This is a genomic window from Edaphobacter bradus (assembly GCF_025685645.1).
Lineage (GTDB): Bacteria > Acidobacteriota > Terriglobia > Terriglobales > Acidobacteriaceae > Edaphobacter > Edaphobacter bradus.
This window is the reverse complement of sequence record NZ_JAGSYF010000001.1, coordinates 115,344-228,152: the sequence shown is the minus strand read 5'-3', so window position 1 is coordinate 228,152 and position 112,809 is coordinate 115,344. Positions and strand designations below refer to the sequence as shown.

Below are 112,809 nucleotides of genomic sequence, written 5' to 3'. Positions count from 1 at the left end.
AGCTCGTGCATGAGACCTGCCGCAAGCGTGCCGAGAGAGGCCATCTTCTCCTTCTGCACCGTGAAGCTCTGCAGCTTCTGAATACGGCTGGCCATGTTGCTCAGAATTGCCGTGCGTGCCCCCGGACAGGTGGTCATGAGATTCCAGAAGGAATCTTCATCCAATTGCGCGAGACAGCAATGGCCTGCTGCACGCAGGCTGGCAGCGTTCGGAATGTTGGCGAGCAAAGGGACCTCCCCAAAGGAATGGCCAGCGCTGACGGAGGTAAGCGCTATCTCCTCGCCCTCCGGAGTTGTCTGATAAAACGTAATGTCGCCTTCAAGAAGTATCCAGAAGTAGTGAGCGGCCTCACCCTGACGGGCGAGGAAATCGCCCGCCTCAAGGCAAACCTCTTCGACACCCTTAAGACAGCGAATGTCATCGTCTTTGACCGAAGACAGAATGGGAGCTTTACGCAGCTTCGCAAAGAGCGCTTCGTTGATCTGCTGGCTGGGGACGATCTGGGTTTGCTCGCTCATTGTTGTCTCGCAGGAATGCCTTTCAAAGTGTCGCTAAATACTGATGCACAAACTGAATGGCGATGGAGCCTTCGCCAACGGCTGAGGCACATCGCTTGACGGAGTTGTAGCGAACGTCTCCGGCGACAAAGACACCGGGGACGCTCGTCTCAAGAAGGTATGGATCGCGGTCGAGCTTCCATGCCGCGGGAGCCTTGGTTTTGAGGTCGGGTCCCGCAAGGATGAATCCCCTACCATCAACGGCGATCTCCTTCGGGAGCCAGTCTGTCTTGGGAGCAGCTCCGATGAAGATAAACACGGAAGAGGCAGGTCGCGTCTCCTCGCCCTTTGGAGTCTTGAGGGTCAGGCTCTCGAGATGGCTGTTTCCACACATCGAGGTAATCTCCGAGCAGGTCTCGACGATGATATTGGGCGTGGCTGCAATCTGGTCGATGAGGTACTTTGACATGCTCTTCGTCAGCGAATCGCCGCGAACCAGCATGTGGACCTTGTTGGCGTAGCGGGCGAAGTGCATCGCAGCCTGCCCTGCGGAGTTGGCGCCTCCGACGATGTAGACGATCTCATCGGCACAGGAGATCGCCTCGGCTAGCGCCGCGCCGTAGTAGACGCCGGCTCCCGCCAGCTGATCTGCACCGGGGACGTCGAGCTTGCAGTAAGCGACCCCAGTCGCAATGAGGCAGACGTGGCAGGTAATCTCCTGGTCATCCGCCATACGAACGATCTGGTACTGGTTGTCGCGGCGGATAAAGGTGACGTGTTGTGCCAGAAACTCCGCCCCGAGCCGCTGCGCCTGAATATAAGCGCGATCGGCAAGCTGAGCGCCGCTAAGCCCCTGAGGAAAGCCGAGGTAGTTCTCAATCCGCGAAGAGGAACCAGCCTGGCCGCCGACAGCCTCGCCTTCGACGATCAGAGTGCTCAGGCCTTCGGAGGCCGCATAGACGCCTGCTGCCAGACCTGCCGGGCCAGCGCCCACAATCACGACGTCGTAGAACTTCTGCTGGGCCTGTCTGGGCATGCCGAGCTTGGTCGCAAGATCGTTCGATGAGGGCTGAACGAGCGCGGTGCCGTCGCCGAAGATCACAACGGGAAGCCGCGTATCATCGAGACCTTTTCCCTTCAGGAGGTCAACGGCCTCAGGATGCTGTTCAGGGTTCAGCCACAGGTAGGGAATGCGATTGCGGGACAGGAACTCGCGGACAGCATGGTCGGTAGAGGACCAGCGTGTGCCAACCACCCGAATGCCTTCAAAGGGAGGTTTATAGCCCCGCTTCCACGCCTCAAGAAGGTCGTCGAGGACTGGATACAGCTTTTCCTCCGGCGGATCCCATGGTTTGTTGAGGTAGTAGTGGATCTTGGCTGCGTTGATCGCCCGGATGGCGGCCTCTGTGTCTGCATAGGCCGTCAGCAGGACGCGTTTGGCCTCGGGATAGATCTTGATCGCCTGCTCAAGAAAGTCGACGCCGGTCATGCCTGGCATGCGCTGGTCTGAGAGGAAGAGAGCGACGATGTCGTTACGCTCTTTGAGTTGGCGGCAGATGTCCAGAGCAGCCCCGCCCGAGGCGGCACGCAGGATGCGGTAGTCCTGTCCGTAGTGTCGGCGGAGATCCTGGACCACGGCTTCAAGGACGCTGGTGTCGTCGTCAACAGCAAGTAAGATGGGCTTCGGCATACCCTTGTTATACTTCGCGAACGTGTAAAAGACACATCCGCGTAAGATTGGATTATTCCCGAAACCCCAAGGGTTCAAAAAAGCAAAGCTGCGTAAGCTATTGATGTTCTTGGCTCTGGGCAGCAGGTATCATGGCGTTACTTTGTCCGAATTTGAGACAGGCCACATCGTCCGCCACTCTCTGCCGATGAGAAGAGTGCGGGCAACAGAATCCCGCCGCAGGAGATACGTACGAGGGATATGAACCGACTCATTCTGGCGGACAATCAGACGATCTTCCGGGCCGGCGCGGCGCGCGTGCTGGCACTGGAGGACGACATGCGCATCGTTGCGCAATGCGAGGACCTGGCAAAGCTCTGGACTGCAGTTGAAGGGCTGCGAGGCTCAATAGTGATCGTCGGCTCAAGCCTGAAACCCGATGTCCCTGCGCTGGCCTCGAAGGCAGAGAGCCTCGGCAGCCATGTCGTACTCGTCACGGAGAACTCCGAGCCGCTCCCAGACGGGACGGCGCAACAGTTGGCCGGCGTTATGCAGCGGAACGCGAGCGGGGCCGATCTGCTGGAGTGCGTGCGGCTGGTGGCTCGCGGAGAGCGGTATGTGCAGCGCTCCAATGTAACGACGATCCGTGCCTCGGACAACGTCGGCGCTCGTGTGCGCGCCAGGCTGACTCCGAAGGAGATGCAGATCGTCGCCCTGATCGTGCAGGGCTGCAAGAACAAGGAGATCGCGCTGCAACTCTGCACCAAGGAGCAGGTCATCAAGAACTATCTTCGCGGCATCTACGATAAGACCGGCGTCTCAGACCGGCTGGAGCTTGCGCTGTTTACCATCCATCACCGAGTTCTGGCTGAGGCGGCTGCAAAGGCCGGCGACCTGATCGAGATGAGGTCTGCCTGATCTCCCTTGAAGCGGCTAAGACGACACGGGGGCTGCCAAATCGGCAGCCCCCGTGTCGTTTCGTTCCCTTGCGACTACATGCCCATATGGTCGGCCTGTGGGTCAGGCGCCGGCGCGCCGCCGAGCCGTTCGCCGACGCTCTTGGCCTGCGTGAAGAGCAGGAGATAATCGGGGCCACCGGCCTTGGAGTCGGTCCCGCTCATGTTGAAGCCTCCGAAAGGATGAGCGCCGACCATCGCTCCGGTGGACTTACGGTTGAGGTAGAGGTTGCCGACGTGGAACTCCTCCGAGGCGCGGTCGAGTCTCTCGCGTGAGTTGGAGTAGATGGAGCCGGTGAGACCGTATTCCGTGTTGTTTGCGATCGAGAGCGCCTGGTCGAAGCCCTGCGACTTGATGACCGCCAGCACCGGGCCGAAGATCTCTTCGAGCGCGATGCGGGCCGTCGGTGCGACGTCGGCGATGACCGTGGGAGCGATGTAATAGCCTCCTTCGGACGTCTCGACGGCGTGGCCTCCGTTGAGGACACGGCCTTCGGTCTTGCCGATCTCGATGTAGTTGAGGACCTTCTTGTAGGCCTTCTCGCTGATGACAGGACCGGTGTAGACGTTCTTCACAGGGTCGCCGGTCTGGATGGCCTTGACGCGCGCCTGCAGGCGGTCGCAGAAGACGTCGTAGATGCTGGCGTCGACAATGGCGCGGGAGCAGGCGGAGCACTTCTGGCCGTTGAAGCCGAAGGCGCTGGCGACGACGCCTTCAACGGCAGCGTCGAGGTCGCAATCGGCATCGACGATGATCGAATCCTTGCCGCCCATCTCGAGGATGGTGCGCTTGATGAAGATCTGGCCGGGCTGCGTACGCGCGGCACGCTCGTGGATCTCGAGACCAACTGCTTTGGAGCCGGTGAAGGCGATGAAGCGTGTCTGCGGGTGCTCGACGATGGCGGAGCCGAAGTCGGGTCCTTCGCCAGGGCAGAGATTGACGACGCCGCTGGGCAGGCCGGCCTCTTCGAGCACTCCCATGTAGAGCGCGGCCACTGTGGGCGCGTCCACCGAGGGCTTGAGAACGACAGTGTTGCCACAGACGATGGAGGCTGCTGTCATTCCCGCCATGATGGCGAAAGGAAAGTTCCACGGTGGAATGACGGCTCCGACGCCGAGCGGAATGTAGCGGAGCTGGTTGCGCTCGCCGGGAAACTGGATTGGCGTCTTCGCCTGATCGAGACGAAGAGCCTCGCGACCGTAGAACTCGAGGAAGTCGATGGTCTCGCCGACGTCGGCGTCAGCCTCGCCCCAGTTCTTGCCTACCTCGAAGGTGAGCCAGGCGCAGAACTCGAACTTGCGCTCACGGATGAGGTCAGCGGCGCGGAAGAGCAGTGCGGCGCGCTGGGCGACGGGCGTGCGGCTCCACGCAGGGAACGCGGCAAGCGCGGCCTGCATAGCGCCTTCAGCGTGCTCGGCTTCGGCGCGCTGGTGGATTCCGACGACCTGCGTGGGCCGAGCCGGATTGACGGAGCGAATCTTGCCCGCGGTCTTCAGGCGGCGGCCGCCAACGATCATGTCGTACTCGCGACCGAGTTCGCTCTCAACTTTGGCGAGGGCGGCCTCGATGGCGCGATTGTTTTCAGCTAGAGAGAAGTCGACGAAAGGCTCGTTGGCGAAGGGTGTCTGCGCGGTGCGCGCAGTCGAGGGAGGGGCGATATCTGCGGTTGCCATAACACCTAATTTTAGCGCGGCAGCGAGAGGCTCGTTCGGGCACCCCCCGTTAGACCCCCTCCCCCCGGTCGAAGCGGCTAAACCTTTTCCCACCATGGAGTTACCGAGATTTTTCGGTGCAAAAATATTCAATCTAAATGGGTTATGGGTAAAATATTAAAAACAAAAGGCTTATATATACAAAGGTAAAGCCCCGGAGTTGCTCCGGGGCTTCAAGTCTGTCTCTGTTTCCATTTTAGCAATCCGGCAGAAACTACTCTGTCACGGAGATCATGCTTGTTTTGTTTGTGTTAGGCGGATTAGGGGCTTGACAGGATTTCTGTGGAGAACTTGTCGGCGGGTCCGCAGGTCAGCGGAAAGCGGATGTGGTGAGAAGCGGGTTTCTCCACTCACAGTAGAAAGAGCGCTCGCGGGACCCATTCGACTTCGCTCAGGGCAGACTGCTGCCGCGTAGACCGCAGCGGTGAGAGCACCTGCAACCTCGATGGCGGGGAACTGCCGCGACTCAAGGAAAACTGGCGTGAGGTGCGCTGCTATCATCGTTAGGTATGACACAGCTTGATGTTCTGTATCGCTACGGAGTGCCTCCTACCGAGGCTTCTGCGCTTGCCGTTGCGCGGGTGCGCGAGGTGTATGGAGTGCGACGGATCGAGTTCGATGAGGCAGCAAAGACGATTCGTGTGGAGTATGACGCGACGCGGCTGAATGAGCCGATGATCCATGAGCTTCTGCGGCGTGCGGGATTGGATCTGATCGAGCGCGTGGTGCTGGCCGCTCCTCCGGCGCCTGTGCCCACTCCCGCTCCGGCTGCGTCGTAACCCGTATCTCAAAAATTGAGAATGTGAAATACCCGCTGTTGCGGGTAAGATGTGTGGGGCTTCCCTGCCCATGCCGCGCCCGTAGCTCAGTTGGATAGAGCATCTGGCTTCGAACCAGAGGGTCGGGAGTTCGAATCTCTCCGGGCGCACCATTTCTTCGTACTCTGCAAGGGATGCGACAGAGTACAGAGCATCACTTATCGGCTTCAGAGCAGGGATTCACAGGGTGAAGGGTTGCCCTGAAACGCTAAATCCGGTATGTTTAGAAGGTTGCATCTAATGCAATGTGCGCCCGTAGCTCAGCTGGATAGAGCAACTGGCTACGAACCAGTAGGTCGGGTGTTCGAATCACTCCGGGCGCACCATAATTCCCTCCTCCCCCACAGTCAAACGACAAAAGACGACCGCGGATTGTCGCGGAACAGCGCGGATTTGACTGCCTCGACTTAGTGTTCATGCCATCGCCTGATCTAGAAATACGCCATACATACAAAGGGCCCGAATCGTGTGAGATCCGGGCCCTTTCTTCATGATCTGGACGAGGTGTTACGGTGCCAAGGTGTAGATCAATCCGCTCCCGTTCGGGCTTCCCCAACCGGTCACCAGGTCATAGCCCTTCTGGCTGGAGTAGCTGCCGTTCGAGCCGCTGGTGATGTCGTGGAAGTTGGTGCCGTAGCTCGATCCCAGCCCTATCTGGTAGAGCGTTGGATTGATGAAGCCGAGCGTGCCCAGGCCGTGCGCCACAGACTGTTGATTCGCGAGCGCGAGATAGCCGGCCCATCGCGGCGCAGCGAAGCTCGTTCCTCCCCATCCTCCGGCACAGGTGCCGTTGTAGCAGATGAAGTTGTCTGTATTCCCTTCAGCAGCGACGTCCGGACTGTTGCGATAGATCGTCGATCCTCTGTTGGCCGTGGTGATGACCCCGGAGGTCTTCTGGTAGCTGGGGATCGCAATCTTATTGGGAGAGACTCCACCGCCGCTAGAGCTCCACGCTGTCTCCGACTTCCACGGGCCGCCGCCCCCTGAGGTGGTGAGGTCCGTGCCGCCCACGGACGTGACATAGGGGTCGTCAGCCGGATAGACGAATCGAGACCTCTTGCTGTATGCACCGCTGTCGCCTGAGGCGACAAACAGATTTTGTCCTTGTGCTGCAAACTCCTTGAAGATCGGATCGTCACTGGTGGGATCGGCGGGGCTCCATCCCCAAGAGCAGCTAAGGGACTTGGAGATGTTGTCCGTCGCCATCCTATTGAACATACTTACGTCGCTTGTGTCCGACACGTAGACTCGAACGGAACTCAACGCCGGTGCCATGGAGATTGCCACTTCGATGTCGAGCACTTGCTCGGTGTCATCACAGCTTCCCGTGCAGCTCAGACTGGAGCCGTCGGTGGATACACCTACGACGGGAACCGTGAGCGGCTGCCCCACCCTGCTGAAGTAGTTGTTGACGTCGTTTATGTTGTAGCCCGCGAATTCGAGCAGACCAACGGACTGGCCGCTACCCGTAAGCGCCGAACCACCATAGTAGGCCACACGCATGTCGCTGCCGAGAAAATAGCCATTAGGTCCTGAGCCCGTTGCCGCCGGACCGCTCTTCACCTCGGGCTCATGCCTGAGGCTTGCTGGATGGGGAATGGAGAAGTTGTCGAGTCCGCTGACGTGCCACAACGGAGTCGATAGATCCGCCGTCGGTTCGCGGTCCGGAGCGTAGAACGTGCGGGCCTCTGTTGGGTGCTGATAGACGTTCAATGCGACGTGGAATGCTCGCTCAATATTCGCTACCGGTCCGACGACATTGACGAGCATCCGGTTTGGAGTGGTACCGGTCACCGTCAGGCCGTTCGCTTGCGCAAAATGAATCACCGCGTCGTAGTCTTGCTTCGACGGTGCGAACCGCTCGGTGAATTGCTCCACGCTGAGGAACTGGTGGTAAGAGGAGCTGTTCCGATCGTAGAGCTGTTGCAATTCCTCATCCAGCTGAGCCTCGTTGCGCAGAGGCAGAGCAATGTCCAGCCGCAAAATCTGCGTAGCGGAAAGCCTGCCCACGTGGGCCGCCTGCCCGCTGGAGACGGCGTCTCGTGTATGGTGCGTCAGCATTGCCTTTGGTTGGGCGTGGGCAGGGGCCATCGCCAACAGGAAGAAGAACATGCTTGAAAACAGCATCGAAGATTCTGCACGTGCTCCAGTGACCACACTGCTCGTATTGGATCGCTTCATCCTTGCGCTCCTTTTGACTGAACTAAGAATCTCGCTGACCTTCGGCAGCGACGATACCCATTCAAAACGAGCCCGTCAATGTGAATTTTTCACGCTTGCCAGTTAGTTGGAGTCGCCGGCGTAGTCGATGCGCCGCAATGTGCGCCCGTAGCTCAGTTGGATAGAGCAACTGGCTACGAACCGGTAGGTCGGGAGTTCGAATCTCTCCGGGCGCACCATCTCCTCACTTCTAGTTCAGACAAGTCATCGTATCGTCGAGATTGTCTTCGTGTATCTTGCAAGTAGAGCGGTGTCACGCGGAGGAATGCCTTGCGAAGAGCATGGGAACGAGGACGAATCGCGGTCCTGTGCGTAGGAATTATGGCGTTGTTGCCCCGGTCTCTGCATGCCGCTCTCTTTCAGACGACTCAGGCGAGTGCAGAAAAATCACCGAAAGCTTCATCTGTGGTGTACGTCAACAGGCGGTATGGCTTTCGCTTCAGCCTTCCGGCGAGTTGGAAAGGTTACTCCATCCTCGGAGGAGAATGGCGCGGTGGCATTCCTGCAACAAATGAAACGACTGAACGAGGTCCCGAGATTACAATCAGGCACCCGCTGTGGACCGAGGATCATCCTCGCCAAGACATTCCGATTATGGTGTTTACGCTTCGCCAGTGGGCGCTGATTCGTCAGGATAAGCTGATTATGAGCGCAGCCCCGTTCGGACCTGGCGAGATCGGGAGAAATTCCAAGTATGTCTTCGCTTTACCCCCTCGGTTCGACTATGCCTTTCCGACCGGATATGAAGAGGTAGAAAAGATCGTCCAAAGTAAGCCTCTCCATCCATTCTGAGCGAGTGTTGGGTCAGTTAGTCGCCGGGCACGTGACAAGCATCGCCGAGGTAATTTCCGCGGCTGATTCCGGATAGCGGAATCCAACCTAACTGCGGAACTTGCCGATTATCGTCGGTTTAATTCACGACTAAATTAGTCCGAGTGATTGACGACTAAATTGGTCCTCTTTAGACTGATAGGTGGAAGCCAGACGGATAGGACGCCCCGCAAGTTGGCGTTGCAGGCCGTTTCCGGGCGGTCTCCGTCAAGCTTCGAGAGGAAGAGAAGCACCTTATGCTGCAGGCATTTATCATCACGCTCCGCGAGGGTGTGGAGGCGTCGCTGATCGTCGGAATTGTCTTCGCCTACCTGACGAAGATTGGCAGAAACGAGCTGAAGAAGACGGTCTTCTGGGCGATGGGGGCGGCGATAGCGGCGAGCGTGGCGGGCGCGGTGGTGATGTCCCGGATGCAGCTCAATACCGACATCTTCGAGGGCTGGGTGATGCTGGCCGCCGCGTTCTTTGTCGTCAGCATGATCTGGTTCATGCATAGGGCGGCGCGGACGATGCGCGGGAACATCGAGCAGAAGGTCGCGAAGTATACGGGGGCGGATGGCGTCTCAAAGCTGGGGTTGTTCTTCTTCGTGTTTCTGCTGGTGCTGCGCGAAGGCGCGGAGACGGTGCTGATTCTGTCGGCAGTGACGCTGAACTCCACCGAGTTGCTTAGCTTTACTGGGACGCTGCTGGGGATTGCGGTGGCGGTCGTGTTCGGCGTGCTGTTTGTGCGTGGGAGCGTGAAGATCAACCTGCAGCGGTTCTTCCGGGTGACGACGGTGATTCTGTACTTCGTCGCGTTCCAGCTCGTCGTGAGCGGGCTGCATGAGTTGAGCGAGAACGGCGTGCTGCCTTCGAGCACGACGGAGATGCGGCTGATTGGGCCGATCGTGAGGAACGACTTCTTCTTCTTCGTGACGATGCTGGCGCTGGCGGGACTGATGGTGCTGCTGGAGTACAGGCGGCGGGCTCCGGTGACTTTGGCTGCCGATGCGACTGCTGCGGACAAGCGCAGGGCGCAGTGGAGCCAGCGGCGCGAGAAGATGTGGATGAATGCGGTCGTGGTGACTAGCTTCGTGTTCATCTTCCTGTCGACGGCGGAGTTCATCTATGCAAAGAGCACGACGGCGCTTAGCCCGACGACCGCTGTGACGCTGGTGGGGAGCCAGGTGACGGTGCAGACCTCGGAGGTCACCGACGACAAGCTGCACCGCTATGGCGTGCATGTGGACGACGGCAAGGGCGGGAGCGTTGAGGTGCGGTTCCTGCTGTTCAAGAAGCCGGATGGCAATATCGTGGCGGTGGGCGATGCGTGCAGGATCTGCGGGCCGGTTGGGTTCTACATCGGCAGCCAGGGGATTACCTGCAAGATGTGCGCGTCGCCTCTGAATGCGTCGTCGATGGGGCAGGAGGGCGGGTGCAATCCGATTCCGCTGAAGAGCTCGATCGCAAGTGGGATTGTGACGATTCAGGCAGCGGATTTGAAGGCTCTGGCTCCGGTGTTTGAGCGCTAGGTGGGGCAATGTTCTTTCGTCTTTTGATGGAGAGCTTCAGACGGCAGCGGCGGCGGAAGACGCTGGCGGGGCTGGCGATTCTGCTGGGAACGACGGCCGTGACGGCGATGCTCGCACTGGCGACCTCGATTGGGGACCGGATTCACCAGGAACTGGCCGTCTATGGTGCGAACATCGTGGTTTACCCGAAGGCTGATCTGCTGGATGTGAAGGTGGGTGGGGTGGATGTAAAGCCCGCTTCGGGTGGGGCTTATCTTCACGAGAGTGATTTGAAGAAGCTGCGGGGGATCTTCTGGGCGAACAATATTACGGGGGTTTCGCCGGAGCTGCCGCTGCGGGTGCTGGGGGCGACGCCTGCGGGTGAGATAGTCGACGCTCCAGGTGTGGGGCTGTGGTTTGATCATGCGCTGAGCAATGGCGGCGCCGCACTGACGACCGGCGCTGTGGCGCTTCATCCGCTGTGGAAGCTGAGTGGAGCATGGCCGAAGGAAGAGGTGTCAACCGCGACCTCGACTGACGTTGTGATTGGAAGCGCGCTGGCTTCGCGGCTCGGGCTGAAGATTGGGGACGTGATCGAGACGGCGAAGGAGGCCACTTCGCCAACGGCGCCGAAGGGATTTTCGCTGCGGATCGTAGGGGTTGTTTCGACGGGCGATGCGATGGATGGCGCTGTGCTGATGCCGTTGAGTGCGGCACAGAGAATCCTGGGGGCTCCGGATGCGGTGCGGCGCGTTGAGGTGAGCGCGCGGACAAAACCGGAGGATACGTTCGCGCGGAAGAATCCCGATGCGATGTCGCCGCAGATGAAGGAGATCTGGTACTGCAGGCCTTATGCGAACTCGATTGCTTATCAGATTCGTGAGACGATTCCGGGGGCAGAGGCGGAGCAGGTGCGGCGGGTGGAGCAGAGCGAGGGCACGGTGCTGGCGCGCATCAGCGGGCTGATGTGGCTGGTAAGTGTGGCGGCACTGCTCGCGGCTGGGTTTGCGGTGAGTGCGGCGATGGCTACTGCGATTCTGGAGCGGCAGGGAGAGATTGGGCTGATGCGGTCGCTGGGTGCGAGCAAGGGCGCGATTGCGATGTTGTTCTATGCCGAGACGGGGATTCTGGCGTTGCTTGCAGGTGGGATGGGGTATCTGCTGGGCTCAGGGCTGGCGGCGTGGCTGGGGGCGAGGATCTTTGCGGGGGACGGGGCGGCGAATGTCGCGGCGCTGAATCCTGTGCTGCTGCCGGTGGTGGTGGCGCTGGCGCTGGTGGTAGCGGCGGCGGGAAGCACGCCTTCGATTCGGTCGGCGCTGAGGATGGACCCGGCGGCGATTCTGCGGGCGGACGTATGAGCACGCGGCTGGGGTTTGCGGCGATTCTGCGGCGGTCGCTGGTGCATCGGCGAGCGAGGAGCCTGTCTGCGCTGGTGGCGATGACGGTTTCGGCTGCGGTGGCGACGGCATTGCTGACGCTGTATGCCGATCTCGATGCGAAGCTGCACAAAGAGTTCCGGAGCTTTGGGGCAAACGTGGTGGTGACGGCTCCGAGCGACGGCAAGGGATTGCCGGCGGATGCGCTGGCCCGTGTGAAGAGCGCTGCGGGAAGCGATGCCCTGGCGGCGGAGTTTGGCTATGCGGTGGCGACGACGGACCGCGGGACTTCTGTTGTTGTCGCGGGGACGGACTTCGACGCAGTGAAGAAGCTCGACGCGTGGTGGCAGGTGGATGCGTGGCCTTCAGCCAGCGATGCGGACGCGGCGCTGCTGGGACAGCGGGCAGCGGAGTTTGTCGCGGATGAGAAGGCCGTGACGCTCACCTATGCGGACAAGCCGCTCACGTTGCATGGCAGGGGGCGTCTGCGGACGGGAAGCGACGAGGACAGCCGGATTTATATGCCGATGGCAGCGTTCACGGCGTGGACCGGTGCGGGGCCGAGCGTGATTGAGGTGCAGGTTCCGGGTGGAGCGGCGCAGGTTGAAGCCACGATGGCGCGGCTGCATGCGGCGCTGCCGGAGATGAAGGTGGATGCGGTTCGGCAGCTTGTCGAGGGCGAGTCGCGGATCGTCGATAAGACGCATGCGCTGATGTACGGAGCGGTGTTGCTGATTGCGCTGACGGTCGCGGTGAGCGTGCTGGCGACTTTGTCGGCAAGCGTGCTTGAGAGGCGACGGGACTTTGCGTTGATGAAGGCGCTGGGTGGGTCGCAGATGCAGTTGATGGCGATGTTTCTGCTGGAGGCGCTGGTGCTGGCGCTGGCGGGAGTGGCGGCGGGTTTTGCAGTTGGCTCCGCGGCGGCGTGGGGGATCAGCCAGTTGAACTTCCATACCTCTTCCCTGCCCACGCTGCGGGTTTTGCCGCTGGTGCTGCTGCTGAATGTGCTGATTGCGGTGATGGCGTCGCTGTTTCCGCTGCGGGTACTGCGCGGATTGCAGCCGGCGGCGCTGCTGAAGGGCGAGTGAGAGAATGGATGCGGTGAGGGAAAATCCGATCGATCTGGAGACGCGGCCCGGCTGCGCGGTGATTGCGCTGCATGGTGTGACCCGGGAGTATACGGGCCACGCGGGCGTCGTGCGAGCGCTCGACCATGCCTCGTTTTCGATTGTGGCGGGCGAGTGGGTCGCGATTACGGGGCCTTCGGGCTCGGGCAAGAGCACGCTCGTCAATCTGATCGGCTGCCTCGACCGGCCGACTGAAGGACAGTTGTACATTGACGGCGCGGATGTGGCAGCGATGTCGGCGACGGAGTTGGACCGGTTTCGCGCGGACAAGATCGGATTTATCTTCCAGCAGTTTCATCTGATTCCCTATTTGTCTGCTCTTGAGAATGTGATGCTGGCGCAGTACTTCCACTCGATGACGGACGAGGCAGAGGCAAGGGCGGCGCTGGAGCGCGTGGGGCTGGCCGAGCGGGCAGAGCATCTGCCAAGCGAGCTTTCCGGAGGCGAGCAGCAGCGGGTGTGCATCGCGCGGGCGCTCATCAACAATCCGCCGATTCTGCTGGCCGATGAGCCTACAGGGAATCTGGACGCGGCCAACCAGACGATCGTCGCGGACCTGCTGAAGAACCTTCACGCGCAGGGCCATACAATTGTGATTGTGACGCATGATCCGGAGATGGCGGCGCTGGCGCAGCGGAAGATTGCACTAAGCCATGGCAAGGTCTTCTGCCACCCAGTGGGCGGGCCAGTTGTTACACTGCGTCGGTAGATTGATTCGTCCATGACCGCCATCGGGAACGCTACCAGCCCCTTTCGATACTTCAGCCGGGAAGAGTGGACAGCGCTGCGGGCCAACACTCCGATGTCTCTCTCGGACCAGGACGTTGCCGCGCTGCGTGGGCTGCACGACGGGCTCTCGCTGACGGAAGTTGCCGAGATGTATCTTCCGCTGTCGCGGTATCTCTCGCTTCATGTAAAGGCCGCGCATGGGCTTGTTGAAGCCCAGAACGAGTTTCTGGGATGGCAGGCGATCCATTCTCCTTTTGTGATTGCAATTGGGGGCAGCGTGGCGGTGGGCAAGAGCACCTTCGCCCGCGTACTGCAGGCGCTTCTGTCACGGTGGCCCGAGCGGCCCAAGGTTGCGCTGGTGACGACTGACGGCTTTCTCTTCCCCAATGCAGTTCTTGAAGAGAAGAGCCTGATGAAGCGCAAGGGGTTTCCGGAGAGCTATGACATTCGCAACCTGCTGAATTTTCTGCATGCGGTGAAGGCGGGCGACGAGGTGGTCGAGGCGCCGGTCTATTCGCACCTGACATACGATATCGTCTCCGGCGAGCGGCAGATCGTGAGGCGGCCGGACATTCTGATCTTCGAGGGGCTCAATGTGCTTCAGGCTCCGCATGGAGCTTCCGTGATTGCGTCGGACTTCTTCGATTTTTCGGTGTATCTCGACGCGGAGGAGACGGACATCGAGCGGTGGTACGTCGAGCGGTTCCTGCTTCTTCAGCACACGGCCTTCCAGAATCCTCACTCGTACTTCTACCGCTATCGCGAGCTACCGAGGGAAGAGGCCGTACAGACTGCCCTGAGGATATGGCGGGAGATCAATCTGCCTAACCTGAGAGAGAACATTCAGCCGACACGCCAACGCGCCGATCTGATTCTGCATAAACACTCGGACCACTTGATTCGGGGTGTGTGGCTGCGGCAGTAGTGCTGGAACTCGCTAGCGCTCGCCCCAGCTTAGTTTGCTGCGTAGGACGTTGAAGAGACCATTGCGGCTCGGGCGGAGGAGGCGGACTTTACGGTCTGAGCGGCGGCAGATGACCTCGTCGCCCAACTGGAGCTCGACGGCCTGCTGCCCGTCTACGGTGAGATAGTTGAGCTGGGGGACGCCCTCGATGTGGATGGTGACGGTGGAGTCGCCGGGGACTACAAAGGGGCGTACGGTGAGCAGATGGGGACAGATGAGCGTGACGACGAGCGCGTTCACGGTGGGCATCACAATAGGCCCGCCGGCGGAGAGGTTGTAAGCAGTAGAGCCAGTGGGCGAGGAGACGATGATGCCGTCGGCGCGGAGGGAGGCGACGAACTGCTGGTCGATCTCAACCGAGAAGTCGGTCATGCGGGCAATGGCTCCCTTAGAGACGACAATGTCGTTGAGGGCGTCCCAGCGCTCGACGAGCTTGCCGCCGCGCCGGAGCTCGGCGTGCATCATGTCGCGCTGCTCGATGCTGGCGCAGTTGTCGCACCATGCTTCGAGTGCGGTGTAGAGGTCGGAGAGGGGAATTTCGGTAAGGAAGCCGAGCGAGCCCAGGTTGACGCCGAGGATTGGCGTGGGGGCCTGGCCGAAGGCCCGCGCGGCGGCCAGCAGCGTGCCATCGCCGCCGAGGACGATGACGACATGCGGATTATGGCTGGCAAGGTCGGGTCGACTGATAGGGTTGGGCGCGCCGACGTAGGCAGCGCTCTGCGGGTCGAGGAGAGCCTCGTAGTCATGTGCTTTGAGCCAGTCGAGCAGATCGTGCAGGATTTGGGCGAGTTCGGGCTTCTGAGGCTTCGAGATGATGGCTGCCTTGAACATTGATGTCTAGTTTACGGCACGGCCGCGGATCTTCACGGATGAGCGTTGATGGAAGGCATCGCACCAATCTTCGTGGCGATCCGGTTGCGGCTCGGGGATTACTCCCATCGCGCTTTCAGGAGGTACTCGTGGTTGCCCTCCATGCCCTGGATGGGGGAATCGATAACTTCGAGATCGGTTGCGCCTAGTTCGGCAGCACAGGCGGTTACTTTTTCGATTGCCTGCTTGCGGGCCTCGGGGTCGCGCACGATGCCGCCCTTGCCGATGTTGTGGCGGCCGACCTCGAACTGCGGTTTGATGAGGATGACGGCAGTTCCCTGCCAGCGCTGGCTGGATGTGCTGAGGGCCGCGATGACGGCGGGGAGGACAAGGGTTGCGGAGATGAAGGAGACGTCCATGGAGAGGAACGCCGGCGTGGGTGTGTTGGGCGAGAGGAGTTCGCCGGAGGTGAGCAGGCGGGCGTTGGTGCGCTCGCGGAGGGTGACGCGCGGGTCGTCACGGAGCTTGTGGGCGATCTGGCCGTAGCCGGTATCGACGGCGAGAACGGAGGCGGCTCCGGACTGGAGCATGCAGTCGGTGAAGCCGCCGGTGGAGGCTCCGATGTCGACGCAGGCGAGGCCGGTAAGGTCGATGCGCCAGTGGGCGAGGGCGTGCTCGAGCTTGAGGCCGCCGCGGCTGACGTATTTGAGATCGGAGCCGAGGAGGCGAATGGCCGCGTCGGCTGGGACGGGGGCTCCGGGCTTGTCGACGCGCTGCTCGTTGACGAGGACGCGGCCAGCGAGGATGAGGGCCTGGGCGCGCTCGCGGGAGGCGGCGTGGCCCTGGTCAACGAGGAGTTTGTCGAGACGGGTCTTCATGAATCCATTCCGATTGCTGTGCCGAAGGTGGACTTCGCGAACAGGTGCATCTTATTCATTCGTTATTCACTACTAAGGGTACATGCGGCGGAAGGCGTTGTTTGTGTGTGGGATAGGCGGACAAATTCAGTTAGAGTGACTAGGTAACGGAGTTGATGATAGCGGAATGGGATGTGTCCGAAAGAACGCGGGAACCGTAAAGACATTGGGCCGGAGCAATCCGGTGCAATGCGCGGGTGCGTTGTATGTATAGAGAGACGGGACTCGCGGGGACCTCGCCGGCTTCGCAGCAGGATGATGTCATCCTGCTGGCTCAGGTGCAGCGTGGCGATGAGCAGGCGATGGCAACGCTGTATGACCGGTACGCGAAGCTGGTGTACTCGGTGGCGCTGCGGGTTCTGCGCGACCCCGCCTCGGCTGAGGACATTCTTCAGGACGTGTTCATGCAGATCTGGAGGAATCCGGCGACGTTCACGGCGACTCGCGGCAGCCTGGGGGGCTGGCTGGTTGTCGTGTCGCGGAACCGGTCGATCGATGCGCTTCGGCGGAAGAGACCGGCAGAATCCGTCGATGAGGTTGCTCTGGCAGGTCCGTACGACCTGGCCAATGAGGCGGAACGCAATACCCTGATGGAGAAGGCGCGGGGCGTGATCTACAGGCTTCCGGTCGATCAGCGCAAGACGCTGGAGATGGCGTTCTTCGACGGCCTGACCCATTCGGAGATCGCAGAGATGACGGGCGATCCGCTGGGAACCGTGAAGACGAGAATACGCAGCGCGCTGACAACGTTGAGAAGGGCATTCCTGGCATGAACGCGACCAGACATTACGATTCGGACGATCTGGCACTGTACGCCATGCAGCTTTTCTCCAAAGAAGAGGCAGCGGAGATTGCGGCCCACCTTGCAGCTTGCGCCACATGCCGCCACCAGGTGGCAGAGCATCAGGGCGACCTGGCGATCTATGCGATGACGGCCGAGATGCACTCGCAGCCGGCACAGGCACGCGAGCGGCTGATGAAACAGGTCGCCCGCGAGAAGAAGGCTGTTCCGGTGGAGCGGCCGCCAGTTCCGGTGCCGTTTGAGAACACGCTACGCGGGCAGAATAGCTTCAGCAGGGGGTTGGGAAGCGGCAGATATCTTGACGAAGAAGAGGTCACTCCGCGACGGAATATCGCCGCGAAGGTGTTTCCGTGGGTGGGGTGGGCTGTGGCGGCGGGACTCGCAGTGACAGCAGGAAGCCTCTACCACGAGCGCCAGGCGCTGCGTGCCTCAGCGACGTTGCAGGCGGCGCAGATCGACCGGCTGAGCAGTGATGCGGCCGCGGCCAAACAGCTGGTCGATACGATGACCGATCCTACGGCCAGGCAGGTGACTCTGACAAAGGCTCCGGCGACGCAGACGCCTCCGCAGCCACAGGGGAGAGTGACCTATGTGCCGCGGAACGGCACGCTGATCTTTCTCGCCAGCAATATGGAGCCGCTGCAGACGTATAAGACTTACGAGCTGTGGCTCATTCCAGCCGACGGCCGCGATCCTATCCCGGCGGGGACGTTTCATCCGGATGATCGGGGGAACGCCAGCGTGATTCTACCTCCGCTGCCCAAGGGGATCGAGGCGAGGGCCTTTGGCATCACCGTTGAGGACGACGGCGGCTCACAGACCCCGACTATGCCGATTGTGATGGCGGGGAACTAGGGTTCTCACAGAGCTTTACTGCGATCGGGCTAGGGCTGCGTAACGCGAACCATCACTCCCTTACCCTGGAGGTCAACGGTGGTCTCGACCGCGTCGGTGTCAGTGCGTATGACGGTCATGGTGTTGGAGGTCGGCGACGTGACGTACACCTTTCCTGTGGGGGTTCCGGTGGTCGCGGCGATGAAGGTGGGGTTGGGTGTCCGGGGAACCGGGATCGTTGCAGTGACAGTGTTATAGGTGAGGTTGATCACCGAGACCGTGCTGTCATGCTGATTGATTACGTAGGCCTTGCTGCCGTCCTGCAGAACCGCGACCATGAGCGGATTCACTCCAACCTTGACGTTGGCGAGAACCTGGCCGAATCCATTGGCGTCGACCGGATTATTCGCATCGCAGTTCGGGTTGTTGGATAGCGCGGAGGCCGAGCAGAGCGGGATGTTGATGATACTGACTGAGCCGGGGTTGGTTCCATCGCCGGCATTGGCTACGACGAGTTCGTTGAGCGTTGGGGCAAGGTCAGCCCAAAGAGGCGCGGTGCCGACGACGATGGGGTTGGTGCTGCCGGCGGGTGCCGTGTCGAGCGCGTTGGTCTGCGCGTTGATGACCGAGACGGTTCCGTCGGTCTTGTTCATGATGAAGGCGCGCTTGCCGTCGGCGGTCATAACGCCGTAGACAGGTCCGTGGCCGACAGGAAGCGTGTTGGAGAGGCTTGAGCTCGACGATTCGATGGCGACGACCTGGCCATTGCCGCCCGAGGTGCTCTGATTGATGATGTACGCCCTGGCAGAGCCGGGAAAGCCGGCGATGTAAACCGGAGAGTAGCCCGTGGCGATGGGAAACTCCTGCTTGAGAGCTGACGGCGATCCCTGAAGCTGAGCCACGGCGTTTCGTCCGGGCTCCGTGATGTAGGTCGATCTGGAGTCGACGAAGATGTTTCCGGGATTCGCACCCGAGAGCAGCGTCGTCTGCAGGACATCCCTGGTCTGAAGCTGGGTGGAGATGTCGAAGCTGGTGAGGGTGCCGTCCTGGTTGAGCGTGTAGCCGGTGGTGCCGCCGCCGTTGAGCGAGAGCCAGTACGGGACGAGCCCGAGATTTGCCGTGATGAGGACGGAATCACCCGAAAAGTCGACGAATGTAACGATGCCTGGTGTCGTCGAGCTGGGACTGGAGACGGCGACCGCGAACTTCTGGGGCTGACCCGCCGGGCCGACCGGGTTGATAGAGGACACCACGGGACGGTACGTGTTCCCACATCCGGCGAGAGAGCCGAGGGCGACGACTGCCAGAGCGAATGTGGATGCGGTCCGGGCCCGAGACAGAATGGAGCGTCGGTTAGACCGTGGCTGGTTGGTTCCCTTTGCTGCGATACGGACTAGATACAAAACTGCTCCCGCTATGTTGCTGTGTTGGCTATGCTCAGAGTGATTGTAAATCACTGTGAGGCTTGGACGCTGCTAATGGAAGTCTGGAATAAGGCGATCCCAAGAGCGCGGGACGGCAGACAATCTGCTGCGTTGACCTGGGTAGTCGGACTACTGCTGGCCTTGGCTGCAGCGGCGCCGCCTATCGCCGCGCTGAAGCTGGGCCTGCCGCTGTGGTCGCTGTCGGGGCCGCTACTCCTCAGCAGCCTGTTTGCGGCGCTGGTGTGGGGGCTGCGAGCGGCTACTCCAGGCGGGACAGCGATGGGCTGGGCGGTCTGCTTTCTGCTGGCCCAGTCGTCCGAGGTCTGGACGCGGTTCTCTTCGCTTCCGGTGCTGCGGCCCGCCTTTCCTGCCCTGATCGTGCTGTTTGTGCTGACATCTGCGGCGACAAGGTTTGGACGCGCCAGGAAGGAGGCCCGCGGGGTTGCAGAGGCGCGGAGCGGGCGGAAGGCGTCGCAGATTGCGGCGAACCTCGGAGTCGCGGCTCTGTTTGCCGCTGCGGGGCGATATGAGGGATGCATCGCGGCGCTGGCCGAGGCGACGGCAGATACGGTCTCTTCGGAGATCGGGCAGGCTGTGGGAGGCAGGGCGCTCCTGATCACGACGCTGAAGCCGGTGCCAGCCGGCACCGATGGAGGTGTGAGCATGTGGGGAACAGTGGCCGGAGTCGTCGCCGCAGGAGCGATCGTGGCGATCGGCGCTATGCACCATGCACTGTGGCCGAATAAGGCTGCCGTGATGGGGGCGGCCTGTGCAGGGTTGCTCTTCGACAGCCTGCTGGGAGCTACGGTCGAGCGGCGAGGATGGATGGGAAATGACCTGGTGAACTTCGCTTCGACTCTGTTTGCTGCACTGCTGGCACAGGCGCTGACGCGTTAGAAGTCCTCTTTACCCTCGACCCAGTGAAGCCAGCTTTCATCGAGGTGGAGCCGCACCATGGTGTAGCTGATGATCTCGTGGAAGTAGCGCATGGCGAGGTCGTAGCTGCTGATGTGGCCGAGCGCGGGGCGCGGCGAGGTGTAGACGTCGAGGCCAGCGTCGCTGCAGAGCTCGCGGATACGGAAGAGATGAGTGCCGTCAGAGACGACGACGACGTGATGGAGGTTGTTGTCGCGCGCAATGGCCGCGAGGCGGCGGACCTGCTGCTCAGTATCGGTGGAGCGGGTCTCGGCGATGATGTTGCCGAAGGGGACTCCGTTGGCGAGGAGATAGTCACGGCCGACGGCACCTTCGGTGTTGCCGGAGTCGCGGTCGCTACCGCCGCCAAGGGTGATGATGAGCGGGGCAATCTGCTTGCGATAGAGATCGACGGCGTGGTCGAGGCGCGCATGAAGAACCGGCGAGGGGCGGCCCAGATACTCCGCTGCGCCGAAGACGGCGATGGCATCGGCGGGCTGGGCGTCATCGTGGTGTGCGACTTGGGCGATCTGGTGGTAGACGTAGACGCTCCAGGCGAGCGCGACGACCAGGACGATGCCGGCGAGACGGCGCAACGCAGTCCAGCCGCTGGAAGAACGCCTACGCCGCAGGTTGGAGGCCGGGACGATCATTGTGGGGCGATTTGAGTGTACGGCATCGGCGCGGGAGTGTGGAGAGCCTTCGAAAAGGGCTCAACGATGCAGTGTAAGGGCGATCTCATGTGTGGGGATAGCGCCTTCGCGGAGGATCATCCATGAGTTGCCGCCGCCGGAGAGATCGACGATGGTGGTCGGGATCGCGCGTGCCGTGGGGCCGCCATCGACGATGAGGGGAATCTTGTCGCCAAGCTGCTCGCGGACGCCGTTGGCATAGGTGCACTCGGGGAGACCGAAGAGGTTGGCGGAGGTCGCAGTGATGGGCAGGCCGAGCTGCTTGACAACGGCTCGTGGAATCGCTGCCTCCGGAACGCGAAGAGCGACGTTGCCTGTGTTGGCGGTGACTCGCAAGGGCAGCTTCGAGCCGGCCTTGACGACGATAGTAAGCGGGCCGGGCCAGAAGCGCTCGGCGAGACGGTCGAAGGCAGTATCGACCGTACGGACAAGTTCGTAGGCCTGCGCGACGTCGGAGATGAGCAGCGAGAGGGGCTTGTGGCGGGCGCGGGACTTGATCTCGTAGATGCGATCGACGGCCATGAGATTTACCGGGTCGACGGCGAGTCCGTAGAAGGTATCGGTGGGGAGCGCGACGACGTCGCCGCAGTGAAGACGAGCAACAACTTTGTTGACGAGTTCAGGCTCGGGCTCGTCGGGATGGATGCGAAGTGTCTCGGCCGTCAAGATTTCAGGGCTCCTGTGCCGGGGGATGCGGCCATCTTGCATAGTATACCGGTGGCATTGGTTCAAGGACGCTGACCGCGGATGGGCGCGGACCAGCACGGATCAAAGGCCAGAACAGAAAGCTGGTTTTCGAAGACCACTGCTGTTCTGTTTTATCTATGACCATCTGCAGTAATCCGTGGTCGCGCTTGAAGCGGCGGAGAGCAGGCTGGAAGGCGACAGCGTAAGATTTTGGAATGACAGTGGCGGAGACGCTGATCTCAAGCAGAGCGAATGCGCGGGTGAAGCAGTTGCGAGCGGCGTTTGCAGGTAATGCGCGGCTGAGCGATGGACTGAGCGCCATTGAAGGAGAGCATCTGCTGGAAGAGGCTGTGCGCAGCGCCATCGCTTTGAAGATGGTGTTTGTGAGCGAGCGGAGGCCGATACCTCGCGGCCTGCCTCACGGCGTCGAGGTGCTGCGGGTGACCGACGACGTCTTTGCGAGCGCGGTAGAGACGCAGTCACCGCAGGGTATCGCAGCGTTACTGGCGCCGCCTGTGCATCATCTCGATGATGTGCTCGAGGGGCCGAAGCCGCTGCTCGTCATTGCTTGCGGATTGCAAGACCCCGGCAACCTGGGGACGCTGGTGCGGTCGGCGGAGGCGTTTGAGGCTGCGGGTGTTTTGACCACCCCGGGAACGGTGAGCGCGTGGAACCAGAAGGCGCTGCGCGCTAGCGTGGGGAGCGTCTTTCGCGTGCCGGTAGTGCCTGCCACTGCTGAAGAGATTGCGGGGTTGAAGCGGCGCGGCGTGCGGCTGCTGGCTGCTGTCGGAGCACAGGACGCTGGTGTTGAGGCTGCGCAGGATGCGAACCTTCGCGGCGCATGTGCGGTGATGATCGGCAACGAGGGCGCGGGGTTGAGTGCGGAGTGGATGGCTATAGCCGATGCGCGGGTGACGATTCCCTGCCCCGGGCCGGTAGAGAGTTTGAATGCGGCGGTAGCGGGGTCGCTGCTTCTGTATGAGGCTTCGCGCCAGAGAGCTGCTGCAGGAGCGCAGCGATGAGTCTATTCGATACGAGTCCGATTGTGGCGGCCGGCAGACAGGGGCGGCAGGCTCCGCTGGCCGACAGGATGCGGCCACACACGCTCAATGAGTATGAGGGACAAGAGCATCTGCTGGCGCCCGGCAAGCCGCTCCGGCTGGCGATTGAGAGCGATGATCCGACGTCGATGATCTTCTGGGGGCCTCCGGGTACTGGAAAGACGACGCTGGCCAAGATGATCGCGCATCGCACGCAGGCGAGCTTCATTGAGTTCTCCGCCGTGCTGAGCGGGATCAAGGAGATCAAGCAGGTGATGGCGGACGCGGAAAAGGCAGCGCACCTCGGCTCGCGCACGATCCTGTTTGTCGATGAGATTCACCGCTTCAACAAGGCCCAGCAGGATGCGTTTCTGCCCTATGTGGAGCGGGGGACGATACGGCTGATCGGCGCGACAACGGAGAATCCTTCATTTGAGATCAACGCCGCTCTGCTGTCGCGGTGCAGGGTCTATACGCTGGTCGCGCTGACTGAGGAGCAGATTCTGATTCTGCTACGGCGCGCGCTGAGTGACGCTGAACGCGGACTGGGTGCAATGGGGATCGAGGCCGACGAGGATGCGCTGACGACGATTGCTTCGTACTCGAGCGGCGATGCGCGCAATGCGCTGAATGCTCTGGAGGTGGCGGCTAGACTCGCGGACGGGCGTGGCGACCACAGAATTACGAAGGCTCTGGCGAGCGAGGCGCTGCAGCGAAGAGTGCTGCTGTACGACAAGAAGGGCGAGCAGCACTACGACATCATCTCGGCATTGCACAAGAGCGTGAGGAACAGCGATCCTGATGCGGCGCTGTACTGGCTGGGAAGGATGCTCGAGGCGGGCGAAGACCCGATGTACTGTGCTCGACGGATTGTGCGGATGGCGGTAGAAGACATTGGGCTGGCAGCCCCGGAGGCGCTGAATCTTTGCCTGTCTGCGAAGGAGGCACTGCACTTCCTTGGGCAGCCGGAAGGCGATCTCGCGTTGGCGCAGGCGGTGGTTTATCTTGCGCTGGCGCCGAAGTCGAATGCGGTTTACACGGCGTATGGCGCGGTGCTTGGAGATATTCAGGCTACGGCGGCTGAGCCGGTTCCGCTGCACCTAAGAAATGCACCGACCAAGCTGATGAAGGAACTCGACTACGGTAAGGGCTATCAGTACGCGCACGATGTTGAGGGGCGCGTGGCGGATATGGAGTGTCTGCCGCCTTCGTTGGCCGGGCGGCGTTACTATCATCCGACGAGCGAAGGGCGCGAGAAGCTTCTGGCTCAGCGGATGGAAGAGATTGCGCGGATCCGGCAAGAGAAGCGGCGAGACTGAGCGTAGAGCCATTGGCTCCGTTCAGTTCTTGTATTTGACTGAGCAACCGTAGGGTCGTGTAACGGCGGTTGGCACAGGTTTGCCTGACATGGCTGCGTTGAGGGCTTCGTTGAGATAGTTGTGCGCGGTCTTGATGTCGGCCTGGTTGGTCGTGGGCTTGTCGTCGATGGCTCCCTGATAGATGAGCTTGCCGGTGGGATCGATGACGAACATGTGCGGCGTGGTCCTGGCCTGGTAGAGATGGCCGATGGTGCCGCTGGGATCGAGGATCGCTGCGGTGGGAGCGGCCTTCATGGACTTGAGGTACTGGTTCTCTTCGGCGGGGCTGACGCTGCCCTGCTCACCAGGAGCCGATGAGATGACGGAGAGCCAGACGACGCCCTTGCCGGTCCACTCACGCTGCAGCGCTTCCATGTTACCGCTGAGGTAGTGCTTTCCATCATAGGGACAGCCGCGGTTGGCCCACTCGAGCACGACGTACTTGCCGCGATACTGCGAGAGCGTCTGGGTGTTGCCGTTGGAGTCGGTGCCTCTGAAGTCGGGAGCCGGGGAGCCTGGAGTAAGCGCGAAGATAGGCAGGGTGGCGAGAGCGATGACGAAGGGGAAAAGACGGCGGTGGGACATCGGCGGGTCACCTCCACATCTGCTTTGACGCTATTTTCGGCTTGCGGGACTACCGCGCAACGGCGCTACTCTCAAGCCGGAGCCAACATATTGGCATCACGCCAAATGCGCCACTGGCCGTCGATGCCCCTGCGGAAGACAGTGAGAGTATTGCCTGCTCGCTTCATGGTTTCTCCGCCAGCCAGCGGTGTAATGCTGACCTCGAGGAGGTTCCAGCAGACAGCGACGTCGCCGCGGATCGTGACCTCCTGAATGTCGGAGCGGACGTCGAGATGGACCTTCTCGCTCATGGCGCGGAAGCCGTTGGCGAATTCGTCGCGACGCATCGGCATGTTGCCGGCGGTGAGGAAGACGACGTCTTCGGTCATGAGGTTCATCTGCGCGAAGAGATCGCCAGCGCAGGAGGCCTCGCCCCAGGTTTCAACGAGGGCCCGGATTTGTTGTTCGTCCTGCTGCGGATTGGCTGGATTCGCGCTCATTGCTTGTGTCCTTCTGGAGTGCGGTGAGAACGATGTCTTTGGTAAGAAGCTCGGGCAGGACGTCAGCGGCAGAGTTGGGGTTTGCCGGATAGATGACGTAGGTCGGAACCCCGCTGCGGCCTACGGAGGCGAGTTGTTTGGTGATCTCGGGGTCGTACTGGGTCCAGTCGGCCTTGAGAAGCGTCACTTGGTTGTCGCGGAACTGCCGCTGAACGTCGGAGGACTTGAGGACGACGCGTTCGTTAACCTGGCACGAGAGGCACCATGCAGCGGTGAAGTCGATGAAGACCGGGTGACCGGAGGCGCGGGCCTGATCGAGCGACTTCTGCGAATAAGGTTGCCAGGTGAGAGTCGTGTCCTTGGGCTGATAAAGCGGGACGGTGAGAGCGATGACTCCGATGACGATCGCCGCGATGGAACTGGACCAGCGAGCAGGCCACTTGCCGAGCACCCATCCGGCGACGGCAAGCAACAGGAAGCAGCTGAGCAGGAGCGCTACGCGGTAGGTGCCCTGCCCGCCGCCGGCACCTGAGGCGAAGAGGCTTCCGTAGACGTAGGCCAGCCAGATGACCGTCGCAAAGAAGATGACCGCGGTGATCTGCTTGAAGGTCTCCATCCATGCGCCTGGGCGCGGGAGGATGCGTGTCCATGCGGGGTGGAAGCTGAGCAGAAGATAGGGCGCGGCGAGGCCGAGGGCGAGCGCGGTGAAGACGGCGAAGGTGATCCAGCCGGGTTGCGCGAGGGCGAAGCCGATGGCCGCTCCCATGAAGGGCGCGGTGCATGGAGTGGCGACTACCGTGGCTAGGACTCCGGTGAAGAAGCTGCCGGTGTAGCCCTGCTTCTGCGCGAGTTCTCCGCCGACGCTGGTGAGCGAGAGGCCGAGGTCGAAGAGACCGGCGAGCGAGAGCGCGAAGAAGAAGATGCCGGAGGCAAGGAAGACGAGGAAGGTCGGAGACTGAAGCTGGAAGCCCCATCCGGCCTGGCTGCCTCCTGCGCGCACGATGAGCAGCGCCGCAACGATGGCCCAGAAGGAGACGAGGATACCGAGCGTGTAGACGAGGCCATGGCTGCGAATGCGGCTGCGTTCCTCGCTGGAAGACTGCACGAGCGCGAGCCCCTTGAGGAAGAGCACGGGGAAGACGCAGGGCATCAGGTTGAGGATGATGCCTCCAACGAAGGCAAATCCGACCGCCGCCAGAGCGGTGAGTTCTGCCGAGCTGCCGGTGGACGCCTTCCCTCCTGCGGCTGGGGCCACCTCTCCGGGAGTGACTGGCGCGGTGACTTCATAGGCTTCGGTCTCGCTGAGCTTTACGACTCCGTGGAGTTCGTGGGGGAGCTTTGTCAACTCAGGGGCACGCGCGATGCGAAGGCGGACACCGTCGGGCTGCGCCTCGATGTCCTGGTCTGCGGCGTTGGCGATCTGCTCCTGATCGAAGGGGTAGAACTCGGCGTCGTTCTGCCGTTTGCCGGTGACGAGGTTGAGGACGAACGCCTGCCTGCCGCCGGTCACTGTGGCACGCATCTCGGAGGGAAGAGGCTTGGGCAGCAGGCCGAGCGCTTCGCCGAGCGCGCCTACCGGCTGCGCCGGGGCAGTGGCTGCGGGATCGACGGTGAGGTTTAGTCCGAGGTTCGCTTTGCCCGGGATGCAGACCTCGCGGCAGACGAGCCAGTTGACCTTTGCGTCAAGATGGATGGGACCGGGCTTGAGGTTCTTCGCGGCAGTGATCTGGACCGGGAAGGCGACCTCGTCCTGGTAGCCGAAGTCCATAAGAGGGCCGAGCGGCAGCCGGCTGGGGATGGGGAACTGCATCGGGCCAGCGGTGATGCCCGAAGGGAGGGTCCAGGTGATCTTTGGCGGCTCGCCTGAGTCACCTGCGTTGATCCAATAGACGTGCCACTTCTCTTCCAAGGTGAGGACGAGGCCAACCTGCAGGGTTCCGCCGGGCGCGATAGAGGGCGCGAGCGAGACCAGTTCCGCGGTGAGGTGTTGCGCCTTGACGGGGCCGGGGCCACCGTCGCCGACGGTCGGGATCTGCGCGTTCGCAGAGCCTAGAGCGGCGGAGAGCAGGAGTAGAAGATTGACTAGATAGTGGCGGACATTCATGTGCTTTGATTGTAGATAAGGGTTAGACGTCGGAAAGTGGCCCAAGGTGACAGTGTCAGAGGCCGGCGCAGCGATGCTCTACCATGATGCAACGGTCCATCACGACGCGGATGCCTCCGGCCTCGGCTCGTCGAGCAGCTTCAAGGTGGATGATTCCTTGCTGGACCCAGAGATTTTTGAGGCCGAGCTGAAGCATCTCGTCGACGATGGAAGGAATGTACTTTGGCAGGCGGAAGACGTTGACGACGTCGGGCCTGACGGGAAGGTCGCTGAGCGCCGGGTACGACTTTTCTCCGAGAACGGCCTCCACCATTGGGTTGACCGGCAGGATACGGTAGGCATGCTGCTGCATGTACTCCGGGACGAAGTGGCTCGGCTTGTTCGAGTCGCCGGAGAGGCCGATGACCGCGATGGTGCGGGGCTCGGCAGGTGGATTGCCGAGCATCGCGCGAATGGTTTCAGGTTCGTTCATAGTGTCTGATCTTATCCCTGCAAATCGAGTCTAACTGTGCCAGACGCCGAGCAGGCGACGAATGACGACGAGTTCGCCGAGGTGGTAGGCGTTGTGGTCTGCAATGAGCATCGCCTCACGCAGGAGATTCTGTCCGTCGCCCCAACGGAAGGGCTTGTAGAGATCGGCTTCAGTCCGCGTTATGAGAGCCTCAAAGGTTTCGAGATCTTTGCGTATAGTCGCGATGGTTGCGTCCCAGGCGTGCGGGGAAGGCGGCTCGGGGGATTTTGGCCAGTAACCGTCGGGCCATTCGATGGGATGGTAGCCTCCGGTGGGTGGAGCGCTGAAGTCGAGAATGTCGCGCAGAGTAATGCGAAGATGCTCGAGGATCTGCCAGGCAGAATAAGGCAGGTTGGCTGGAACAGTGCCGCGGTGTTGCTCGGGAAAGTCTCTGATAACTTCCTCGAGGGTCGCGTGGGCCTGCCCGCCGCGAAGAAGCGCGAGGAGTTGCTTTCGAAGCTCGCCGTTACCAATATCTGCGGGGGCCTTCGACATAAGATAGTTCCCTTCCTTGTTCCATTAGATGCTCGCTGGCATCTTCAGGTCACAAAGTGGGCTTGCGAGCGATGACGACGCCAAGCAAGCGAGTCTAGCTAAAGTTCGTCGTCGGGAGCGACTTCGGCCGGGAGGCTACCTTCGCGGCGCATGCGCAGGTATCCACGGATGAAGGGCTCGAGATCGCCGTCGAGGACCCTGTCGACATCGCCCACTTCGACGCGGGTGCGGAGGTCCTTGGCCATTCGGTAGGGCTGCAGGACGTAGCTGCGGATCTGCGAGCCGAACTTGATGTCGAGCTTGGAGTCCTCGAGCTTCTTGCTGGCGGCCTTCTTCTTCTCGAGTTCGTACTCGTAGAGGCGCGAGCGGAGGAGCTTCATCGCCTTCTCTTTGTTCTTGTGCTGCGAGCGCTCGTTCTGACACCCGGCGACGAGGCCGGTGGGAATGTGCGTGATGCGCACGGCGGAGTCCGTCGTGTTGACATGTTGCCCGCCTTTGCCTCCAGACCGGTAAGTGTCAATGCGGAGGTCCTCAGGCTTGATGTCGATGACGATGGTGTCGTCGATCTCAGGCGAGACGAAGACGCTGGCGAAGCTGGTGTGGCGTCGCTTGGCAGAGTCGAACGGCGAGATGCGGACGAGGCGGTGTACGCCGGTCTCTCCCGAGAGCAAGCCGTAGGCGAAGTCGCCGGAGATGGTGAAGGTGGCGGACTTGATGCCGGCTTCGTCGCCGTCCTGAACCTCGTTGATCTCAACCTTGAAGTTCTGGCGCTCGCCCCAGCGGATGTACATGCGCATGAGCATCTCGGCCCAGTCCTGTGACTCGGTGCCTCCGGCGCCGGGGTGGACGACGACGATGGCGTTGAGCGGGTCGCTCTCCTCGGAGAGCATCGTGCGGGCCTCGAGCTTATCGGCGAAGTCGATGAGCGAGGGGATCTCGCGCGCGAGTTCGGCCTCGGTGTTCTCACCCTCCTTGGCGAGCTCGAAGTAGGTCTCGATGTCGTCGGAGCGGCGCTCCAGCTCAGCGTCGTCGGCGAGAAGCGTCTCGATGCGCTTGCGCTCGCGCATGAGCGGCTGCGAACGCGCGGGATCAGCCCAGATGGCTGGGTCGGCGGTCTTCTCTTCGATGGTGGCTAGTTCACGGCGAAGGCGGGCGGAGTCAAAGATACTCCCGCAGATCGCGAACCTTCTCGCGAACCGGGGAGTACGTGTACTCAAGATCGGTAATCATATCTCTTTCAGTTTACGGCAATTTCGCTCGCAGATTCTCTTGCGGCGATTTTTGTCCGCAGACTAAGTGCGAGCGCGAGGGCCGTCACCAGAGCACAGGCGTAGGCGAAGAGGTCGCCGTGCGCGGCGTAGAAGGTAAGGCCGTTCTCAAAAGAGAAGCTGACTCGGATACTGGTGCGAACGTGGCGCGGCGCCGCAGCTACGACGCGCCCCGTGGGGCTGATGGCCGCCGTGACCCCGGTGTTAGTGGCGCGAAGGACCCATCGATGATTTTCGATGGCGCGCATGCGGACCATGTTGAGGTGTTGCCAGGGAGCGCTGGTGTCGCCGTACCAGCCGTCGTTGGAGATGTTGATGAGCACCTCGGCTCCCTGCTGGGTGAAGTGGCGGACCTCGTCGCCGAAGACGGACTCGTAGCAGATGAAGGTGCCGTAGCCGTGGCCGTTGACGTTGAAGATGGACCGCTCTGTGCCAGGCTCGAAGGTTCCCACCTCATTGAGCAGGTTCTTGGCAAAGAAGAAGATCTGCTTGAAGGGAACGTACTCGCCAAAGGGGACGAGGTGCATCTTGTCGTAGCGGCCGGCGAACTCTCCCTGCGGTGTGACGAACGAGGCGGAGTTGAAGAGGTGATAACCGCGGGCGTTCTCGGTGGTGCGCTCGATGCCGATATTGCCCGCGATGATGGGCGCGTTGGCCTCGCGCGCCAGGGAAGAGAGCGCGGCGCGGAACTGCGGATCGTTCTCCTGAAAGGGAGCGGGAGACTCGGGCCAGACGATCAGGTTGGTGCTCGCGGGTTCAGCCTTCGGCAGGAAGTCAACCATCGGCGTGCTGCGCTGCTCCGGCATGCCGAGAAAGAGGCGACTGCCTGGGTGGCGACTGAGGTAGGAGAAGGATTCGAGCAGTTGCTGGGTGCTCGGCTCCGGTTCTGTGGCGGCGGCTCCTACCTCAAGATTCTCCTGCACCAGCGTCGCGTATGCGTTGGTCTGCAGGACGACGGGGGCCTGAATCCGCTGCAATCCGAGAACGTAGAAAACGATGATCGCAACGCCGGCGAACGTGAGGATCAAGCGAGTATGACGGCGCTCTCGAATCTGAATGCGCGCGAGCCAGAGCGCGTTGATTGCAGCGATGACGAACGAAAGGCCGTAGCCTCCGGCATAGGGAGCGAGGCGCGTAAGCAGCGGGTTATCGATCTGCGCGATCCCGAGTTGGTCCCACGGGAGGCCGGTGATGCGTGAGCGAGCAAGCTCCACGGCGACCCAGGCGAAAGGACTGAGCAAAATCGCAGCCTGACGGCCAAACCGCGAACGGAAAGCAACAAGCAACGTGGCGAAGAGAAGGTGATACAGGCCGAGATAGAGACAGAACAGAACAAGGATGCCAGCAGCGACCGGCCGGGCGAGGCCGCCGTAGAGATACATCGTCTGGTAGATCCAGTAACAGTTGCCCAGGTACCAGACGAATCCGCTCAGATAGCCGAGGATTGCGCCCTGAGCAAGAGTAAGTGGCTTTCCCTGCTTATTGTTGCCCAGCACCGCCCAGAGAAGCGGCAACAGGGCGATCCAGCAGAATGCAGCGCGCCACACCGGCGCCGGCCCTGCAATGGGAAAAGGAAGAACCTGAAGGACGCCTGAGAGTGCGGCCAGGACCCAGAGCTTCGTTGGAAGAGGTCGCATCGCACCGGCAGTCTACCATCTGCCGACCCTAAGGAACGCTAAAGTGGCGATACAATACGCAGTGGTATGGACATCATCATTCACTTCGTTGCCAAGATCGTCGTGCCTCTTTTTTTAGTGGGGTTGGCGGGTTCAGCCATCGTGGTTGTGGTGAGTTTCATCGAGGATTTGAAAGAGCTGCTGGAACATGAAGAGTAACCTGCGGCTGCGGGACGCATTGCTGAACGCAAACTAATAATGGCCTCCAAACAAACTACGTATAAGCCCCTCCCCGCCAGGGTTCGCCTGGTCGTGGCCTCATCGGTGATGCTCACCTTTATCTCTTTCTGGCGAGCGGCAGCGATTGTTTTGAATGACTTGGGCTCCTCAGCCTTCTATGCTGGCGGAATCGCCGAGGAGGCTGTGGGTAAGTCGGCTCCCTGGTTCGTCCTCGGAGTGATGCTGTTCAGCTTCGCGGTGCGCGCGGTGTACGTCGAGAGCTGCAGCATGTTCACCCGCGGAGGAGTCTACCGCATCGTAAAAGAGGCGCTCGGCGGGACCTTCGCAAAGCTCAGTGTGTCGGCGCTGATGTTCGACTACATCCTCACGGGGCCGATCTCCGGCGTCTCGGCCGGACAGTATATTGTTGGACTACTCAACGAGTTACTGCGAATCTGCACAGCGCATCACTGGGTGACCATACTGGCGACGCACGCCGACGGCGTGGCGCGGCAGCTCCCTGTAGACGGCACTTCCGCAACCATTGCCGGAATGGTCACGATCTACTTCTGGTGGCAAAACACCAAGGGCATCAAGGAGTCCAGCGACAAGGCCCTGAAGGTGATGAAGATCACGACCGTGATGGTTGTGATCCTTCTGGCATGGGGCTTCTTCTCGGTGTTCAAGCTGGGAGCACACCTGCCCCCACTGCCAATACCGGAGAATCTTTCATTTAGCAAGGATGCCCTGGGCTTCCTCAAGAATACGAACTTCGCAAAGACGCTTGGACTGTTCGGCATCATTATGGCGTTTGGCCACTCCGTGCTGGCGATGAGCGGCGAAGAGTCGCTGGCGCAGGTCAACCGCGAGATCGAACACCCGAAGCTGAAGAACCTCAAACGCGCTGCGATTGTGATCGCACTTTACAGCTTCATCTTCACCGGCGTCGGCACGTTGCTGGCCGTGATGCTGATCCCTGACTCGGTTCGCGTGCCCGTGTACCGCGACAATCTGATCGCCGGCATGGCGATGTACATGGTCGGGCCGCTTGCCTTGAAGATTGCGTTCCGCGTCTTTGTCGTCATCGTCGGCTTCCTGATTCTGGGGGGTGCGGTGAACACGGCCATCGTCGGATCGACTGGCGTGCTGATGCGCGTGGCGGAGGATGGCGTCCTGGCGGACTGGTTCCGAAGACCACAGCGGCGCTTTGGCACGAGTTATCGCATCGTCAATCTTGTCGCCGGCCTGCAGATGTTTACCATTATTGCTTCCCGCGGCAATGTCATCATGCTCGGCGAAGCCTATGCTTTTGGCGTCATCTGGAGCTTTACCTTCAACTCGCTGGCGATGCTTGTCCTGCGGTGGAAGTATCACGGCGAGCGCGGGTGGAAGGTACCTCTCAACATCAAAATTGGAAAGACTGAGATTCCCGTTGGACTTATCTCGATCTTTCTCGTTCTCCTTACGACTGCGACCGTGAACCTATTTACCAAGTCGGTAGCGACGGTAAGTGGCATCTTGTTTGCCGTGGTATTTTTCGTAATCTTTTCTCTTTCGGAGCGGGAGAACAAGCGGCGGCACGACCTGGCCACGCGGCAGATGAAAGAGCACTTTCAGCTGGAGCATCAGGACACCGTCGGCCGCGAGTCTCTGGCCATACGTCCGGGCGCGGTCGTCGTTACCATGCGCGATGCGGCCTCCCCGTTCGCGCTCAAGTGGGCCCTGTCTCACACCAATACCGACGACCAGGACCTGGTCGTGTTGGCTGCGCGCATGATGGGAGCCGGAGGACCGGAGTACGTCGATGCCTCCGAGCAGTTATTCAGCGAGCATGAGCAGATGCTCTTTACCAAAGCCGTCTCTGTCGCGGAAAGCTTTGGCAAACACATCTCGCTGCTTGTGGTTCCTGCGGGAGATATCTTTGCCGCACTGGTTCAGACTGCTAACTCACTTGATGCCGCCGCGGTGGTTTCGGGCCTGTCGAGTAAGTTGACGGCCCAGGAACAGGCCTATCACGTCGGCCAGGCATGGGAAGCCCTGCCCGAACCGAAGCGTCAATTTACTTTCTATGTCGTGAAACCTGACGGGGAGGCTCTTAGCTTTCATATCGGTCCTCACGCCCCGACGATCACACCGGATGAAGTCCAACTCGTGCATCGTCTCTGGCTTAACATGAGGCGGTCTCCAGAGATGGAACAGCTGCATCACTGTGACGTCATTACCTACGCTCTAACTCGATTGGCCAGCGAGTTTGCACGCGACAAGCAGGCAACCCTGAAGGGCTTGCGGCAGTGTATGGATGAAGTCAATAACCGTCGGGGCCTGGGCACGTCGTTCCGCGAGGAACTGGATGACACGGGGCCGGGCTATGCGATTCGCCCCGCGGATTTATCCCGCAAGGATGAACAGGTATCTTCCGTCTCACAAAAATAGCTTGCATAAGCTAGACAAATATTGTGCGAGTTAGAGATGCTTCCTGTATCGTTGTATGTGGCATCGAGATAATCCGGTTTATAGAGCATCACGCCAGCTCAATGACTCTCTTATTGATGCCATATCGGAGGTAACAAGTGGAAGTAAGCCGCATTATCGCTGAGATCGACGCTCAGATTGCAAAGTTACAGCAGGCGCGCGCGCTGCTGGCTGGCACACAGACCGTACGTACTGGTCCCGGCCGGCCCAAGGGCGCCACGAATGTTGGCAAGAAGCGCAAGCTGAGTCCAGAGGGCCGAAAGCGAATTGCAGAAGCGATGAAGAAGCGTTGGGCAGAACGCAGGAAGCAAGGCGCGAAGGCCTGACATCGGAAGCAAGAGTAGAAAAGCGCAGGCACTCTTTCCAGAGTGCCTGCGCTTTTGCATTAATCCAGTCCTGAGGTGTGGCGCAGCTATCGAGTTACGATAACCTCGCGCAAACTATCTTTTGCGAGGAAGAAGCGATAGGTGCTGAACTGGCTCAGCAGGTTCTCAATCTTCCTGTTGCTGTAGATGTGATGCAAAGCAAAGTTCCCGGCGCGCTGCATCTCCACAACTTCCGTATCGGTAAGATGATAGCGACTAAAGTTGGCGCCCGGATCTGGAGTCGCGTGGAAGAAGCAAAGCATCAGTCCTCCGGGCTCCATCACCTCATGGATGCGTGAGAAGACTGGCGCGACCAGCGGTTCAGGAAGGTAGTCGGCCGTATCCCATAGCAATACGATGTCGAAGTTACGGCCGGTGAAGTTGAGGTTCGTAGCAAGGAAGTGTTCGACGTCAAAGGCCGTCTCGCCGTCTGGGGCAGGAATGATCCATTCCGGCTTCGCAGCCTCTTCCACCAGGTTAGCCATGTAGATACTGTGGCCAAGGCTGGTGATGTAGTTGATGTTCGTGGACGATGTAGGACCGATATCAAGAATGCGGAGCGATTCCTTGGTCTTCAGGTGCTTTAGAAGCTCCTTCCAACCGCTGGAGTGCCTTGCGACGCGCGCAGCGTCCGCACCTCTTGATGTTCGTGTCCCTTCGCTACTGCCGAAGATACCGCGCATGAACTCGCTTCTCCTCCCTGCTTATGCGTTTGGCTCAAGAACCAGGGAGTCTTGAGTTGCGACGGAAGGAACTGGCTGCAAGGAACTCGAAACGGACGCTTCCGATGTCATGAGTTCGACGTGCCCCTTAAGATTGGCGTTCTCTTCCATGGAGAGCCGGGTGGCGAAGATATCACCCAGAACCGCTGCGGAGTGACGCAACTCCACGCGTCCTGTAGCATGCAGGTTCCCGTGAATACTGCCCAGAACGATGACGGACCGGGCATGAATATCCGCCATAACACGGGCGTTCGGCCCCACGGTCAGGGTATTTTCCGGCAGCGTGATAGTTCCCTCGATCTCGCCATCCATGTAGAGGTCTTCTTTTCCGGAGAGATCTCCGCGGATTGAGACCGATTTGCCAATAACGGTGGAACCCTCTGCTGGCTTCATGAGCTTCTGTTCTCCCAACTGCGGCTACTGTGTGTCTTGCCCGAACTATACCCAAGGCTGTGACAGGAGGCAAACCGGCAAAACTCTGTTCGGGTTCACGAGTCTTACGTAAGATATGCAAAGGCGCTCCGGAGACGGAGATTGTGCGCAGCCCGAGGTCAAAGGGCAGCGGATAAGTTGGGATACACGGTACGGAGGTACACACTGTCACCAGGGCTCGCCAGTCGAGATCTCAGAATGTTGCGCTTGCTCCTCGCAACATTTCTGGCCGTTGCATCTGCTTCCGCAGCCCGGGACTCGCAGGCGCAGGCGGCAGACTCCAGCGGCGCGGGAGTCCCGGCGTGGCTCGCGGCCATCCCTCCCCGCTCATGGGCCGTCGATACGGTCGCCACTGAATTGGAAACCCTGCACCACCAGGGCTCCTATCTTCGTTATCGCATGCGCATCGTCGATGCCAAAGGCGACCGGGTCCGCGACGTGCTTGAGAGCGAAGACGGCACCGTGGCCCGGCTGATTTTGAAGAATGGAAGGCCTCTGACCGAGGAGGAAGACAAGGCCGAGCGGCACCGCCTGAACGACATGCTGCAGTCTCCCTCGGAGTACTACAAGCACGTCAAGGACGACTCCTCAGGGAGAAAGATCGCCGACTCGCTGATGCGGCTAGTGCCTGATGCGATGATCTTCACCTACGTCCCCGGCCAGCCCCAGACGGGAATGAATCCTGACATGACGGAGGTTGTCAGCGACTACACCCCGAATCCTCAATTCCATCCTCCTACGACGGCGGCTGAGGCATTGAAAGGACTGAAGGGCCGGGCGTGGGTCGATGCAAAGACCCGGCATCTGGTCCGCATGGAAGGAACGATCTTCCAGGGAGTCAACTTTGGCTGGGGAGTACTCGCGCACATCTACCCCGGCGGCAAACTGGCCCTCGATCAGGCCGACGCGGGTAACGGGCGCTGGATCTTCACGCACTTCTCCGAACAGATCAGCGTACGCGCGCTGATGGTGAAGACGTTGAACATCAACACCACCGTCGACGCGAGTAACTTCCAGAGTGTTTCCCCGATGAAATATCAGGACGCGATTCGCCTGCTGCTGAATACGCCCTTGCCGACCCACTAGCGTCCGAACTGCTGGCTCAAGCAGTCACACGAGCCCGGGAACGCAGTGTCTGCCGACGCACGGTGAGAGCCTCAATGCGAGCCTTGTCGACCTGATAGCCCGAACCGATTCCCGTCGGAACGACGATCTCTCCCTTGGAGCTGACGGTGACCTCGGGCTCGATAATGTCTTGCGACCAGTAGCGCTTGGAAGCGGAGACATCGCCTGGAAGCGAGAAGTTCGGCAACGACGAGAGAGCGATATTATGGGCACGCCCGATGCCGGTCTCCAACATGCCTCCGCACCACACCGGAATGCCGCGTTCTTCGGCAGCGTTGTGTACGGCGATAGCTTCGCTGAGTCCGCCGACACGGCCGACCTTGATATTGATGATCCTGCAGGAGGTCATATCGATGGCCGCAAGCGCGTCGCGGCGGTTACGGATCGACTCGTCGAGGCAGATTGCTGTCTCAATTCGCTTCTGCAGCATGGAGTGAAAGTAGAAGTCGTCGTACCAGAGCGGCTGCTCGATCATCAGCAGCTTGAACTCGTCCCACGTGGCGATGTGGTCGATATCCTTGAGACGGTAGACCGAGTTCGCGTCGCAGCTCAGCATGATGTCGGGCCAGCGCTTACGGACGGCCTCAAAGATATTGCTGTCCCAGCCGGGCTTGCACTTCAGCTTAATGCGCTGATAGCCGGCCTCAAGCTCCAGGTCGATCTTGTCCAGCAGTTGCTCCAGTGTAGGCTGAATGCCGATGGAGACGCCGCAGGGGATCACTTTGCGCGTTCCGCCGAGCAATTGCGACAGGGGCATCTTCTCGACCTGTGCCTCAAGGTCCCAGACAGCGTTCTCCAGCGCAGCCTTCGCCATTCGGTGACCGCGAACCTGCTTCAGTATGTGCGGAACTGATCCGCCGTTCTCGATGTCTGCATCGAGCAGGCGCGGCGCCAGCTCCGTCTCGGTGATGATCCACGCGGTATCGATCATCTCGTCGCTGAAGTAGGGATGCTCGCCGGCGACGCACTCGCCCCAAGCCGTCAGCCCTTCGGCTTCCAGCTCGATCAGAAGAATGCGTCGGCCTGTCGTGAGGCCGAAGCTGGTCTCGAATGGATGAGCCAGTGGCAGGTTGATCTCGCGCATGTGGATGGCATCGATATTGAGCATGTGAGGTCCTATTCTTTGGGTTCCTGGTGATATGGAAGCGGTGGCCCGCTGAGAACTGGTGCGACGCACTACGACTGCTTGCGAGCTGGTTCGCTCCATGGACCAAGCAGAAACGAGCCGTTGCCTTCGGCGTCGCGCTCGTAGCCGACTACGGCGAGACCCCGCCCGAACGCCGACTCCAGCGCCAGCCGATTTTTCAATTGCAGATGCTGGGCCAAATCTTTGCTCTGAGGGTCCTGCTTCCACTGGTAGATGGTGTGCGGGACGGTGATACGTTCGACGACTTCGACCGGCTGAGGCTCTCCGAGCAGCGTGCTGACAACCCTGGGAGAGTTCAGCCACCATTCCGCGTATAGCCTATCCGTCGGAAGGCCTCCCTGCAAGGGCGATGACGAGGGACCATAAAAATCAGCCTTGTAGCGCCGAGAGATGGCTCCCAGGCGGACGATATTCAGGTGGGCGTTCTTGATCTCCAGGGGATCGTACGTCCACTCCATCAGGTCAATGCCGCGGGCGATGGCGTCGTCGCGCTGGAAGAGCTTCAAACGACGGCCAAGACCGGCGTTACGGTACTGAGACAGCACCGCAAGCATGTGCGAGTGCAGATAGGGACGCCCATCCCGGACACCCGGAAGGGCCATTGCAAATCCGACCATCGTCTCGCCGTCGAACGCGCCGATCACCTGCCCGCCGATGCGCTGGGCGACCAGGAAGACACGCCGGGGAATAAGGTCGCCGTCAGTGTAGCCCCAGACCTCAAGCTGGAGAGCGACGCATCGTTCGAAGTGTTCGAGGGTTGTTGCGTGGCCTATCTGGATGTTGCCGTGCAAGGTGCTGCTCATGAATGACTTGCTCCGCTGGCGGAGGCTACCGTGGCCTTCGCCTTGCTCCACAGCTCTTCCAGCTGCTCCGGGTTGTGGGTAGTCAGCGCCTCCGGGCCTCCGGCCGCCTGTTCCATCGCGGCGAAGCGGCTGCGAAACTTGGCATTCGCAGCGCGAAGGGCCGATTCGGGATCGACCTTCAAGTGCCGCGCAAGGTTGACCGCTGTAAAGAGCAGATCGCCCAGCTCCTCTTCCACGGCTGCAATCTGCGAAGCTTGTCCTGGCGCGGCCTGCAGCTCCTGCTTGAGTTCGGCGATCTCTTCGTTGAGCTTCTCAAAGAGGCCATCGACGTCGGGCCAGTCAAAGCCTACCTTCGCGGCACGGGAGCCCAGCTTGCCAGCCTCCAGCGTCGCGGGCATGCTGCGCGGAATATCGGCCAGAAGCGAGTCCTTCTGAGTTGCCGAGGACTTCTTCTCCTCACGCTTGATCTGCTCCCAGTTGCGCAGCACTGTTGCCGAATCCCCGGCCTCAACGTCGCCGAAGATATGCGGATGGCGGCGGATCAGCTTGGCGTTCAGGTTGGCAGCGACGTCGTGGATGTTGAAGTGGCCTGCCTCCGAGGCCATCTGCGCATAAAAGAGAACCTGCAGCAGAAGATCGCCAAGCTCGTCCTTCAGATCGGGCCACGCGCGGCGTTCGATGGCGTCAAAGACCTCGTAGGTCTCCTCTAGAGTGTGTCGCTTGATTGTGTCGAAGGTCTGTTCCCGGTCCCAGGGACAACCGTTGGGAGCACGTAGCCTAGCCATGATCGCAACAGCCTCAGCAATGGGGTCTGCTTCGTGAGACGGTTCTGGAGATAGCAGAGCCATATCTTTACTTTACCCGATTCACTGTGCCCGGCTTCACGGACAGACAGGAGATCGAGTATTCTTTGCTGCAGATGCCCGAACAGACCGAAACACGCAGAAGCCGCTGGGTGTGGCTGCTCGCACTGCCTTATCTGGGACTGTGCTTCCCCGCACTCTATGCGCGCAGCACGCCGTCGCTGTGCGGATTTCCTTTCTTCTACTGGTACCAGCTCGCCTCAGTCATTCTGGCTTCGGCTTTACTGACGCTGGTGTACAGGAAGCTGAAAGATCAGCGCGATAAATAAATAGGACGAGCGACAAATAAATAGGACGAGCGACCTGACGCCGCTGGCTGAAGTTGCCTGACGCAAGGCGCAGCGAGAGGAAGGTGGTGGCGAGGTGGTTCGCGAATGCTGCCCCGCCGCCCGCTCGGGGAGGATGCAAGACACCGGGCCTCAGCATCTCGGCCCGGTGTCTCACGGAGTGGTTGGTCGTGCGGATTGGTGTTGCGGAGATTGAGTCCTACTGGACGCTAGGCGTCGACGTGGCGACTGTCGAACCCGACGGCTGCTCCATGTTGGTCATCAGCTTGACCTCAACGCGCCGGTTCTTCGCGCGTCCGGCGGCCGTGCTGTTGCTCGCGACCTCCTGATCCTTACCGATTCCAATGAGGTAGAACTTGTGCGGCGGGATATTGTACTTCGACGCCAGATAGTTCACTACGGCATCGGCGCGGCGCTGGCTGAGCTGATAGTTATAGTTCGCGTCGCCAACCGAATCCGTCCCGCCGGTGACAGCAAGAATGTAGCTCCGCTTACCGGTAAGGCTCGCGGCGAAGTCATCGAGCGTCTGACGGTCGGTCGCGGTGAGCACCGACTTGTCAAAGCCGAAGGTCACGCTCACATCCGAGATGGACTTGTAGTTGTCGAGGTTCGCTACGACCCCACTCAGCGTGTCGACGCGGTTGTAAGCCTCCTGGGCGGAGTGGCCTGCGGTGTCAGCCGACTGGCCTGCGGCGAGGGCGTGCTGGTCGGCAGTGTCGGCGGCGCTCTGTGCGCCGGCGATCCCGCGCTGTGCGCGCTCGTCCGTATCGGCGATGTTGCGGTGGTCCGTCGCCGTCTTGGCGTCCAGATCGTTGACCTGCGCGATCAGTGGAGCCGTCTGGGATCGAACATAATTCTTGCTAGAGCAACCCACAGTCAAAGTAACAATGACTGTACCTGCTAACAGCGCACCACAGACAGATGAAATCTTCCTCGCGACACAGACATTGGCATTGTTTTCGTTCATCATGGAGCTCATAGGAGTCCTCTCTGTTGCTTCACAGTAAGCTACGTACCAACTACAGCATTTAGCATGCCAAACGATAGAACATGGCAACTTATTCAAAATAAACTAGTTGCACCCTGGATGCATAACTGAAATCTCTTGCACACCACATCCTTTCCGGAAGTTTTGATAGGGAGATGAGTCAAATCTACTCAGGCATCCAAAGGCTTTCGGCGGTTTAGACTGAAGGTTCGGCGACCGGCGCGCATGGACCTGTACCAGAAAATCCGGACCCTCCCCACCTCCCCGGGCTGCTATCTATACAAGAACGCCGAGGGCGAGGTTATCTATGTCGGCAAGGCGAAGAACCTGCGGGCCCGGGTTCGCTCCTACTTTCTTGAGGCCTCACAGGCCAACGCCAAGACCGGCACCCTGATGCGCGAGGCCGTCGATGTGGACTACATCACGGTCGCCAACGAGCACGAGGCCCTCGCGCTCGAGAACAACCTCATCAAGCAGCGGAAGCCGCGTTTCAACATTCTGCTGCGCGACGACAAAACTTATCCCTACATCAAGTTGACCATGGGCGACCGCTACCCCAAGGTCTTCGTCACACGCCGCCTCAAGAAGGACGGCAGCGCCTACTTCGGTCCCTACTTCCCTGGCAACCTCGCGCATCGACTCGTCGACCTGGTCCACCGCAGCTTTCTCATCCCAAGCTGCAAGGTGGACCTCTCGCGCTACCATCCGCGCGCCTGCCTGCAGTACTACATCAAGCGCTGCCTTGGCCCCTGCGTCGAGGGCCTGACGACCCCTGAGCTCTACAGGCAGGCGATCCGCGATGTACAACTTTTCCTCGAAGGCCGTCCCGGAGAGCTCGAACAACGGCTCACCGCGCGCATGCAGCAGGCCGCCGAGGCAGAGCAGTACGAACTCGCTGCCCGCCTGCGCGATCAGATATCCACTGTCCACCAGATGATGGACAAGCAGCGCATCGCCACCACGGACAACGAGGACGCCGACGTCTTCGGCTATCACTACGAGAACGAGATGCTCGCCGTGAACCTCTTCCACATGCGCAACGGCAAGATCGTCGATCGTCGCGACTTCTTCTGGGAGGACCTGCCCGAGTTCGAGGACATGTTTCAGGCCGAGGCCACCGAAGAAAAGGCCAGCGACACCGATGAGGCAGAGGCGCTGCCGCGTATGGAGCCGGATCCCACAGCCTCCGCGCCCGAGGTCGGCGAGGGGATGCCGGTCTTACAACACTCGTCTATCTCCGAACCCGGAGCAGCCTTCAGTCCGTCGGCCTTCTTCTCTGCCCTGCTCAAACAGCTCTACCTTGACCAGAACTACGTGCCGCGTTCGGTGCTCGTGCCCGTCGAGTTCCCGGACCGCAGTGTTCTCGCCGAGATGCTCTCCGAGCGTACCGGCCGTCGCGTCGAGATACTCGTCCCGCAGCGCGGAGAAAAGCGCTCGCTCGTCGATCTCGTAAGCCAGAACGCGAAGCAGTCCTACGACCAGCGCTTCCGCGTGATGCAACCCGGTGCGAAGGCCATCCAGGAGGCCCTGCAGGACGCGCTCACGCTTGAAGAACCTCCGCGCCGCATCGAGTGCTTCGACATCTCGCACATTCAAGGCGCAGAGACCGTCGCCTCCATGGTGGTATGGGAGGACGGTGCGATGAAGAAGTCCGAGTACCGCAAGTTCCAGGTCAGGTCTGTCACCGGCGTCGACGACTTCGCCAGCATGCGCGAGATCATCCACCGCCGCTACAAAAGACTGACCGAGGAGAAGAAGGCGCTGCCCTCGCTGATCCTCATCGACGGCGGCCTCGGCCAATTGCACGCTGCCTACGACGCGCTTGAAGAGATCGGCCTCACCCTGCAGCCGCTGGCCTCCATCGCCAAACGCGAGGAGATCATCTACGTCCATGGGCAGGAGAACGACCCCGTCGTGCTCGACCGCCGCTCACCCGTGCTGCACCTCATGCAGAAGATCCGCGACGAGAGCCACCGCTTCGCCGTCTCCTACCATCGCAAGCGACGCGAGATGCGAGACCGCGAGAGCGAACTTCTCGCCATCCCCGGCGTAGGACCGCGAACCCGGCAGCGCCTGCTGGAGCACTTTGGCAGCGTGCGCGGCGTCAAGCAAGCCAGCACAGACGCCCTGACCGCCGTCGTCAACACCGCGACCGCCCGGCGCATTCGCACCCACTTCGACGAAGAAACCGAGCGAAGCGCATCCTTACCTGTACTGAATTAGGCGGTATCGACGTATAGCGTAACGCTAAGTAATCGAAAGAACTGCTATCCGGAGCGCGATACCTTCTTGGTTGTCATTCCACCTGAGCCCAATACCTTCTTGGTTGTCATTCCATCTTGAGCCCAATACCTTCTTAGTTGTCATTCCGACCGGAGCGCAGCGGAGTGGAGGAATCTGCTGTCTGTTTGCAGTGCCTCAATTTTTTCAAAGGGAGCCGAAGGCCCCGGCTTCTATACCAGCCTGATACCGTTGGCGAATTCCAGAACAGGTCTCCGCAAGTTACCGCAAACCCCGTTTCGAGGAACCCTCCCCTTTGTGGCTCGAATGGCGCGAGACAATTACTGTGTCGCTGGACTCTGCGCAAGCACTAGCTATCGGTGATTAGATCCCACGCTTCGAAGTACGACTTTGAAGGAATCCACGTCGGGAACGGGTCCGTATAGGTTGGCCGACCAAAGATTGTCGCTTGAAAGGCATGAGACCTGCCAATCTCGAAGTTGGTCAAAGTGAGGAGCCATACACGAAAAACGCATTGAGGTCTCCGGGTCTAGGAGGATTGGCGTGCCCCTAAAGTCTTTCTGGCCTAATTTTGCCGCCAAATTCTGAAGACGTTCCGCTATGGTTTGCGATCCCGGAGATGTGCTTTTGTCGTCGCTGATGACGATCGATTCGAACTCGACAGGTTCACCCAAGCGTGCCCGCACGAGTCTTAGCTCCCGTTGTCCTGCGGGCGTATCCTCTTGTCGCCACATCCAAGGAACTTTCACACTGAGTTCCTGGTAGGTGGCGGTCGAATGATGTCTAACAGTCCACAACCAAGCTCGCAGAGTCGGTTCTAAGTAGAGATACCCAACTCCAGCTACCAGTACGGTGGCAAGAAGAATACCGATCGGCTTGACCGGCAGATCGCGATTCCACCATCGGGGGTCAGGTCCTCCTGCCATCAGTCGAAGACTCCTCCAACACTCTTAGTGCAGTGAACTAAGGGTACCGTAGTCATGCTGAGCCAACGCTCCCGTAAAGTCGGGTTTCCGGAAACTTCAGCTAGCCATTTCGCGCCCTTCATTACATATTCGAATATGTCCTTATATTACAATCACTTACATAATCTCAACTCAAAATTCCCGGCAAATTTCGTTGTCAAGCCCATGAATCAACTAACTCACCGAAAATGAGTAACTTGCATATGGCATAGTAGCCCCTTCCATTCCGCTACAATAGAAACAGAACAAAAAGCCCGGCCATCAAGCCGGGCTTTCGCATTTAACTCCAGACTCCATGGACAGCCGCCAAAGCTGCCTTGCTGCTCCCGAAGTCCGGACTCAAATCTTCTCTTTCGAATACCTTGCACACTTTTTGACGGGTAGGGGAATACCATCATGGAACAAGAGATCGCTCTAGGCACCAGCCACGAACCCAAGCGGTTCCGGTGCCGCCACATCTTCACCGACGGCCGCCGCTGCGGCTCCATCAGTCTCCGCAACGAACACTTCTGCTACTACCACCACAACACTCGTAAGCCAGCCCAGAACCCCCGCGCCCGCAAGGGTCGCCTCAGCGTCTTCGACCTCCCACTGCCCGAGGACCGCTCCGCCATCCAGGCCTCCATCGGCCAGATCGTCCAGCGCATCGCCTCCAACGACCTCGACCCCCGACGCGCCGGACTCCTCCTCTACGCCCTCCAGATCGCCAGCCTCAACCTCCCCAAACCAATCCCGCAGCAAGACCCCGAGCCCACCATCGACGACGTCACCGTCGACCCCGAACTCGGCCACCTCGCCCCCACCCACGAAGTCCTCAACCGCCGCATGGCCCCGGTCATTTACAAAAGCATGTGGGACAACGCACAACGCCGCATCATGGATCTCGAAGCCAAACTAAAACAGTACGAACTCGAAGCCACTCAGCGCCTCATCGAAGCTGGCAAACAAAAAACAGAAGCTGCAGCCATCCTCCCCAACCTCCAGGCCGTCGCTACAGTCGAAGCCACCACCAAAATCGGGTGCCCCATTCATGCGGCCTCATCGCATGAGTGGGCAATCGCGCGCAGCGCGATCCGCGCTCCTCTAACCAGCCACAAACAATCGGGTGCCCCATCCATGCCGCAGCTTCATCGCGGCATGGGTGGGAAAGTAAGAATCCAAATCAACCCACCCACACCATCACTGTCCGAAGACCGTTCAGCCACCACAAACCCCATTCGTAGAACTGCAACCGCCTTCGGACTAACGGCCAGGCACCCGCGCGAAATCAATGTAGGCCATCTGCGGATTCGTGTGCAGCAGCTTCACGGTCACTGTGTCGCCAACGTCGAGCCCTTCCTCGCCGCGAACTACCCTTCCTTCAACTGGCGGGTCGAAGATGCGGACATAGGTTCCTTTCTGACTCGCGCCCGTCACTACGCCGCGGAAGACCTTGCCGATGCTGTCGGCAAGCGCCACAGCAGCGACTCGTTTTTGCATGGTGCGCTCCACCTTGTGGCCGGCCTTCTCTTGCAAATTGCATTGCGTAGCAATTGCGGTCAGTTCCGCATCGGTATACGGCGGAGGTTCATTAGCCAGCATCGCCCTCACGATCCGCTGCATAACCAGGTCAGCGAACCGGCGGTTCGGCGCGGTCGAGTGCGTGTAGTCGCGCGCAGCAAGTCCAAAGTGTCCCAGCGGCTCCTTGTCCGTGCCGCTCGAAAGAACATACTCGCCTGGGCCCATCAGTTTGATGATGGCCAATGAGAGATCGGGATAGTGCACCGGGTCCAGCTTTCGCTGCTTTCGAAGAAACGTGTTGAGAGCCGTTGAATCTGCTTCCGCCGGCAGTTGCGTTCCGTAGCGCCCGACCAAATCAACGATGCGGTCCCAGCGTTCCGGTGTTCGCACCACGCGCCGAATGCAAGACCGTCCCGCCGCGCGCAGCGTCTCGGCCATCGTCTCGTTGGCCGCAATCATGAAGTCTTCAATCAGCTCGGTCGCGTGATTGCGCGGAGCAGTCTGGATCGAGTGCACCTTGCCGTCGATGATGACCGGATCGGCTTCGATCCGGTTGAACTCGAGCGCGCCCTCGCTCACGCGCTGTTCGCGCAGTGCTTGTGCGGCCTCGTCCTGCAGCTTCAGTTGCTCCTGCAGAGCGAGCGAGCCGGCGATCTTCATATCGGGCCCGGCTTTGCCCTCAAGCCACGGCCCGACTCTGCTGTAAGCCAGTTGCGCCTTGTTTCGCACCATCGCCTCGTAGATCGCAGGCTGACTGCGGCATCCCTGCGGATCGACGACAAACTCAACCACCATCGCCGCGCGGTCCACGTTCTCGTTCAGAGAGGTCAGGTCAGTGGAAAGCTCATTCGGCAGCATGGGAAAGTTGCGCACGCCGGTGTAGACCGTCTTCGTCTGAAATGCCGCATGCTGATCGATCGGCGTGTTCTTCGCCACGGAGGCCGAAACATCGGCAACGCCAACCCGCATGCGGATGCCTCCATCTGTGCGCTCCGCTACTTCGATCTGATCGAGATCGCGCGACGTATCGTTGTCAATCGACGACCACAGCAGTCCGCGCAGATCGCGCATATTGTTATGCGATCCGTTCACAGAAGAATAGATCTGATTAATCTGGGCCTTCGTTCCGTCGGGAAAATCTGGTTGGAAGCCTTCGCGGAGCATCTCCGCATGGGCAGAAGCGGCAAGATCGAAGTGGTTAGCCATGCAGGAGATAGCCTACCACGCAAGTCTGTCAGAACAGGGCATCTCAGCCGAAAATAAAGCGAAGAAAAAGTTGCTCCCTTTTCTTGTCTGCAGCCTCTAATCAATATCCAAATCGATGCTTTAGCAGGGAGCTCTATGAGCCGGCGTGACACGCTTCAACTTCTTCTGCTTTCCGCTGTCTGGGGAGCATCCTTCATCCTCATCGAGATCTCAGGCCACAGCTTCCCTCCTGCGTGGGTTGCGCTGCTTCGTCTTACCTTCGGAGCCCTCTTCCTCTGGGCCGTCCTCCGCCTGGGCCGCCGCTCTCTGCCGCCCGCGAGATTTATTCCGGCTCTGGTTGCCGTCGCGCTGTTCAACAACGCAATCCCATTCATCTTCTTCGCGCTCGGCGAACACACCGTCCCCAGCAGCATCGCCGCCGTCCTCAATGCCACCACCCCAATCTGGGCACTGTTGATCACCATGGCCGTACAGAGCACTCGCCCCAATCGCTTCACTACCTGGGGAGTGCTGCTCGGCTTTACAGGAGTCATGGTTGTCGTCTTCAGTCACGGCCAGGATTCGCAGCGGCACGTCTCTAACGCCGAGTTCTTCCGTGGCGTCTTCTTCATCGCCCTCGCCAGCCTCGGCTATGCCATCGCCACCGTCATCGCCAAGATAAAACTCAAGGGCCTCGACCCAATCGGCCTCGCAACCACTCAACTGTCACTCGCGTGGCTCATGGTGCTGCCAGTCGCAGCCTTCGGAGCCCACCCGCTCCACATCCAGCGCAGCTCCTTCTTTGCGGTCATGTTGTTAGGAGTCGCCGGCAGCGGTCTCGCTTATCTCCTCTACTTCGACTTGCTCTCTCGCATCGCTGCGACCCACGTCGTCGCAGTGACATACTTGCTGCCCATCTGGGGCCTCTTTTGGGGATTCGTTGCACACGAACCCATCCTTTGGACAGCCTACCTCGGCGTCGTGGTCGTCATCGGCGGACTAGTGTTGCTGAATACCACCTCGTTCGACCAGCTCAAGGCCGCACTCGCGCTCCCCGCCCGCAAGAAGCCCGAAGTGGAAGTGGAGTACGACGCGAGCTAGATTGTCGTCACATGCCAGCGCTTGTCAAAGACCATTCACACAACGCAACGTTCAGCCGATCAAAATTACATCCAGAAAGCGCGGCCCGTGGACGCCCTTGATCCGAGTCATCTCAATGTCCGCCGTCGCCGAGGGCCCCGAGAAGAACGTCGTCGGCAAATCCGCCGTCGCCCGCAGACGATCCATCGCCTCCGGAACCGTCTCCACCACGTCCTCCACGCGCACGAGGCAAAGGTGGTAGTCCGGAACCAGCGTCACCGCACGCCTTCCTTGTCCGGCGACATTCTGCAGCACAATCGAGCCGGTTTCGGCGATAGCGACAGTGGCTCCCGTAATCACACCATCAAAGTGGTCCAGCTCCGTCGCCGGCGCTCCATCATCGACGACAAACGCACCCCCCTCCGGCAGCCACTCTGCGGCAAGTCCTGTCGGAACGACAATCTTCTCCTTGCCTCTTTCACGAAGCATTGCCGCCACGCTGCCGGCGACCTCGTCCGGCCGGACCCGCACCACGTGCGCATCATAGTCACGCAAGCGATCTTCCAGCAGTTCCAGCACTGCCTCACGCTCTCGCGTAGCTTCGCGCCGGTAGCCCCGCTCAATCGCTGTCCACTCGCGCTCCACTGCAGCAGCCACAGGCGTAGCACCCTTCGCCGCGCGAATCCTCCGCAGTATCTCCGTACGTGCTCCAGATGAATCAACCGTCGTCTCAGTTCCCACGCGAACCTCGCTTCTCCCACCAGTCACGGAAGGTCTCCTTCGGCATCTCCTGCAGGTCGCGCACCTGCGTCCATCCGCCCAGAATTCCAGGCAGCCAGCCAATCCATCCGCCATCCTGCCCATCCCTGCGCACCAGCGGAGCCTCAGCGATGCGCCCTAGCCGCTGCGCCGCTCGAAATCTCTTCTCGCTGCGGAAGATCAGCGCCATGGTCTTCATCGCCAGCGCCTCCGGGTCGAGCGAGCTCTTCTGCTCTACCACCTTGTTCCGTAGATGAATCAGCACCTCGGGGATATTGATCTTCACCGGGCACACCTCGTAGCACGCGCCGCACAACGACGACGCATACGGCAGACTCTGCGCATAGTGCATCTTCTGCAACTGCGGCGTCAGGATCGCCCCAATCGGTCCGGCATACACACTGCCATATGCGTGCCCGCCCGTCTGCCGGTACACAGGACACGCATTCTGGCAAGCTCCGCATCGAATACAGTTCAGCGTCTGCCGTCCTTCTTCATCGGCCAGCACCTCGGTCCGCGCATTGTCCATCAGCACCACATGGAACGAACGTGGCCCGTCACCCTCGTGCACTCCGGTCCAGATCGAGTTGTACGGATTCATTCGCTCGCCCGTCGCCGACCGGGGCAGAAGCTGCAGCACAACCTCAAGGTCCTGAAACCGCGGCAGCACCTTGTCGATCCCGGCGACCGTAATCAGAGTCTCTGGAAGCGTCAGGCACATCCGCCCATTGCCCTCGCTCTCGACGATGCAAACCCCGCCCGTCTCCGCGATCAGGAAGTTCGCCCCACTCACCGCCGTCTTTACCCGCAGAAACTTCTCGCGCAGAAATCGCCGCGCCGCGTCAGCAAGATCCTCCGGCTTCTCACCCAACTCTGGAAGATTCATCTCCCTCTGAAAGATCTCGCGAATCTGCTGTCGGTTTTTGTGCAGCGCAGGAACCACAATGTGCGAAGGCTGGTCGTGCCCAAGCTGGATGATCAGCTCCGCAAGATCGGTCTCGTAGGCATGAATCCCCGCCGCCTCTAGCGCCTGGTTCAGATGAATCTCTTCCGTCGTCATCGACTTGATCTTGATGACCTCGGTCGCACCTTCGCCCCCGGACCCGCTCGCCTTCACCAGCGCCGTTACAATCTGCTTCGCCTCGGCGGAATCTCGAGCCCAGTGCACCACGCCACCGGCCTTCGTGCAGTTGCGCTCAAACTCTTCTAAGTAGAAGTCCAGATTCGCCATCGTGTGCGTACGAATCTGCCTGCCGGCCTCACGCAACTGTTGCCAGTCCGGCATCTCGCCCACCACGCGGGCGCGCTTGTTCTGAATCACCTCCGTGGCATGGCGAACATTCTTCCTGAGTTGCGCATCGCGCAGCATCGTCTTCGCAGCTACCGGAAACGCAGGCGACGTCGTCGGATCGAGCACCGTCAGCTCCGCAGCTCTGCTCATCGCGGCACCGCCTCTTCGCTCGCAAGAATCTCCGCGAGGTGCACCGTCCGCACTCCCGTCCGCTGCCGGTGCAACGCTCCCTGAATATGCATCAGGCAACTGTTATCGCACGCCGTACACGCCTCCGCGCCGGTATTCAGCACCGCAGTCGTCTTCTCCGCAAGCATCGCGCTCGATACGTCCGCGTTCTTCACAGCAAACGTGCCGCCGAAACCGCAGCACTGCTCCAACCCTTCAATCTCCACCAGGTCGATTCCCCGCACGGCCCTCAACAAGCGCTGCGGCCCGTCTCCCAGCCCCAGGTTACGCAGTCCATGGCAGCTCGCGTGATACGTCACTCGATGCGGATAGTACGCGCCCACATCCTCAAGCCCCAGCCGCTTCGTCAGAAACTCTGAAAACTCAAACACCCGCGGCAGCAGTTCCTCCACTGCCTGAATCAGCTTCGCATCGCCGATCTCTGCCGCCATCTTCGGATAATGGTCGCGTATCATCGCCACGCAGCTCGACGACGGCACCACCACCGCCTCAGCCCCCTTGAACTGCGCGACAAATCGGCCTACCAGAGGCAGCGCCTCTGTCTGATAGCCCGTATTCCAGTGCATCTGCCCGCAGCAGGTCTGCCCCGCCGGAAACTCCACCGTATGGCCCAACCGTTCCAGCACCCGAACTACTGCCTTGCCCGTCTCCGGAAACAGCGTGTCATTGTAACAAGTTATGAATAACGCGACTCGCAGACCCAACCTCCCCCGTTCGCTTGAAAAGCCGATGGAGCATAAATTTCCCCAACGCAAAACATACGTGGTATGCGCTGACGATTCATTATCCTTCAGCCTGACGAGGAAACGCGTTGGAGCAAATCCTTTTAACGACGTCACCTGTCGTTGGATCGGCGGGGTCGCCTCCGACCTGAACCCCGTCAAGACCGCTCCGCGGCAGTGACATCGCGAGTGTCAGCTCAGCCGGCGCTGCCGCCGAACCGAAATCTGGTCTACCGCCAGATAGATCACCGACGCTGCAAAGACCGCAGCCATCAACGGACGCAGATACTCCGCGACCGGCGCGGCAAGCCCCGCGCCAATCCCGATAGCAACATACGCGGCCACACACGCAGGGCACTTCGGCAGCAGAAGCAGCATCACTCCCGATCCGATGCTGCCTCCTGTGCCAAACCAGCGCCGACGCCGGCCTCCCCTGCGAGGCATAGCGCAGCAAGCGGCACTCATGCGCCCACTCGCTTCGCGGCTACGGGCTCATATCGATCGTGGTGCCGAACCCACGCCATCGGATACGGCAGCGCATCCTCGTCCCTGCCTTTCGGAGCCATATCCAGCAGCGCGTAGACGCCGAGCAGTCCCTCTAATCCGCGCCCATAGCTCGAGTAGGTATGAAACACCTCCCCCGCCTCGTTCTTGTAGAACACGCTGACCCCAGGTGCCTCTTCAGATGGGAAGCCCGATGTTCCGAAGTTGTATGGTTTGCCCTTCGCGATCTGCTCTGCCGTAAACGACACCGCAAAGTCCTGGTTGAAGTCGCTGCTGAAGGACGACACCCACGGAAAGCTCCATCCCATTCGCTCTTTGAACGCCTTGATCTTCTCCATCGGGGCCCGCGAGACCGCCGCAAAGGCCGCGTCGCGCTGCGTCACATGAACAATCGTGGCATCCACCGTATCGGCCACCATCGAGCACGATGGGCATCCCTGCTCCCAATCAGGCCCAAACATGAAGTGATAGACGATCAGCTGGCTCTTGCCGTCGAACAGATCAGCCAGCGCCGTCTTCCCCTCCGGCCCCTCAAAGACATAACCCTTTTCGAGCTTCGTCCACGGCAGTTCCCTGCGCGCCCGCAGAAGTTGATCGCGCTGCCTTGTAAATTCCTTCTCCTTCGCCAGATGAGCCATGCGAGCATCCAGCCACTCTTTCCTCGATACAACCTTGTGTCCCAGATCAACTGTGCTTGTGCTCATTGCTCCTCCTTTTTGGTTGAACCGCTGTCCTTCGCTACTTCTGCGACGGAACGCCTCGACGCTCCGCTCCCTCACGAATTCTCTGCAACAGGCTGCCCCAGCCTTCCGCAACTCTCACATCAGGAGCAATCAGCCCCATAGCCCGATGCACAAACCTCATCTTCGTAACCCCGTTCTCCTCCGCGAGTCTGTACTGCACATTCGAGATCGCTGGATAAGACATAAACAGCGGCCCGCAGATCTCCAGCAGCGTCGGCCGCCTGATCGCCTGCACATTTCCCCAGAAGTGGCCCGCTCCATTCCCCAGATCCCGAAACCACCGGCCGCCCGGCCACGGTTCCAGCTTCATCGGCATCGGCTCAGTGTCAGGGGTCTCGTTATACGGCCCCATCTGCTCCAGAATCGTCTCGAATACGACATCGATCGGCGCCGCGATCTCCTCTTCCCTCACGATCTCCAGCGCGTGCACCGTCTGTTCCGTAACGTTCGCAGCCATACTCCCTCCAGTCATCGATTTGTCTTGCTTCCGTCTTTCGGCGATTCGTTCTCGCGCGCAATGCGTTCCATCGCCTTCTGCTCAGCGCGCTCCTTGATCCGGTCAATCTGATGCGTCCAGAACCGCTCATACGTCTTCACCCAGTCGTGCACCGCCTTCAGTTTCTCTCCATCCAACCGGTACATGCGGTGCTGCCCGCGCTTCACGACCGTCACAACGCCGACCTTGCGAAGCACGCCAAGGTGCTTCGACACCGCCGGCTGTGCAAGTTGCAACCGGGCGACAACATCGCCTACAGCCCATTCCTGACCATCAATCAGTACGTCGATAATCTCTCTCCTCCGCGGCTCCGCAATCGCGTTGAAGACATCGGACGTTGTCGCAGTTCGTGGCATGCATCCTTATATATTCCTATATAGGAATATATGTCAAGCGCCCATTCAACTTTGTTTAAAAAAAATGAGAGGAGCCTTTATCGGACTCCTCTTTGCTCCCTGCCTCAACTGTTCTTTGAGACGCTACCTCACCCCAGGACGTTCTGCCGCCTGCCGCAGTGTCTCGGCGGCCGACTCCGGCGTAATATCCCGCTGCGGCGACCCGAGCAACTCAAACCCCACCATGAACTTCCGTATCGTCGCCGACCGCAGCAGCGGCGGATAGAAGTGCGCGTGGAAGTGCCACTCAGGATGCTCCTCACGATCAAACGGCCGCGGATGCAGCCCCATCGAATACGGAAACGGTGTCTCGAACACCTCGTCATAGGTCCGCGTTACCGCCTGCAGCATCGCCGCCAGCCCATCCCGCTCTGCGCTGTTCATCGATTCGAGGTCCGCCACATGCCGCACGGGCAGAATCATCACCTCAAACGGCCACACCGCCCAGAACGGAACCACTGCAACAAAACTGTCATTCTTTGCAACGACCCTCTCGCCGAGCGCCACCTCCATCTCGCGATACGCGCACAGCAGACAGCAGCCATGCACCTTCATATACTCCGCCTGCGCCGCCTGCTCAGCTACCGCCTCATTTGGCAGCGACCGGCTCGCCCAGATCTGGCCATGCGGGTGCGGATTGCTCGCCCCCATCATCGCGCCGCGATTCTCGAAGACCTGCACATAGCTGATGTCCTCGCGCGCACCCAGTTCTTGGCACTGCGCGTCCCACACATCCACTACCGCACGAATCTCCTCGACGCTCATCTTCGCCAGCGTCAGATCGTGCCGCGGCGAAAAGCAGATCACACGGCACACGCCGCTCTCGCCCTCTGCAACCAGCAGTCCTTTGCCGCCCTCGTCCGAAGAAAACCGCGGAGCATCCAGCTTCAGCGCGGCAAAATCGTTCTCAAAGATGTACGTGCTCGCATACCTGTCTGTCCGCACACCACCAGCGCGCACGTTTCCAGGGCACAAATAGCACTCCGGGTCATACGTCAGCGCAGCCGGAGCAACCGGCTTCTCCACCTGCCCCTGCCACGGCCGCTGCGTCCTGTGCGGTGAGACCAGCACCCACTCCCGTTTCAGCGGATTGAACCTGCGATGCGGATTCTGCTGCGCTAGCGGATTCATCGCACACCTGCCTTGGCCAGTGCCAGCGCGCCATCCGATGCAGCGCTCACAAAGCAATCCGCCTTGATGCCCGTCGCCGCCTCATACTCACGCTTCACGGCGTCGACAAATCCCGCAGCCGCCTCTTCCCGGACAACATTCACCGTGCAGCCGCCAAACCCGCCGCCCGTAATCCGCGCGCCGAAACATCCAGCCTGCCTCATCGCAATATCCACCAGCGTATCCACCTCAGGGCAGCTCGCAGCGAAGTCGTCCCGCATACTCGCATGGGCCTTCACCATCAGCGCACCGAACCGATCCACATCGCCCGCCAGCAGCGCCTCGCGAGCCTGCAGCACGCGCGCATTCTCGGTAATGATGTGCCTGCACCGCGCATAGCTCGCCGCGCTCATCTTCTCCCTGCAGGTCTCAAGGTCCGTGAGCGTAGCGTCCCGCAGCAGCTCAACTCCCTTGCGCTCGTGCCTCAGCACCGACTGCCCGGCCTCCACCTCATCGCGCCGGTCGCCGTACTCACCAGTCGCCACCGCGTGCTTCACCATCGAATTGCAGATCACCACCCGCACCTGTTCCGGCAGCGGCAGCAGCTCAAACCCAAGAGAGCGGCAATCGAGCATCATCGCCCGATGCTCAATGCCACCAGCGACAATGAACTGGTCCATGATTCCGCTCTTTGCCCCGACATACTCGTTCTCCGCCCTGCGACACATCGTCGCCAGTTGATCGAGCGGCAGTTCCACCCCCGCATGGGCCAGCAGCGCCATCGCCGTCGCCACCTCCACCGAAGCCGAAGAGCTCAGCCCAGCCCCAAGAGGGACGTCTCCCATCAGGCTCATGCTGAAGCCGCCAACCCCGACTCCCTCCTGGCCGAGACTCCACAGCACGCCCACCGGGTAATCGCTCCAGTGCCCGCGCGGAGCCCTCTCCAGCGAGGAGATCTCATACGAAACTTCCTCCCCGTAGTTGTCCGAGTAAAAGACCGCCCGCCCATCCTCGCGCGGACTGATGACCGCCACCGTGCGAAAGCCGATCGCCATCGGCATCACCAGGCCACCTGTGTAGTCGGTATGCTCGCCTATAAGATTGACCCGCGCCGGCGCCTCAAACGCCCGGCCCTCCCGCCCAAACCTCTGCCGATGGGCGCCAAGCAGCGCCGCCTCATTCAAGCTCATCAACCACCCTACCTGCACATTCGGATTGCAATCCCACACTCATCCTACATGGCTTACATCGGCTGGCAGGAAGCCATTTCAGAATTGCTAAGCAGCCTTGGCCGGAACAGCGCGTGACGATGCAGGCCTGAACCTGCTCAACAGTGCCGCGCGCGCGGGATTTTCTACAAACTTGTACACCACCAGCGACAGAGCCAGCAGCGCTGCATACGAGATCCACGGATCCAGCCACGCCACATGCAGCCGCTCCGGAAGGTGGTAGATGTGGATCAGCTGGAACACGTTGAAGTGCAGAAGATACAGGCAGTAGCTGCTCTCCCCCACCAGCAGCAGCGGCTTCCACGAAAAGACCGAGGCAAGCGGGTGCTTCGCGCTGAGCCCGAAGATAAGAAGGGCAAACAAGGGCATCAACAGGCCGCCATGTTTGATCATGTAGGGAACATGAGGCGCCGCAAACGCAAAGAAGACTCCCAGCGCGACCAGCGCCGCCGCGGCAATCGCCATCCGCTGCCGATCGCTCATCTTTACCGTGACATGCAGCCGCGCAAGCGTCACGCCCCCCAGGAACACTGCGGCGTACGGCAGCGGTGTGTACTTCAGGAAACGGATCAGCGTCGTCGACGTATACCGCGTCACCGGCCCAGCCAGGTGGTCAGGATTCGTCAGCAGGTACAGCATCGCGGGCAGCATATCCACGACCCATAACCCCAGCAACAGGAGCACCAGGCGGCTCGGCGTCTTCGGCCACCGCACCCGGATCAGCCACGGAAACACCGCATAGAACGCTAACTCGCACGAAAGCGTCCACGCCACCGTATTCCAGAACGTCGCTAGCGACGGACTCACCCCCTGCAGCAGCAGCGGCGTCAGAATCAGCCCCGCCCAGAACTCTCCATGCGGCCGCGCCTGCCACTCGATCTGAAGCATCTTCAGCGAGATCACGAGCACCAGCAGATAAACCGGATAAAGTCGCGAAAACCTCGCCAGCCAGAAGTCCCGCTTCACCAGCGAAGCTCCCCGGTCCGCATAGTTGTACGTCAACACAAAGCCCGAGATCAGAAAGAAGACGTTGACGAAGATGTACCCGTTCTCCACCATCGGCCGCAGAGGCCCCAGATACGGCGGCGTGAAGTGGAACAGAACGATGTTGAAGGCCAGCAGCGTTCGGATCCCCGTCAGCGCCGGCAATTGCATTTTACGAGCCGGCCGCGAAGCCGTTTGCGGATCTGACGGCGGAGTCGTCCCACCGGGAGGAGCGGGTTCAAGAATTCCTGTATACACGCTTACAAATTCCTGCAGATTAGATGCCGCCAGCGGCTCTTCTATCCAACCCGGCTTCAGAAAGATTGTTGGGCGCAGGGGCTGAAAATCTTCAACCAGCTCCCCCAAGGCAAGGCCCGGTGCTAAGCGGTCACCAGCGACCCCAGCTTCTCCCCACTGACAACACGAACGATATTGCCCTGCTCGCGCATGCTGAAGACCATCATTGGCATATTGTTATCGCGACATAGCGAAACCGCCGTCGTATCCATCACACCCAGGTTCAACCGGAGAATGTCGTTGTACGTGATCTGCGGAAACCGTGTCGCCGTAGAATCCTTCTTCGGGTCGGCCGAGTAGATGCCGTCCACCGAAGTCGCCTTCAACAGAATGTCCGCCTTGATCTCCATCGCCCGCAGAGCAGCCGCCGTGTCGGTCGAGAAAAACGGGTTCCCTGTACCTGCGGCAAACACCACAATGCGGCCCTTCTCAAGGTGCCGGATCGCGCGCCGGCGAATATAAGGCTCGCTCACCTCGTGCATCTCGATGGCCGACATCACGCGGCAGTGTAACCCGCGCTTCTCGATCGCGTCCTGCAGGGCGATTCCATTGATCACCGTCGAAAGCATTCCCATGTGATCGGCCGCAACGCGGTCCATATCAATGGCCTGCTGCGCGACGCCGCGAAAGAAGTTGCCGCCGCCAACGACGATGCCGACCTCGCACCCGAGAGCATGAACGCCTGCAATCTCTTCGGCGACTTTGTGAATAAAAATTGCGTCAATGCCAAAACCGCGACCCGCGGCCAGGGCTTCTCCGGAGATCTTGAGAAGGATTCTCTTGTACATGTCAGATTCAAGTATCGCACGCTGGCGGTGTATGACAGAGAGCTAAGGTGAAATGACAAAAGCCCGGGCTGCCCCGGGCTTCTATCTGATTCTGACTAGCGGAGTCGAAAGCTGGCCTACGCCTGGGCTTCCTCTGCGGCGCTCTGCGCGGTAGTAGCGACGGTCCAGTTAGGATCGCCCACCTTGAAGCGCGCAAACCTGCGCACGCTGATGTTCTCGCCGAGCTTGGCGATCTTGGCCGCGATAATCTGCGAGATCGTGTGCGTCTGCTCCTTGATGAACGGCTGCTCGAGAAGGCAGACCTCCTCGTAGAACTTGCTCATCTTGCCCTCCACGATCTTCTCGACGAACTCCGGCTTCTTGCCAGTAGCTAAAGCTTGGGCCCGGTAGATGTCCTTCTCCCTGGCCAGATCGGCCTCCGTCACGTCCTCCTTGCGGACGTAGCGCGGGTCGGTCGCAGCAATGTGCATCGCGATGTCGCGCAGCAGCTCCTGGAAGTCCGTCGTGCGGGCCACGAAGTCCGACTCGCAGTTCAGCTCCAGCAGCACGCCGATCTTGCCGCCCGCGTGGATGTACGTTCCCACCGAGCCCTCGTTGGTCGAGCGCGAGGCCTTCTTGGCGGCCGACGCCATGCCGCGCTTGCGCAGAACGACAAATGCCTCTTCCATGTCGCCCTTCGCCTCCTGCAGCGCCTTCAGGCAGTCGCCCATCGGTGCGCCCGACTTTTCGCGGAGCTCCTTCACGAGTTTTGCATCAATCTTTACAGCGGTCTCAGACATTCCAGTTCCCTTCTATTGTGAGAGCGTGATTCAGTCAAAGGGGGCGCGGGCTCTCAGCTCGCGCCCCCTGAAGAATTCCAGATGGCGGTTACGGGACGGCAAAAAATCACCGCACCCCTAACACAACCGCGCGGCGAAGCTAGGCTCCGGTATCGGCGACGGCGCTCTCCGGCTCGTCAGCAGCCGCAGCAGCCGGTGCCTTGCGAATGTTGCCGCCCAGTACAGCTTCCAGGTCGACGCTGTCGTCTTCATCTTCATCGGCGATGCTGGCAGACGAGTGAATCTCAGGTAGTTCGCCCGCCTCACCCACGTGCTCAGGACCAACCTCGGTCGGAACGACGTCGGAGACCTCCGAAGCGAATGCACGCTCAGAGACCATCTGCACGCCCTCGGCAGCCGAGTCTGCGATCTTCGTCGTGAACAGCCGGATCGCGCGCAGAGCGTCGTCGTTGCCCGGGATCACGTAATCGACCACCGTAGGATCGCAGTTCGTATCGACCACAGCCACGACCGGAATGCCCAGCTTGCGGGCCTCCGACACCGCGATCGCCTCGTTGTTCGAGTCGATCACGAAGATCGCGTCCGGCAGCCGCTTCATGCTCTTGATACCGGCGAGATTCGTCGAAAGGTGCTTGCGCTCGCGCTCGAGCTTGATCACTTCCTTCTTCGTCAGCAACTCATACCGGCCGTCGGTCGACATATCGTCGAGTTCCTGCAGGCGCTTCACTGACTTCTGCACCGTAACCCAGTTCGTCAGCAGACCGCCCAGCCAGCGGCTGTTGATGTACGGCATACCCGCGCGGTTTGCCTCTTCGGCAACCGCATCCTGCGCCTGGCGCTTCGTGCCCACAAACAGGATCAGCTTGCCCGAAGCCGTCAGGTCGGTCACAAACTTCGACGCTTCCTTGAACATCTTCAGCGTCTTCTGCAGGTCAATAATGTAAATTCCATTGCGCTCGCCGAAGATGTACTCCTTCATCTTGGGGTTCCAGCGCTTCGTCTGATGCCCGAAGTGAACGCCAGCTTCGAGCAGCTCTTTCATCGTAATGTTTGCCAAAATCGATCTCCTTGGTTAAGGCAGCGGCACAACACGCCGTGCCCGGATTTATCCCTCGTAAGGGAGATTGGACTCCTTGCCCCACGCGAGGCCCCCGCATGAGGGTGTTGCGAGCGGACACCGGATCAAGGCCCGATCCGGTGCCCGCCAAAGCTGTGCTGCGGCAACCGCCAGCACTCGAGCGACTAGCGCTTCGAGAACTGGAAGCGGGCGCGGGCGCCCTTCTGGCCGTACTTCTTGCGCTCCTTGGCGCGCGAATCGCGGGTCACCAGACCCTCCGTCTTCAGCGCCTTGCGCAGTTCGGGGTTGAACTCCATCAGCGCACGGGCGATGCCGAGCTTGACAGCGTCCGCCTGCCCCATCACGCCGCCGCCACGAACCGTGGTGACAACGTCAAAGGTCTCGCCGATGTCGTTGATGCCGAGCGAACGCTTCGCCGCCGCGCGCTGCTGCGCGGTCACAAAGTAAACGTCGACGTCCTTCTTGTTGACGGTGAATTTGCCGCTGCCGGGGCGCAGAAAAACGCGCGCAATCGAAGACTTGCGGCGGCCGGTTCCGTAGTACTGGACGAGATCTGCCATGATGCTCCTTCAAACCTTTCACTGAGGCCGGGGACGATGCCCTCTCTCTGCCTCACGTTGTTGCCGCGGTTCTCTTCCGCGGCGTGTCCCGAAAACTAAGCGCGAACTTCCATCGGCTCCGGCTTCTGCGCCTGGTGCGGATGCTGGCTGCCCTTGTAGACCTTCAGCTTGGTAGCCATCTGGCGGCCAAGCTTCGACTTCGGAAGCATGCCCTTCACTGCCTGCTCGACGATCGCCTCGGGGCGGCGCTCAAGCAGCTTCACAAACGACTCTTCGCGCAGTCCGCCCGGAAAGCCGGTGTAACGGCGGTAGAGCTTCTGGTCGGCCTTCAGGCCGGTCAGCACAATCTTCTCCGCGTTGATGATCACAACGTGGTCGCCCGTATCGAGGTAAGGCGTGTACAGCGGGCTAAGCTTGCCGGAAAGAACATTGGCGGCGTGCGTCGCAAGCCGGCCCAGCGTCTTGCCGCTGGCGTCAAGCACAAACCACTTGCGCTGAATCTCTTTGCCGCTAGGAATCTTCGTGGACATCGTCGGTTTACTCCCTGATTCTGCCGTCTTCATTGTTCGGCATACTGCTGAAGAATGGGTGAAGCTGATTTTGTGTTGCCTGGCAATACTAAAAAAACTAAAACCTGCTTCCATGCGAATCAGAGCGCACGAACGAGAGAAACTCCCGAACGCGGAAAACTCTCTCCCGCCTGGAGTTGCGCACAGAGCCTGGCTTGGCGCCTGAGGAGTGGGTGCTTTTGGGGCAAGTCGATCCTGCCCCGGGTGGATCCACCACGATGTCTCGTCTACCTGCTCGCCCTTGCCGGAGTACACCCACACGGACGTGAAGACGCGAGACTGCGCGAGATTTAAGCATAGCGGAGACCTCACAAAGCGTCAACGAATGGTTTTATACCGCCTGTGCACTCTCACTTCGCGTCCTTCGCGTTTACCTTTGCGTACTCTGCGTTCGCTGTTGCCTTTCTTTGGTTGTCATTCCGCAGCGAAGCGGAGGAATCTGCTTTGCCCGCCTGTCAAGTCCCCACAAGGCGGCTAAGAACCAGCCTCAAACTATCAAACCAAACAAAAATAACCACTTCCAAGCCAAAAATAAACCCGAATCGAGTGGCAGAACAGTTCCCCTCAATTCACTAAAATAGAACCAGCATCCAAATAATGCCCGGGACAACCTCCCGGGCATTCTCTTGCGAATAACTCATTTATTTTGAATATTTTGACCAACAACCCCTTACGAATGAATATTTTACAGGCAAGCAACTAGCTAACACAATGATTCAGAACACTTTACCTCCACAAGGGGGGGGAGGGGGGTACCCCTACTCTTCTCGTAGAACCTCCAGCGGCTTCTGCCCCAGGATCCGATGGCTGGCCAGCCATCCCGTGACCACGGCCAGTCCTGCAGTGCCCAGCAACGCCACAGCCGTCCAGTCCCAGTGGAACGAGTACGCCACCGTCATCCGCTTCAACAGAACCTTGGCGATCAGGTTGGCGAACCCTACCCCAACGACACCCGCCACCAGACCCAGCACCGCAAACTCGATCGAGAACACCGTCACGATCCGCCGCCGCGTCGCGCCCAGCGTCTTCAGCACCACCACCTCACGGATGCGCCGGTAGCGAGTTCCCGCAATCGAGCTGGCAAGAATCACGATTCCGGCAAACACGCTGAACGCCGCCAGAAACTGAATCACGTATGTGATCTGGATCACCACCGAGCGTACCGTCTCCAGCGCCTGCGCCACGTTGATCACCGTCACCGTCGGGTAGGACTTGTACAGCGCCCGCTGCAGCTCGCCCACGCGGTTCGGATCGGCATGAACACCGCCGTACCAGACCACAGGCAGCCCTTTGAGCGGTGCCGGAGGCATCACAAATTCGGCGCGTGCGTAAGTATGCTGCCCATCGGCCTTCGTCAGCGCGGCGACGGTCGCCACAATCTGCGAGTCCTGCGCCGCGAAGGTGATCTTCGACCCCACCTTCACGCCCAGACGCTCAGCCACCCGCTGCGCAACGGCAACCTCAGGCTGCTGCTCACCGTGCGGCCACCATTTGCCGGCCACAATCTTCGTGCCCTCGGGCAAGTCGTCAAACCACGTCACCGAGATCGACTGCAGCATCCGTCTCGGAAAGTTCTTGAGCGTCGCCTTGCTAGCCGGAACCCCATCGATCGCGACAATGCGCGACGAGACGACTGGCAACAGCTCCGGCTTGGCCGTCACGCTCGGCTCTGCGGCAAGCAGCTTGCGCAGCCCACCGACTTCGTCGCTCGTAATGTCGATCAGAAAGACGTTCGGCAGATTCGGCGCGCTCGAGATATGCAGCTCGCGCACCACCGCCTGCTGCACCAGGTACACCGTCGTAATCTGCATCACGCCCATTCCCAGCGCCGCCAGCAGCGCCGCCGAGGGATTGCCCGGCCGGTACAGATTCGCCAGTCCATGCCGCACCGCCGAGGGCAGCCTCAGCCGTGTGCGCGTCAGCAGCCACCGCAGCCCAGCCAGAACCGCGGCGCAGGCCGCCAGCAGGACAGCCAGCACCGCAACCAGCCCAAGCGAGAAAACCTTGCCCACCGTAGCCGAATCCGAGAGCGTCGTAGCAATCGCTGCCAGCCCAGCCAGAATCAGCACAAACGCGACCAACTGCGCCAGGTTCTTCCGCAGCTTGCGCAGCACCGCCGTCACAAACGGATCGTCGTTGTCCTCAACCGCCCGCCGCAGAATCAGGACCGGCCGCACGCCGCGAATATCAAGCAGCGGAGGCAGCGTAAACAGCAGCGTCGTCAGCACACCGACGCCCAACCCCGTTCCCACCGTGCGGACCTGCGGATGCAGCTCCGTCGGCACGTTGATGAACTTCGCCAGCAAATACGGAAACGTCAGTTGCACCGCGGCGCCCAGCGCAACTCCAAGCAGCCCGCCCAGCAGCCCAAGCAACAGCGTCTGCAACAGATAGATCTTGGTGATCTGTCCCGAGCGCGCGCCCAGCGACTTCATGATCGCAATCGTGTCCAGCCGCTGCTGTAGATGCGCGCGCATCGCCATCGCCACGCCGACCGCGCCCAGCACCAGCGCGACCAGGCTCATCAGCGACAACAGGCTTGTCGCACGGTCCAACCCTTCGGTCAGCGCGGGATTCGTCTCGCGGTAGTCGATCACCTGCGCTTCGGGCAGCAGCTTCTCCAACCGCTCCTTCAGCTTCGCCACCGCGTCATCCGAGATCGACTGTCCATTCGCCGGCTTCGGGACCCGGAACAGATACCGCTGTCCTGCGTGGCTTCCCGGAGCCAGTAGCTCGCTCTTCTCCAGCCCCTCGCGCGAGATCATCACCCTCGGTCCCGCGGCAAAGCTGCCCGAGAGTCGATCCGGCTCATCCACAACCACTGAAGCGATCCGGAAGACATGATTGCCAATCTTCAGCGAATCGCCAACCTTCAACTGCAATCGCACCAGCAGATCGTCCGCAACCGCAACCGAGTCCCCGCGCAGCGCATCCTGCAGCCTGCCTGCCGGAGCAAGCTTCACTTCGCCGTAGAACGGATACATCGACGGGTCGACGGCCTTCAACGAAACCAACAGCGGATCGAGCGTCTTCGGCGAGCTCGCCATCGACAGCATCTCCGTCACCGAAGTGATCTCGACGCCCTCAGCCTCAATCGCATCGAGCCCCTTCTGCTGCGCCGGCGTTGGCTGCTGAAACATTCGCGCCGAGAGGTCCGCCGCCATAATCGACCGCGCGCGGTTCATCAGCGCCGTCCGAAACGATGACGAAAACCCTCGCACGCCGGTCAGCGCAGCCACGCCGATCGCGACCGACAGAACGACGAACAGAAACTTGCCCCGCGACGAATGCATCTCGCGAAACGCGATCTTAGCTGCGGAGCGGTAGGAAAGCGATGCCATCGTTTCGAGCCTCAGTCCCGGCTAACAGAGAGCTCAGCCGCGTCTTCCTTCGCGCCAATCTCATCGGCGACGATCAATCCATCACGCAGCATAATGCGCCGGTCTGCATAACCCGCCAGTGCCGGGTCGTGCGTCACCAGCACCAGCGTCGTGCCTTCCTTGCGGTTCAGGTTCAGCAACAACTCGAGCACATGCGCTCCATTCGTCGTGTCCAGGTTGCCGGTTGGCTCGTCCGCCAGCACAATCGGCGGTCGAAACATGAACGCCCGAGCCAGCGCCACACGCTGCTGCTCACCGCCCGAGAGCTGCACCGGATAGTGATCGAACCGGTCCGCAAGGCCGACGTTCGTCAGCAGCTCGCGAGCCCGCGTGAGTCCCTCTCTACTGTCCGAGCTGTCATCGTTCAGTTCGTAGGGCAGCAGAACATTCTCCAGCGCCGTCAGCGTCGGAATCAGCTGATACGACTGAAACACAAACCCAACCGTCTTCCCGCGCACCTGCGCCAGCCGGTCCTCCGGCAGATAGGAGATCGAAGTGCCGTTCAACCTCACCTCGCCCGCGCTCGGCGTATCCAGCCCCGCGAGCAAGCCCAGCAGCGTCGACTTCCCGCTGCCCGACGATCCCATGATGGCAACAAACTGCCCGCGCGGAACGCTGAAGTCCAATCCCTTGAGGATATCCACGGTGCGCGCGCCGTTCCTGATCGACTTGCGCAGACCCTCGACCGCAATCATCGCCACAGCCGTCTCTGCCGTCCCATTCACCATCACGCCTCTTCGATGTGCATCCTGCTTTGGTAGATTCGTATTTATGTGGCGCTTTGGAGCTGTCCTTATAGTAGCGGGTGTTTTGACTCTGACGGGATGCCGAGCCGACCGCGCTACGCAGCAGTCCTCATCAATCGACTCCAGCCCGACCACGGCCACGGCAGCTCCGGCAGCGCCCTCTCCTCAGCCGATAGACGAAGCAGACAGCGCGAAAGACCCGCGCCCCGTGATCGTCTGCTTCGGCGACAGCCTCACCGCAGGCTACGGAACTGAAGCTGGACAGAGCTATCCCGACTACCTCCAAGCCGACCTCGACAAGCTCGGCTATCGCTACCGGGTCGTCAACGCAGGCATCAGCGGCAACACCACCAAGGACGGCCTCGAGCGCGTCGGCTCTATCCTCGCCATGAAGCCTGCCGTCATCGTCGTCGAATTCGGCGGCAATGACGGCCTGCGTGGCCTGCGCATCGAGGACTCGCGCGCCAACCTCGACAAGATCGTCGGCACGCTCAAAGCCAGCGGCGCGAGAATTGTGCTCGCCGGCATCACACTGCCTCCCGACTACGGACAGGACTACATCCACCAGTTCAACGAGACCTACACGATGCTGGCGACGAAGTATCAGACTCCGATGCTTCCCTTCCTCCTCCAGGGAGTCTTCGGCGTCGACGGCATGATGCAGCGGGACCAGACCCACGCCACTGCCGCCGGCAACCAGATCGTCGCCAGGAACGTGCTGACGCTGGTTACGCCACTGCTCAAGAAGTGACTCAAGGCTGTGCCTGCTGGATGAACTCCAGCAGGTCATGGGTAACCCTTCCTGCTGCTCCCAATACGCGCACCAACCCTTGCACTGCCGTCGCATAGGGGCCATCACGATAGTCACCTTCGAGAAACAATGTCATTGAATTGGGATTCAGATGGAATATCGGGCTGTACCGCCAACCGGCACATAGGAGAAAAGCCCGTTTGCTGGATACGAATATAGTGCTCTACACCACACTCGCGTCCTAAAATAGCGTCCAGCTAACTGTTTCTCACGCCCGGCGTCAGGACAATTGACGGCGTGCTGCGATCAGACAAAGGCTCCCGGGAGGACTGAATCCTTATTCCTCCCAGCGCAAGGACGGTGCGAGATGAGGAGTGCACTTCGGGTTGTACTGACGATTCTGATGTACGCCGGTGTTGCCATCTTTCTCATTCCCTACGTCAGGGGTCGAATCACCTCAGGCATCCTCTTCATGATCCTCGGAGCAGGACTGGCCGTAAGCTGCGGTCTGCTGCGCTGCTATCTCACTGAAGGAGACTGCGGACGACTTCCCCAGGGCGGACGCGACTGGTAATCTGCGACTCCAAAATTCTTTCGAAGTTCACTACTCCTATTCGCTCGAATAGAATGCGATCTGGAAATCGAATCAGAAAATCGCAAGGAGTCTTTTAGTGAGCATTGTTGCCGGGGTTGACTTTGGAACACTCAGCGTTCGTATCTCTATCTTTGACAAGGGACGTGGCAAGTTAGGTTCAGCAACCGCCGACTATCCTCTGCATCGCTCGGCCAGCGATCCCAACCTCGCAACCCAAAGCCACGAAGACCAGATGGCTGCCCTCGTCCGCGCCATGCGCGAAGCCCTGCAAGTTAGCGGCGTTGACGGCAAAGACGTTGCCTCCATCGCGCTCGATACCACCGGATCGAGCGTCATCATCGTCGGCGAAGGCCTCGTTCCCCTTGGCGACTACTACCTCTGGTGCGACCATCGCGCTCAAGGAGAAGCAGCCGAGATCACCCGAGCCGCTCGTGCCTATCGCAACGGTCAGGGATTTGAAGGCATCGACTGGTGCGGCGGCGTCTACTCCTCCGAGTGGGGGTGGTCGAAGCTCCTCCATTGGCTCCGCAACAATCCGCAGAGCCGCGGCCAGTTCGTTACCGCGCTTGAACACTGCGACATGGTCGCTGCGGCACTTTGCGGAATCACAGACCCGAATGCCCTCCCGCGGAGCATCTGCGCGATGGGCCACAAATGGATGTGGAACGAGCGCTGGGGCGGACTGCCGCCCGAGGACTTTCTTGTCGGCATCGATCCCCTGCTCGCTGGCGTTCGCGAAAAGATCGCTGGCCGCTATCAGACCTCAGACAAATTAGCTGGCCATCTCTGCGAAGAGTGGGCTGCCAGGCTCGGCCTGCGCGCAGGCATCCCGATCCCCACAGGCGCCTTTGACGCCCATTGGGACGCCGTTGGCGCGAACATCCGCCTCGGAGATGTGGTCAACGTCATCGGCACCTCAACCTGCATCATCGGCATAAGCGTGCAGGAGCAGCTTGTCCCCGGCGTCTGTGGCGTTGTCCCCGGCTCCGTCGATCCAGGACGGGTCGGAATTGAAGCCGGACTCTCAGCCGTAGGCGACATCTTCGGCGCCATCGCCACGCGCGCCGGATCGACAGTGCGCGAGATGTCAGAGGCCACGGCACACTACAAGGCGGGTCAGACCGGACTGCTGCGCCTCACCTGGGACAATGGCGACCGCACCGTCCTCGTCAACCCAGCGCTGGGCGGAGTGACCTTCGGATGGAACCTGCTCCACACTGCAGCCGACGAGTTCTTCGCTGCCATCGAAGGCACCGCGCTTCATACGCGCATCATCCTCGAACGCATGCAAGAACACGGCGCTCCCATCAGCCGCGTCATCAACGGCGGAGGGATCCCCAAGCGCAGCGCCACCCTCAATCAGGTCTACGCGAACGCGCTGAATAAGCCCGTCCTCGTTCCCGATGGCGACATTACCAGCCTCGGCTCCGTAATCTTCGCCTTCCTCGCAGCTGGAGACTTCTGCAGCATCGAGCAAGCACAGGACGCGCTCTGCCCGCCCTTAAAGACCTTTGAGCCGCAACCCGAACAGGCCCGCCGCTACGACCGACTCTATTCGCTCTTCAGCGACGCCTACTTTGCGCTCGGAACCCCTGACGCACCCGCAACCGCTCTTGGCAGGCTGCTCCCAGAGCTGCGCGCCATCCAGCAGGAGTCTCTGAACTGACCCTTGCGGCTTCACTACGCAGCCGTTCTCTTGGCGAACGGCTGAGCCACTAAGTCTCAGTTTGGTGCCGGGAGGGGGGGTCGAACCCCCACGGGCCGAAGCCCGGCGGATTTTGAGTCCGCTGCGTCTGCCAGTTCCGCCATCCCGGCGAGAGAAACTTGCACAGAAGACGGTCTTTCGGACCACTCCGCCGCAAGCGACGCTGCAAGTTACAGCCAAGCTCTCAGCCTGAACCTGAATCAGTATCGCACACTCACCGATTCATATTGCGCTCGATTTCTAAGCGGGCCAGAGCCACGCCGCGCCACGCACTCCGCTTGAGTCGCCATACTTGGCTTGAAGGATCGGCGTGTCCGCCTCACCTCCGAAGACATAGGCCGCCAGCTTCTCCGGTACCGCTTCATAGATGTGCTTCACCTTCGAGAGCCCGCCTCCCAATACAAACACGTCAGGGTCAAGCACGTTGATCAGGTGGGCCAGCCCGCGTGCAAGCCTATCCTCAAAGCGCGAGACCGTCGCGGTGGCGTCGGTATCTCCAGCCTCAAAATCCACCAGGATTTCCTTCGCCGTCTTCGCTCTTCCGGTCACTTGCTTGTAGTCGAAGGCCACGCCTGTGCCCGAGACCCACATCTCCATGCATCCGCGCTTGCCGCAGTAACACACAGGCCCCGGATACTCCTCCGGCCGCTGCCACGGCAATGGATTATGCCCCCACTCGCCGCCCACACCATTGCGTCCATCGTGAACGCGCCCGTGGATCGCGACGCCGCCACCGCATCCTGTCCCCAGAATCACTCCAAACACAACATGCTTGCCTGCAGCTGCGCCATCGGTCGCCTCAGAGACCGCTAGGCAGTTTGCATCATTGGCGACGCGGACCTCGCGACCCAGCGCAGCCGAAAGGTCCTTATCGAGCGGCCGCCCGTTCAACCAGGTCGAGTTCGCATTCTTAACCAGCCCTGTGATGTGCGAGATTGTTCCTGGAATTCCAGCGCCCACCGTGCCGACCCTGCCGGTCTCTGCCTCCAGCCGGCGCACCAGCCCAGCCATTGCGTCCACCGTTGCCTTGTAATCGTTGCGTGGCGTGTCGATACGGTGTCGTACCAGCTCTGTTCCAGTGTGATCGATGGCCAATGCCTCGATCTTCGTTCCTCCAAGATCGATCCCGATGCGCATCTCGGGACTCCTCGCGTCGCTCTCTGTCACTCACGCTCTCCTGTAAGAGATGTACTGTTCACTTCAACCAACGGCGAACCAGCACCGCATATCAATAAAAATTGCGTTACTACTGAACCTTGCCCTGCGGCCGCAGCCTGCGCAGTTCGCTTGCGCACGCAACTGCGTTCAACGCCGCGAGCTTCAGATTGTCCGACGCAAGCCAGAGCCAGAAGCGCGTCGACCGCCCTTCACCACCTGAGTCGCTCCTGACGCGAACCATAATGTCTTCCTGTCCTGCCGCGCTCAGATTGCTCGGCGGCTCCGACTCGCCCGCCACCACATCGACATGCTCACCCGCGAGCGCCTCTTCTACCTCTGCGACGCTCGCCGGCCCACCCAGCTCTACAAACGCCGAGATTACATAGCCGTGGAAGACAGGGGCCTGCACCATCTGCAACGCCAACCGCGGCAGCTCTCTTCCCAACAGCACTGAGTACTGCTCGCGAACACGCTCCTCAGTCGCGCCAAACTGGATCTTCGCCTCCTCACCCAGCGCTGGCAACAGGTTAAACGCTGCCTGCGCATCGAATTGTTCACGCGGCAGGCTCTGGAACGAGAGCAGATTTACCGTCTGCTGATGCAGCTCATCCATGGCGACGCGGCCATGTTCCGACGCCGGCTCCATCACCGTGGCGGCGACGATCGTTGGCATCAGTCGCATCTTCAGCTTCGTTGCGACTAGTGCCAGCATCACTGAGGCAGGATGCGCCGTAACCACCGCCGTAGTCTTCAGGTCGGGCTCGAGGCCCACCTGCTGCCCCCGCCCTGCATCCACCTCGGCGATCCACGGAGCACGTATCAGAACATCCTTCTCTCGCTCCAGCGCATAGGTCAGGTCGATGATGCTGGCTCCCGCGCGCCGTGCCTGCTGCCAGTGCTTCCGTGTCGTCTCAGGGCTGCCGGCAAAGAAGACAAAATCCATTCGTCTAAACGACGAGTCGTCGATGGCCTGAATCACCGCCGCCTCATCGCCCGCTGAAGTCACTTGCCCTGCGACCTCTTCATCATCGAGCAGCACGAACTCAGAACCTGCCAGCACAGACTCACTCAACTCATCGCTCAACTCCTTGCCCACCAGCGACGAGGCTCCGACGATGCCGATCCGATACATTCTCTCTGTCATCTCCGCCTGCAATTTTCGTTCCCGGAAAAATTCCGCTGCGTGACCCTGTTCTTCAGTTCCTCTGGCCCGCCCCGGCGTGGCGCCGCTCCCATCTCCACGAGTACGCCAGCCGCGCCGCCACGCCGGAGACCAGATATCCCATCGCAATAATGATCAGCATGTACTCGGAATAAAGAGCGATCAGAGCGCCAAAAAAGACAAGTACCGCGAGCAACTGAAATGGATGTCTGCTCCCCAGACTCAGTTCCTTTCCGCTCCAGAACCGCCAGGTGCTGACCATCAGGAAACCCGCAAAGAGAATCAACCCCAGCCAAAGCACCGCCATCCGCGGGTCCGAGATCGTCGATCCGTTCTCAAAGTGCACTACCGAGGCAATCACTCCGGCACCCGCCGGAATCGGCATTCCAACAAAATACTTCTTTCCCGGCCGGCCCGGATTGCGCGGTTGAGGATCGACGCTGATATTAAACCTCGCCAACCGGCTCGCGCCGCAGATCAGAAAGATGAAGCAGACAAAGACCCCGAGGTGCACAATTCTCTCGCGCAACAAAGGATGGTCCAGCACCGGCAGCATCCGAAAGCCCCAGATATAGGCAAGCAGGCTCGGCGCGACGCCGAATGTAATCACATCGGCAAGCGAATCCAGCTCTTTGCCGAAGTCGCTCGCCGTGTTCGTCATCCTCGCAATCATCCCGTCGAACCCGTCGAAGACAACAGCAAAGCCGATCGCCAGCGCGGCCCGGTCATAGTGACCGAAGTCCGCCACCGATCCCTGAATGCTCTGCGTGATCGCGTAGTACCCGGCGGCGATATTTCCCACCGTAAACAGCGACGGCAGAACATACATTCCACGACGAGGCCTGCGCCGCACCCTTCCGTCGCTCCCCTGCACTACCTCCGGCGCCTCGTCCGCCATCAGGCCACCACTGCCGTCGTCGAGAGGTGTTCCTGCGTCATCGACTCAGGAAGCTCAGCAAGCACCGTCGAGCCGCCGTGGACACGGGTCCCTGCCTTTACCTTCAGGTTGGCTTCGGCCGGGAGCAGCACATCCACGCGCGAACCAAACTTGATCAACCCGATTCTCTGCCCGCGCTCCACCCGGTCTCCCGCCCTGAGGTTGCAGACGATGCGCCGCGCCAGCAGGCCGGCGATCAGCTTCAGGCTCACGTCGTATCCACCAGCGTCAATCACAATCAGCGTCTGCTCGTTGCTCAGCACCGACTCCGGCTTGATTGCGTTCATAAACTGGCCCTTGCGAAACTCGACCAATTTGACCGTCCCGCTTACCGGCGAACGATTAACATGCACGTCGAACACACTGAGAAAGATGCTCAGCCGCAGCCTGCTGCCGCTCGTTGTCTCGATCCACTCGGCCTCTGTCACCATTCCGTCCGCAGGAGAGACAATCTTGCCTGAACCTGCCGGAATCTTTCGCGATGGGTCGCGAAAGAACCAGAGAAAAAAAGCTGCCAGCACCAGAGGAACAGCCATCAGAACATGCGAGTGCGTCACCACATAAAGAACTACGGAGACGACCCCCAGCCCTAACGCATAGAAATATCCATCACGAACCATAAGTGACTCGATTATACGGCCATAGACACGACCGCCCTCTGCACTGTGATGGAGGCATCCTTTACCGCAACACGATGTCCACGGAGCTACGCTGCACCTTGCCGGCGGAGCCTCTCCATCTCGTCCTTGATGCTCAGTTTCAACTTCTTCAACCTCACCTCTTCCATCTGTTCAAATTCGGTCAGATAGGTCTTGGCGCGCAAAGTCTCCAGCCTGCGTTCATACAGGCTGTGTTCCAGCGTGAGTTGATAGAGGGAGGGTAAGGAAGAGGTCTGCGGCAGCTCAAGCGGCTTGGCAGTCTGCATGAAGAAGTACCTCCAAATCAGACGACATCTCACCAACGGTTAGTCACCGTAGCACACCACTCGCATAGCTTGCAAAGCTGCAAAAATCCACAGGCTTCAAAAGCGAATGCGCATAAGCACGGCGTCGTCGTCCGGATCACGGTAATACCTTCTCCGAACACCCTCATCGACGAATCCAATATCCGCATAAAGCGCTCTTGCACCTGCACTTGCCGAGCGCACCTCCAGCTCCACCGCTGCGGCCCCCTGGCCGCGGCACCAGTCAATCACCGCCCGGCACAGTTTTTTCCCCAGCCCCGCCCGCCTGGCATCCGGCCGCACCACAACGCTCTCAAGCTCACCCAATTCCGACGCCACAACCTTCCCCACGGCAAACCCCACCACCCCTTTCGCTGCCTCTGCGACCAGCAGACACCGCCTCAATCCACTGCTCTCTCCAGCGCCATGCACCATCGCCTCGTACTCTGCTTTGGACCAGTGCGGAGCCTCCGCGACATCCTGCTCCAGCAGGACGATGCTCACTACGTCCTCCGCACCTGCCGGCCGAATCAAGACTCCGGCGCTCACGACGCCACGCTCTTCGGCTTCGCGAAGATCTGTGCGTCCGTCCGCCGCAGATAGTTCGCATCCAGTGTCGCCACATCGTCAAACTCCGCAGCCGCAACACGCTCAAGTGCTAACGCCAGAGCATCTTCCGCCGCAGGCTCCTTCACGACCATCGGCTTCAGTTCCGCCAGAGCATTCGCAACCGTCGCTTCGCAGACCACTATGCTTCCGCCCACCGACGCGTTGCCCACCTCTACTTTCTCCATCAGTTCCTCTCGCACGCGGCGATGCCCCTCATACTCCCCGATGTAAAACTCACCGCGCCCGGCGTCCAGCACCGCGTTCACTCGGACATCGCTCTCGCCCGTCAGCCCGGCCAATACCGCCAGTCGCGAAACCGCGATCACTGGGACGCCGCCTGCCTCGCTCAAACCCTTCGCCGCGCTCAGTCCCACACGCACACCCGTAAACGACCCCGGCCCGTGCACGACCGCAATTGCCGTCAGGTCGCTCAGTCTCCAACCATTCGCCTCCAACAAACGCCGTACCGTCGGCATCAGCCGCTCGGAAGAGCTTCTCCCCGGAAGCCGCTCGCTCGCAATGATTGCCGGCTCTCGCCCCGTCTCCGCAAGTGCGACGCTTCCCTCACTCCCGCACGTATCCATCAACAGCAGCCGCATCATGCTCCAACCTCGCGCGCATCTCCTACAATCTCCAGCAGCACGCCGCCCGTGCTCGCCGGATGCACGAAGAAGTACCTGTGCCCACCTGCGCCCACACGCACCGCATCGCTCGCCAGCCGAACTCCCTGCGCCTTCAGCCGTTCAAACATTGCATCGATCCCCTCCGCGTGCACGGCGATGTGATGCAAGCCTTCTCCGCGCTTCGCCAGAAACCTCCCAATCACCGACTCCTCTTCGGTCGGCTCCAGCAGCTCGATCCTGCTCTCTCCCAGCGGAAGCATCGCAGTCTTCACCTTCTCATGCTCTACCGTCTCCTCATGCGCCACCACCATTCCCAGCGCCTCGTAGAACCCCTTCGACGCGGAAATGCTCTTCACCGCAACACCCAGGTGATCCAGCCGCAGCCCTCCATTTCGCCACCGCAACTGTGCCGGCTCATGATGACCGCGTGTCTCAGCCGCGCAGCGTTGCACTGCATCCATCAACTCCCCAACACCCTCGCCTACCGTCGCCACCGTCCGCACCACCGGAGGCACCCAACCCGTCCGCGCCGCACCAAGCGACTGCATCGCAAGAATCTCCGCCTCCACCCGCTCTGCGCCTTCGCGATCGCTCTTGTTCACCACAAAGATATCGGCGACCTCCATAACTCCGGCTTTCAGGCTCTGCACCTCGTCGCCCATTCCGGGCATCAGCACAAGCACAGTCGCGTCGGCCAGGCTGATCACATCCACCTCATCCTGCCCCACACCAACTGTCTCAATCAAGATCACATCGCGGCCTGCCGCCTCCATCACGACACACACATCCTCCGCGGCCTCTGCCACTCCACCCATCGCTCCACGCGAAGCCATGCTGCGGATGTACACGCCGCCATCACCCTCAAACCCCTGCATTCGGATACGATCGCCCAGTAGCGCCCCGCCCGTATAAGGACTCGAAGGGTCCACCGCCAGCACCCCAACCTCTTTCTCCTCAGCGCGCAGCCTCCGGGCCATCTGGTCCACCAGCGTGCTCTTCCCTGCGCCCGGCGGCCCCGTCACACCTACCCGCAGCGCCCTCTTCGCTTCCTTCCTGCAGGCAGATACCAGCTCAGCCGCTCCTGCAGCCCGGTCCTCTACTACCGACACCGCCCGGGCCAGCGCCCGCACATCTCCTGAACGCAGCCTCCCCAGTATCCGCTCTAGCTCCGAACCGTCCATCCTCTCCCCGTTGCCCACCCCAGCGATGATACCCGCTCTCTCCCGCCTCTCTCGGTGCTAAAAATCATTCTTCGCCGGTAAATTCATACTTTCACCTATAATTCTGTTGCCGTCATTTCAACGCAAGGAACCTCCGTGAACCTTCTCCGCCGCAGCCTCACCGCAACGCTTCTCTTCGCCGCGCCTTTCGCCCACGCGCATCTCGATGGCAGCAAACCCGACGCAACGCCCATCACACATCCCGTACTCGCCATCCAGGAGACCGAGTCGTCCGCCCAGCGCGACGCTCGCATGGAGTGGTGGCGCGAAGCCCGCTTCGGCATGTTCATCCACTGGGGTCTCTACTCCATCCCCGCCGGCACCTGGAACGGCCAGCGCACCACACACATCGGCGAGTGGATCATGAACGACCTCTCCATTCCCGTCGCCGACTACAAGGCCCTAGCCCCGCAGTTCAATCCCACCGGCTTCAGCGCCCATGACATCGTCGCGCTCGCGAAATCCGCCGGCATGAAGTACATCGTCATCACCGCCAAGCACCACGACGGCTTCGCGATGTACGACTCTAAGGTCGATCCCTTCAATATCGTCGCCGCCACCCCCTTCAAGCGCGACCCCCTCCGCGAACTTGCCGAAGAGTGCCGCAAGCAGGGGGTGAAGCTCGGCTTCTACTACTCGCAGGCGCAGGACTGGACCGCACCCGGGGGAGCCGCAGCCGTTACCGGCAATCACGATCCCAAGACCGGACACTGGGACAAGGCCCAGGAGGGCAGCTTCGACGACTACCTCCGCAACAAGGCCATTCCTCAGATGGAAGAGCTCCTCGACAACTACAAGGAATACCCCGTCGTCGTCTGGTTCGATACCCCCAAAGAGATGACGCCTGAGCGCGCCGCGGAGGTCGTCAAAGTCCTCAACCGGCACCCCAACCTCATCTGGAACAATCGTCTCGGCGGAACCTACGAGGGCGACACCGAGACCCCCGAGCAATACATTCCTGCACAAGGCTTCCCCGGCCGCGACTGGGAATCCTGCATGACCATCAACGACACTTGGGGCTTCAAGTCCTACGACACCAACTTCAAGTCCACCGAGACCCTCCTGCGCAACCTCATCGACATCGCCAGCAAGGGCGGCAACTACCTCCTGAACATCGGCCCCGACTCTCACGGCATCGTCCCCGCTCCCGAGGCAGAACGGCTCCAACAAATGGGTCAGTGGCTCAAAGTCAACGGCGAGGCAATCTACGGCACCTCAGCCACCATCTTCGACACTCCCACCGGAACCTTCAGCGCCACCGAGAAGGGCCACAATGGCCAACCGAAGTTTATTCCCACTTGGAACTGGCGCTCGACCACCACGCCAACCAGGGTCTACGTCGAGATCCTCACCTGGCCCAAAGGCAGCTTCCACGTAGACAAGATGCCCCGCAAGGTCACCAGCGCCTATCTGCTGGCCGACCCTGCCCACAAGCCGCTCAAGGTCACGCAGAACGGAGACAGCCTCGACGTCCAGCTACCCTCCAGGGCGCTCGACCCCATCGCAACAGTGCTCGTCCTCAACACCAGCAAGTAGCATCCATCAACCTCGGCACCCCTGGCTTCCCAGCAAGCGATGAAGCCAAGGTGCATTCGTCATTCCTCCGCATCGGAACAGCGACAGAAGCAACCGGGGTGCGGATATTCTTCCGCACCCCGGCGCTCCTTTCGGATCCTACAGTGGCCAACCACTTGCCCATAGACTATTACCACGCTTGACACGAATAGCCCAGCAACGACTATCCTCATCCACGACACGTCTATACGACATTCACCGGCCTCACGGCCCCCACGCCAGCACTGGTCAGACCTGCCACTGCCATCGGAGCTTCGCCTGCATGCCTATCAACACCGCCACTAAGCCCGACTCTGGCTTTACGACCTCTGCCCCCGAAAAATCGAACATCCGCTGGTTTGTCTGCGCGCTTCTCTTCGCTGCCACCACCATCAACTACATGGACCGCTCGGTCTTCTCACTGATCGAGCCGCTGCTCCACAAGCTTCCTTTTATGGGCTGGGACAGCACCCAGGACGCCTTCCACCAGCCCGTCTTTGACAACAACTTCGGCACCGTCGTGATGTACTTCCAGATCGCCTACGGCGTCGGTCTGCTGACCACCGGGCGCATCATCGACAAGATCGGCACGAAGATTGGCTATGCCCTCGCCATCGCCGTCTGGGCACTCTCATCGATGAGCCACGCCCTCGTCGGCTCCGTCGCGGGCTTCTGCCTCGCGCGCTTCATGCTTGGCATCGGCGAATCCGGCAACTTCCCCGCCGCCATCAAGGCGACCACCGAGTGGTTCCCCACCGAAGAACGCGCCCTCGCCACTGGCATCTTCAACTCCGGATCCAACGCCTCTGCCCTCATCGCGCCCGCGCTGGTCGCCTGGGTCACCATGCGCTTCGGCTGGCGTGCCGCGTTCGTCACGACCGGCTCCATGGGAATCATCTGGCTCGTGGTCTGGCTGCTCTTCCCATATAACAAGCTCCGCCGCGGCGCCACGCTCACGCAGGAGAACCTCAAGCCTGTCACCGAAGGCGGCCCGCTCCTTAGCAAGCTGCTCGGCACCCCCGGCCTCTACGCCTTCTCCATCGCCAAAGGACTCACCGATCCCATCTGGTGGTTCTATCTCTTCTATCTCCCCCAGTTCCTCAACCGAAACTACGGCCTCACGCTCAAGGATGCCTACTGGTACCTCGTCACCGTCTACATGCTCGCCTCAGTCGGCTCTATCTTCGGCGGTTGGCTCTCCGGAATCCTCATGAAGCGCGGCTTCTCCATCAACGCCGGCCGCAAACTTGCCATGCTCGTCTGCGCACTAGCCGTCCTGCCGGTCATGCTTGTCCCGCAGATGCACCATATCGCTCCGCATAATGCCTGGCCGGCGACGCTGCTCATAGGCCTCGCTGCTGCGGCGCATCAGGGCTGGTCGGCGAACCTCTTCTCCACCCCCACTGACATGTTCCCCTCCACCGCCGTCTCCACCGTCGTCGGCATCGGCGGAGCAGTCGGCGCCGTCGGAGGAGCCACCTTCACCTGGATCGTCAAGAACTACTTCTCGCTCCACCCCACGCTTATCTTCACGCTCGCCGGCATGGCTTACATCACTTCGTTACTCATCTTCCAGTTCCTCGTCCCGCGCCTCGGGCAGCCACGCGCCGCCTAGCAAAGGTTATCGACAGGTCGGTGCCTCCAGCTCTCCAGCCGGCCCACGGTAGTGGGTCAGTTTTGAAGTCTGGTGCAACGAAAGGAGCAAAATTCATGATCTTTGGTGCCCATGTAATCGTATACAGCAAGGATGCGACCGCTGATCGCGCCTTCTTCCAGGAGGTCCTCGGATTTTCATCTGTGGACACTGGTCACGGATGGCTGATTTTTGAGCTGCCTCCGGCAGAAGCGGCAGTCCATCCCGACGAAGAGAATAACCGGCACGAACTCTATTTCATGTGTGACGATCTGAAGACTCAGATATCGGCACTCAGAGAGAAGGGCGTCCAGTGTTCGGATGTGCAAGAAGCCAGATGGGGTTCGATCACCAGGATCCCGCTTCCCGGCGGGGGCGAAGTCGGTCTCTACCAGCCGAAGCATCCAACGGCATTAGCCGTCAGCTCAAAGTGACCACTACCGCCCGCGCCTTGCCTTGGCAATGCTCTTTCCCTCCGTGTTACCCTTCTCCCATTTCCTAGCAAGGAGCTTCATTCGGAGTGAAAAAAGAGGTTCATGACGAGGCTGCGTCTCACAGTCAACTGACCATGCAGGTCGTCGAGCACGTCCGCTCGCTCATCGCCAGCGGAGAGGTCAAACCTGGCGACCGCCTCCCGCCCGAGCGCGAACTGGCCCGCAAGCTCAAGATCAGCCGCTCCAGCCTCCGCGCCGGCATCGGCTTCCTCTCCGCCATGGGCGTGCTGAAGAGCCGCCACGGTGCCGGGACCTTCGTCTCCAGCGGCCCGCCGGCCTTCGACTCCAACTCCTTCTCCGTCCTTGGAGCCCTCCACGGCTTCCTCCCGTGGCAGATGTTCGAAGCCCGCATCGTCCTCGAGTCCAACGTCGCCGCACTCGCCGCCGAGCGCGCCACCGACGAGCACGTCGCCGAGCTAGCCGAAGAGGTCGCCGAGATGTACGCCACCCTCACCGACCCGCAGGAGTACCTCATCCACGACGTCCGCTTTCACCGGGCGATCGCCCGTGCCGCCGGAAACCCCATCCTCGGCGCCCTCATGGAGACCATCACCGCCAACCTCTACCAGAACCGCTCCATGACGGTGCAGAACGCGCAGGACCTCAAGGAGTCGGCCGAGATGCACCGCGAGATCTACCGCGCCATCCGCTCCCACAACCCCAACCTCGCCCGCCGGACCATGGAGCAGCACCTCAAGATGGCCAGCAAAGCCCAGGCCGCCGAAACCGAGCAGCCCGCGACCCCGCTCCCTGACGAAGACAACGCCGAAACAAAACCCGTCTAGTAGCAGCGCGCTCTTTGCGCATGAGTGGGGCATTCGCGCGGCAGTGCGAAATCGCCTTCATATACGCCGAAGATGTGTCATTTCGACCGGAGCGCGAAGCGCGGAGCGGAAAAACCCGCTTCTCCACCTGGTTGCGTCCCAGCCCACACCGCCCAGCACAAACAAGCTCCCCTGCTAGACTCAAGAGCAACCACCCATGTCTGAAGCGCAGAAAAAGTTCTACCTCACCACCCCGATCTACTATGTCAACGCGCGCCCTCACATCGGCCACGCGTACACGACCATCGCGGCTGACGTCATTGCGCGCCGCCACCGCCTTCTCGGCGACGACACCTACTTCCTCACCGGAACCGACGAGCACGGCCAGAAGGTCCAGCGCTCCGCCGCAGCCGTCGGCGTCTCTCCCCAGAAGTTCACCGACGAGGTTTCCTCCAGCTTTCAGAACCTCTGGAAGCGCATGGGAATCACCAACGACGACTTCATCCGCACCACCGAACCCCGCCACACCCAGGCGGTCCAGAAGCTCTTCCAACTCCTCTACGACCGCGACGCTATTTACCTGAGCACCTACACCGGGCAGTACTCCGTAGGCGAGGAGATGTTCGTCGAAGGCCCGCCCGGAACCATCGGCCCCGACGGCAAGCCCACCGAAACCGTCACCGAAGAGAACTACTTCTTCCGCCTCTCCAACTACCAAGAGCGGTTGATCAACCTGATCGAGAGCGGCGAGCTCGCCATCCAGCCCGAGGTCCGCAAAAACGAAGTCCTAAGCTTTCTGCGCGGCGACTTCAACGCGGTCACAGTCCGTGTCTACGATGAGGCCCTATTCTCTGACACACAGCATCCACCACCTGGCACCATCGTTCCCGCCAATCTCCCCGCAGACCCGCTAGATATAGCTTATGAGAGGGGCTGGGTCTTGAAGAGCGCCTCGGGGAAGTACTACATTCCCGGAGCCCTGAAAGACCTCTCCATCTCACGCACCAGCTTCAAGTGGGGCATCCCCGTTCCCGGTCCAAAACAAGGGGAAGCAGAGCACGTTATCTACGTCTGGCTCGACGCCCTCGCCAACTACATGACCGCCATCGGCTACGGCTCCGACGACCCCGCCGAGCAGGAGAAGTTCAAAAAATACTGGCCCGCTGACCTGCACCTCGTAGGCAAGGAGATCATCCGCTTTCACTGCGTCTACTGGCCCGCCTTCCTCCTGGCCGCCGGCCTGCCGCTGCCCAGGGCCATAACCGCGCACGGCTGGCTCCTCTTCGAAGAGTCGAAGATGAGCAAATCCCGCGGCAACATCGTTCGCACCGAGACCATCCTCGACGCCTTCGGCACCCTCAAGCCCAAGCCCATCGACCTTCCCGGCCCCGTGCTGAGCGACGAGTACTGGAAGCACGAACAGGACCTCTTCGCCTCCGACGTCCTACGATACTTCCTCCTCCGCGAGATCCCCTTCGGCCAGGACGGCAGCTTCAGCTTCGACGCCCTAATCCAGCGCTACAACAGCGACCTCGCCAACGGCTACGGCAATCTCGTCAGCCGCACACTGTCGATGATTCAGAGATACAAAGCCGGCAAGATCCCAGCTAACGATGGATCACAATCCCAACGCTTCTTGTTAGCTGACATACAGAATAGAGTGAGCAATTCGTTCTCGGATTGTCGATTCGACCAAAGTCTGCAACAGATATGGAATTTCCTCGGAAGCGTCGATCAATACATAAGTGAAGCGGCACCATGGAAGTTAGCGGCCGATGAATCGAGGAATTCCGATCTCGAAACAGTTCTATATACCGCGGCCGAATCCATTCGGATTATCACAGCTCTTCTTTATCCTGTAATGCCTGGCACCACCGCCAAAGTCTGGTCCCAACTAGGCCTCGGAGATATCGAAGAAGCCGCCCGCAAAGGCGAACTCAAAAACCTCGAATGGGGAGGTCTGAAACCCGGCACGCCACTCGGCCCACTAGGTCCCATCTTCCCCCGAGCCGACAAAGGACTCATCCAACTCATGACCGACATCGAAACGAACAACGCCTCAACCACCACCAAGACCACAGAGCCACCCGCTCCAGCCCCTCAATCCGTAGTATCCGCGCCGTCAGCAGTCGCTCCCGCTACTGAAGGCGCCACCGAAACCGCTCCGATTGCAATCGACGACTTCGTCAAAATCGAACTCCGCGTAGCCAGGGTCCTCGTCGCCGAACGCATCCCCAAGGCCGACAAGCTCCTCCGCCTCGAGGTCGACCTCGGCTACGAGAAACGCCAGATCCTCGCCGGTATCGCCGCATGGTACGCGCCGGAAGAGCTCCTCGGCCGCCGCATCATCATCGTGGCCAACCTCGCCCCCCGCAAGATGCGCGGCCTCGAGTCGCACGGCATGCTCCTCGCCGCTTCGCACGGCGAAGACGGCAAGCCCATCCTTGCCACCTTTGCCGACACCGACGAGATCCCCCTAGGCTCCCGCCTCAAGTAGTTCCAGATATAGAGCGACGTGCCTGTCAAATTCGTTCGAGCCAGCCGACGATAGTCCGTCCAATCTCGTCGGGATTGTCCTCTTGCACGAAGTGGAGACCTCCGACGACGACGCGGTCTTGATTAGGGAAACTGCTCGCCAGACTCCTGATTCGGCCCGTGATGAATACACCGGGCTCTGCGTCGATAAAGAGCTTCGGCAGCGACGCTGTTTTCAGCCATGCGGAGTAGGCGGCAATCCGATCGTGGACATCGGCCGGCTCGCCCGACAGCGGCACTTCGCGCGGCCACTGCAATGTCGGCCAACGATCGTCGCCGGCCTTCAGGAATGGTCGCCGGTACTCCGCCATCTCGTCGGCCGACAGCGTCCGCTGCGTGACGCCGGGCAGCATCTTCTCGATGAACATGTTCTCATCGAGCACCAGAGCTTCGCCCGCCGGCGAACGCACGGCCTTCAGCGTCGGATGGAAGCTTTCTGGAAGATCTTCCAAGGTGAGCGGCGCAACGAATGTCTCCATATAGGCTATCGCTCGAACGCGCTGCTGATGGCGGTACGCCCAGTCGAAGCCCAAGGCGCCTCCCCAGTCGTGCAGGACGAGCGTCAGCGGCTCCGTTCCGACCACCTCATCGATAAAGGCGTCAAGGTAGCGGGCGTGGCTCGCGAAGCGGTAGCGATCGGGCTCGGTGCCGGCCGGGATCTTGTCCGAATCGCCCATGCCGATGAGATCAGGAGCGATCAGCCGACGGCCGGAGGCCTCGACGTGCGGCAGGACAGATCGCCAAAGGAACGAGGAGGTCGGGTTGCCGTGAAGGAACACAATCGGGTGTCCCACGCCGCGTTCGACATAGGCCATCCGGCGGCCGAGCACGTCGGCAAAACGCTTTTCGCGTGCCCAGGCGCTGCCTGCCGAGCGAGGCGATTGTGACAGGTGTGACATTGGACATCTCCTTGACTTTGTATGAGCAATCTACATACCTGCTCATGCCTGATGGAACCTCCCCCGAGCCGGCTCGATCCCTTCTCTCCCTTGCACCACCAGTGGACCGCCTGGATATTGTCTGGATGGTCATCGGTCCGAAGCGATTTCCACAATCCACTCTTGACCCGCCTGATATCCTTAAATCAAGAGGAAAGAAAAGCCCGGCGCAAGCCGGGCTTTCTGTTTCCGCTAAGAATGGCAACAAACGTGCGCCCGGAAGTCCAGACCTATGTCTTCTCTTTTGAAGACTTTGCACATTCTTACGGGGGGATCCAAACTACTTCGCACCCACCGGAGTGATCCCCGACTCCCGGCCAATCGCGATCACAAAATAATTCGCCGGTGTCTCCCCAACATTCAGCAGCGCGTGCATCACATTCGAGGCCGCAAAGATCACCCCGCCTGGCCCCACGCGCTCCTTCTTGCCATCGTTGTCGAACTCAAGCTGGCCCTCGCGAATCATCATGAACTCCGAGTGCCTGTGCTTGTGCGGCGGATGCGGCATATGCCCGGGCAGCAGCGTCGTCTCGTGCATCTCCACCGTCTCGCCCGTCGCCAGTACTCCCTGCACTACCGGCCGCGAAACGCCGTTCTGATTCTTGCGAACTTCAAGCGAGTCGAACGGAAACGCCATCGACTCCGACAGCATCTTCTCGCCCGGCCGGGCAGACGCCTGCGCCCTCGCCTCCACACCGCCCATCGCTGCAAACGCCGAAAGGGCAACCAAAACATCACGTCGGTTCAGATTTTCCATGCCCGCCATCCTATACGACCATCAAAACTCTCGCACCAATTTCCCTGTACCCTTTAACACCAGAGCCATGCACCTCATCGACTCCCACGCCCACCTCGACTTCTACACTGACCATCCCACCGAGCGCGACGAAGTCCTTCAACGCTCCTTCGCCGCCGGAGTCAAGACCATCCTCGCCATCGGCATCGGCGAGAATCCCTCCGAGATGCACAAAGCCCTCGACCTGGCCAACACCGTCATCGGGCCGAATCTCCCGCAGGTCTACGCCAGCGCCGGCATCCATCCCGAGCAGGCCCACAACGCCACCACCGAAGCTCTCGTCGAACTCACCACGCTCTCCACCCAACCACGCTGCATCGCCGTCGGCGAGATCGGCCTCGACTACTATCACCTCTCCAACCCCGACATCCCCACCCAGCAGCTCGCCTTCACCGCGCAGATGTACATCGCTGCCGAGGCCCGCAAGCCCATCCTCATCCACTGCCGCACCTCCGAGCTGGCCACGCCGCAGGCCAAACAGAAGTACGGCTCTGCTGACGCCTGGCAGGACACCCTCTCCCTCATCGACGAGCACTGGCACGCGCACTCGCTCGGCGGCATCATGCACTGCTTCTCCGGCAACATCGAAGATGCGCGCCGCTCCCTCGACGGCGGCTTCTATCTCTCCTTCGCCGGAAACCTCACCTACCCCAAGGCCCAGTCCATCCGAGACGCCGCCGCGTTCGCTCCCGCCGACCGCATCCTCGTCGAGACCGACGCGCCCTTCCTCGCGCCCATTCCGCACCGCGGCCAGCGCAACGAGCCCGCCCTCGTCGCCCACACTGCTGCGGCACTTGCCGAGCTCCGTGGCGTCTCGCTTGAAGAGCTGGCGGCCACGACGACAGAAAACTTCCACCGCCTCTTTCCCACAACCGCTGACCCCAAACCGCTGCCATAATAGAAAGCGGCAAAACACACAAGGAAGACACAATGGCAACCGACAACAGCTTCGACGTAGTCAGCAAGGTAGAGATTCAGGAAGTCAAGAACGCCATCGACCAGGCCACCAAAGAGATCCACGCCCGCTTCGATCTCAAGGACTCCAAGTCGAAGATCGAGCTCGAAGGCACCGACACCATCCAACTCGCCTCGCAGGACGACTACAAGCTCAAGGCCGTCGTCGAGATTCTCTCCCAGAAGCTCGTCAAGCGCGGAGTCTCCCTCAAGAACCTCGAGTTCGAGAAGGTCGAGCCCGCCGCTGGCTCCTCGGTCCGCCAGAAGGTCAAGCTCGTCCAGGGCATCCCGTCCGAAAAAGCCAAGGCCATCGTCGCCGCCATCAAGGACTCCAAGAAGAAGGCCCAGGCCAGCATCCAGGGGGACACCGTCCGCATCGTCAGCAAAGACCGCGATGTCCTTCAGGAGGTCATCGCCCTACTGCGCGGCAAAGACTTCGGCGTCGAGCTCCAGTTCACCAACTACCGCTCGAGCTAACGCTGCCACTACAAAGCAATTTCCGTTTGACGCATCCTCACTCTTACAGAGACCGTTACATACTTCTCTGCAGGTAAAGTCTGTTACATTCAGAGATAGAGTGAGTTCCATCTCCATCGCGACCGCCTCCGAGGTCTTCGACCTCCTCCGCGACGACCTCGCAGCCATCGAGCAGGAATTCTCCCGCCAGTCCGCCTCCAACGTCGCCGTCATCACCGACATCGCGCAATACCTTATCGCCGGCGGAGGCAAGCGCATCCGTCCGCTGCTCCTTCTCCTCTCTGCAAAGGCCCTCGGCTGCACCAGCCACAGTCGCATCCGCCTCGGCGCCGTCGTCGAGATGCTCCACACCGCCACCCTCGTCCACGACGACATCATCGACGAGGCTGACACCCGCCGCGGCCGTCCCTCCTCCAACACCACTTGGGGCAACTCCAAGTGCGTTCTCGCCGGCGACTGGCTCTACATGCAGGCCTTCTCCGCAGCCCTCGAAGAGCGCAACTTCCACGTCCTCGACCTGCTCATCTCACTCACCCAGCAGATGGTCGAAGGCGAGCTGCTCCAGATTGAAAAGCTAGGCCACCTCATCAACGAAGAGGAGTACTTCGACCTCATCTACCGCAAGACCGCCTGCCTCTTCAAAGTCTCCATGCAGCTCGGCGCGTCCATCACGCCTCACACCTTCGGCGACCCCGCTGAAATCGAGTTGCAGTTAGGCGAATACGGACGCAACCTCGGCCTCGCCTTCCAAATCGTCGACGACGTCCTCGACCTCACGGCCACCGAAGACGTCCTCGGCAAGCCCGTTGCTTCGGATCTCCGCGAAGGCAAGGCCACGCTCGCCGTCATCCACGCACTTGAGCGCGGCACCGGAGCCGACAGAGAAGCCATCCGCACCGTCCTGGCAGACCGCAGCTTCGTCCAGGTCTCGCACCCGCAGATCCTCGAGATCCTCCAGCGCCACGGCTCCATTGACTACGCCATGGACACCGCCTGTGCCTACGCCGAAGCCGCCCGCCAGAGCATCGCCGACCTGTCACTCTCCGACGCCAAGCGCGCCCTCCTCTGGGTTCCGGGCTTCGTCACCTCACGCGACCGCTGACATACGACCGCGCCGAATGCACCGACTCTTACCCGCCCACGGAACGTTGTTGCTGACCTTCGCGCTTCTCAGTATCAACGGCTGTAAATCTAGTTCTCCCGTACCGCAACCGAACGTACACGCCGATCGGATTCTGGTCGTCAAATCGAAACACTCTCTGACTCTAATGGCAAACGGGAAAGCTCTCAAAACCTACCGAGTCGCACTTGGCAGAGGCACTGGCAAAGCAAAACAGCGTGAGGGCGACCACGAGACTCCTGAAGGGCTCTACACCATAGACAGCAGGAATGCGCGTAGCCACTTTCATCGCTCCCTGCACATCTCCTACCCGAATAACGAAGATCGCAATCGCGCGCAAGCAGCAGGCGTCGCGCCCGGCGGCCAGATAATGATTCACGGAATCCAGAACGGCTTAGGCTGGCTTGGTCCCCTGCAACGAACGATCGACTGGACCGACGGTTGCATCGCCGTCACTGACTCCGAAATAGATGAAATTTGGAACCTAGTTCCAAATGGAACACCCATTGAGATCGGCCACTAATTCTGTTTTGAGCCGCTCGCCAACAACTGGCGTCAAGTGTGTCCTCCTCTGGTCCCCGGCTTCGTCACCACCCGCGACCGCTAGACTCGATCTTCACTCTTAGCTAATCCATCGTGTTGTTGACGTACCCCGCCGACCCGGCATCCGACACCACAGTGCCCGGATTGCCCAGCACCACCGCCTTCGGAGGCACATCGAAGTTCACATAGGCACCCGGGGCAATCAGCGCTTCGCTGCCGATCGTGACCTTCCCCACAATGATCGCGTTCGCCCCGACCCACACGCGGTCCTCCAGCGTAGGCGCTCCAGTTCGAGGTCCTCGGCTGGCCGCACCAATCGTCACTCCCTGAGCAATGTTGATATTCGACCCCAACACCGCATACGGACTTATGACAACGCCGCCAAAGTGCCCGATATAGAGTCCGCGGCCGATGCTGGTTGTAGGTGAGATGTCGAAGCCATACTTGAAGCGGTAGCGGTGATAACGAATGCGGTAATACAGATAAGGAAATATCCCGAGCGATCGCTTCTTCCTGCTGTAATACGCGACCTTGCGAAGGTAGTAGGTAAATCGGAAGCCCGGGTCGTGAAGATATGCTGAAAAGAAGGATCGCCTGTCAGCCTTGCCACGGTAACGGTAAAGATCAGCCTTCAAGGTCTGCCGCAACGTAGAGTCCAACCTCCGCACCTCCGCTTGTGCCCTATCAACTCTACTTCTCGCCTACACTCTCTTCACTCTCATCGACATTCAAATCCGCCACAACACTCTTCCCGCGGTCCACCAGCACCTGAATCCTGCCCTCCGCCGCTTCAAGCTCTTTCTTGCAGACATCCGACAGCTTCACGCCCTCTTCAAACAGTCGCACCGACTCCTCCAGCGACAGCTCCCCGCGCTCCAGCCGCTCCACCACCGACTCCAGCGCCGTCAGGCTCTCCTCAAAGTTCGCCATTACTCACACCTCTCCGCTTAGAGGCCTAAGCCAGCCCCAGCACTTCAGCCGCTACCAGATACTTCCCGAACGGAGCGCTCACCTGCACGCCCTCCACCATCGGCTTCGCCTCGGCCAGCATCTCCTTGGCGATCTTCACGCCTTCAGCGCGCGCGGCCTCCGGCGTCGTCGCAGCAGCCATTCTCGCCATAATCTCATCCGGCATGCTCACGCGCAGATCGTTCTTCATGAACTCAGCATTCCGCAGACTCGTCAGCGGCCAGATCCCCGCGATCACCGGAATCCTGAACCCTTCAATCCGCTTCAGAAACTCTTCGAGCACGCGCAGATCGAAGACCGGCTGCGTAATCGCGAACTCCGCACCTGCCTCGACCTTGTAAGCGAACCGCCGGATCTCCTGCTCAATATCAGGCACACCCGGATTCGCCGCCACCGAGATCGTGAACCCCGTCGAACCTCCGATCGAGTTCTTGCCGAGGTCCAACCCGTAGTTCAGGTTCCGCACTAGGTTTACCAGTCCGATCGCGTCGACATCGAAGACGGCCGTCGCATCCGGATAGTTCCCCAGCTTCGGAGGATCGCCCGTCAGGCACAGAATATTCTTCAGCCCGATCGACGACGCTCCCAGCAGATCGCTCTGTATGCTCAGCACATTCCTGTCGCGGCACGTGTAGTGCAGAATCGTCTCGATCCCCACATGCTGCTGAATCTGCAGGCACAGACTCTGCGCGCTCATCCTCGCGCTCGCCCGCGGTGAATCCGGCACATTGATCGCGTCCACGCCCAGCTTATGAAGCTGCGCAGCGCCATCCAGCTCCTTCGAGCAATCGATCCCCTTCGGCGGAACGATCTCCACCATCGTTACGAACTCGCCCGCGGCCACCATTGCGCCGATCTTCGACCGCTGCGCCAGCGGCGGAGGCTCAACCTTGCTTGCCACCACCGTCGCTGTCTTCTGCTCCATCACCTGCGCTCCGGTCTCCATGGCGTCCATCGCGCGCAGCGCGCTTCGCATCGCACGCGTGTAGCTGGGAGTCGTCCCACAGCAGCCGCCCACCAGCGTTGCGCCTGCCTTCACCAGCTTGCGCGTAAAGCTAGCCATGTACTCCGGCGAGGTTAGGTAGATCGTCCTTCCCTCCACCGCGCGGGGAATCCCTGCGTTCGGCATCGCCACCAGCGGCAGCGAAGTGACCGGCCTCATCCGCTCAATCACGCTAAGCACCGTCACCGGCCCGGCGCTGCAGTTGCACCCAAGCGCGTCGACCCCCAGCGCCGTCAGCTTCTCAGCGGCTGCCTCCGCCGAGGAGCCATCTAGGCAGTTGCCCTCCTCGTCCACGGTCATCATCACGATCACCGGAACATCCGGTGCAACCTCCCGCGCCGCTCTGACGGCCTGTTCGGCCTCCACCAGCGAGGTCATCGTCTCGATACACAGCAGGTCCGCTCCCACACCCGGCCCGCCCTCAACCATCGCAGAGATCTGCTCCGCGAACGCCGCGCGCGCCTCATCCAGACCAATCTTGCCCAGCGGCTCCAGCCTTACGCCCAACGGCCCAATCGCTCCCGCGACAAACGCCTCCACGGCCTGCTTCTCGCGAATCTGCTCCACGCTCTCGCGCGCCAGCCGCACTCCCGCCAGGTTGATCTCCCGAACCTTATCGCGAAGCCCGTAGTGTTCCAGCCGATAGGCGTTTGCGCCAAAGGTATTGGTCTCAATGACCTCGGCCCCCGCCTGCAGATACTCCTGATGCACGGCGCGCACCATCTCCGACTGCGAGAGATTCAGCTCGTCGTAACACCGGTTGATGAACACACCGCGCGAATACAGCATCGTGCCCATCGCCCCATCGCACAGCACCGGCCCGCCGGTAAACAACTTCCTCACCCTCTCGGCGGTCGTCGCCGTCTGCTCTGCTGCGTCGATCATCTTTGTCTCCAGGCTAGTTTGTTCTATCTTAGGCCACGGCATCAGGCCGCTCCAAACCCTTCTCTTTCTCCGCCTTGTGAGCGCCCATCGCAAAGCCGCCTCCAGCCCTGAAAACACGGCGCTTTGTTATACTCAACCGATACTGCGTGCGGCCAATGCCACGCGCCGCAGCGCTCAGGTTGGAGTTCGTTCCGTTGAAGAATCGCAGTCTCTTTTCCCAGTCTCTCGGCGCCCGGTTCGTTCTGGGCTTCCTGATCGCCGTCTCTTGCCTTACCCTGAGTTCCTGCGGTGGCCACAACTATTACAAGTTCCCCACGTACACCTTTGCCAACCGTCCCATTCCACCCAGCAGGTTGGCGAACCGTGTCATGGTCTCGGTCACAGCCAACGGGAGCTCCGGAAGTCTTCAGATCCTCGATAGCCTGCGCGACATCCGCATGAACGTCCAGAACACCATCCCCAGCTTCTCCATCTCTGGTTATGCCTCTGGGTTTCCGAACCGCATCTTCAATTTCCCTGAGCAGGTCATAGGCTACGTCTACTCCAGCTCCGATGGCAGCCTTAACATCATCGACTACGGCAAAGAGTCCACCCGCGGTTCCGGCGGCACGCTGCCCGCCAAGGCCGCCGACGTCGCCGTTCCCTTCGGCTTCGCGCACGTCTACGGAGCCATCGAATCCCTCGGCGAGTTCGTCGTCATCGACAACGCCACCGGCAAGTCCTACGTCCTCAGCCTGCCCAACGTCTACAAGGTAGCCGCCAACCAGGGCGACACTGTCGTGCTCGCCATGGTCCGCAACTCCAACACGCTTTACCGGCTCGTTCACCTCAACAACAACGCCAATCAGCCTGCCGTCCCCGGCGCTGTCGATTGCCAGCCGGTGAACCTCCCGGTCTACTGCGTCGTTCCCGTCCCTGACAGCCCGACCTCGCCCAGCCTCGACCGCCCCGTCGGAGCCTACTTCTCCCTCGACGGAACCACCGCGTATGTCCTCGACTGCGGCTCCGAGTGCGGAGGCAACACGTCCGGCCTCACGATCCTGCAGCAGGGCAACCTTGAGGTCACCAACTACCCCACCTCCACTCCGTACCCCTCGCCAGTCACCGGAAGCGTCGCTGTCCCTGGCGGAGCGACGACCGTCCTCGCAGACGGCACAAACCTCTACATCGCCGGCCAGCAGCTTCAGCCCGATGGCCTCTTTACCGGCTACCTCTCCATCATGAGCCTGGCCACCAATACCGTCACCGGCAAGTACTCCATCTCCGACGGCTACCATTCAAAGCTCCTCTTCGCCGACGACAACACTCTCTGGATCGGCTCGCAGTCCTGCGCTACCGGCGAGCGGCAGAAGCTTGGCCTGAACTACAACTGCCTCACCCGCTTCGACCTCGGCGCCAAGACCGCCTCCATCGTCCCTAACGTCAATCCGAAGGACTCCGCGTCCTCCGTCCCCTATCCCAACACCAACCAGAACCAGTACTACTACGGCGACCTCACCGGTCTCTGCTGGGTCCAGAACCTCCACAAGGTCTATACCGCCTACGGTGGCCAGGTTCACGCCTTCCACACCACCGACGGCTCTGAGATCGACAACAGTCTCATCACCGTCCAGGGCACCGCACTCGACACTGCCTACATGGACGCCATTACCAACGACGCCAACTAAAAAACAGGGTGTACGGAATAGGGTGTGGGGAGTAGAAGACAACGATGGTGGAGTCTTACCGTGACCTCAAGGTCTGGCAGCGTGCCGTCCAAATGACTCTCGGCATCTACCGCGTTACGACAGGTTTCCCGAAAGAAGAGCTATTTGGCCTGACGAGTCAAATGCGCCGCGCCGCAGTCTCCGTGGCCAGCAGCATAGCCGAAGGTTATGGCCGCAACTCCAAGGGTGAGTACAAGCAGTTTCTGGGCATAGCCCGAGGTTCGAACCTCGAATTACAAACACAGCTCTTCATCGCAGTCGAACTCGGCTATGGAGATCCTGGACTCTTAAGAGAAGCGGAAAGCCCTTCCAACGAAGTGGCGAAGATGCTGAATTCTCTAGTCGCTAAACTATAGGCCACTATGCCCTCTACTCCCTACTCCCTACTCCCTACTCCCTGCCTCGTCGACATCCTCGCCATCGCCGCGCACCGTGACGACGTCGAGCAGACCTGCGGCGGAACCCTCCTCGCAATGCAGGCTCGCGGCTGGCGCACCGGAATCCTCGACCTCACACAGGGCGAGTCCGGAACTCGCGGGACCGCCGCCGATCGCGCTGCTGAAGCCGCAGCCGCCGCGAGCATCCTCAACGTCGCCCACCGTGAGGCTCTGGACCTTCCCGACGGCAACGTCCAGAACACTTACGAGAACCGCCTCAAACTCGCCGCTGTCCTCCGCCGCCTGCGGCCCCGCGTCGTCATCCTGCCCTATTGGCAAGGTCGCCACCCCGACCACTACACCACGGCCACGCTGGGTTATGAGGCCTGCTTCGTCAGCGGGCTCGCCAAGGTAGATATCCCGGACGCAGGAAAACTCGCTCCGCACCGCCCCTACAAGATCCTCTACGCCTCGCTCTACGCCGACGTCCGCCCCTCCTTCGTCGTCGACATCACACCCTATATAGAGCAGAGGCTCCAGTCGCTCCTCACCTATCGCTCCCAGTACGCCGCGCAGTCCACCGGAGGCGCTCTCTTCGTCCCCGAGGAAGACATTCGCGAGCGCACCTTCGCCACTGCGCGCCACTACGGCCTGCTCGCGGGAGTGCGCTATGCAGAGCCCTTTGTCCAGAAAGAGGTCGGCCTCATCGACGACCTCATGCTCCTGCCCGTCCAATCGATCTGAATCTCACCACCGCACTCCGCATCACGAGCTACGCCGCGCAGCCATGACGCTCTCGCCCCTCTCTCCGTAAGGACGAATCGGCAGGTCCCTCATTGCGGCCGCGACCACCTTGTTTCTGCCATTTCGCTTGGCCGAATAGAGGGCGGAGTCACTATGATCCACCAGCGCCTGCCACACCAGTCCCGAGACATCCGACGACGTCACCCCCACGCTCATACTCACCCTCACCGTATCGCCGAGATACTGGATTACCAGCATCTCGACCCGCTCCCTCAACCGCTCCGCCACCGCCATCGCCTCATCCAGCGTCGTCTCCGGCAGCAGCACGCAGAACTCGTCGCCCCCAATTCTTCCCACCGAATCCTGCGCCCGGACCGTCTCCTGCAGCACGCCCGCCACCGCCTGCAGCACCACATCGCCACAGGCATGTCCCCTCGAGTCGTTGACTTCCTTCAGTCCGTCGAGATCCATCATCATCATTGCGAGCGTGCCCCTCGATCTCTTGCATCGCTGAATCTCTTGCGTCGCAAAACGCTTCAGCGCCCATCTGTTAAGCAATCCCGACAGTTCATCCACCTGCGCCCGCCAAAGCAGGTCCGCCCGCAGCCTTGCCGTAGACAGCGCCATAAAGCCAAACGCAACCGCAGCGTTCGTGATCAGCCCGCCCACGAGCCATATCTGGTTGATCTGCTGCGACTGGATCGCATATGCCGGCGTACCATATCGCGTCATCACGTCCGCTCGCACAAACTGAATCACCGCGAACGCAGACAGCGCCAGGCCCGTCAGCCATCCCGCCAGCCTCGTATCCTCAGCCGAAAACCGAAGCACCACCGCCGAGATCGCAGCCAACTGCAGGCCGAGCATTACGTAGAGCACCGCCTCAAGCTTCGGGGCCATCGATGGCACCAGGATCAGCAGCCCAGCGATTACATGAACCAGCCCCACCGTTCCGGACTGAACCCAACGCAATATCGGCCCGCGATCCAGAAGTTCGGCAAAGCTCTGATGCAGCAGAATCAGGCCCAGCACTGCAAGAATCGCCGTTACCGCCTGCACAAGACCCACCGGAGCGATCCGCAGCCACTGCACGCCTACCAGCAGCATCGCCGCGCCGCAGCACAGGCTCGAGGCCGCAAAACACATCGCGCCGCGCGTCCCCCCGACCACGCGCGCGTTCACCAGCATCACGCCGGCATAGAGCGCGAAGAGCAGCGCATTCGCAATCACAAGCGTTTGCGTATCCATATCGCACGTCTTCAGTAGATGGAGTGTAGCCCCGAAATCTGCCCCTGCGCTATCCAACCAGTGCAAAACTCATCAATACATTACTGAAAATACTGACGAAAAAACACATGTACCTGACCCAAGCCGCTAACCAGTCGTGCAACTTGAGTCTCTCGCATCCCGCTTCCGCCGTTTGTCAATCCTTTGTCATGAAACAGCCACGTCGCGCCTGCCTCTCTCTGGAGAGACGCCGTTGCCCTGTCATCTGGATTGCTGCTCACCATGCCTTTTTTCTAAGTCCTAGTCGCTCTGCCACAAACCCCACCACTTCCTCTGTCACATACACCGGAGGCCGCATCGGCAGTACCGGCTTTCCCTCCACCAGTTTCAGCGACACTCCGTTCCACTCCGGCCTTCCCAGCACGCCCTCCGGAACCAGAACCGCATCCGCACGGTCCAGATACAACCGCGCCGACTCCTTGAAGTCCCACACCCCCGGGTCCACCACGCTCAGGTACAGATCAGGCCGCAGAAACCGCAAGATACTGTTCGACTCGAAGATCGCATTCTCTGCCCCCTCTAACTCCTTCCGTATCCGTGGCATCGCCTCCGCCAGATCGCCCGTGCGCGTCCTCACCCACAGCGACCGCACCGCCCCCGCCGCCAGAAACCGCGCCGAGTCCGTCCCCGTATTCGAATCCCGCTCCTCACTCACCGCGACGGTATGCTCCGCCGTCTCGCAGTCGCAAGGCTCTCCATTTGCCGAACACATCCCATGCCCGAACAGCGTCAGTTTGAATGCCGTCCACCGCATCTCCGGCATTGCGGCGATCAACCCCGCCACCACGCTCGTCTTCCCCACATTCTGCGACTGCCCGCCTACCACAACAACCGCCATCTCGCACCGCCTGCGCCCGGCTCCTAACCCTTCCGCAACCGAGCCAGATCCCTCAAATATTCTTTCAGAGGACGCGCCGGCCGCCCCCAGAAGACCTCGCCCTTCCCGCGCATCTTCTTCCCGCTCAGGACCCCAGCCCCGCCACCCAGAATCACTCCTTCACCCACCGTCGCATGGTCCCCTATCCCCACCTGCCCGCCCAGCACCGCGCCATCCTCCACTACGCTCGACCCCGAGATCCCCGTCTGCGCCGCAATCACAACATTCTTTCCGATCAGGCAGTTATGTCCGATGTGCACCAGATTGTCGATCTTCGTCCCTCGCCCGATCCTCGTCTCCCCAAGAGCCCCGCGATCGATCGTCGTATTCGCCCCAATCTCGACATCATCCTCCACCACCAGCCGTCCCTGTTGCGGGAAGATCACATACTCTCCCGTCTCCGCGCTCCGTGCATACCCAAACCCCGTCGCCCCCAGCACCGCTCCTGCCTGCACTACGACGCGATCCCCCAGCACCGCGTCCGCATAGATCGTCACATTCGCCTGAATGTTGCAATCCCTGCCGATTTGCACGCGATCCCCCAGCACCACGCCCGGCCCAACCACACTCCCCTCGCCGATCCCAACGTCTTCGCCCACCACCGCCGTCGGATGCACCCCAGCCGTAAATCCCTTCCCGCCAAGCCTCTTCGCAACCACAGCAAACGCGTACCTCGGATCCGCCACCCACAGAATCCGGGCATCCTCCGTCCGCTCCCTGAGCCTCCGGTGGGCCAGAATTACCCCGGCCTTCGTCTTCAGCGCCTCGGCCAGCGCAGCCTCATCGACCGCAAACACCACGGCATCGGCCCCAGCCGCATCAAGTCCCGAAACCCGCACAACATCACCCGAAAGCGATAGGGCCTCTGCCCCAACCCACTCCGCCACCTCACGCATCGCCGCCATCAGTAGATCGCCTCATCTCCCGCCGGCCGCGTCTTCCAGCGCCGGTGCATCCACAGCCACTGGTCAGGATACCGCCGCACGTACGACTCAATCACTGCTGTAAACGCCGCCGTATTCGTCACCGCATCCTGCTCGGCATCGCCCGTATCCACCACCTTCAGTTCCTCGCCGAAGCGAAGCACATACTTCTCTTCACTCTTCTCCCACAGCAGAAATCCCGGCACCACCGCTGCTCCTGTCTTCGCTGCCACTCTCGCCATTCCCGCAGCCGTGCACGCCATCACACCGAAGTACGGCACAAACACCCCCTGCGGCGGAGTCATATTCGTATCCATCAGAAACCCGACGGTCTCGCCTCCCCGCATCGACGCAATCAACCCGCGCGCAAAGTCGTCCTTATGAATCACCCTGTTGCCATGCATGCACCGGATCCGGTTGACGAACATATCCACCAGCGAATTATCCAGCCGCCGTATCACCATCGCCATCGGATACCCCATCAGCGAGTGATAGAAGCTCGAAAGCTCCCACGCCCCCAGATGCCCCGTGAGTATCAGAACGCCCTTGCCCTTGTCGCGCGCCGCTAAATAGTTCTCCAACCCCTCATACCGGATAAACCGGCTGGCCTGCTCGGCCCTGTAACCAGGCATCAGGCAGAACTCCGCCAGCAACCAGCCGAGATTTCTGTAGACCGCTCGCAGCGTCCGCTCCCGCTCTTCCACTCCCATCTCTGGAAAGGCAAGCTGCAGATTCCTCAGCCCTACTCGCCTCAGTCTCCCCAGGGCCTCATATGCTGCCCAGCCAATCCCAGCGCCCACCCATCGTGCCAGCCTGCGGGGCAACAATCCCATCGCATGAACCAGCACCCACACCGCCGCGAACTCCACCGTCTCACGGAGATTAACCCGTTCCTTAGGAAGCTCTCTCTGGCTGACTTCGCTCAAATCCTTCGTCTGGCCCATCCGTATTCAAATCAAAAGAGAGGGCGGCCATTCGGCCGCCCCTGCCTTTACCGTTCTACTTCAACTCCACCTTCGAAACAAGATTCGATTTACTTCGTGCTCTTGGCCACAACAAAGTACTTTGCCACGGTTCGCACAAAAGGACGGGCCTCCATCGGGGTCGCCTGGTTTCCCTTCAGGATCGTCTCAAACGGAATGCCCGCGCCATACAACACTTTGGTGTCGTCCTCATTCTGCGACAGCACCGTGCCATCCAGGTCGATACCTGCAAACAAGCCCTTGCTGCGCGAATACGTCAGGAACTCTGCGTTCAACTTCCAGTCGGTTCCCGCCTTCGCGTCCCGGCCTACCGGGCCTGCTGATGCCGCAGCATCCGCGCCAACCTTGAACTTGTTCTTCAACATGGCCTGCAATCCCTGATCGTTCATGGCAATCAGAATAAGGTCCGTCGCCTGACCGCCAATCTGGAAGCCCAGGCTACCGCCCTCCAGTTGCACACACACTGGAGCGCTCCACCCCCTCGGTGTGCGACATGTTGCGACGCCTTGACCATACTCCGCCCCTAGGATGAACGCGCCCTTCTTGTAACTTGGAATAACCACGACACACTTGGCGTCAGATAGAATGCCCGATGGAATCGCCTTGTCCGGGGCAGCCATAACCTGCGTAATGACGGCGCTGGCATCGTTCATCCGCTGCGTTAGCTTTTCCTTATCTGTTGCTCCAAAAGCCGCCAGGGAACTGGCGATCAAAGCCAGTCCGCACGCAATCACATGAAGCTTCTTCAACCTGATCATTGTTTGTAGCCTTTCGCCTTACGGGCAAGTAATTTGTACCCTCGAGTACAAAGCCGTTGTTTCCAACATGATATGAGATGGAAGCCACAGCATTACGGGTTGTACCGCGCTTAGATCGCGCGCCCGACAGCTAAAGATCATACGCCCCCACAAAAAAATGGGGTTGTAGAGATAGTGCCCGGCCGAAGCCAGACGCGCTCTCTACAACCCCTCTCCCAGGTCTGTGTTGCTGAGATAACTTTGCCTTACCCCCCGGTATCCCACAACGGTACGGAGGTCTGTAGACCTTCGCGCCTTGTCGCGTTACCGGTTATCCCGCCGTAGACTAACGATTTACTTCTCCACCAGGTTCCGGCTTACCGCCTGCATCGTCAGTGCAATGCGGTTATCCACTCCCACTTTCCGCATCAGCCGGCCCACGTGGGCCTTCACCGTCGCGGCGTCAATCCCCAGCGCCGTCCCGATCTCGCGGTTCGGCCGCCCTGCCACCAGCAGCTTCAGCACCTGGCTCTCCCGCCCGGTGAACCTCGGACTCGCATCCCCCGCCCGCAGCTCCGTCCCTGTCTCCAGCAGCCGTGCCAACACCTTGCGCGGGGCCCAGATCGATCCGTCCTGCACGATCTCAATCGCCAGCAGGATCTCGTTCTCTTTGGCCATGTGCGTCAGATAGCCCTTAGCGCCAGCCCCGATCACCCTCTGGATGTAATCGTGATCGTCCTCAAGCCCAATCACAATCAGCCGTAGATGCGGTCGCGATCGCCGGAACGTCGCCATCAGTTCGAACAGGTGGTCCGTGCACGCCGCGTCGATCAGGATCAGCGAGACCCCTGACTCGTCCAGCGCGCCCGGAACCGACAGAGGGATCACCTCCGCCTTGCCACCCTCGGAAAAGATCGTCTGCAATCCGAGAATGCGCAGCGGGTCCGTGGCAATCAGGCCCATCCGCAACTGAGGCTTGCTCATGTTCATGACCTGTGCTGCTCAACAATGGTCTCGCGCAGCTATTCCCGAAAAATGGCCCGCAACAAGAGATCTAGAGCTTCGGCAGAACAATCCCCTGCTGTTTCTGATACTTCCCCTTACGATCTGCATAACTTACTTCGCAAACGTCATCGGACTGGAAGAAAAGAATCTGGCAAAGGCCCTCGTTCGCATAAACCCGCGCCGGCAGCGGCGTCGTGTTCGAGATCTCGAGAGTCACAAACCCCTCCCACTCCGGCTCAAACGGCGTCACATTCACGATGATCCCGCAGCGCGCATACGTCGACTTGCCGACGCAGATCGTCAGCACGTCCCGCGGAATCTTGAAGTATTCAATCGACCGCGCCAGCGCAAACGAGTTCGGCGGAATGATCACACTCGGGGCCTGCACCGACACAAACGACCGCTCGTCAAAGTCCTTCGGGTCGATAATCGCGCTGTTCACGTTCGTAAAGATCTTGAACTCGTCCGAAACCCTCAGGTCATACCCATAGGAAGAGAGACCGTATGAGATCACGCCCTCCCGCACCTGCTTCTCGCTGAACGGCGAGATCATTCCATGCTCGATCGCCTGTTGGCGAATCCAGCTGTCGCTTTTAATTGCCACTAGTTCTGCTTCCCTTCTCCATCCAATTTATGTGTCAACCAGGCCGTGTCGTGGCAAAATGGGGGCGGCAGCCCACAATCTTCCATTGCCTCATTAGATTCTTCATCTTACGGTAGCGTTCTGCCGTTGACAATCTCGATTCGAATTTCTACCATCACGGTACTAACCCAGGTCACGCAAGCTCTTTTTTACCAAAATTTACAGCCCAAGGACGGCGGCCCAGAATGATAAAGCAGGATCTCATACAGCGGGTTGTTGAGCGTACCGGCCTGCCACGTACAAAAGCAGAGGCCGCGGTAGACGCTATCTTCGAGAGCATGAAGCAATCACTGGTCGCAGGTGATCGCATTGAGTTGCGAGGCTTCGGCGTCTTCACCGTCAAACCAAGAAAGACCGGCATCGGCCGCAATCCAAGGACCGGAGCCGAGGTCACGATTGCGCCTGGCAAAGCGGTTCGCTTCAAACCCGGTAAAGAACTCCACTTGATCGACTAAGCCGCACTCGACAGCGGTGGATCTACATCAGGTGCACTGCATCTACGTCCACCACAAGGTTGCGACGCGGAATCCCCTGTGCCTCTGCGAACCGCAGCATCGCACGCAGAGCCTCCCCCAGCATCTGCCGCCGCTCTGCCTTCAATACAAAGTGGTACCGGTAGATACGCTTCAGCCGCACAATAGGCGCTGCCGCTGGCCCCAGCACTCTCACCCTCTCCAGCCGTGTCTGCTGAAACCACCGTCCCAGCGCACCCGACCACCCGGTCGCCTCCTCCAACCGCTCGCTCTGCACTACCACATTCGCCAGCACCGCATACGGCGGATAGTGCATCCACCGCCGGTACTGCATCTCCTTCGCCACAAACCCAGGATAGTCATGCTCTGCAGCGAACTTAACCGCATAATGGTCTGGATGATACGTCTGCACCAACACCTTCCCCGGAAGTTCTCCACGCCCCGCCCTGCCTGACACCTGCGTCAGCAGCTGAAACACCCGTTCCGCCGCGCGAAAGTCCGGCAGCCCCAGCGCAAAGTCAGCTCCCACCACGCCCACCAGCGTCACGCCATGAATGTCATGCCCCTTCGCGATCATCTGCGTCCCCACCAGCAGATTGATCTCGCCCGCATGCAGCCGCGTCAGCAACCGCTCCATGTCGGATCGTCCTCTGACGGTATCGCGATCCATCCTCCCGATCCGCGCAATTGGAAAGATCTCCTGCAACCGCTCCTCGCCCTGCTGCGACCCCGCTCCCAGGTAGTAAAGGTGCTCACTCCCGCACTTCGGACAAACCTTCGGCACGCCGCGCCGAAACCCGCAGTAGTGACACTCCAGCCGCTGCCCCGGCTGCGCAATCGCATCACTCCCTGACACCGGCTTGTGATATGTCATCGAAATCGCGCAGTTCTCGCACTCGATCTTCTCCCCGCAGCTCCTGCACATCACCACAAACGAATACCCGCGCCGGTTCAGCAGAATAATCACCTGCTCCCCGCGATCCAGCGCAGCCTGCGTCTCTTCAATCAGCTTGCGCGAAAAGATCTGCTCCTGCCCGGTCTCGCGGAACTCCTGTCGCATATCGACTAGTTCCACCGCAGGCAGCGGACGATCCGCCACGCGCTGCCGCATCTCCACCCGCGCATACCGTCCCTTCTCAGCATTCGCCCAGCTCTCGAGCGATGGCGTAGCCGACCCCAGCACTACCACTGCCCCCACCCCAGATCCGCTCAGCTTCGCCCGCATCACCGCCACATCCCTCCCGTGGTATCGCGGAGTCTCCTCCTGCTTGTAGCTCCCGTCATGCTCCTCATCCACGATGATCAGCCCCAGCTCCCGCACTGGAGCGAACACTGCCGACCGCGTCCCCACCACCACCCTCGCTTCGCCGCGCCGAATCCTATGCCACTGTTCAGCCCGCTCATCCGGAGTCAACTGCGAATGCAGCAGCGCCACTTCGTCTCCAAACGCTGCCACCAGCTGCCCCGTCATCGCCGGAGTCAGCCCGATCTCCGGAACTAGCAGCAGCGCCGACCTCCCCGCATCCAGCGCCCGCCGCATCGCCGCAAAGTAAACCGCCGTCTTCCCGCTGCCAGTCACCCCATACAGCAGATGTGGCGCAAACCCACCCTTCGCCATCGCCGCCGCAATCGTCGCCAGCGCCTCCATCTGCGCCTCGTTCAGATCATGCTGATGCGCATGCTTCTTGCCATGCTGAGCCACGCCACCGAAACGAAAATCCTCCGCGACCTCCTCAATCGCCACCAGCCCACGCTTCACCAGCGTCCCCAGCGTAGACTCCGGCACGCCAGCCCTACGCAGCGTCTCCTGCAGATCCCGCACACGCATCCGCCCATCCACGGCTGCCAGCTCCGCCATCACCGCCAACTGGTTCTCATTGAGTCTGGGCAGTCTCTTTCCTCCGAAACTTAAAACTGGAGTGTCATCCTGAGCGGAGCCAGTCGCGGCGTCACCGCGACTGGCGAAGTCGAAGGATCTGCTTTTCTCCTTGGCAGCCACTCCCTGCCCCACCAGCACCGCCACCTTCTCCAGCCGCCGAGCATCCCGCTCCTCAGCAACAGCCTCGCGTGTCAGCCACTTTTTCCTGACCATCCCCTCCAGCAAACTCTTGTTCGCCCCTGTAGCCGAACGCAAAGCCGACATCTTCGCCGCCTCACCACCCTCCAGATAGTTCAGCACCGAATACTCGCGATTCTGCTCTTCAGGAGTCAGCCGCGACCGCCGCGAACTTCCCTTCTCCGCGCCTTCATACAGCACCCGCCGTCCGGCCTCGGCGATCCTGTACACCACCTGCCGCTTCACCTCCGCCCCCAGCGGAAGCATCCCCCGCAGCACTTCGCCCAGCGGAGCCACATAGTACCCCGCGATCCACCGCGCCAGTTCCATCAACTCATCCGGAAGCAGTGCCGCATCATCCAGCACCTGTTGCACCGGCTTGATCTCGAACCCCTCCGCCGGCGTATCCTCGTGCACCCGCAGCACGATGCCCATCAACATCTGCCCGCTGAAAGGCACCAGCACCCGCGCCCCCACCACCGGAACCACACCATTCACCGCATAGGTAAACGTCTGGTCCAGCGGTACCGGCAAAGCAACATCGCAAAACAGAGGCATCTCTCCAGCTTAGCTCGCTCCAGAACTTCGTATGAATTTGTTTCCCAAAGTTAGGCATGGCATTATTCCGATGATGGTCCTCTCATGACGGAACCCAATCCGCCGCAGGCAGTGGAGCGCCTCTCTCGCTCCATCCTCGCCCTCTCCTTCGCCGGTGCCCTCGTATTCCTCTACCTGCGAACCTTCCTGCTTCCCGACACTCCCTTTGTCGGTATAGGCGACCAGATCCTCTTCTTCTCTCGCGCCGTGCGTATCGTTCACGGCCAGGTTCTCTATCGCGACTTCTTCGAGATCGTCCCCCCCGGCACTGACCTCCTCTACGCCGCGGTATTCCGCCTCCTCGGAATCCACGCCTGGGTCATGCCGGCCTTGGGCATCGCGCTCGGGCTCGGGCTCGCCTGTGTCATCACACGAATCGCCGGCAGAATACTCCATGGTCCGCTCATTTTGCTCCCGGCCCTGTTATTCCTTGTCTTCGATTTCTCGAGCGCCCTCGACCTCACCCACCACTGGTACAGCACTCTCGCCGCCCTGTCTGCAGTCAGTGTCCTTATGGGCGGCGCAAACCTCCAGCGGATCGTCGCCGCTGGTTCACTCTGCGCCCTGGCGACTCTCTTTACTCAGACCCAGGGTGCGCTCACCTTCCTCGCACTGGCCATCTACCTCTTATGGCTCAAGCGATCAGAGGCGGAGGATTCCGGTATCCTGATGCTGTTCGGAGCTCTCGTTCTGCCATTCGCCCTGATCCTCTCCTGCGTCCTCGGCTACTACAGCCACAAGGCAGGCTTCCGCACCATCTTCTTCGATCTCGTCCTGTTCCCGCTCCGATTTCTCTCCTCTGGCGAGGTCAACTCGCCCCGAACCTATCTCCGTCAGTTCCCGCCGGTCCAGTCACCAGCCGACATCCTTCGCCTGATCCCTTTCGTCTTCATCTACGCTATCGTTCCCTATATCTATCTCCTCGGCCTTTACCATCTGTGGCAGAGGCGCAGCGATCTGCCTTCTCGCCTTCGACAGCACCTTGTCCTCCTCCATCTCACAGGTCTCGCTCTCTTTCTGGCTGTCGCCAGCGGGCCAAGATTCTTTCGACTCAGCACCGTAGCTCCGCCTGCCATCCTCATCTGCACCTGGCTCTTCAGCCAGCCGAGTCGCGTTGCTCGATTCGTCCGCGATCTGCTCTGCATCCTGGCGGCGTTCTTTGTTCTGTTGCTGCCCCTCCGCCGCCAGACCCAATGGCACGCCACACTGAATCTACCGATCGGCCAAACGGCCTTCAGCGACATCCTCGTCTACCATGAATTTCAATGGCTCGCTCAACGGACCCACCCATCCGAGCTCTTCTTCAACAGCTCCGCTCTCTGCCTCTATCTCTCGCTCGCGAACCCCACCCCCTCCGAGTTCGTCAGCTACAACGACTTCACTCGCCCCGAGCAGGTATCTGCCGTCGTACAGTCGCTCCAGCGGCACCCGCCACACTTCGTTGTGTTGTTGTCCGAGAGTACGAAGTCCTCAGATGCCCGCGACCACGCCGCACCCTTCCGTCAGTACATTCAAGACAACTACCACCTGACCCAGGTTTTCCCCTTGCACGGAGCCACTCAATACGAGGAACAAGTCTGGGAATTTGGATCAAAACCTGACAACCATACCAGGTGACGTGTCCTAAAAACCGCCAATTCCTAAGCTGGAGTCGTCGCACTGATAAGCAACAGGCTCACCGTTCCCTCCGTGATCCGCCTATGCGGAGTCATTCGTGGCACCGAAAGATAATCGCCCTTATTCAGCGTCACCGTCGTGAACCCCTCCGACTCCGGAGCCAACCATTCCCCCGGCTTCGTCTCCCGCGTATTCTTCGGAGTCCCACCCAACTCATAGCGCGTCGAGCCATCGAGCACCTGGAAGACGTGGTCGCGGTGCGCATGATACTCAAACTCCTTCGCGGCCTTCTTCTCCTCCGCGCTCACCGTCATCGTCACCGCCACATCCTTCGCAGTGATCAAGTCCTTGGACCCCGGCGCGGCCTCAAAGCCCTTCACCAGCCCCTCAATCGACTGCGCTGAAAACACCTGAAACGTCGCAGCCCCTCCAACCACACCCGACTGCCCCCCCTCGGCGACAGCGGTCGAAGCACGAAGCAGCGTATCGGTCATGGGAACAGCGACTGCGGCGGCAAGCGGAGCCGTCAAAAGAAAGTTGCGGCGAGTCTGTTTGTTAGCCATGCCCAGAAGTGAATCACAACAATCCCTCCACATGCCACCCACAACGAACAACTGGCAACCAACAACTAACAACCATCACCGCATCAGCCCCGCCAGCCTCTCCTTCACCTCGGGCCACTCCGCCGCCACAATCGAGTACCGCGCCGAATCCCGCGCCGTAAAATCCGTCGCCATCCGATGCGCCCGCAGAATCCCCTCAAACCTGCAGCCGATCCTCTCCATCGCCGCGCGCGAACGCTCATTCCGCACATCCGTATGCAGACACACCCGCAACACCTTCCACTCCTCAAAGGCATGCGTCAGCATCAACGTCTTCGCCTCCGTATTCGCCGCCGTCCGAATCGCCTCCCGCGCATACCACGTATACCCAATCTCACAGGCATCTGGAGCGCCCCGCCCAAACCTCTCATGCCCCTCCGGCCACGCCCACCGCTCAATATCGAAGAACCGCGTAGACCCAATCACCACGCCATCCGCCACGCGAATCACCGCAAACGGCACAGCCGTCCCCGCCGCCTTCCACTCCAGCGCTGTCTCCACATACTTCGTCACCGCATCCAAACCCTGCGGCACCGCACTCCACCTGTAAAGCTCCGCGTCCCCCGCCGAAGCCTTCACCAACCCGTCAACATGCCCATGCGACAGAAGCTCAAGCCGGACATGCCCGCCCTGCAAGACAAAATCACTCGTACTCATGCCTTCAAAAATACCGCAGCTGGAGTTCTAGCTCTGAGACAATTCGACTCACAAATTGTCATCCCGGCCGGAGCGAAGCAGAGTGGAGGGATCTGATTTCCAGCTTTCCACCTACGTTTTCTTCCTACATTGATATTCAGAATCCTTGATTCAAGATGTCTGGTCTCACCAACCTGACACTTTGCTATCCTGACTCCCCATGAAGAAGCGAACCCTTCCCATCCTCCTCGGCCTTCTTCTCCCCATCGCAGCCTGCAACTCAGCCCCACAGCCCTCATCCGAGCGCGCTACTCCCGCAATTCAACATCGCACCGCAACAACCAACGCCCCGCTGCCAACCGCCCCACAAAACTTCGACTACTACCTCCTCAACCTCTCCTGGTCGCCCGAGTTTTGCTACTCCCACCGCACCGCCCCCGAGTGCGCTCAGCACCTGACCTTCGTTCTCCACGGACTCTGGCCCCAGAACACCGACGGAACCTACCCGCAGCACTGCTCCGACGCCCCCGGACCGTCCGACCCCAGCCAGTTCGCAGACATCTACCCCGACCCCGGCCTCCTCCGCCACGAATGGCAGACCCACGGCACCTGCTCCGGCCTCTCCGCCGATGCCTTCTTCACCACCGCCCGCAACGCCGTCCAATCCGTCGCCATCCCGCCAACCCTCACCCAGCTAACGCAACAGATCTCGCTCCCACCGAGCCAGATTCTTGGCCTCTTCACCGCCAGCAACCCCGGCATCCCCGCCTCCAGCCTAGTGCTCAGCTGCGGCAACAATTACCTCACGGCCATCGAGGTCTGCATGGACAAACAACTCCACCCCACCGCCTGCGGCCCTCTACGCTCCTGCCGCGCAAACACCGTCCGCATCCCTCCACCGTAAAGCTTAGCGAGACCTCATTTGCGCTTCTTGTCTTAGAGCGGTCATTCTGAGCGCAGCGAAGAATCCCTGTATTTCGCCCGGACCGCCCAACCAATTCGGGAAGCCACTGCCGGGTGTCGTTCGAAAAGTGACTCAAAACCTCTTACGCACCCGGCTATCGCCATCCTCACGGGCCCGGGTAGATATACTTCCCCCAATGCAAATAAATTGGCGAACGCTATTGAAGTGGCTTTTCGTTCTTCCAACGATTGCACTCAGCACCCTGGCGGCCATGGCCGGACTTGAGTTTTCCGTTCTGCTCGACCGCCCAGCCTTAGCGCTGGCTTCCTCCCTCCACTTCAACTGCACCCCCTCTCTGATCCTGCATGTGATCGATCTCTTGACTTTTTTCGCCGTCATCCTGCTTTGGGTCCTTCCACCTGTCTTTGCTGTAGGATTCGCTCTCCGTGCCCGATGGGCCTCATGCTTGCATTGGGGATTCTCAATTTCACTCCTGCTTCTTGCCGCGTTTGCTTGGTATCGCAACAATCTCGATGAGCCTATCCCACTTCGCTGGGCAGTTGTGGCCACCTTGATTCTCCTCGTCTCCGAAAGGCTTGCATCGGCGCGAAAGCTTCTGTCAAACAAGAAGCTCATCGCCACTCAAATAGCCGCCCTGTTCATTCTGTTCGCGCCATACCTGAGCGCGTTGCTCTTTGCTCAGAAACTGCCGCCCATACCGCGAAAGCTATGGTCAGTCGTGCTCCAGAACGGAACATGGCAGGCCATGAATACTGGCTCGGAGTTTGAGGCAACGCGCCACACGGTCTTTGCGGGTGACCGTATCGTTGCGGTCTTTGACGCCGAGAGGCCTTTCTATGATGGCAAGCGACCGATGTCCAAATATTGCATATCGTCATTGGATACTGCGACCGGAGCAGTGAAAAATCAGACGGAGTTTATGGCACGTTGGGGCGCTACGCCTCTGCTCTTCGCGACGAATACCGATCACGTCATCCTTGAGAACGGCTCATTGCAGCAACTCAAGCCGGACCTCTCCCCAACGGGAAAGACATTCACTCCGGACCATGGCCGAGTGATAAATATCTCTCCTGACGGCACCACCTTAGCGGCGGAAACCTATTCCGGCACCACTTCCAGTACCACGCTGCTCGATGCAAATAGTTTCGTTTTTTTGGTGAGTCTGTCGGATTCTGTGCCAACCTCCATCAGTCGGCAGGCAATGCTAAGTGACAACCATTTCTGGCTAAAAGACTACCCAAACGAGTACGCCTTTATTACTAAAACCGATCCACAAGGCAGCAAACTGATCTTCCACAGTGTATGCGGCCTACGCCCCCAGTTCTTGACACAGGATCGAATCCTGTCAATTAGCTGCGGCAGCATCCGCATCTTGGACGCCCAAGGAAAGATCATCAGCGAAACCCGCAACCCCGGACTGGGAACCACCTTCGCCGGCGTGAATCGAATGGGAACGCGCTTTGCGCTACAGGCAAGCGATCAACGGGGCGACCCACCCATGCTCCTCTACGAGCGCTTCTTCATCTACGACACAAACACCGCCAAGCCAATAGCAACGATCTCCGTCGACGACCTGCCGGAGCGACAATCCTGGACCGCGTTCTCCCCTGATGGACATCTCTTCGCCGTAGGCAATCCAAACAAGCTCAGCCTGTACGAACTTCCATAAGCTTCCTTCCGGGAACTGAAGCGACCGCGATGACAATCCGAGAAGACTTCATGATGTCCACAGAAAATCCTGTCAAGCCCCCAAACCACTCAACCCAATCCAAATCAACGACTTCCAAGTGGCAGACTAGTTTCTCCAACTTGATAAAATAGAAATAGATCAAAGCCCCGGTTATCTCGGGGCTTTTTCCTTTAACCCGCAACCCTTTTGTTTTGAATATTTTGACCGCTAAACCCTTGAGATGGAATATTTTACGCAGGAGGTCCCAGCCTAACCCATGATTTTTGAATATTTTACGCAAAAACCAAGGGGGAGGGGTACTACCCCTTCGCCGGAGCTTTCAGCCCCATCTCCTTCATCACCATCTGCAGGTCCTTCCATGCCTCAGCCTTCTGCCGCGGATCCCGCAGCAGAAACGCCGGATGGTACGTCACCGCCAGCTTCGCCCCGCGGCAGCCATGCCACTGTCCGCGCAGGCCCGCCAATGACTGCTTCACGCCCAGCAGGTACGTCGCCGCCGTCGCCCCCAGCGCTACGATCACCTCCGGCTGCACCACATCAATCTGCTTCAGCAAAAATTGCGAGCACGTATTCGCCTCGCCCGGCTCCGGCACGCGGTTCTGCGGAGGCCGGCACTTCACAATATTCGCGATGTAGACCTGCTCCCGCGTCAGCCCCATTGCGCCAATCATGTTGTTGAGCAGTTGCCCGGCCTTCCCCACAAACGGCCGCCCGGAGGCATCTTCATCCGCGCCCGGCCCCTCACCCACAAACATCAACCGCGCGCTCGGATCGCCCTCGCCGAACACAATCGTGTGCCGCCCAGCATATGCCAGAGGACACCGCGTACAATCGCCGATCTCGTCCAGGATCGCTTTCAGTGCAGCAGGACGCGCCTCTGCCGCCAGCCGGCTCGCAGGCAAAGGAGCAAGCAAATCGAAACTCACAGGTTTTGGAATGGAAGACTCCGCAAAATCCGGCTTGAAAATATCCGGCTTCGTCTCTTGTTGAACCGCAACCGGCCGCGCAGGCGCAACCACCGGCTTCACCACCGCAGGCTGCACCTCGGCGGCAGCCGCCACCGGAGCAGCAACCGGCTCTTCGAAAACTACCGGTTCGCCACGTCGGTAAAAGTCATGCACACCAAGATCGCGGAGGTATTCGACATACGCCCGCAGCTGATCTTCAACCTCGCCTGCCATGACTTCTATGCTATCGCGGCTAGTGATGCAGTGTGTTCTCCAACGTCGGCTCCGCCGGCTTTTCGCCGAGCACGAACTTCACATGTCCCTGCCTGATCTCGTCCTGCGCCACGCGGCAAGCCTTCATCGACTTCGCCGTAATCAGCGGAGCCGCGCCGGACTGCAGTTGACGAGCCCGCCTGGCAGCACCCTTCACAAGGCTGTACTTATTGAACATCGGGCCTTCCGTTGTCATGCGTTCACCCCGTGGTCTGAATGTACCTCAGCCCAAAAAAAAATCAATCAATTTCGCTAAGCTTGCCGCCATTATCCGCCAAACGCGTTCAAAACAGCTCGCAGCTTTGGCGAAGCGGCATCTGTCCGGCAGCTCTTCGCAAGCGTCTCCACAGCCTCGCGCGCGGAGCGCTCATACAACACAATCGCCCGCATCTCGGCCACAGCCTGCTCCAGAACATCGTTCACCAGCGCGTACTTGTAGTCCCAGACCTGCTTCAGTTCGTTCCGCGCCTCAGCCAGCCGCTTCTGGATCACAGTCTCCGAGGTCATCTTCTCGGCTGCGCTCCGGTTCCGCAGCCGCATCTCCAGCACCTCGGGACTCGGCGGCAGAATGAAGATCGACACCGCCTCAGGCAACTTCTTCATCACCTGAACCGCGCCCTGCACATCGATATCCAGCAGCAAGTCCTTCCCCGCCTCCTTCGCATGATCGAGCGCCGAGAGCGCCGTGCCGTAGTAGTTCCCGAAAACCTCCGCCCACTCCAGAAAGTCTCCGGTGGCAATCATCCGCTCAAACTCTTCTCGACTCGTAAAGTGATACTCGCGCCCGTTCTCCTCCGAACCACGCGAGGGGCGCGTCGTATACGAGATCGAAAACTCCAACCCTTCCACCATCGACCGGAGCTGACTCACCAGAGTCGACTTCCCCGAACCTGAAGGCGCCGAAATAATGAAAAGTATTCCTGCCATCCGCCCCTTGCGCTGCCTTTTTGTCTGATATCTGAAGTTTACCTGCTGCAACGGCGACTACTCCAGATTCTGCACCTGCTCCCGCGCCTTCTCGATCTCAGCCTTCATCTCCAGCCCCAACTCCGTTATGCGCAGGCTGTTCTCGCCAGTCGCCGCACTCGTCTTCGAGAGCATCGTATTCGCCTCGCGATTCAGCTCCTGCAGCAGAAAGTCCAGCCTCTTGCCAAGCTCGCCGCCCTCGTCGAGCAGCGCGATAAACCGCGCCACATGCGTCCGCAGCCGAACGATCTCCTCTTCGATATCGCTCTTTTCCGCAAGCACCGCGGCCTCGGAAAGCACCCGCTCCTCGCTCACCGCTACGCCATCGGTCAACTCCGTGAGCCGCGCCCGCAACCGCTCGAACTGCGCCTCGCGAACGCCATTGCGCAGTCCGACCATCTCTTCGCCGAATGCTCCCAGCCGTCCCATCGAAGCGCGCAGCTCCGCCGCCAGCGCAGCACCCTCTGCTGCGCGACCCTCATTCAGCTTCGTCACCACCTCAGGAATCAGCGCCAGCACTGCAGTATCCAGATCCGAGCTCGCCTCCGCTCCCACACTGCTCTCCACGCTCATCATCCCCGGAACGCGCAGCATCGCATTCAGATCGGGCTCATTCGCCAAACCGTGCAGCTCCGCGGCCTTCCGAAATGCTTCGATGTAGTCGTTAAGCAGCTCCGTATTCAACTGAATCTGCGCTGTCGTGTGCCGCTCCACCTGCAACGACACTTCGACGTGGCCGCGCCGCAGAAGCTCCTTCAGAACCCTCCGGAGCTGAATCTCCAGCCCGTCGCAGTATCCCGGCAGCCGCATATGCAGATCGAGAAAGCGATGGTTCACGCTCTTCATCGCCAGTGTGAAACCAGGCCCGTTCTCAACTGCTCCACGCTGGCTCGCAAACCCTGTCATCGAATAAATCGGATTCAAGCAATCCCCTCCAGTCCAGCAACCGCCACGGCGTCCCCATTCCGGACCGGAACCGCAACACGCTCTTCCCCGAACTGCATGTCATACAGCCGCCGGTAGGTCCCCGACTTCTGCATCAGTTCCTCATGCGTCCCCATCTCCGTGATGCGCCCGGACTCAATCACCGCAATCCGAGTCGCTCGCCGCACCGTCGAAAGCCGATGCGCAATCACAAACACCGTCCTGCCCTGCATCAGGTTCGCCAACGCGGCTTGCACATACTGTTCGCTCTCCGTATCGAGAGCCGAGGTCGCCTCGTCCAGAATCAGAATCGGGGCATTCTTCAGGATCGCCCGCGCGATCGCCAACCGCTGCCGCTCGCCTCCACTCAGGCGCACTCCCTTCTCGCCGATCCTCGTGTTGTACCCCTCAGGCATCTTCATGATGAAGTCGTGCGCCAACGCCATCCGCGCCGCCTCCTCCACCTTGCTCATCGGAACATCCGGCTGCCCATACGCGATGTTGTTCCGCACCGTGTCATTGAACAGAACCGTCTCCTGCGTCACCTTGCCGATCTGTTGCCGCAGTGAAGCGATCGTGACATCCCGAAGATCGTGCCCATCGATCGAGATGCTGCCCTCAGTCACGTCGAAGAACCGCGGAATAAGATTCACCAACGAGGACTTCCCTGCACCGCTTGGTCCCACCAGGGCAATCACCTCACCCGGCTTCACCTCAAGGTTGATTTCCTGCAGCACCTGATGGACCTCTCCATCATCGGAGTACCCAAACCCCACCTGGTCAAACCGAATCTCCTTCTGGAACCCCTTCAGCACATAGGCGCGCTTCTTCTCGACCACATCATCCTGCGCGTCCATGAACTTGAAGATCTCTTCGCTCGCTCCCAGCGCTTGCTGAAAGCTGTTGTAGAACACAGGCAACTTCCTGACCGGATCGTAAAGCATGACAACGGCGCCCAGGAACGCGGTAAAACCACCCGCGCTATCTCCGTGGAGGATCTGAAGCCGCCCCAGATACAGCAGCAGCGCAATCGCGATTGCTCCGAGAAAATCCATCAGCGGCGAACTGATCGACTGCACAGCAACAGACCGCAAATTTGCGCTCAGCAAGCGATCCGCCGCCTTTCGAAACCGCCGCATCTCCCATAGCTCCATACCGAACGCTTTGACGATGCGGTTCCCTGTGATTGTCTCGTGCACAATATTCTGAATTTCAGCCAGCTTGTCCTGACCTGTCCGAGTCGTAGTCCGCACTTTGCGCCCGATTCGGCGCGCAGAACCGAGAATGACTGGAATGAAGAGCAGCAGCACCCAGGCCATCTTGCCGCCGACGAGAACCACGACGCCCACCATGAAAATCAGCGTAAAAAGCTGTTGGAGAAAATCGCTCAGCACCGTGGACATCGCCATTTGCACGCGCTCGACATCGTTGATCAATGTTGAAAGCAGCGTCCCGGTCGTATGCTTCTGGAAGAACGCCACCGACCTCCGCAGAAGAGCGTTGTAAAGATCGTTCCGCAGGTCTGTGATCATTCCGAATCCAGCTTTATTCGCCAGAAGCGTACCCAGATAGTCGCAAATCGACTTGATGACCGCCGAGCTTACCAGCGCCACCGCCACAACGGTCCATGCATTGTGAAAGCGATGAGGAAACAGCACCTGCAGATTGATGTCCACCTGCGAATGCGGCACCCTGAACATCAGAACCTTGTCCGGCGCGGCCTTCGCGCTCAACACGTTGTCAATGATCGGCTTGATGAGCAGGATGCGAAACGCAGCCATCGCTCCAACGATGGCCATCAGCACAACCGATGCCATTGAGTACAGGGCATACGGTCGCACATACGCCAACAATCGCCAGATGCGCCTCAAGCCGCCACTCTCCCAATCCTGATCATCCTGCGCATCTTACTATTCTATGGTCTCGTTTATCGCGGCATATCGCGATGCGCCGTCTTCACGCGATAGCCCGCCGCCATCAGCCGCTTCTTCATCTCTTCGGCAATAAACACCGACCGGTGCTGCCCGCCCGTGCATCCAAACGCCACCGTTAGATAGCTTTTGCCTTCCTTGATGTAGTGGGGCAACAGGAACTCCAGCATGTCCGTCGTCTTGTCTAGAAACTCCGCCGTCTGCGGAAAATCGCGCACATACTTCGCCACCTTCGGGTGCCGTCCCGTCAGCTTGCGAAACTCCGGCACGAAGTGCGGATTCGGCAGAAAGCGCACGTCGAAGACCAGGTCCGCCTCAGAAGGCACGCCGTTCTTGAACCCAAAGCTGTTCGACGAGATCGTAAGGTTTCTAACGCTCTCCTCGCGCTCAAACTGGGCATTGATGTGCGCCCGCAGATCATGCACATTGAACTTCGTCGTATCGAGGATGATGTCCGCCACGTTGCGGATAGGCTCCAGCCGCTTGCGCTCGGTACGGATCGACTTCAATACTGTCTCGGTCCGGCTCACCGGATGGGGCCGCCGCGTCTCGGAGAAGCGCCGGATCAGCGCCTCCTCGCTCGCCTCCAGGAACACCACCTTCGTCGGCAGAGTCCGTTTGACTCGTTTGAGAATCTCCGGAAAGCGCTCCAGCCGCATCCCTTCGCGCACATCGACCACCAGCGCCGCCCGCTCGATCTCCCCCGACTGCCGAACCAGGTCCGCGAAGCGCGGAACCAGCTCCAGCGGCAGGTTGTCCACTGAGTAATAGCCCAGGTCCTCAAACGCCTTCAGCGCAGAGAGCTTGCCGGATCCCGACAGCCCCGTCAAGATCACCAATTCGCCCTTGTTCTTCCTACTCGCCCTTGTTCCCGCCGCCTTCTTCCCCTGCTTACGTGACATGCTACGAATCCTAGCATCCCCCGTTTCGGAGTCGTTCGTGGCGCTACGGAACCTCAATCAACTCCATCTTGCCATCGCGCTTGCGATGCAGCACCATCGCCTGTCCTTCGTGGTTGCGGAACACAAAAACATCGCGGTCGCGGAACGCCGCCTCCTTCACCGCTTCCTCAAGTGACATCGGCCGCATCGCTACGCCATCCTTCGATCGCACCAGATGCGGCTCCGGCAACGGCGAGTGCGACGGAAACGAGTGCACCAGCATCGGAACTGCCTTGCGCGACCCACCGTTCTTCGTCACTACCTTCACCGGAACCGTCGCCTTGGCCACCGACGGCACACTCCCATCGGCTGCTGCCTTCTTGACCTGTTTCGCGGCGGTCTGCGGATGCCGCTTGATCGCCGTCCTTCTCTTCTTGTACCGGATCGCCTGCTGTTCAATCTTCGAGAGAGCATCGCGCAGAGCCAGCTCCATCTCGGTTGATTCGCATGTAGCGACCAGCTTCAGTTGCCTAGTCTGGACCGTCAACTCCGCTGCCTGCCGATATTTCTCTGTCGTCAGAACCACGTGAACGCTGCCCGCGTTCCCAACGATCTTTGCAATCCGGGCCAGTCCGGCCTCGGCCTGCAGCTTCAGCTTCTTCGTAACGTTTGTCTGTCTACCGGTGTACTCGACGTCCATT

Annotated in this window: 112 protein-coding genes and 4 tRNA genes (1 of these 116 cut by a window edge); 42 read left to right on the top strand and 74 right to left on the bottom strand. The window is 60.4% G+C overall.

Translation table 11 applies throughout. The annotated features are described in order from the left end of the window. On the bottom strand, window positions 1-518 hold the start of the coding sequence (locus OHL16_RS01065; RefSeq protein WP_263365225.1) for an ATP-binding protein. Its footprint begins 946 nt before the window's first position; the window shows 518 of its 1,464 coding nt (coding positions 1-518); it begins with the start codon at window positions 516-518; its stop codon lies off the left edge, out of view. A 22-nt stretch (window positions 519-540) separates the two neighbouring features. Further along, window positions 541-2,187: a response regulator gene (locus tag OHL16_RS01060; RefSeq protein ID WP_263365224.1), complete on the bottom strand. Its 1,647-nt coding sequence runs from the start codon at window positions 2,185-2,187 to the stop codon at window positions 541-543. A gap of 240 nt (window positions 2,188-2,427) precedes the next feature. Here OHL16_RS01060 and OHL16_RS01055 point away from each other — a divergent pair, with 240 nt between their 5' ends. Next, a complete protein-coding gene (locus tag OHL16_RS01055) occupies window positions 2,428-3,084 on the top strand; it encodes a response regulator transcription factor (RefSeq protein WP_263365223.1) in 657 nt (218 codons plus the stop codon). A 74-nt stretch (window positions 3,085-3,158) separates the two neighbouring features. Here OHL16_RS01055 and pruA read toward each other — a convergent pair whose 3' ends face one another. Then, entirely contained in the window at window positions 3,159-4,796 is a 1,638-nt protein-coding gene (gene pruA, locus OHL16_RS01050; RefSeq protein WP_263365222.1) for an L-glutamate gamma-semialdehyde dehydrogenase, read from the bottom strand. 548 nt (window positions 4,797-5,344) lie between these two features. Between pruA and OHL16_RS01045 the strand changes: the two genes are divergently transcribed. From OHL16_RS01045 to OHL16_RS01035, 3 genes are all read left to right on the top strand, one after another. Then, window positions 5,345-5,614 (top strand): hypothetical protein, encoded by a 270-nt coding sequence (locus OHL16_RS01045; protein WP_263365221.1) that lies wholly within the window; start codon window positions 5,345-5,347, stop codon window positions 5,612-5,614. Between the two features lie 75 nt (window positions 5,615-5,689). After that, window positions 5,690-5,766 (top strand) — tRNA-Arg (locus tag OHL16_RS01040). Window positions 5,767-5,902: 136 nt separating this feature from the next. After that, a tRNA-Arg gene (locus OHL16_RS01035) sits at window positions 5,903-5,979 on the top strand. Between the two features lie 181 nt (window positions 5,980-6,160). Here the strand turns inward: OHL16_RS01035 and OHL16_RS01030 are convergent. Continuing rightward, window positions 6,161-7,834 carry a S53 family peptidase gene (locus OHL16_RS01030; RefSeq protein WP_263365220.1) on the bottom strand — a complete coding sequence of 558 codons (1,674 nt, stop codon included), beginning with the start codon at window positions 7,832-7,834 and terminating at the stop codon, window positions 6,161-6,163. Between the two features lie 141 nt (window positions 7,835-7,975). On the opposite strand from OHL16_RS01030, the gene OHL16_RS01025 reads away from it, so the two are divergent. The 7 genes from OHL16_RS01025 (at window position 7,976) to coaA (ending at window position 14,351) form a co-directional block, all read left to right on the top strand. Next, window positions 7,976-8,052: transfer RNA gene (locus OHL16_RS01025), tRNA-Arg, on the top strand. 142 nt (window positions 8,053-8,194) lie between these two features. After that, a complete protein-coding gene (locus tag OHL16_RS01020; RefSeq protein ID WP_263365219.1) occupies window positions 8,195-8,665 on the top strand; it encodes a hypothetical protein in 471 nt (156 codons plus the stop codon). 275 nt (window positions 8,666-8,940) lie between these two features. Then, complete coding sequence (locus tag OHL16_RS01015; protein ID WP_263365218.1) at window positions 8,941-10,215, top strand: Fe-S-containing protein; 1,275 nt, start codon at window positions 8,941-8,943, stop codon at window positions 10,213-10,215. A gap of 8 nt (window positions 10,216-10,223) precedes the next feature. Next, window positions 10,224-11,552 carry an ABC transporter permease gene (locus tag OHL16_RS01010; RefSeq protein ID WP_263365217.1) on the top strand — a complete coding sequence of 443 codons (1,329 nt, stop codon included), beginning with the start codon at window positions 10,224-10,226 and terminating at the stop codon, window positions 11,550-11,552. Then, window positions 11,549-12,658 (top strand): ABC transporter permease, encoded by a 1,110-nt coding sequence (locus OHL16_RS01005; protein WP_263365216.1) that lies wholly within the window; start codon window positions 11,549-11,551, stop codon window positions 12,656-12,658. Before OHL16_RS01010 ends, OHL16_RS01005 begins: the two co-directional genes overlap by 4 nt. A 13-nt stretch (window positions 12,659-12,671) precedes the next feature. Next, on the top strand, window positions 12,672-13,406 hold the full coding sequence (locus OHL16_RS01000) for an ABC transporter ATP-binding protein (protein ID WP_449506055.1): 735 nt from the start codon (window positions 12,672-12,674) through the stop codon (window positions 13,404-13,406). Between the two features lie 12 nt (window positions 13,407-13,418). Then, the gene (gene coaA / locus OHL16_RS00995) at window positions 13,419-14,351 is read left to right on the top strand and encodes a type I pantothenate kinase (RefSeq protein WP_263365214.1); all 933 of its coding nucleotides are present in this window, start codon (window positions 13,419-13,421) and stop codon (window positions 14,349-14,351) included. Window positions 14,352-14,363: 12 nt separating this feature from the next. On the opposite strand, the gene OHL16_RS00990 is transcribed toward coaA, so the two are convergent. After that, complete coding sequence (locus OHL16_RS00990; RefSeq protein ID WP_263365213.1) at window positions 14,364-15,221, bottom strand: NAD(+)/NADH kinase; 858 nt, start codon at window positions 15,219-15,221, stop codon at window positions 14,364-14,366. Window positions 15,222-15,319: 98 nt separating this feature from the next. After that, the gene (locus tag OHL16_RS00985; RefSeq protein WP_263365212.1) at window positions 15,320-16,078 is read right to left on the bottom strand and encodes a TlyA family RNA methyltransferase; all 759 of its coding nucleotides are present in this window, start codon (window positions 16,076-16,078) and stop codon (window positions 15,320-15,322) included. A 245-nt stretch (window positions 16,079-16,323) separates the two neighbouring features. On the opposite strand from OHL16_RS00985, the gene OHL16_RS00980 reads away from it, so the two are divergent. Then, window positions 16,324-16,890, top strand: a complete 567-nt coding sequence (locus tag OHL16_RS00980) for a sigma-70 family RNA polymerase sigma factor (protein ID WP_263365211.1) — start codon at window positions 16,324-16,326, stop codon at window positions 16,888-16,890. After that, entirely contained in the window at window positions 16,887-17,774 is an 888-nt protein-coding gene (locus OHL16_RS00975; RefSeq protein WP_263365210.1) for an anti-sigma factor, read from the top strand. Before OHL16_RS00980 ends, OHL16_RS00975 begins: the two co-directional genes overlap by 4 nt. Before the next feature lie 29 nt (window positions 17,775-17,803). On the opposite strand, the gene OHL16_RS00970 is transcribed toward OHL16_RS00975, so the two are convergent. After that, on the bottom strand, window positions 17,804-19,156 hold the full coding sequence (locus tag OHL16_RS00970) for a YncE family protein (RefSeq protein WP_263365209.1): 1,353 nt from the start codon (window positions 19,154-19,156) through the stop codon (window positions 17,804-17,806). A 75-nt stretch (window positions 19,157-19,231) separates the two neighbouring features. On the opposite strand from OHL16_RS00970, the gene OHL16_RS00965 reads away from it, so the two are divergent. Then, window positions 19,232-20,074, top strand: a complete 843-nt coding sequence (locus OHL16_RS00965) for a DUF92 domain-containing protein (RefSeq protein WP_263365208.1) — start codon at window positions 19,232-19,234, stop codon at window positions 20,072-20,074. Here OHL16_RS00965 and OHL16_RS00960 read toward each other — a convergent pair. Both OHL16_RS00960 and OHL16_RS00955 read right to left on the bottom strand, forming a co-directional pair. Then, on the bottom strand, window positions 20,071-20,745 hold the full coding sequence (locus OHL16_RS00960) for a YdcF family protein (RefSeq protein ID WP_263365207.1): 675 nt from the start codon (window positions 20,743-20,745) through the stop codon (window positions 20,071-20,073). The genes OHL16_RS00965 and OHL16_RS00960 overlap by 4 nt on opposite strands. 60 nt (window positions 20,746-20,805) lie before the next feature. Continuing rightward, window positions 20,806-21,450: an L-threonylcarbamoyladenylate synthase gene (locus OHL16_RS00955; RefSeq protein ID WP_263365206.1), complete on the bottom strand. Its 645-nt coding sequence runs from the start codon at window positions 21,448-21,450 to the stop codon at window positions 20,806-20,808. Between the two features lie 236 nt (window positions 21,451-21,686). On the opposite strand from OHL16_RS00955, the gene OHL16_RS00950 reads away from it, so the two are divergent. Both OHL16_RS00950 and OHL16_RS00945 read left to right on the top strand, forming a co-directional pair. Further along, entirely contained in the window at window positions 21,687-22,493 is an 807-nt protein-coding gene (locus OHL16_RS00950; protein WP_263365205.1) for a TrmH family RNA methyltransferase, read from the top strand. Continuing rightward, window positions 22,490-23,830 (top strand): replication-associated recombination protein A, encoded by a 1,341-nt coding sequence (locus OHL16_RS00945; RefSeq protein WP_263365204.1) that lies wholly within the window; start codon window positions 22,490-22,492, stop codon window positions 23,828-23,830. The genes OHL16_RS00950 and OHL16_RS00945 overlap by 4 nt, the downstream gene beginning before the upstream one ends. Before the next feature lie 21 nt (window positions 23,831-23,851). Here the strand turns inward: OHL16_RS00945 and OHL16_RS00940 are convergent, their stop codons facing one another. From OHL16_RS00940 to lnt, 7 genes are all read right to left on the bottom strand, one after another. Further along, a complete protein-coding gene (locus OHL16_RS00940) occupies window positions 23,852-24,454 on the bottom strand; it encodes a thioredoxin family protein (RefSeq protein ID WP_263365202.1) in 603 nt (200 codons plus the stop codon). Between the two features lie 71 nt (window positions 24,455-24,525). Next, window positions 24,526-24,933 carry a YybH family protein gene (locus tag OHL16_RS00935; protein ID WP_263365201.1) on the bottom strand — a complete coding sequence of 136 codons (408 nt, stop codon included), beginning with the start codon at window positions 24,931-24,933 and terminating at the stop codon, window positions 24,526-24,528. Further along, window positions 24,875-27,037 (bottom strand): protein-disulfide reductase DsbD family protein, encoded by a 2,163-nt coding sequence (locus OHL16_RS00930; RefSeq protein WP_263365200.1) that lies wholly within the window; start codon window positions 27,035-27,037, stop codon window positions 24,875-24,877. The genes OHL16_RS00935 and OHL16_RS00930 overlap by 59 nt, the downstream gene beginning before the upstream one ends. 55 nt (window positions 27,038-27,092) lie before the next feature. Continuing rightward, complete coding sequence (locus OHL16_RS00925) at window positions 27,093-27,509, bottom strand: CoA-binding protein (protein ID WP_263365199.1); 417 nt, start codon at window positions 27,507-27,509, stop codon at window positions 27,093-27,095. A 30-nt stretch (window positions 27,510-27,539) separates the two neighbouring features. After that, the gene (locus tag OHL16_RS00920) at window positions 27,540-28,043 is read right to left on the bottom strand and encodes a DinB family protein (protein ID WP_263365198.1); all 504 of its coding nucleotides are present in this window, start codon (window positions 28,041-28,043) and stop codon (window positions 27,540-27,542) included. Between the two features lie 98 nt (window positions 28,044-28,141). Beyond that, a protein-coding gene (gene prfB / locus OHL16_RS00915) for a peptide chain release factor 2 (protein ID WP_263365197.1) occupies window positions 28,142-29,273 on the bottom strand; the annotation gives its coding sequence in 2 pieces (ribosomal slippage) (window positions 28,142-29,203 and window positions 29,205-29,273; 1,131 coding nt in all). Between the two features lie 7 nt (window positions 29,274-29,280). Continuing rightward, complete coding sequence (gene lnt / locus OHL16_RS00910) at window positions 29,281-30,948, bottom strand: apolipoprotein N-acyltransferase (RefSeq protein WP_263365196.1); 1,668 nt, start codon at window positions 30,946-30,948, stop codon at window positions 29,281-29,283. Window positions 30,949-31,014: 66 nt separating this feature from the next. Here lnt and OHL16_RS00905 point away from each other — a divergent pair, with 66 nt between their 5' ends. The 3 genes from OHL16_RS00905 to OHL16_RS00895 all read left to right on the top strand — a co-directional run bounded on the left by OHL16_RS00905 (window position 31,015) and on the right by OHL16_RS00895 (window position 33,944). Next, window positions 31,015-31,146 carry a hypothetical protein gene (locus tag OHL16_RS00905; RefSeq protein ID WP_263365195.1) on the top strand — a complete coding sequence of 44 codons (132 nt, stop codon included), beginning with the start codon at window positions 31,015-31,017 and terminating at the stop codon, window positions 31,144-31,146. A 39-nt stretch (window positions 31,147-31,185) separates the two neighbouring features. Next, the gene (locus OHL16_RS00900) at window positions 31,186-33,579 is read left to right on the top strand and encodes an APC family permease (protein WP_263365194.1); all 2,394 of its coding nucleotides are present in this window, start codon (window positions 31,186-31,188) and stop codon (window positions 33,577-33,579) included. A 137-nt stretch (window positions 33,580-33,716) separates the two neighbouring features. Continuing rightward, a complete protein-coding gene (locus OHL16_RS00895) occupies window positions 33,717-33,944 on the top strand; it encodes a hypothetical protein (protein WP_263365193.1) in 228 nt (75 codons plus the stop codon). 86 nt (window positions 33,945-34,030) lie between these two features. On the opposite strand, the gene OHL16_RS00890 is transcribed toward OHL16_RS00895, so the two are convergent. Together OHL16_RS00890 and OHL16_RS00885 are read right to left on the bottom strand one after the other, a co-directional pair. Next, window positions 34,031-34,666 (bottom strand): class I SAM-dependent methyltransferase, encoded by a 636-nt coding sequence (locus OHL16_RS00890; protein ID WP_263365192.1) that lies wholly within the window; start codon window positions 34,664-34,666, stop codon window positions 34,031-34,033. Between the two features lie 21 nt (window positions 34,667-34,687). Beyond that, a complete protein-coding gene (locus OHL16_RS00885; RefSeq protein WP_263365191.1) occupies window positions 34,688-35,098 on the bottom strand; it encodes a bactofilin family protein in 411 nt (136 codons plus the stop codon). A 237-nt stretch (window positions 35,099-35,335) separates the two neighbouring features. Here OHL16_RS00885 and OHL16_RS00880 point away from each other — a divergent pair, with 237 nt between their 5' ends. Next, on the top strand, window positions 35,336-36,223 hold the full coding sequence (locus OHL16_RS00880; RefSeq protein WP_263365190.1) for a hypothetical protein: 888 nt from the start codon (window positions 35,336-35,338) through the stop codon (window positions 36,221-36,223). Window positions 36,224-36,239: 16 nt separating this feature from the next. Here the strand turns inward: OHL16_RS00880 and menC are convergent, their stop codons facing one another. From menC to mazG, 3 genes are all read right to left on the bottom strand, one after another. Then, on the bottom strand, window positions 36,240-37,370 hold the full coding sequence (gene menC, locus OHL16_RS00875) for an o-succinylbenzoate synthase (protein WP_263365189.1): 1,131 nt from the start codon (window positions 37,368-37,370) through the stop codon (window positions 36,240-36,242). A 68-nt stretch (window positions 37,371-37,438) separates the two neighbouring features. Then, on the bottom strand, window positions 37,439-38,212 hold the full coding sequence (locus OHL16_RS00870) for a GNAT family N-acetyltransferase (RefSeq protein WP_263365188.1): 774 nt from the start codon (window positions 38,210-38,212) through the stop codon (window positions 37,439-37,441). Next, window positions 38,209-39,060: a nucleoside triphosphate pyrophosphohydrolase gene (gene mazG / locus OHL16_RS00865; RefSeq protein ID WP_263365187.1), complete on the bottom strand. Its 852-nt coding sequence runs from the start codon at window positions 39,058-39,060 to the stop codon at window positions 38,209-38,211. Before mazG ends, OHL16_RS00870 begins: the two co-directional genes overlap by 4 nt. A gap of 71 nt (window positions 39,061-39,131) precedes the next feature. Here mazG and OHL16_RS00860 point away from each other — a divergent pair, with 71 nt between their 5' ends. Further along, entirely contained in the window at window positions 39,132-39,344 is a 213-nt protein-coding gene (locus OHL16_RS00860; protein ID WP_263366201.1) for a DUF3311 domain-containing protein, read from the top strand. Between the two features lie 217 nt (window positions 39,345-39,561). Here OHL16_RS00860 and OHL16_RS00855 read toward each other — a convergent pair whose 3' ends face one another. Further along, window positions 39,562-40,341 (bottom strand): OmpA family protein, encoded by a 780-nt coding sequence (locus OHL16_RS00855; protein ID WP_317891012.1) that lies wholly within the window; start codon window positions 40,339-40,341, stop codon window positions 39,562-39,564. 234 nt (window positions 40,342-40,575) lie between these two features. On the opposite strand from OHL16_RS00855, the gene uvrC reads away from it, so the two are divergent. Beyond that, entirely contained in the window at window positions 40,576-42,573 is a 1,998-nt protein-coding gene (gene uvrC, locus OHL16_RS00850) for an excinuclease ABC subunit UvrC (protein ID WP_263365186.1), read from the top strand. A gap of 1,397 nt (window positions 42,574-43,970) precedes the next feature. Here uvrC and OHL16_RS00845 read toward each other — a convergent pair. From OHL16_RS00845 to OHL16_RS00835, 3 genes are all read right to left on the bottom strand, one after another. Then, window positions 43,971-44,423 carry a hypothetical protein gene (locus tag OHL16_RS00845; RefSeq protein WP_263365185.1) on the bottom strand — a complete coding sequence of 151 codons (453 nt, stop codon included), beginning with the start codon at window positions 44,421-44,423 and terminating at the stop codon, window positions 43,971-43,973. 27 nt (window positions 44,424-44,450) lie between these two features. Further along, on the bottom strand, window positions 44,451-44,588 hold the full coding sequence (locus tag OHL16_RS00840; protein WP_263365184.1) for a hypothetical protein: 138 nt from the start codon (window positions 44,586-44,588) through the stop codon (window positions 44,451-44,453). A gap of 210 nt (window positions 44,589-44,798) precedes the next feature. Further along, on the bottom strand, window positions 44,799-46,262 hold the full coding sequence (locus OHL16_RS00835) for an RNB domain-containing ribonuclease (RefSeq protein WP_263365183.1): 1,464 nt from the start codon (window positions 46,260-46,262) through the stop codon (window positions 44,799-44,801). A gap of 135 nt (window positions 46,263-46,397) precedes the next feature. Here OHL16_RS00835 and OHL16_RS00830 point away from each other — a divergent pair, with 135 nt between their 5' ends. After that, window positions 46,398-47,342: a DMT family transporter gene (locus OHL16_RS00830; protein WP_263365182.1), complete on the top strand. Its 945-nt coding sequence runs from the start codon at window positions 46,398-46,400 to the stop codon at window positions 47,340-47,342. Between the two features lie 51 nt (window positions 47,343-47,393). Here the strand turns inward: OHL16_RS00830 and OHL16_RS00825 are convergent, their stop codons facing one another. The 17 genes from OHL16_RS00825 to OHL16_RS00745 form a co-directional block, all read right to left on the bottom strand. Next, window positions 47,394-48,089 (bottom strand): LutC/YkgG family protein, encoded by a 696-nt coding sequence (locus OHL16_RS00825; RefSeq protein ID WP_263365181.1) that lies wholly within the window; start codon window positions 48,087-48,089, stop codon window positions 47,394-47,396. After that, a complete protein-coding gene (locus tag OHL16_RS00820; RefSeq protein WP_263365180.1) occupies window positions 48,052-49,521 on the bottom strand; it encodes a LutB/LldF family L-lactate oxidation iron-sulfur protein in 1,470 nt (489 codons plus the stop codon). Before OHL16_RS00820 ends, OHL16_RS00825 begins: the two co-directional genes overlap by 38 nt. Further along, complete coding sequence (locus tag OHL16_RS00815; protein ID WP_263366199.1) at window positions 49,518-50,258, bottom strand: (Fe-S)-binding protein; 741 nt, start codon at window positions 50,256-50,258, stop codon at window positions 49,518-49,520. The genes OHL16_RS00820 and OHL16_RS00815 overlap by 4 nt, the downstream gene beginning before the upstream one ends. Before the next feature lie 216 nt (window positions 50,259-50,474). Then, window positions 50,475-50,747, bottom strand: coding sequence for a hypothetical protein (locus OHL16_RS00810; RefSeq protein ID WP_263365179.1), 273 nt, complete (start codon window positions 50,745-50,747; stop codon window positions 50,475-50,477). Beyond that, the gene (locus OHL16_RS00805) at window positions 50,744-51,490 is read right to left on the bottom strand and encodes a DUF899 domain-containing protein (protein WP_263365178.1); all 747 of its coding nucleotides are present in this window, start codon (window positions 51,488-51,490) and stop codon (window positions 50,744-50,746) included. Before OHL16_RS00805 ends, OHL16_RS00810 begins: the two co-directional genes overlap by 4 nt. Window positions 51,491-51,524: 34 nt before the next feature. Further along, window positions 51,525-51,986: an SRPBCC family protein gene (locus OHL16_RS00800; RefSeq protein WP_263365177.1), complete on the bottom strand. Its 462-nt coding sequence runs from the start codon at window positions 51,984-51,986 to the stop codon at window positions 51,525-51,527. 11 nt (window positions 51,987-51,997) lie between these two features. Next, window positions 51,998-52,381, bottom strand: a complete 384-nt coding sequence (locus tag OHL16_RS00795; protein ID WP_263365176.1) for an ArsR/SmtB family transcription factor — start codon at window positions 52,379-52,381, stop codon at window positions 51,998-52,000. Window positions 52,382-52,504: 123 nt separating this feature from the next. Beyond that, window positions 52,505-53,551, bottom strand: a complete 1,047-nt coding sequence (locus OHL16_RS00790) for a UDP-glucose--hexose-1-phosphate uridylyltransferase (protein ID WP_263365175.1) — start codon at window positions 53,549-53,551, stop codon at window positions 52,505-52,507. Beyond that, window positions 53,548-54,720 carry a galactokinase gene (galK, locus tag OHL16_RS00785; protein ID WP_263365174.1) on the bottom strand — a complete coding sequence of 391 codons (1,173 nt, stop codon included), beginning with the start codon at window positions 54,718-54,720 and terminating at the stop codon, window positions 53,548-53,550. The genes OHL16_RS00790 and galK overlap by 4 nt, the downstream gene beginning before the upstream one ends. Before the next feature lie 87 nt (window positions 54,721-54,807). Continuing rightward, window positions 54,808-56,001 carry an acyltransferase family protein gene (locus OHL16_RS00780; protein ID WP_263365173.1) on the bottom strand — a complete coding sequence of 398 codons (1,194 nt, stop codon included), beginning with the start codon at window positions 55,999-56,001 and terminating at the stop codon, window positions 54,808-54,810. Window positions 56,002-56,123: 122 nt separating this feature from the next. Then, entirely contained in the window at window positions 56,124-56,828 is a 705-nt protein-coding gene (gene pyrH, locus OHL16_RS00775) for a UMP kinase (protein WP_263365172.1), read from the bottom strand. Window positions 56,829-56,944: 116 nt separating this feature from the next. Next, window positions 56,945-57,607, bottom strand: coding sequence for a translation elongation factor Ts (locus tag OHL16_RS00770; RefSeq protein WP_263365171.1), 663 nt, complete (start codon window positions 57,605-57,607; stop codon window positions 56,945-56,947). A 139-nt stretch (window positions 57,608-57,746) separates the two neighbouring features. Next, complete coding sequence (rpsB, locus tag OHL16_RS00765; RefSeq protein ID WP_263365170.1) at window positions 57,747-58,664, bottom strand: 30S ribosomal protein S2; 918 nt, start codon at window positions 58,662-58,664, stop codon at window positions 57,747-57,749. Window positions 58,665-58,849: 185 nt separating this feature from the next. Then, entirely contained in the window at window positions 58,850-59,245 is a 396-nt protein-coding gene (gene rpsI / locus OHL16_RS00760; RefSeq protein WP_263365169.1) for a 30S ribosomal protein S9, read from the bottom strand. Between the two features lie 95 nt (window positions 59,246-59,340). Continuing rightward, window positions 59,341-59,775, bottom strand: a complete 435-nt coding sequence (gene rplM, locus OHL16_RS00755; RefSeq protein WP_263365168.1) for a 50S ribosomal protein L13 — start codon at window positions 59,773-59,775, stop codon at window positions 59,341-59,343. A gap of 797 nt (window positions 59,776-60,572) precedes the next feature. Next, the gene (locus OHL16_RS00750) at window positions 60,573-63,155 is read right to left on the bottom strand and encodes an ABC transporter permease (RefSeq protein WP_263365167.1); all 2,583 of its coding nucleotides are present in this window, start codon (window positions 63,153-63,155) and stop codon (window positions 60,573-60,575) included. An 11-nt stretch (window positions 63,156-63,166) separates the two neighbouring features. Next, window positions 63,167-63,889 (bottom strand): ABC transporter ATP-binding protein, encoded by a 723-nt coding sequence (locus OHL16_RS00745; protein WP_263366198.1) that lies wholly within the window; start codon window positions 63,887-63,889, stop codon window positions 63,167-63,169. 115 nt (window positions 63,890-64,004) lie between these two features. On the opposite strand from OHL16_RS00745, the gene OHL16_RS00740 reads away from it, so the two are divergent. Next, entirely contained in the window at window positions 64,005-64,691 is a 687-nt protein-coding gene (locus tag OHL16_RS00740) for an arylesterase (RefSeq protein WP_263365166.1), read from the top strand. 1 nt (window position 64,692) lies between these two features. On the opposite strand, the gene OHL16_RS00735 is transcribed toward OHL16_RS00740, so the two are convergent. Continuing rightward, window positions 64,693-64,827, bottom strand: a complete 135-nt coding sequence (locus OHL16_RS00735; RefSeq protein ID WP_263365165.1) for a hypothetical protein — start codon at window positions 64,825-64,827, stop codon at window positions 64,693-64,695. 231 nt (window positions 64,828-65,058) lie between these two features. On the opposite strand from OHL16_RS00735, the gene OHL16_RS00730 reads away from it, so the two are divergent. Both OHL16_RS00730 and OHL16_RS00725 read left to right on the top strand, forming a co-directional pair. After that, a complete protein-coding gene (locus OHL16_RS00730; protein WP_263365164.1) occupies window positions 65,059-65,265 on the top strand; it encodes a hypothetical protein in 207 nt (68 codons plus the stop codon). A gap of 97 nt (window positions 65,266-65,362) precedes the next feature. Next, window positions 65,363-66,952, top strand: a complete 1,590-nt coding sequence (locus tag OHL16_RS00725) for a ribulokinase (RefSeq protein ID WP_263365163.1) — start codon at window positions 65,363-65,365, stop codon at window positions 66,950-66,952. Window positions 66,953-67,014: 62 nt separating this feature from the next. Here the strand turns inward: OHL16_RS00725 and OHL16_RS00720 are convergent. From OHL16_RS00720 to meaB, 9 genes are all read right to left on the bottom strand, one after another. Beyond that, a tRNA-Leu gene (locus OHL16_RS00720) sits at window positions 67,015-67,101 on the bottom strand. Between the two features lie 130 nt (window positions 67,102-67,231). After that, complete coding sequence (gene mak / locus OHL16_RS00715) at window positions 67,232-68,158, bottom strand: fructokinase (RefSeq protein WP_263365162.1); 927 nt, start codon at window positions 68,156-68,158, stop codon at window positions 67,232-67,234. Window positions 68,159-68,237: 79 nt separating this feature from the next. Continuing rightward, window positions 68,238-69,293, bottom strand: a complete 1,056-nt coding sequence (locus OHL16_RS00710; protein WP_263365161.1) for an Asd/ArgC dimerization domain-containing protein — start codon at window positions 69,291-69,293, stop codon at window positions 68,238-68,240. 52 nt (window positions 69,294-69,345) lie between these two features. Next, window positions 69,346-70,209, bottom strand: a complete 864-nt coding sequence (gene pssA / locus OHL16_RS00705; protein ID WP_263365160.1) for a CDP-diacylglycerol--serine O-phosphatidyltransferase — start codon at window positions 70,207-70,209, stop codon at window positions 69,346-69,348. After that, a complete protein-coding gene (locus OHL16_RS00700; RefSeq protein WP_263365159.1) occupies window positions 70,209-70,868 on the bottom strand; it encodes a phosphatidylserine decarboxylase in 660 nt (219 codons plus the stop codon). Before OHL16_RS00700 ends, pssA begins: the two co-directional genes overlap by 1 nt. Before the next feature lie 86 nt (window positions 70,869-70,954). Then, the gene (locus OHL16_RS00695) at window positions 70,955-71,173 is read right to left on the bottom strand and encodes a DUF465 domain-containing protein (protein ID WP_263365158.1); all 219 of its coding nucleotides are present in this window, start codon (window positions 71,171-71,173) and stop codon (window positions 70,955-70,957) included. A gap of 96 nt (window positions 71,174-71,269) precedes the next feature. Continuing rightward, window positions 71,270-71,740 (bottom strand): GNAT family N-acetyltransferase, encoded by a 471-nt coding sequence (locus tag OHL16_RS00690; RefSeq protein WP_263365157.1) that lies wholly within the window; start codon window positions 71,738-71,740, stop codon window positions 71,270-71,272. Beyond that, the gene (gene tsaB, locus OHL16_RS00685; RefSeq protein ID WP_263365156.1) at window positions 71,737-72,402 is read right to left on the bottom strand and encodes a tRNA (adenosine(37)-N6)-threonylcarbamoyltransferase complex dimerization subunit type 1 TsaB; all 666 of its coding nucleotides are present in this window, start codon (window positions 72,400-72,402) and stop codon (window positions 71,737-71,739) included. The genes OHL16_RS00690 and tsaB overlap by 4 nt, the downstream gene beginning before the upstream one ends. Then, complete coding sequence (gene meaB, locus OHL16_RS00680) at window positions 72,399-73,604, bottom strand: methylmalonyl Co-A mutase-associated GTPase MeaB (RefSeq protein WP_263365155.1); 1,206 nt, start codon at window positions 73,602-73,604, stop codon at window positions 72,399-72,401. Before meaB ends, tsaB begins: the two co-directional genes overlap by 4 nt. 135 nt (window positions 73,605-73,739) lie before the next feature. On the opposite strand from meaB, the gene OHL16_RS00675 reads away from it, so the two are divergent. The 5 genes from OHL16_RS00675 to metG all read left to right on the top strand — a co-directional run bounded on the left by OHL16_RS00675 (window position 73,740) and on the right by metG (window position 80,585). Continuing rightward, a complete protein-coding gene (locus OHL16_RS00675; protein WP_263365154.1) occupies window positions 73,740-75,179 on the top strand; it encodes an alpha-L-fucosidase in 1,440 nt (479 codons plus the stop codon). A gap of 301 nt (window positions 75,180-75,480) precedes the next feature. Continuing rightward, window positions 75,481-76,812 carry an MFS transporter gene (locus OHL16_RS00670; protein WP_263365153.1) on the top strand — a complete coding sequence of 444 codons (1,332 nt, stop codon included), beginning with the start codon at window positions 75,481-75,483 and terminating at the stop codon, window positions 76,810-76,812. Window positions 76,813-76,907: 95 nt separating this feature from the next. Beyond that, complete coding sequence (locus tag OHL16_RS00665; RefSeq protein ID WP_263365152.1) at window positions 76,908-77,264, top strand: VOC family protein; 357 nt, start codon at window positions 76,908-76,910, stop codon at window positions 77,262-77,264. 86 nt (window positions 77,265-77,350) lie between these two features. Continuing rightward, window positions 77,351-78,109, top strand: a complete 759-nt coding sequence (locus tag OHL16_RS00660; RefSeq protein ID WP_263365151.1) for a FadR/GntR family transcriptional regulator — start codon at window positions 77,351-77,353, stop codon at window positions 78,107-78,109. Window positions 78,110-78,305: 196 nt separating this feature from the next. Next, window positions 78,306-80,585, top strand: coding sequence for a methionine--tRNA ligase subunit beta (metG, locus tag OHL16_RS00655; protein ID WP_263365150.1), 2,280 nt, complete (start codon window positions 78,306-78,308; stop codon window positions 80,583-80,585). Window positions 80,586-80,610: 25 nt separating this feature from the next. Here metG and OHL16_RS00650 read toward each other — a convergent pair whose 3' ends face one another. Further along, window positions 80,611-81,522, bottom strand: coding sequence for a haloalkane dehalogenase (locus OHL16_RS00650; protein WP_263365149.1), 912 nt, complete (start codon window positions 81,520-81,522; stop codon window positions 80,611-80,613). Between the two features lie 319 nt (window positions 81,523-81,841). After that, entirely contained in the window at window positions 81,842-82,318 is a 477-nt protein-coding gene (locus tag OHL16_RS00645) for a cupin domain-containing protein (RefSeq protein ID WP_263365148.1), read from the bottom strand. Between OHL16_RS00645 and OHL16_RS00640 the strand changes: the two genes are divergently transcribed. The 4 genes from OHL16_RS00640 to OHL16_RS00625 all read left to right on the top strand — a co-directional run bounded on the left by OHL16_RS00640 (window position 82,317) and on the right by OHL16_RS00625 (window position 85,431). Then, the gene (locus tag OHL16_RS00640; RefSeq protein ID WP_317891011.1) at window positions 82,317-83,255 is read left to right on the top strand and encodes a TatD family hydrolase; all 939 of its coding nucleotides are present in this window, start codon (window positions 82,317-82,319) and stop codon (window positions 83,253-83,255) included. The two genes, OHL16_RS00645 and OHL16_RS00640, sit on opposite strands and share 2 nt — an antisense overlap. A gap of 32 nt (window positions 83,256-83,287) precedes the next feature. Next, entirely contained in the window at window positions 83,288-83,788 is a 501-nt protein-coding gene (locus OHL16_RS00635) for a YajQ family cyclic di-GMP-binding protein (RefSeq protein WP_263365147.1), read from the top strand. Between the two features lie 100 nt (window positions 83,789-83,888). Next, window positions 83,889-84,890, top strand: a complete 1,002-nt coding sequence (locus tag OHL16_RS00630; protein ID WP_263365146.1) for a polyprenyl synthetase family protein — start codon at window positions 83,889-83,891, stop codon at window positions 84,888-84,890. A 46-nt stretch (window positions 84,891-84,936) separates the two neighbouring features. Beyond that, complete coding sequence (locus tag OHL16_RS00625; RefSeq protein WP_263365145.1) at window positions 84,937-85,431, top strand: L,D-transpeptidase family protein; 495 nt, start codon at window positions 84,937-84,939, stop codon at window positions 85,429-85,431. A gap of 103 nt (window positions 85,432-85,534) precedes the next feature. Here the strand turns inward: OHL16_RS00625 and OHL16_RS00620 are convergent, their stop codons facing one another. The 3 genes from OHL16_RS00620 to OHL16_RS00610 are packed head-to-tail and all read right to left on the bottom strand — an operon-like array spanning window position 85,535 to window position 88,308. Further along, window positions 85,535-86,110, bottom strand: a complete 576-nt coding sequence (locus OHL16_RS00620; RefSeq protein ID WP_263365144.1) for a serine O-acetyltransferase — start codon at window positions 86,108-86,110, stop codon at window positions 85,535-85,537. Between the two features lie 31 nt (window positions 86,111-86,141). Continuing rightward, the gene (locus tag OHL16_RS00615) at window positions 86,142-86,381 is read right to left on the bottom strand and encodes an exodeoxyribonuclease VII small subunit (protein WP_263365143.1); all 240 of its coding nucleotides are present in this window, start codon (window positions 86,379-86,381) and stop codon (window positions 86,142-86,144) included. A gap of 25 nt (window positions 86,382-86,406) precedes the next feature. Then, on the bottom strand, window positions 86,407-88,308 hold the full coding sequence (locus OHL16_RS00610) for a bifunctional homocysteine S-methyltransferase/methylenetetrahydrofolate reductase (RefSeq protein ID WP_263365142.1): 1,902 nt from the start codon (window positions 88,306-88,308) through the stop codon (window positions 86,407-86,409). A 194-nt stretch (window positions 88,309-88,502) separates the two neighbouring features. Here OHL16_RS00610 and OHL16_RS00605 point away from each other — a divergent pair, with 194 nt between their 5' ends. Genes OHL16_RS00605 through bshB1 form a run of 3 tightly spaced genes read left to right on the top strand, consistent with a single transcriptional unit; the run spans window position 88,503 to window position 91,135 of the window. Continuing rightward, a complete protein-coding gene (locus OHL16_RS00605) occupies window positions 88,503-89,975 on the top strand; it encodes a hypothetical protein (RefSeq protein ID WP_263365141.1) in 1,473 nt (490 codons plus the stop codon). A 44-nt stretch (window positions 89,976-90,019) separates the two neighbouring features. Further along, window positions 90,020-90,370 (top strand): four helix bundle protein, encoded by a 351-nt coding sequence (locus tag OHL16_RS00600; protein ID WP_263365140.1) that lies wholly within the window; start codon window positions 90,020-90,022, stop codon window positions 90,368-90,370. A 6-nt stretch (window positions 90,371-90,376) separates the two neighbouring features. After that, a complete protein-coding gene (bshB1, locus tag OHL16_RS00595) occupies window positions 90,377-91,135 on the top strand; it encodes a bacillithiol biosynthesis deacetylase BshB1 (protein WP_263365139.1) in 759 nt (252 codons plus the stop codon). Between the two features lie 21 nt (window positions 91,136-91,156). Here the strand turns inward: bshB1 and OHL16_RS00590 are convergent, their stop codons facing one another. From OHL16_RS00590 to dcd, 7 genes are all read right to left on the bottom strand, one after another. Next, the gene (locus tag OHL16_RS00590; RefSeq protein WP_263365138.1) at window positions 91,157-92,383 is read right to left on the bottom strand and encodes a GGDEF domain-containing protein; all 1,227 of its coding nucleotides are present in this window, start codon (window positions 92,381-92,383) and stop codon (window positions 91,157-91,159) included. A 256-nt stretch (window positions 92,384-92,639) separates the two neighbouring features. Further along, on the bottom strand, window positions 92,640-93,260 hold the full coding sequence (locus OHL16_RS00585) for a hypothetical protein (protein ID WP_263365137.1): 621 nt from the start codon (window positions 93,258-93,260) through the stop codon (window positions 92,640-92,642). 23 nt (window positions 93,261-93,283) lie between these two features. Next, on the bottom strand, window positions 93,284-94,204 hold the full coding sequence (lpxD, locus tag OHL16_RS00580; RefSeq protein ID WP_263365136.1) for a UDP-3-O-(3-hydroxymyristoyl)glucosamine N-acyltransferase: 921 nt from the start codon (window positions 94,202-94,204) through the stop codon (window positions 93,284-93,286). Next, window positions 94,204-95,166 (bottom strand): lysophospholipid acyltransferase family protein, encoded by a 963-nt coding sequence (locus OHL16_RS00575; RefSeq protein ID WP_263365135.1) that lies wholly within the window; start codon window positions 95,164-95,166, stop codon window positions 94,204-94,206. The genes lpxD and OHL16_RS00575 overlap by 1 nt, the downstream gene beginning before the upstream one ends. An 89-nt stretch (window positions 95,167-95,255) precedes the next feature. Continuing rightward, window positions 95,256-95,963, bottom strand: a complete 708-nt coding sequence (locus OHL16_RS00570) for a lipid-binding SYLF domain-containing protein (RefSeq protein WP_263365134.1) — start codon at window positions 95,961-95,963, stop codon at window positions 95,256-95,258. Between the two features lie 333 nt (window positions 95,964-96,296). Next, complete coding sequence (locus OHL16_RS00565) at window positions 96,297-96,932, bottom strand: response regulator transcription factor (RefSeq protein ID WP_263365133.1); 636 nt, start codon at window positions 96,930-96,932, stop codon at window positions 96,297-96,299. Window positions 96,933-96,996: 64 nt separating this feature from the next. Then, a complete protein-coding gene (gene dcd / locus OHL16_RS00560; protein WP_263365132.1) occupies window positions 96,997-97,551 on the bottom strand; it encodes a dCTP deaminase in 555 nt (184 codons plus the stop codon). A gap of 224 nt (window positions 97,552-97,775) precedes the next feature. On the opposite strand from dcd, the gene OHL16_RS00555 reads away from it, so the two are divergent. After that, window positions 97,776-98,045, top strand: a complete 270-nt coding sequence (locus OHL16_RS00555; RefSeq protein WP_263365131.1) for an HU family DNA-binding protein — start codon at window positions 97,776-97,778, stop codon at window positions 98,043-98,045. 22 nt (window positions 98,046-98,067) lie between these two features. Here the strand turns inward: OHL16_RS00555 and priA are convergent, their stop codons facing one another. Next, on the bottom strand, window positions 98,068-100,677 hold the full coding sequence (priA, locus tag OHL16_RS00550; protein WP_263365130.1) for a replication restart helicase PriA: 2,610 nt from the start codon (window positions 100,675-100,677) through the stop codon (window positions 98,068-98,070). 84 nt (window positions 100,678-100,761) lie between these two features. Between priA and OHL16_RS00545 the strand changes: the two genes are divergently transcribed. Further along, window positions 100,762-102,333 (top strand): hypothetical protein, encoded by a 1,572-nt coding sequence (locus OHL16_RS00545; RefSeq protein ID WP_263365129.1) that lies wholly within the window; start codon window positions 100,762-100,764, stop codon window positions 102,331-102,333. A 23-nt stretch (window positions 102,334-102,356) separates the two neighbouring features. Here OHL16_RS00545 and OHL16_RS00540 read toward each other — a convergent pair whose 3' ends face one another. Beyond that, a complete protein-coding gene (locus tag OHL16_RS00540) occupies window positions 102,357-102,896 on the bottom strand; it encodes a cupin domain-containing protein (RefSeq protein WP_263365128.1) in 540 nt (179 codons plus the stop codon). Between the two features lie 75 nt (window positions 102,897-102,971). Continuing rightward, window positions 102,972-103,592: a GNAT family N-acetyltransferase gene (locus OHL16_RS00535; protein WP_263365127.1), complete on the bottom strand. Its 621-nt coding sequence runs from the start codon at window positions 103,590-103,592 to the stop codon at window positions 102,972-102,974. 199 nt (window positions 103,593-103,791) lie between these two features. Between OHL16_RS00535 and OHL16_RS00530 the strand changes: the two genes are divergently transcribed. Both OHL16_RS00530 and OHL16_RS00525 read left to right on the top strand, forming a co-directional pair. Beyond that, complete coding sequence (locus OHL16_RS00530) at window positions 103,792-104,475, top strand: ribonuclease T2 (protein ID WP_263365126.1); 684 nt, start codon at window positions 103,792-103,794, stop codon at window positions 104,473-104,475. Window positions 104,476-104,695: 220 nt separating this feature from the next. Further along, window positions 104,696-106,165, top strand: a complete 1,470-nt coding sequence (locus tag OHL16_RS00525; RefSeq protein WP_263365125.1) for a hypothetical protein — start codon at window positions 104,696-104,698, stop codon at window positions 106,163-106,165. 320 nt (window positions 106,166-106,485) lie between these two features. Here OHL16_RS00525 and OHL16_RS00520 read toward each other — a convergent pair whose 3' ends face one another. The 7 genes from OHL16_RS00520 to hpf all read right to left on the bottom strand — a co-directional run bounded on the left by OHL16_RS00520 (window position 106,486) and on the right by hpf (window position 112,808). Then, entirely contained in the window at window positions 106,486-107,367 is an 882-nt protein-coding gene (locus OHL16_RS00520; RefSeq protein WP_263365124.1) for a uracil-DNA glycosylase, read from the bottom strand. A gap of 19 nt (window positions 107,368-107,386) precedes the next feature. Continuing rightward, window positions 107,387-107,602 (bottom strand): DNA-directed RNA polymerase subunit omega, encoded by a 216-nt coding sequence (rpoZ, locus tag OHL16_RS00515; protein WP_263365123.1) that lies wholly within the window; start codon window positions 107,600-107,602, stop codon window positions 107,387-107,389. Window positions 107,603-107,673: 71 nt separating this feature from the next. Then, window positions 107,674-108,333, bottom strand: a complete 660-nt coding sequence (gene gmk / locus OHL16_RS00510; protein ID WP_263365122.1) for a guanylate kinase — start codon at window positions 108,331-108,333, stop codon at window positions 107,674-107,676. A gap of 57 nt (window positions 108,334-108,390) precedes the next feature. Beyond that, the gene (locus OHL16_RS00505; RefSeq protein WP_263365121.1) at window positions 108,391-109,296 is read right to left on the bottom strand and encodes a YicC/YloC family endoribonuclease; all 906 of its coding nucleotides are present in this window, start codon (window positions 109,294-109,296) and stop codon (window positions 108,391-108,393) included. Then, window positions 109,293-111,167 (bottom strand): ABC transporter ATP-binding protein, encoded by a 1,875-nt coding sequence (locus OHL16_RS00500; protein WP_263365120.1) that lies wholly within the window; start codon window positions 111,165-111,167, stop codon window positions 109,293-109,295. The genes OHL16_RS00505 and OHL16_RS00500 overlap by 4 nt, the downstream gene beginning before the upstream one ends. A gap of 56 nt (window positions 111,168-111,223) precedes the next feature. Continuing rightward, the gene (gene rapZ, locus OHL16_RS00495) at window positions 111,224-112,129 is read right to left on the bottom strand and encodes an RNase adapter RapZ (protein WP_263365119.1); all 906 of its coding nucleotides are present in this window, start codon (window positions 112,127-112,129) and stop codon (window positions 111,224-111,226) included. Between the two features lie 43 nt (window positions 112,130-112,172). Next, on the bottom strand, window positions 112,173-112,808 hold the full coding sequence (gene hpf, locus OHL16_RS00490; RefSeq protein ID WP_263365118.1) for a ribosome hibernation-promoting factor, HPF/YfiA family: 636 nt from the start codon (window positions 112,806-112,808) through the stop codon (window positions 112,173-112,175). Window position 112,809 lies beyond the last annotated feature (1 nt).

What these genes read in the sequence shown, in the direction of transcription:
- OHL16_RS00935 (WP_263365201.1), bottom strand. Translation starts at nt 24,933, where the DNA reads ATGAGCGCGAATCCAGCCAATCCGCAGCAGGACGAACAACAAATCCGG.
- OHL16_RS00950 (WP_263365205.1), top strand. Translation starts at nt 21,687, where the DNA reads ATGACAGTGGCGGAGACGCTGATCTCAAGCAGAGCGAATGCGCGGGTG.
- mazG (WP_263365187.1), bottom strand. Translation starts at nt 39,060, where the DNA reads ATGGCTCTGCTATCTCCAGAACCGTCTCACGAAGCAGACCCCATTGCT.
- pssA (WP_263365160.1), bottom strand. Translation starts at nt 70,209, where the DNA reads ATGGCGGACGAGGCGCCGGAGGTAGTGCAGGGGAGCGACGGAAGGGTG.
- OHL16_RS00610 (WP_263365142.1), bottom strand. Translation starts at nt 88,308, where the DNA reads ATGATCGACGCAGCAGAGCAGACGGCGACGACCGCCGAGAGGGTGAGG.
- OHL16_RS00650 (WP_263365149.1), bottom strand. Translation starts at nt 81,522, where the DNA reads ATGTCACACCTGTCACAATCGCCTCGCTCGGCAGGCAGCGCCTGGGCA.
- OHL16_RS00940 (WP_263365202.1), bottom strand. Translation starts at nt 24,454, where the DNA reads ATGTCCCACCGCCGTCTTTTCCCCTTCGTCATCGCTCTCGCCACCCTG.
- galK (WP_263365174.1), bottom strand. Translation starts at nt 54,720, where the DNA reads ATGAGCTTGAATGAGGCGGCGCTGCTTGGCGCCCATCGGCAGAGGTTT.
- OHL16_RS01015 (WP_263365218.1), top strand. Translation starts at nt 8,941, where the DNA reads ATGCTGCAGGCATTTATCATCACGCTCCGCGAGGGTGTGGAGGCGTCG.
- bshB1 (WP_263365139.1), top strand. Translation starts at nt 90,377, where the DNA reads ATGCCCTCTACTCCCTACTCCCTACTCCCTACTCCCTGCCTCGTCGAC.
- OHL16_RS00790 (WP_263365175.1), bottom strand. Translation starts at nt 53,551, where the DNA reads ATGAATCCGCTAGCGCAGCAGAATCCGCATCGCAGGTTCAATCCGCTG.
- OHL16_RS00965 (WP_263365208.1), top strand. Translation starts at nt 19,232, where the DNA reads ATGGAAGTCTGGAATAAGGCGATCCCAAGAGCGCGGGACGGCAGACAA.
- rpsI (WP_263365169.1), bottom strand. Translation starts at nt 59,245, where the DNA reads ATGGCAGATCTCGTCCAGTACTACGGAACCGGCCGCCGCAAGTCTTCG.
- OHL16_RS00695 (WP_263365158.1), bottom strand. Translation starts at nt 71,173, where the DNA reads ATGCAGACTGCCAAGCCGCTTGAGCTGCCGCAGACCTCTTCCTTACCC.
- OHL16_RS00820 (WP_263365180.1), bottom strand. Translation starts at nt 49,521, where the DNA reads ATGAGCAGAGCTGCGGAGCTGACGGTGCTCGATCCGACGACGTCGCCT.
- OHL16_RS00585 (WP_263365137.1), bottom strand. Translation starts at nt 93,260, where the DNA reads ATGGCGGTTGTTGTGGTAGGCGGGCAGTCGCAGAATGTGGGGAAGACG.
- OHL16_RS00730 (WP_263365164.1), top strand. Translation starts at nt 65,059, where the DNA reads ATGAGGAGTGCACTTCGGGTTGTACTGACGATTCTGATGTACGCCGGT.
- lnt (WP_263365196.1), bottom strand. Translation starts at nt 30,948, where the DNA reads ATGCGACCTCTTCCAACGAAGCTCTGGGTCCTGGCCGCACTCTCAGGC.
- pruA (WP_263365222.1), bottom strand. Translation starts at nt 4,796, where the DNA reads ATGGCAACCGCAGATATCGCCCCTCCCTCGACTGCGCGCACCGCGCAG.
- OHL16_RS00945 (WP_263365204.1), top strand. Translation starts at nt 22,490, where the DNA reads ATGAGTCTATTCGATACGAGTCCGATTGTGGCGGCCGGCAGACAGGGG.
- OHL16_RS00670 (WP_263365153.1), top strand. Translation starts at nt 75,481, where the DNA reads ATGCCTATCAACACCGCCACTAAGCCCGACTCTGGCTTTACGACCTCT.
- OHL16_RS00975 (WP_263365210.1), top strand. Translation starts at nt 16,887, where the DNA reads ATGAACGCGACCAGACATTACGATTCGGACGATCTGGCACTGTACGCC.
- OHL16_RS00750 (WP_263365167.1), bottom strand. Translation starts at nt 63,155, where the DNA reads ATGGCATCGCTTTCCTACCGCTCCGCAGCTAAGATCGCGTTTCGCGAG.
- OHL16_RS00635 (WP_263365147.1), top strand. Translation starts at nt 83,288, where the DNA reads ATGGCAACCGACAACAGCTTCGACGTAGTCAGCAAGGTAGAGATTCAG.
- OHL16_RS00835 (WP_263365183.1), bottom strand. Translation starts at nt 46,262, where the DNA reads ATGGCTAACCACTTCGATCTTGCCGCTTCTGCCCATGCGGAGATGCTC.
- OHL16_RS00930 (WP_263365200.1), bottom strand. Translation starts at nt 27,037, where the DNA reads ATGAATGTCCGCCACTATCTAGTCAATCTTCTACTCCTGCTCTCCGCC.
- OHL16_RS01055 (WP_263365223.1), top strand. Translation starts at nt 2,428, where the DNA reads ATGAACCGACTCATTCTGGCGGACAATCAGACGATCTTCCGGGCCGGC.
- OHL16_RS00540 (WP_263365128.1), bottom strand. Translation starts at nt 102,896, where the DNA reads ATGGCTAACAAACAGACTCGCCGCAACTTTCTTTTGACGGCTCCGCTT.
- tsaB (WP_263365156.1), bottom strand. Translation starts at nt 72,402, where the DNA reads ATGATGCGGCTGCTGTTGATGGATACGTGCGGGAGTGAGGGAAGCGTC.
- uvrC (WP_263365186.1), top strand. Translation starts at nt 40,576, where the DNA reads ATGGACCTGTACCAGAAAATCCGGACCCTCCCCACCTCCCCGGGCTGC.
- meaB (WP_263365155.1), bottom strand. Translation starts at nt 73,604, where the DNA reads ATGGACGGTTCGGAGCTAGAGCGGATACTGGGGAGGCTGCGTTCAGGA.
- OHL16_RS00830 (WP_263365182.1), top strand. Translation starts at nt 46,398, where the DNA reads ATGAGCCGGCGTGACACGCTTCAACTTCTTCTGCTTTCCGCTGTCTGG.
- OHL16_RS00600 (WP_263365140.1), top strand. Translation starts at nt 90,020, where the DNA reads ATGGTGGAGTCTTACCGTGACCTCAAGGTCTGGCAGCGTGCCGTCCAA.
- OHL16_RS00615 (WP_263365143.1), bottom strand. Translation starts at nt 86,381, where the DNA reads ATGGCGAACTTTGAGGAGAGCCTGACGGCGCTGGAGTCGGTGGTGGAG.
- OHL16_RS01030 (WP_263365220.1), bottom strand. Translation starts at nt 7,834, where the DNA reads ATGAAGCGATCCAATACGAGCAGTGTGGTCACTGGAGCACGTGCAGAA.
- OHL16_RS00565 (WP_263365133.1), bottom strand. Translation starts at nt 96,932, where the DNA reads ATGAACATGAGCAAGCCTCAGTTGCGGATGGGCCTGATTGCCACGGAC.
- OHL16_RS01060 (WP_263365224.1), bottom strand. Translation starts at nt 2,187, where the DNA reads ATGCCGAAGCCCATCTTACTTGCTGTTGACGACGACACCAGCGTCCTT.
- OHL16_RS00665 (WP_263365152.1), top strand. Translation starts at nt 76,908, where the DNA reads ATGATCTTTGGTGCCCATGTAATCGTATACAGCAAGGATGCGACCGCT.
- coaA (WP_263365214.1), top strand. Translation starts at nt 13,419, where the DNA reads ATGACCGCCATCGGGAACGCTACCAGCCCCTTTCGATACTTCAGCCGG.
- OHL16_RS00980 (WP_263365211.1), top strand. Translation starts at nt 16,324, where the DNA reads ATGTATAGAGAGACGGGACTCGCGGGGACCTCGCCGGCTTCGCAGCAG.
- rapZ (WP_263365119.1), bottom strand. Translation starts at nt 112,129, where the DNA reads ATGTCACGTAAGCAGGGGAAGAAGGCGGCGGGAACAAGGGCGAGTAGG.
- OHL16_RS00925 (WP_263365199.1), bottom strand. Translation starts at nt 27,509, where the DNA reads ATGAACGAACCTGAAACCATTCGCGCGATGCTCGGCAATCCACCTGCC.
- rpoZ (WP_263365123.1), bottom strand. Translation starts at nt 107,602, where the DNA reads ATGACAACGGAAGGCCCGATGTTCAATAAGTACAGCCTTGTGAAGGGT.
- lpxD (WP_263365136.1), bottom strand. Translation starts at nt 94,204, where the DNA reads ATGGCGGCGATGCGTGAGGTGGCGGAGTGGGTTGGGGCAGAGGCCCTA.
- OHL16_RS00545 (WP_263365129.1), top strand. Translation starts at nt 100,762, where the DNA reads ATGACGGAACCCAATCCGCCGCAGGCAGTGGAGCGCCTCTCTCGCTCC.
- OHL16_RS00535 (WP_263365127.1), bottom strand. Translation starts at nt 103,592, where the DNA reads ATGAGTACGAGTGATTTTGTCTTGCAGGGCGGGCATGTCCGGCTTGAG.
- priA (WP_263365130.1), bottom strand. Translation starts at nt 100,677, where the DNA reads ATGCCTCTGTTTTGCGATGTTGCTTTGCCGGTACCGCTGGACCAGACG.
- OHL16_RS00555 (WP_263365131.1), top strand. Translation starts at nt 97,776, where the DNA reads ATGATAAAGCAGGATCTCATACAGCGGGTTGTTGAGCGTACCGGCCTG.
- OHL16_RS00805 (WP_263365178.1), bottom strand. Translation starts at nt 51,490, where the DNA reads ATGAGCACAAGCACAGTTGATCTGGGACACAAGGTTGTATCGAGGAAA.
- OHL16_RS00905 (WP_263365195.1), top strand. Translation starts at nt 31,015, where the DNA reads ATGGACATCATCATTCACTTCGTTGCCAAGATCGTCGTGCCTCTTTTT.
- OHL16_RS00700 (WP_263365159.1), bottom strand. Translation starts at nt 70,868, where the DNA reads ATGGTTCGTGATGGATATTTCTATGCGTTAGGGCTGGGGGTCGTCTCC.
- rplM (WP_263365168.1), bottom strand. Translation starts at nt 59,775, where the DNA reads ATGTCCACGAAGATTCCTAGCGGCAAAGAGATTCAGCGCAAGTGGTTT.
- OHL16_RS00920 (WP_263365198.1), bottom strand. Translation starts at nt 28,043, where the DNA reads ATGTCGAAGGCCCCCGCAGATATTGGTAACGGCGAGCTTCGAAAGCAA.
- OHL16_RS01005 (WP_263365216.1), top strand. Translation starts at nt 11,549, where the DNA reads ATGAGCACGCGGCTGGGGTTTGCGGCGATTCTGCGGCGGTCGCTGGTG.
- OHL16_RS00530 (WP_263365126.1), top strand. Translation starts at nt 103,792, where the DNA reads ATGAAGAAGCGAACCCTTCCCATCCTCCTCGGCCTTCTTCTCCCCATC.
- hpf (WP_263365118.1), bottom strand. Translation starts at nt 112,808, where the DNA reads ATGGACGTCGAGTACACCGGTAGACAGACAAACGTTACGAAGAAGCTG.
- OHL16_RS01020 (WP_263365219.1), top strand. Translation starts at nt 8,195, where the DNA reads ATGGCGTTGTTGCCCCGGTCTCTGCATGCCGCTCTCTTTCAGACGACT.
- pyrH (WP_263365172.1), bottom strand. Translation starts at nt 56,828, where the DNA reads ATGTACAAGAGAATCCTTCTCAAGATCTCCGGAGAAGCCCTGGCCGCG.
- OHL16_RS00520 (WP_263365124.1), bottom strand. Translation starts at nt 107,367, where the DNA reads ATGGCAGGCGAGGTTGAAGATCAGCTGCGGGCGTATGTCGAATACCTC.
- OHL16_RS00770 (WP_263365171.1), bottom strand. Translation starts at nt 57,607, where the DNA reads ATGTCTGAGACCGCTGTAAAGATTGATGCAAAACTCGTGAAGGAGCTC.
- OHL16_RS00735 (WP_263365165.1), bottom strand. Translation starts at nt 64,827, where the DNA reads ATGACATTGTTTCTCGAAGGTGACTATCGTGATGGCCCCTATGCGACG.
- menC (WP_263365189.1), bottom strand. Translation starts at nt 37,370, where the DNA reads ATGCTCAATATCGATGCCATCCACATGCGCGAGATCAACCTGCCACTG.
- OHL16_RS00900 (WP_263365194.1), top strand. Translation starts at nt 31,186, where the DNA reads ATGGCCTCCAAACAAACTACGTATAAGCCCCTCCCCGCCAGGGTTCGC.
- OHL16_RS01010 (WP_263365217.1), top strand. Translation starts at nt 10,224, where the DNA reads ATGTTCTTTCGTCTTTTGATGGAGAGCTTCAGACGGCAGCGGCGGCGG.
- OHL16_RS00590 (WP_263365138.1), bottom strand. Translation starts at nt 92,383, where the DNA reads ATGGATACGCAAACGCTTGTGATTGCGAATGCGCTGCTCTTCGCGCTC.
- OHL16_RS00710 (WP_263365161.1), bottom strand. Translation starts at nt 69,293, where the DNA reads ATGACAGAGAGAATGTATCGGATCGGCATCGTCGGAGCCTCGTCGCTG.
- OHL16_RS00575 (WP_263365135.1), bottom strand. Translation starts at nt 95,166, where the DNA reads ATGGGCCAGACGAAGGATTTGAGCGAAGTCAGCCAGAGAGAGCTTCCT.
- OHL16_RS00985 (WP_263365212.1), bottom strand. Translation starts at nt 16,078, where the DNA reads ATGAAGACCCGTCTCGACAAACTCCTCGTTGACCAGGGCCACGCCGCC.
- OHL16_RS00885 (WP_263365191.1), bottom strand. Translation starts at nt 35,098, where the DNA reads ATGAAGCCAGCAGAGGGTTCCACCGTTATTGGCAAATCGGTCTCAATC.
- OHL16_RS00840 (WP_263365184.1), bottom strand. Translation starts at nt 44,588, where the DNA reads ATGAATGGGGCACCCGATTTTGGTGGTGGCTTCGACTGTAGCGACGGC.
- gmk (WP_263365122.1), bottom strand. Translation starts at nt 108,333, where the DNA reads ATGGCAGGAATACTTTTCATTATTTCGGCGCCTTCAGGTTCGGGGAAG.
- OHL16_RS00570 (WP_263365134.1), bottom strand. Translation starts at nt 95,963, where the DNA reads ATGATCAGGTTGAAGAAGCTTCATGTGATTGCGTGCGGACTGGCTTTG.
- OHL16_RS01045 (WP_263365221.1), top strand. Translation starts at nt 5,345, where the DNA reads ATGACACAGCTTGATGTTCTGTATCGCTACGGAGTGCCTCCTACCGAG.
- OHL16_RS00960 (WP_263365207.1), bottom strand. Translation starts at nt 20,745, where the DNA reads ATGATCGTCCCGGCCTCCAACCTGCGGCGTAGGCGTTCTTCCAGCGGC.
- metG (WP_263365150.1), top strand. Translation starts at nt 78,306, where the DNA reads ATGTCTGAAGCGCAGAAAAAGTTCTACCTCACCACCCCGATCTACTAT.
- OHL16_RS00745 (WP_263366198.1), bottom strand. Translation starts at nt 63,889, where the DNA reads ATGATTGCGGTCGAGGGTCTGCGCAAGTCGATCAGGAACGGCGCGCGC.
- OHL16_RS00640 (WP_317891011.1), top strand. Translation starts at nt 82,317, where the DNA reads ATGCCCGCCATCCTATACGACCATCAAAACTCTCGCACCAATTTCCCT.
- OHL16_RS00855 (WP_317891012.1), bottom strand. Translation starts at nt 40,341, where the DNA reads ATGAGCTCCATGATGAACGAAAACAATGCCAATGTCTGTGTCGCGAGG.
- OHL16_RS00890 (WP_263365192.1), bottom strand. Translation starts at nt 34,666, where the DNA reads ATGCGCGGTATCTTCGGCAGTAGCGAAGGGACACGAACATCAAGAGGT.
- OHL16_RS00880 (WP_263365190.1), top strand. Translation starts at nt 35,336, where the DNA reads ATGTTGCGCTTGCTCCTCGCAACATTTCTGGCCGTTGCATCTGCTTCC.
- OHL16_RS00870 (WP_263365188.1), bottom strand. Translation starts at nt 38,212, where the DNA reads ATGAGCAGCACCTTGCACGGCAACATCCAGATAGGCCACGCAACAACC.
- OHL16_RS00800 (WP_263365177.1), bottom strand. Translation starts at nt 51,986, where the DNA reads ATGGCTGCGAACGTTACGGAACAGACGGTGCACGCGCTGGAGATCGTG.
- OHL16_RS00860 (WP_263366201.1), top strand. Translation starts at nt 39,132, where the DNA reads ATGCCCGAACAGACCGAAACACGCAGAAGCCGCTGGGTGTGGCTGCTC.
- OHL16_RS00645 (WP_263365148.1), bottom strand. Translation starts at nt 82,318, where the DNA reads ATGGAAAATCTGAACCGACGTGATGTTTTGGTTGCCCTTTCGGCGTTT.
- OHL16_RS00810 (WP_263365179.1), bottom strand. Translation starts at nt 50,747, where the DNA reads ATGAGTGCCGCTTGCTGCGCTATGCCTCGCAGGGGAGGCCGGCGTCGG.
- OHL16_RS00795 (WP_263365176.1), bottom strand. Translation starts at nt 52,381, where the DNA reads ATGCCACGAACTGCGACAACGTCCGATGTCTTCAACGCGATTGCGGAG.
- OHL16_RS00990 (WP_263365213.1), bottom strand. Translation starts at nt 15,221, where the DNA reads ATGTTCAAGGCAGCCATCATCTCGAAGCCTCAGAAGCCCGAACTCGCC.